Source organism: Paenibacillus terrigena DSM 21567 (genome assembly GCF_000374845.1).
Lineage (GTDB): Bacteria > Bacillota > Bacilli > Paenibacillales > Paenibacillaceae > Paenibacillus_K > Paenibacillus_K terrigena.
Window position 1 is genome coordinate 1 of the sequence record NZ_KB895415.1, and the last position, 115,343, is coordinate 115,343.

Sequence of the window (115,343 nt, forward strand, 5' to 3'; positions counted from 1 at the left end):
ATCTTGGAATCGCGCTGCGGACCCCAATTTTCATTCAACTCAGACAGCGTCACCATTCGACGCTGGAACGTATCCTCAAGAATGAGTAGATTCCGGATCCGAGAAAGCCTGAACATGCGGTAATCATCTCGGTTTAAGCAATAACCGTGAAGATACCACGTGTAGCCTTTGAGCACCAGCCCCATAGATTCAATACAACGTTCTGTTTCTCCCCCTTGTCCGTTGGTATATGTAAAACGGATCAGCCTTTTATCACTTACGGCTTTATGCAGCGTGTCATACTTGTTTCGTTCTGAAGAGCTGCTTTTCCACGGATTTAAGTCTATGATGACCTGATCAGCACCAGCCATACGACCTTGTTCTGCCTTCGAGACCAATGCGCCAACCTTGTCGAGCAGCCCGTCTAAATTTTGGTTGCTAAATGCCTGTGTAGATTGAAGGCCTCGCAAAGCTGTAGAGAGGGAAATAAGTTCATTGAATGAAAGCATTTGCCGATCCAATCGAAAGTTTTCCATGATTTCGAATCCGCCTTCTGCTCCCGTGTACGAAATAATGGGAATTCCTGCTAGATTCAATGATTCCAAATCGCGATAAATCGTACGCAATGAAACCTCCAGACGATCAGCCAATTCTTGGGCCTGTACGCGTTTGCGGTTTAATAGAAGGATCGTAATGGCCATAAGTCGCTCAAGTTTCACTGTTGTCCCCCCAATTCAATAAGGTAACTGGTTAATAAAATGTTTCAGTTCCACGAATACGATGCTTTAACTCCTGCGGGTAATTAGGCTCTTGCTTGTATAATAAACTTTCATTGTAGACAATAGTCTGTCAGGATTAGAAAGTTCACCAGTGTTTTGTTGCTTTTTTTTGAAACCACGAATTCAGATATCATCTTAAATGATCAAGCCCCAGTTAATAAAACCGGGCTCTAATACATTTACGCTTGATTGGCTTATTCCGTTATCCTGCCCGATAGCTCAACGGGAAGGAGTAATCTCACGACTGCTCCTTCACATATTCCATTCCTCTATAGGTCATTTTACATAATTTAGTATTTTTGTTGGGTTGGTATACAATAAATTCTAGTTGCTAATTAATTGATCTATTTCCACTTGAGCAAGCAGAGGTAACTGAGAAAGGGATTCTTCCGAACCACCTAATTGTTGAATTCATGTAAAGTAGATAACTGATTCAACATTGAAAGTCTTCTTAATTTTGAATCCCAATATCTACTTTTTGCTTCTTCAGATTGCAAGGTCATTAGATAGTATCTTTCTTGGACATCAAGGATTTTTCTCACTGAATTAAGATCTGACTTCTTTAAATAGCCCCTTGCCAAGTATTCATCCAGTATTTCATGATCTACTCTTGCACAATGAATTAAGACTTTGGGACCGAGAAAATGTAAGACATGTCCTACACTTAATTTTTCTGATCTTTTATGCAAAGAAATCGAACCTGTCTTTATCGAGATACTCCTGGATCTTTGAAAAGTATCAGCATTAACAGCATGGAATCGTTCGCTTTCCCAAACTTTACTTAATACTTTATTCCTTAGATGCATTTCCTTCCACACACTAACTTTCTTCCTCTGTGACATAGAAAGATAATAATTGTATTCATCAAGAGGGATATGACAATCAACCCTTCCTAGCCGATTGGGAGTATATCGAACATAACTTCTACCAGGAATGCAGAATCGCTTGAGTTCGGTTTTCTGTTCATTTGATAATAAACCACCATTAATAGAAGCAATTTTAGGAAGGATACCTAAATTATAGAGGTATTCATTCAATTCTAAGAAATTGTATTCGTATGTTTTATTTAATTGGAATTCTCCAACCACCCCTATGCTTGTCCAAACCATTCGTTTCCTTCCTGTTGCTGCTTGCTTATCTTGAATTAGACTTTTTAGCACATTAGTTTTTTCTTCGAGTTGTTTAAATTCTTTGTATGCACCTGATAGAATAAAATCCTCTATTCCTAATATAGCCAAGCCGCCCACACTCCAACTTTAAGAAAAGTAGTATCTGTAACTTAAGTCAGCCTTGCCCCCCCTTTCAATTGCACTAAATTTGAATTACTTGCTAACAAGACCTCTTGAATTCTCAATTTGGTCGTTTCTTTATATAAATATCTTCTCCTCCCATCCTTAAGATAACTAATAAAATCCGGTTGGATATTACGTTCTTCAAGAACACGACGAAGGCGTTTTTCACCTATTTTTAAATCTTTTAACAAATCATTAAAAAAATAACCTTGTTCCTTTTGACTTCTTTTTTTTAGAACCACCAAACATTCATTAATTTCGCCGTTTTTAAAATACAGGTCGCCAAGTGTTGTTTTAGAATATAATCGAACAGGGGTTAATAGCCCGGATAAAATAAATTGAATTAGTGATACAATCGTTAAGTTATTTACAGAGTACTTAATTAAGGCATCATGAAAATTAATACAATCCAAAGGAATGGGCTTTACAAACTTGCCACTGCACCTTTCAATGAGTAGATTGACTTCGTTCAGATTCAACCGTTTAGATTTCCCCGAGTAGTTCAAACTTACTTGAAGCAAATTAGAGCTAATGAGACTTTCGATTGAAGCAGCGTGTATACCAAGGATAAGCGATGCTTCTTTTTTTGTGATCCATCTTTTCTCTTCCTCGAGATATTTATCGAGGGTAATCCGATCAACATAATACTCATTCTTCGTACCCTGATTCATTAGAACCAAGTTGTTATTTGACAGTCGAAACATCTTTCCATAAGTGACCCCCTTTTCAATCTTAACCTCCTCGCGGCGGATTACTTTTCGTTTCTTAAGTAACTCAGGCACCTCCCTAAACACCCCAAAATCCCGTCTAATTACCCCAGTTTCCAATTTCTGAATACAGTAATGATGAAATGCCTCTCTCAACTCAGCATAACAATCATGTTTTACTAATTTCTCAAGGCTCTGGAACGCACCGTATCTTTTCACACCTTTATTCCTCGCTAGAAATAAATCGAGCACATGAAAAAAATGATTAGGGAACTTAGAATACATCCAGTCAACATTAGAAAAGGCTATAGCGAGATTCAAGCTGTTTTTTGTCTTACTTTTGCGATTATAGAAAATATCCAAGGTTTCATGACTAAATCCTGTGAAATCAGTACACCCATCTAAGAACATAAAACTGGCAAATACCAATTCTAAGTAGTCATTAGCATGCAGTTCAAAAATGTCTGATTTTTCATTATAAATTATGCTTCTAGCAAGACTTGATTGGGAACCAGAAAAGATTTCACACTGAATATGATCAAAAGTAATTCGTTTAAGTCGAGATAAACAAAACTTACAACGTTGCTCGATAAAATCATAAAAGTCTAGAGGGTGGTTGCAGGTTTGGCATCCTTCCTGAAGTATGACGAAATGTTTAGGACACATCCTCAAAGGAAATACACACCACTCTAGGCGATGATAATAACTTTCTTGAATACACAGCGGACAATACTTAAGATTATTTTTTTGAATTATCTTATTGTACCAAGAATGGTTGAAAGTACTTAGGATACGATTCGTGTTATTTATAAATCTGATTTCTGTACTTGGCATCCATGGGCAGATTTTAAACAAGGCTTGTTCAGATATTTCATTATTTAAAAGTTGTGCATGAGTCAGTTCAATTTCCCTTAAGAAGATTGTATTAGGTATAAAATGATTAGCTTTGAATAAACGAAACAAATAACCTGACTCACTCTCATCATGAAAATGCTTCGGTCGTTTTGGTAAAAGAGGACCATTATTCATCATGTTCTCTTCCGTTTACGTTCTTTTATTTGTTTTTTTATATTGTTCAGTAGCTGATAGTACTCATCTAACCTGTCAGTATTGATTTTATAATGTTGTATCTGGAGTGCAACATCTAAACAACCATTCTCCAAGGTGATCAAGAGATAGTCATCATTTAACGTGTCAACGAATACCCTAAGCATTCGTGTACTTGATGATAATTGAAACCATTGATTGCGTATTGCCCATTGACATGAATAATACTTGTCCCTATATTTAATTCCTTTCTCAGTTATTTCTGACATCGCAGGAACAAATAAGCTCATATAATCGTCTTTTTTAGCCTCCATATGAATCCCTCCTATGAATCTATTAATACTAGAGTTACCATTATCCCTAAAACAAATACGTATACATAACATTTTTATTATTTTGTTATTTATGTAATCATGTTTTTCTTGTCAGATGTTGTCTAAACTTTTTATGAGGTGTAGACAATGTCCGATCGAGATCAGGTACTGCTGGGAAAACGTATTCGTGATTTAAGAAAAGCAAGAGGATACTCTCAAGAATATCTAGCCGAGATTTCCGGTTTTCATTACACTTACATTGGTGGACTAGAACGTGCTCAAAAAAATGTCACTCTGGCTAATTTAATTAAAATTGCTAATGCTCTAGAAGTTGGAGTTTATGATTTGTTTGAATACACTAAATTAGATTCTTCTGTAGATAAAAAACCTTCTGACATTGAGAAGATTATGGAAGCACTAATTAAACTTCCATCTAGAGATGTTAAGAAAATTAAAGATTTTGTATACAACATGTTTGAAGACAAGATATAAGCGGTGGCACAATTGCCACCGCTTAATTCATAAAACCATGATTATAATAAAAGACTCCTACGCGGAGTCTTCCTCCTCCGATACTAGTTCATCTGCAAGAATTTTGGCCATATCATTATCTGCAAACTCTCCAATAATATTTTTTTGTGCTTCTGCGAGGACAGTCCCATTTAAATTCTTCAAAATACTAAAATCACTAAAGTCCTCCTCCATAACTCCAATGATATCGAAAGCTTCCCTTAGAATTGGTTTCATCCATCCAACTAAGCCTCCTGTAAGGTCGAAAAGTAACTCAGGAAAAGCACTTTCATCTTTAGACCAATCCAGTAGCCCTGGAGGCGGGGAAAGTTGACCTTCAATACTCTTAATGAATTCTTTAAACGAGTCATCACACTTCTCAAAATGCTTTAAAACTGTTTTAGGATATCGTCGAATGTGTTGGGTATTCAGAGTTCTAAGCTCTTCAATAGAAAGAGTCCCAACGCATACTAAACAAACATCCGCCGAGTTTGCAATATCTTTAATATTCTCCATTACTGCTTTTCGCTGGACAAACGTCGAGGCTAATAAGTAATCCACCTCATCGATGATGAGCATTTCTACCTTCAATTCCTTCATCATATCAAAAGCTTGAGTTTTAATTCGATCAACATCCGCATTACGAGCAGGTAAATTCATTGCCTTAAGAATGTTATTGTAGAATCCTTTGTAAGTGAAGGGAACAGGAAGTGTCATATAGATTACTGGCTTAATATCAGTTTCTGTCTCGTCTTCATCCACAACGGTCCATCCTTTGTTCTTTTTCACATACTTTTTTAAAGTCATGGATTTTCCTGCTCCTGACTTTCCTTCAATAAATAAATTTATTGGCGAATCATCGCTCTCTACGCCCTCTCTTTTATTCCTTCGATTCTTATCCAGTCTTTTCCATATGCGTGTAACCTCATCATGTTCAATAAATAAATTACTAATTCGATTCTGAAACTCTTTATAATGATTTTTTATCATATGCGCACAATCACTCCTTTTTAGTTTCTAGTTACAATGATAACCAAATTGCAATAGTGTTAATCTCCTTTCAACTTGCTTCTTCGTCTGAACAAAACAAAAGAGGCACTACGGCCTCTCCCCTTTACAATTCTGTACCATAACGTTGGCTATTATATTTTTCAATTAGACTTTGGGTTTTAGACGGTGTAGATCTCTTTGGAGGTTCTACAGATGATAATGCTACTGACAAAGTACCCCCTTTATTCAATATATGTTTCCTCATTGAGGCATTTTTGTTCACCATTGTTTCAAAACGACTTTGAATTAATCTCTTTCCTTCAATGATGTGCTCGGTACCTGGTATCTGTCTTTTGTTAATTTTCCCTTTCTCAATTAATATTCTTCGAATCGCTTTGTAGAGTTCTCTACTCATACCTTGCACTTTCTCAGCAGGCGGAGAGATGGAAGGCACTTCAATATAAGTTTGATTTGTGGTATCCATAATATAAATTTTAGATATATCACGCACATCAAACTTGATCTTTACATTTTTTTTCAATCGGGTATTAACAAATCGACTGGTTTCTGGAGAAGCATATCGTACATTTTCTTCACGTATCCCGTCTTTATCATAAGACTTCATGTCAACTGGAAGTAACTTGATCAAGTAACTTTCTTCGTGATTAGCTGGAATACTTGGGGGGTAGCCCATTATATTAACAGCATGATGAAATCGCACAGCTGGGGTATCTTCATCAAGTGGTAAGCCCTTATGGGTATCAAAATGATACACATCAACAAAGTAACGAACAAGCAGTTCTGTTAAATCACTCAGAGTTAGAATAGCTTCTTTTTTGGCTGCTTGACGTTCTTCTACACTACTCCCTTTACTATAGAATCCCAACAATTGATCCAAAAACTCATCATTAATTGTTCTAAAAAATCTTTCAATAATTCCACCATAACGTGGAGTGGCTACAGGTCTAAATCTTACTTCTGCATGTAATTCATCCTCAATCATGCTCTTAACATAAGCATTGTTAAATTCGGGACCGTTATCCATATAAATGACAGTTGGAATTCCGTGCATCTCCCAATCATTTATTGTTCCATACGTCTCTTTCGCTCGTTTTAAACATATTCCATTATATATTGCGCACATTACTTTATGACCGGAAGGACTTTGAAAGGAAAGGTCAAATCCCCAAATCATTCTAGTATAGACATCAATTGCGAGCGTTAGCCAAGGCTCACCAAGATCACTGCCGGTAGTCTCGTCAATGAGTTTAATTGGAAGTTTAACATGGTCAATTTCAATAACATTAAGTGGGCTTCTGGCAAAATAACCTGATATTCTTTGTGTTACTGGATCATGATATTCTGCATCCATAATTCCTTTCGATAACCTGTCGTAAATTTGTACATTAATCCTTTTAACCATTTTAAAAACAGTATCATAAAGTAGCGGTTCTAATTTCTTGGCAGAACATAAAATCTCCAAATCTGAATGAAGATGAGTGATTTTCCTTCTTTTTTTTGATAAAAAACGCTTGATACCTTGCTCAATTAATGGAATATACTCATCATTGTCAATCCTGCAATATATTGTATCGAGTATAATTTCATTCTTCTTTGGATGACAAATCTGAATAGCTTTCTCATCCTCCCTGGAATGAGCATTATAAAATGCTTTTGAGATAAGCCCTTCGACTCCGAAGTTTTCCCTGTTGTTTTCAGACTCATAGTAAGCTTGTAAATATCTTTCCAATTGTCTTGGTGATATTTTTTTACTTCCACTTTCCTTTGATTTCTTAGATACCCTTTCCAAAAGTTCTTTTTTGGTTAAATTAGCAATGGTTTCATTATCATTTAGAAAGTATTTATATACTTCATTAAAAGAATTTAAAGCATACATATCCCCTTGTTTAGCCTTATTATAGAGAAGTATGGGTTTAATTAAATTGAGCCGCTGTATGGTCTTTTTTTTCCTATCTGGAATTAAAGTGTCTAACATAAATGTTACTTTTTTTTCTACGTTAGATTCTATTTTAGCTGATCTCTTCATGACTTCATCTGGGCCTTTAAATGTAGGATCCTCTATTAAGGTAATGTAGCTTATTTCCCTTATTTTTTTATCACCATCTTCCCGATAATAAAATATAATTGGTGCTTGGATATCATGAACGTGAAACTTGATACCATTTAAGTAGAACTCATCATCGATAGCTAATGGATTATGTAACTTCATAATTAGCTACTCCCTTTCAAATAATAGATTAATATCATCGAAAATTGTTCCAAACGAAACTTCACTTGTGTGGTCGATTTTTTTATTAATGTTTGTCATCAATGAACCGGTTGCAATTAAATGAAATATTAGCGGTAGAACATGTCGATAATCCACTTTTGGTTCAAAACTTTTCGCTAAGCGGATCACTTCTACTTTATGAAGGTATTTTACTCGACGGTTAACTTCAGGAATAAAATCAGAAAAATACTCTCTTGGCCGCAAATAATTCACTAGCCACAGAATATTTTCCTTTATGATTTCTGGTATTGTTACCTTAGGATTTACCAAACTATATTCCCAACCTCGTTGTTTGGCGAAATCCTCACAAGCCTTAAAAAGATTTGGTTTCTGTTCAGCCTTCTTATTCCCACCCTTAATCTGAATCAAATTAGGTCTTGAACCATCTCTGAAAGTAAGAACATCTGGCACGTGATCATCTTCTTTCAGTAAATGCTCTCTAGTTAATTTTCTAATTGGAACGAAAACTGGCTGTTCGTAGTAACGAATAGTTACCGGATCAAGCTCCAGTAAATAGTAAAAAAGGCACTCTCCCCAAAAAGATTCGTACTGAACCCCTCGTTTCATTTTGTGACTGTAAATGCTCCCAATCAGATGTTCGAATTCTCGGCTGCCTTTATTAGAGACGTTTCGTTTCCGCAAGTATAGCTCATCCTCTTTGCTCCAATCCTTTTTTGTAATCCAGTTATAGTCCATTTACCAACCCCCTGAAAAATGACGGAATATGTTCCAGTTAATACTCAGTATTACCAGTATGAACTTCAATAAACAGAGAAAAGTAAAAAGCCTCGATTACTCAGATGATCCTGAACAGTCGAGGCTTTGAATATGTTATATTCGAAAGAAACTAATTTAAACTGCTAAAAGTGTTAATTGGATTTTTTCTCATACCATTTCTTCTGTAAGTATAATGCTCAACTAAGGATTTGAGAATCCCATTCGCAATTAATAAAAGGAATGAATCTACTTGGAAAAACAACATTGCATGTTCTCTTATATCTGAAACTAACCTGTTCTGTATGATTTCGGAAGTGACTATCGGAAGTAACGTAGAGAAATCATTTATTGAATATGAATAATTTAATAATACTAAAAGCATATAAATAAAAGCGTCGTTTCATATTACAATTTTGAAACTACCTAATTACCTGTAATTGCGTTGAAATCCAAGTATTACATCAAACCCAAAATAACAACTTACATAAGAAAAAGCCCGTAGCAACAAGGCTCGGGCCAACGTCAATTATATTCCAATTCAACGACATTTCATCTTCCAATCACCGACATTTCAAGTTACAACCCACACCTTGTTAGTCTCTTCTTCAAAAAGAACTGCTTAATCCCATCCGGGTACTCATCGTTCACACCAAAAACCTCATACCCCATTTTCTGATAAAAGTCCGGCGCTTGATAGGTGAACGTGCACGTATGTGCAAATACACAGCCAAGCTCTATCCCTCTTCGCTCCGCTTCCTGTAACAATCGCTCCCCATAACCCTGATGCCGATACTTCTCATCAATCCAGAACACATCAAGATACAGTCCATAGGACCACGTCTCACAGAACAATCCGCCCACAACAGCCCCGGTACTATCCTTCAAAAATAAATTAATATCCTGCCCCGGTTTCTTCAGTAACCCGTTCGTAGCACGAACATTGTAGTTATACAACTGATCACAGACGAACTTGTAATCTGCTTCCTCAGACTCTGTTGTCATTTGCACATTCTCTATCTGCATGTCAGTCATTCATCTTCTCCCCAATCTGTATTTTGGAAAATATAAGCATATCTCTTAGCTCTTGACCATCTTGAGAGAGGTTATTATTCCGTAAAATCCCCTCGAGCTCGAAACCCGCCCTCTCCGCGACCGCTCGGCTTCTCACATTCAATCGATCACATCGAATTTCGACGCGTCGCGCCTTCAACGTCTCAAATGCGAATGAAGCAATCCCTTGCACCGCTTCGGTCATATAGCCTTTGCCTGCATGACGAGAATCGATCCAGTAACCAATCTCGAACTTGGGTATGTTCCAGTTCGCATTGTGCAATCCAGAAGAACCGATGAATTCAAGTGTATCTTTATGAAAAATAAGCAACCTCAGATCTTCTCGCTGCATAAATTTCGCATGCCCTTCGCGTATAATCGCCTCTGATCGGTCTTCCGACTGTTCGTTGTGAGCAAAAGCAAGCCAAGGCTTCAAATCTTCGATAGATGCTGTGATGGCTTCATAGACCACTCGCCCATCACCAGGTAACGGCAGTCGAATCAATAGACGTTCAGTCTCAAATTGACTCGGGAAATCAAGTAGAATCGGTGGTTTCATCAGGAGCACCTCCTGCATTTTATTACACATCTTACCAAAAAAGACGGTTTTTATCTATCCTGAATTAGGGTAGAAAAAAAGCTGCTCCCAGCGACCAAGGCTAGGAACAGCTCTCTATCATAATCAACCACGAGTTGATTCTACGTTATAGTTTCTTCGTCATATGGATATCCAATGGCTCTTTACTAAACAGCTCTGGGTCCACGGTTTCAGTGAGTTGGCCGCCTTGACTACTGTAGAAGGATACCGCTGATTCTGTCTCTGTTGAAGAAATATACAGCGCCTTCGCACCTCGTCTCCTCGCTTCATCACTTAATTCGTTCATGATACGTGTACCAATCCCTTGTCTTCGATAGTTCCTTGATACATACATCAAATCGATCTGGAGCTGATCCTTCAGGTCCCCTCGGAATTGGTGCGCTAGCACGCCGAACCCGATTAACACGTCCCCATTGAATGCTCCAAGCGCCATCCCGCCATGGCGAATCTCGTATACAAACCGTTCTTGAATCTCATCTAGGACATCTGAATCCCAATTCGGGCATTCATGACCTGCTGTAATCTCCGTTAATTGCCCTTCTTGCATCTCATAGATCAGATTGATCTCTTCCGAGCGATCGATTTCTTTGAGTTGATGAACGTGATCTTCGTTCAACACTTGATAGTTAATCAATTACAATACCTCGTTCCGAATGTAATTTTCATATTAGGTGCATAAGTTAACCAGGATTGTTCTGAAAATACCGCGGCGAATCGCCGCTCAGCCTCAACCTGTTCTCTCGCTTCCACTTGAGATAACCCCCGTTGGATCAAATGCTGGATTGTTTCATCCAAGTCACCTGGGATTTGCCCTAGGCCTTCATCTCGAAGAGAACGATACAACGCGTCCTTCTTCACTCCGTCCATATTCTGATCAAGGAAATTCACTCTATCGCTTACCCTACATTCCACATCTTTTAGCCCCAACTGACTGAACAAGATAGGCAGCAGCATACCGATATTACCGTTTTTCCCGGTTCGCCTCGCATCTAGTTCATACAATTTCTGAAGCTCACCAAGTCGCATCACGTCAGATTGATCGACACCATCTAGAGCATAATTCGATGCGTTCGCGATCCAATGGGGTTCAAAACAGATGACACGACCTTGATCACGTACGCTATCGATCATCTTCTGAAGGATTTTCCTCGAATCCGTCATATGTAATAGAAAAGCATGGCTCAATGCAATGTCATACCTTGACTCCATATGTATCGTCTCGATGTCACATGGGATAAATTCCGTCGGAAAGGGGAGGTCCGCAAAAATCTCTCTAGCTCGTTGAATCAATTCCGTGCCCTTCTCCAATCCCGTGTAACTCGAGCCTTTTGGTAATAAAGGGAGCAGCTTCAGCCCAAGATAACCGAACCCACAACCGAAATCCACGAGATTCACGGGGCTATCGATCTTCCATACATCTCTCACGAGAAAATTCAAATAGTCATCATTGTAATAGAGCCATCGCGTGTTCTGTAAATATTCGATTTGCTGATCCCAATAATATTCTGACATGTACGAGCCTCTACTTTCCTATTCGGATTTCTCAATCAACTCAAGAATGGATACAGGATACAATGGCTTACTTAATTCTAGAATGGCTTTGGCATAATCTTGAATCTCTTTTTGCGCATCATGTTCAAGTCTCTGGTTCAAGAAGTGACATACCGATTGTAGTGAAGCCGTCCAATACCATCTCACATACATGCCATAGGAGGGTAGAAACAACCTAGCTTGTTCCGCACACACACCATTCTCAATGGCCGATTCATATTTTTGAACACCAAGTTCGATGTATTCTAGTAATTCTTCGGTCAGCTTTGTACCGATCTCACTCCTTAATACCTCGCCGCTTCCTTGCTTGGAATTCTCTGGTTTGCTGCGCCATTGATCTGAACCTGGAATATAGAAGGTCGGCTCCTCTGTAATATATCTGCGACTTGATTCATTCCATGCTTCAAGACTATCTCCCGTACCTTCCGCATGCGCTGATCCGATCACATATTTCCACCACTGTCTAGCAACCATTAAGGGCGCATAAATCTCGTATTGCAAAATCACATGCCTGAAAGGCGATGTATGACCTTCTCGTGCTAGAAATTTAATAAGTCGAATGTCCTTATCATTTAGTTCATTGGATTCCTTTGCATACGATACGCGTGCTGCATTCACGACCGATAAATCGGATCCCATATGGTTTACAAGCCTGACATAGCCTTTATCTAACACTTCAATTAATGACAAAATGTCGTCCCCCTTAATTCAGATCCTATCATTTTACTGAATTTCCCAAATGATTGCTATGACAATGTATCAACAAAATCCCAGTTCATTTTCAATTATGCTTGCCTCTCAATCACAATAAAACAAGTACTATCCGGTAAAGGCACTTCTCGTCCCGCTAGATCCATCATCTGAATTTTATGCTGAAGTACTTCGCTATACCCTGCTTGAAGATAGGCTTGACTCGTAAGGATGTTCGCCTCAGCCCCTAAGGTAGCATGAATGAATTCCATGTAATCAGGCAGCGTGAAATAGCCAAACTGCTCTTGGACCTCGTGAATATAGGCTTCTTCTCCCCATGTATAGGTATAGAGGAATTCCATCGCATCATTTACTGCCATCACCACTTCGTTGTCGCTCAGCTTCTCCACTGAAATGGACCTTCCGGCAAAATCTTTGCAATACCGTTCAAGCCACTGTATCCCGTCTGGTTGTAGGAATCTAATCTTACGCTGCTGTTCCACCGGATGTGTCATAATCCCATCTCGAATAATGATGCGACCTCCAGTTGCCAGCACATCGAATGCACTCTTTAGCGCAGCAGCAATGGTATTCAGGTTAAACTTTCGTCCTTGATATGGGATATAAGAAAACAGCTCATGAAGGATGGATGAGAAAATAACGGTGTCCACGCTGCCTGCCTGAACATAATCCTTCAAGTTCAGTGCATCTCCTTGCATAACTTCCCAACGTCGGCCTTCTAATTGCTTCTTGCGGTTCAATGCTTCAACGACGTTCGTCGAAATATCGATCCCTATCGGTGTGATATCAGGCATTCGCTCCTCGATGAGATCCAGCAGTACACCACCGCCTGGTCCGATATCCAGAACATTTGTACCGACAATATAATCGAGGATAATCTTCTTATAGTCTGCGGTCTGGTTCATATCTGCAAGGTATTCTTCTTCGTTATGGAACCGATCATAGGCGTCTCTACGCAGGTCGAACAAATCAAATAACATCAATACAGCCTGCTCATACAAGGGAGATTTCTCCGCTTCAACGCAGAAATCAATCAACTTCTCAGCGGCAGGAGAGAACTCGAATTGGAAGAATACCGTATCTGGGATGTGGCTGATCCGTTCTACACGATACGTCAGATGAGGATTAAGCTGTGCCATCGCTCCAGATTCGATCACGTCCCAGGTTAACTCGCTTAAATATTTTTCGATAATCCGCTGTTTGTAGACGTTGATTTTCTTCGTGCCTTTATAATCGTAATACATCGTATTCATAACATGCTCGAAGCTGATGTGCTTCAACGGATCGTTCTGAGACTTTTGCTGCAAGGTGATCGTTATAATCTTCAAAAATTGCTCTAATGAAAAATGCTGCAATGCTGCCTCAACATACCACATCGTGACCGAATCCAGCGGTACTAATCGTTCTCCCATTGAATACATACGCTCGAGCATATCATAATCCGTATCAAAATCTTCCCCGCGTCGAATCGAAGAAGCACGCAACCTGCGAATACGCTCCTTGGTCGACTCGTTAGGAAACGTCGTATGGCGCGCGATATATCGGATTCGCTCTTCTACTTCAGATTGAACAGACTGCCATAGCTCAAGAGATACCGCTCCAATTACGCAATAATTCAGTGCAATCAATAGGCGCTCAAGTTCTACTGAAGTGATCCACTGATCTGCAACCATGTCCGATAGAATAACGCTTTCTGTTGCAGGGACCTCGCCACGAATTTGCTGTCCTATAAGACCGTGTGCTTCAATCAACCGATGAATGACTGATGTTCGCGCGCTTAACCGATCTTCCGCATGGTCCAGATACAGCTCCGCTGACCCGCTATTATGTACATAACAATTGATCCCTCGTTCTCGCCATTGGATGCGATCACGAAGCGTACCGCCTTTTGCCACCTCTGCCCAGCACAGAACCTCTTCCAATATTTCCTTTATCCAAAAGGAGAGCGACATCGAATCCAGCAGCCGCAAACTTCTCTCTACGTAATCCAATACTGGGTTTGCATGAACAAGCTCTTGTAAGGATTGAATTCGCTCCATATTGACGACTCGCTCCTCGGCCGACACTAAATAATGCAGCCAATGCGAACCAATCTGATGATTTTCTTTATTTCCTTGACGATAATCCATGATCGCCTGAAGTGATTTCAACATCGTGATGTGATCCTCCTAAATGCTTTCCTGTTGTAATTCTACGAAATCGTGATAATCCTTTACCCCTCGTTGACAATCGCTCAAATAAACTCCCTATTCGTCAGAAATCTCCTAACGTCACCACTAATCTGACCTACATCGGTTGTCGCCAGATTGTTAAGGAATATCATAGTCAATTTGTCGTCAATAAACCGACTAATTTCACTCTTAAAACCTACAATGCCTCCACCATGATACACCCTTCTGCTAGACTCACTTCCGGTGTCAATAAACCAACCATAACCATAATTGGAGCAATAGGGCGTAAACATGCGAGTAATAACGTTCTGAGGGACGAGTGACTCCTCGTATAGTGCCTGATCCCATTTATACAGGTCTTCAGATGTTGAATAGAGGTTGCCTCCACCTGTAGGAAGCGTCATGTCAATATATTCCGCATTAATGAGCCCATCCCTGTATTCATAACCAGATGCCCGATGAAGGATTATTTCATGATGGCTGTCACACCCTGTGTCATGCATACCTAGCGGTGCAAAAATACTTTTTCTCAAAAACTCACCATAAGTCTGCTCTGAAATCTTTTGGATCAAATGGGCCAGTATGATATACCCAGAATTATTATACAAGAACTGACTCCCTGGCATAAAATCTAAAGGTAGATCCTTCAACATTTCTATAATTTTTTCAGGAGGAGCGGGATGCTTCATAAATTCTTGGAAGTTAGAGATTTGGGTTATATTTGGAACCCCTGAAGTGTGAGTTAGCAAGTGATGCAAGGTGATTTGCGATGTATGCGGGAACGATGGTATATATGTAGAAAGAGGATCGTCAAGACTTAACTTACCCTGGTGTTCTAGCATGAGGACACACATTGCCGTGAACTGTTTCGTAATGGAGCCAATCCTAAATTTCGTATTCGGCGTATTCGGAACGCCATGTTCTCGATTCGCTAGCCCATACCCTGCATTGATGATGATCCTACCTTTACTAGCAATGAATACCGATCCACTAAATTCTAAGCTCGATGCCTTCGAGGAAAAGTAATCATGAAGTTGTGATTCTAAATGCATTCCTATCAACTCCTTCGCTTCATTACACTTACGATTAGTTTAACTCTCACTACTAAACATATACGAAGAAGACTTCGCCAAGCTCTAGCTCATTACAATCCAACTGACAAAATCTTGGTCTTACTACATATTATGGCCTATACTTTCGGAGCATAGCTACTAATAAACTAAGCTTATTAATATAAATCGGGATCTGAATGATTTCTTTACGATTTCTATTAATATCAATTGTTCCCTGACTTATTTTTACTTCTTTAATACTATTTAAAGAAAAAATTACTTGTTTCTTCCCATTTCTATAAACAACGTTCCCTTCTTGAATAACAACATAAAAATTCTGAAGTCGATAAAGCGAGTACAAAAATAACAGAAAAAACATGGCTCCGATAATAATTCCAGACAAATGATTATTAACCGATATTACACCTATCCCAATAACTAAAAATAAACTTACACCAAGATACATTAAATAAGAAACTTTAAATTTTCTATCCATAAAATGTTGATCAACAAAGCGCTTAATCTTGTATTCAGTTATAAATTTTATTGTAAGCTGTAAGACAAAGATGATTAAGGGTGTAAAGATAAGTACCGCTATAGTTGAATTCATAGTTCTACGCCCCTTCAACAATTCCATCATATTTAATGAAAAATACGGCAGGCAGATCGATATAAACACTATGTGTTTATTGATATCACACCTTATGCTACCTTAGACTATAGTTTAAAAGCTTGATCACTTAAGTAATTTTAAATCGTACTCGATGGACTGATTAGCATTAATTGTTATGAGTCTTCTTTCATTGGAAAGCAATTTCGCTTCCGGCCCTATATAATATCTTCCTACTTTGGAAAACATTTTAATCATTTTTTTTGTGAATTCCTTAAACACTTTTAATTCTTCTGGTACAGAATTAACAGTTGATATTCGACCAAATATAATGTATTCATCTCTATACAATCCGCCAGGAGCAAAAATAAAGGAAGTTTTATTTTCCATTTGATCTATTGCATACTTCACTCCTCCCCTTTGCTGAGGCACACTCCTTATATTTAGTGGGGTTGTACGTTCGAGGACTAAATAACTTTGATTGCTAACATTTCCCGATTCACTATACCCCAAGCCTTCGATATCTAACGCGGAATCATAAACTTTTACATATTCATTATCAAAAAGACCACATCTTACATACTTGAGTAAATAGGCACTCTCAATATTTTGTAATACAGCTTCAATATCTGATTTTGAAGCAAAAAAAAGGATTTCGTTTGACATTTGTATCCTCCACTATTTCTTCTTTATTGCGATAGTCTTCCTACCTTTTCCACTCGTCTTTTGTTTGATACTGTTATGATTATTTGCTTCACGAGTCGTCATTTGACCATTGGAACGAATTAATAACTTAGCCCCAACCGGAAAAAGAACCTTGAAAGACATGAAGCCAATCAAGGTTACAAATTAATCACATTTCCAACTTTATGCCAATTTCATTAAATGAGATCTTACTTTCACTTAATCCTTCTTGGTCAGCATCACCTATTTTTTTTATTTCTGCCTTTGTTAAATGAATGGGGGCGAGTGGACTAGTAACTTTCCTATTATATATCGATAACAACAATTCACATTGCTGATTTGACATATCATAGTATTCTTTCCATGCTTCTAAAGCCTCTTCAAAATGCATCAGTTGGTATTCCAACAAAGATGCACCATTATCATAAAGTTCCTCAATGGAATCCAATGAATAAGATTTAATAGGTGTTCCCCAAAAAGACGTAGTAATTTGTGGTTTAATATCACCATTGATATCTTCCAATAAATACAGTAAAGTTTCACTTTTTGCAAGATCAATTACTTCGATTGGTGCTCCGCTAAAATACTCAATTGCTTCATCAAACTTGTTTGCTGACAACCGTTCACTATTGTCCTTTCGGAAAGCAGCAACGACATAATTTGGACTAAATGTAATAGTTCCTCTTGCACCAGTGCTGTCTTGCACACTGTAGTTCATTCCGTCCCAAGAATGTTCATTCGATAATTCAGGATAATGAGCAACCATCATAGCGTGAACAATAGCAGCAAGGGTACAACCTCTCCAAATTTGGCCACTACACCAGTTGAGTTCAGTAACTTGTTCACTCATATACTATTTCTCCTTTATTTGTTCGATTTCAATCGATTCTCTTGACGCGTCAGAACTTGTGCATTCTTATAATTTTAGTTCCACCCTTATCTCTTTTGTGCAGGAATAAAGTCTTTTCCTTCACCTACATTTTTAGGATTTTTTAAATGCGAGTAAGGTCCCGTAGTTCTACACATACCTTTACTTTAAAGTTATTACTTTCTCACCATCTATTGAATTCAGAACTACTTCATTCTCACTAACCCAATTCTGATGATTGATTCTGATTAATTCGAGGGGATGAGCACCTTCATTCGATCGATGAATCAGACTGAAATGTTTACCGTCTAATTTCTTCATCAGAATCCCATAAGGCCCGAATGTTTGATAAAAGTTATAGAAGTAATGACTCTCCCCAAGCGTTGCCACACGATATTCTATTACCAACGTTATAGTTCTTTTCGGGGAGGTGATGAACTGATATTCACTTGTTATTAACGAGGAAAAAGAGACATAACCAAACAAAATAACACAAAGAAATAGTGGTATAACGAGCATCCAATACTTCTTCTTGAGAATCATGATTATACCTGCCAGTATCATATTAAAAAGGATAAGATACGAAAGCCCCGTATTCTTCATGCTTGTAAAATATATGTGAAAATAATCTAATAACATCCATGCTAGATCAACACCCACAAGCAGCGCGATGATGATGAATACGGATTTATTGTTTTTAATGATCTCATCTCCTCGTACTTGCTTCCTCTCGAATCCGTTTCTCGATCAGCATCATATCTTCTTTGGCATCCAATACGATGCTTCGTAAGGCTATGCCTGTGATGAGCGTAAAGATAGAGATTAGAAATATCGTGAGTGCTACAAAGATTCCCGCCAAATGATTCGTAAAACCATCCCGTAACAGTTCCATAAGGTTATTTGCATTAAACAAGATCATCGACACGATGAGAAGCAGTATCCCCGCAACGATACATATAACGGATATTCGTCTTGTTCTCTCAAAATAGGGCATGATACGTCACGTCCTTCGTTAGTTCTATTGATCGATCAATTTGGATGAAACCCACCCATGAGCACAATCACCATAACTAGAAATTGAATAACGAAGAATATCCCGATGATTCCGACAGAGAATATCCCTAGAGCCTTGAACACTTTCCTCAACATTTCAATGGATCCTTATTCTTCGCCGTTAGGAAAGGTTGATACATCATAAGTGCATGATTTTCCGTAATGTATTCATCTGCCAATAACTCACCAGCCAGTTTATATTTTTTCCTATAAATAGAGTTGTATCTTGCATACCCTCCCCAGTACTCCTGGGTAATCCGGTGTTCTCTCTCATATACCTCATAGGAATGCATAGGAGCAGAGGTCGATTGCCACTCCCCATATAAATATTCATCGTCTATATGAATACATAACTGGTAGGGCTGATCGGTTGGATTATATATTCGCAGGTCCAAATAGTTATAGGCGCAGGTCGCCCCGCTCCCAAATGGCTGCGTTCGATTTGAATCCGGAAAAACATCATAACTGTGCCGATGCCTCTCCGTTATCTCTAACGGCGTATGTAAGGTTATCCAATAGATCAGATTCGATAGCTGACACAGCCCCCCGCCTATTCCTGGTTTGAAGCTACCGTAGAATAACACCATGCCTTCAACGTATCCTTTTCTACGCGTGGGGTTGCCAATCGTCTTCCAATACGAAAATGTCTCCCCAGGATAAATCACGATTCGGTTTACTTGTTGGATCGCCAGCTTCAAATTCGTAATCTTGTTATATTGCAGCCACATATCCACATCTTTTAACTGTCGCAATAGCGGCGTCTTATGCTTCATAATTGGATAGTCAAATTCTTGGACATGAACCTGCTTGGCGAACTTCGTATTGCCGAAATACCATTCCACATATCTTTTGCATTGAAAATACAATCGTCCTAACCGCAATCTAGTCGTAGATCTCACTTTAGGTTTCATAGTAAACCTCCAATCAATGAAGAGATGCTGTTGTTCTATAAATTCATGAAAAACGGGCCGTTGCTGCGACAACCTGCCCGTTCACTTGATTTAACGATGAAGCAACCAATGCTCACACGTATCTGCTCGTAATTGAAGTTCATTGTACAATACACCAGCGTGATAACCATCGCAAACCGCATGGTGGAATTGTCCCGACAAAGGCAACCGTATTTTGCCATCTTGTTCAAAAAATTTGCCTATTGTGAAAATGGGCAGTAAATACGTTGCCTCGTTGTATATGTTCAGATTAAATCCTGTAAAACTGACCCAAGGAATGCTGGAAATCGAAAAGGTATTCGGTGGCACATTCGGTTTCGTCATGAATCCTTTGACATTTCCATATCTGCTCATATCATCGAGATATCGATTGTAAAACACATCAAAATCCTCGCTATACAACGTCCAAATCGAAGAGAACGTCTTATCATCATCGTGGAAAATCGTAAAACTAGGTGACATACGGTCCCAAAACCCTAATCTTCCATCCAAATCAAAACAAGTACGAAATTCTCGATGTTGATTTACCACTGTAGTTAACATGTGATTAAGCACGGGGTACATCTTCATTCCCTTACTCTCCACTTCTAACCGCAGTCTTGTAATATCAATGTTAGCTGTCACACTGTAGGTACATCGAACCTGATTTAAATAATGATCAAAATAAGGTTTTCTAGGCCAATTATCCATATCAATCGGATTGAAAATCATTGTTTAACCCCTCCTAAAATGATGACTTTTTCATTCTAGGAGGTCGAATCGACTGCAATAACCATATCCTTATCACATTCCTCATATTCATTTTTTGGTATGAATTACAATTCGTCGAACGAATCGAAATAGGCTTACGAAAAAAAGTAAAATAAAAAGGACAAACATGCGGTGTACCAGAGCAGAAACCTCCATGATCATACACCCTCTTTCACTTGCATCTACTTCCCGTCATGATCATATGTTACCTGTACATCCATATAATTACAAACAAAAAAACAAGTTGAATTCTGTAATCTACAGAAATCAACTTGATCAAGTCCTATCCTTCAAATCGATACGGTGCTAATCCTCTGACCGATGTCTTCACGCGGAATAATCCCCCGGATAACGGATATTTTGCTAACGCCTCTTCCCTAAGCCCGCCTCGCGCAGTGGTAATGTACAGCTCATCCATCGCTTCGCCACCAAATGCAACGGACGTGACGAACGGCGCAGGAACATGGATCGTATCGAGCAGTTCACCGGTATGCGGGTTCCAACGTGTCACGCGATGCCCTTGCCAATGTGCAACCCATATCATCCCTTCGGCATCCAACGTCATTCCGTCGGGATAACCTTCTTCTGCGGGGATGTGAATGACAGGTACTCCGCCAGCGAGTGCACCTGTAGCCTCATCATAATCGTAAACCTTGACGACACGCGTCGGCGTATCAATGAAATACATCTTAGTCCGATCTAGGCTCCAATCCATCCCATTTGAAATTCGAAGCGGTGTCAACTTCGGTTCTACAAGGAGATCTGGATGTAGACAATACAGGGTACCATTGTCTAGGATTTCATCGACATCCATGGAACCTGCCCAGAAGCGTCCTGCCGGATCGCATTTCCCATCATTAAATCGATTCGTCGGGATGTGTGCCTCGGGGTCATGGATCACTTCCAGCGCACCCGTCTCCAGATCTAGTGTATAGAACCCATGGTGTGCAGCAACCACTGCCCCACCTGACTTACGAAGCACCATCGAGCCAACGTATTGATCGAGCGAAATGGATCGATTGGTATGTTCCTTCGGATCATAGATATGAACAAGCCCTTGCAGGCCATCCACCCAGTACAATAACCCGCGTTCATGATCCCATACAGGACCTTCGCCTAAATCTGATTGCGTATCCAACACCAACTCAACTTCATAGGCATTGCTCACCTGTTACGCCTCCTAACTTTCATGAAGATAATATTCGCCCAGCCGTTTGCAAACCCTTTCAAATATGTATAACGACATGATTCAGAAACCAGCTTAACTGCTGATCCTCTAAATTTCATGTCTCCTATTGTTCATGGATAAAAACCTATTTTCTACGCTTAAATACGACAACGATATCCCGAGAACTACCTGAAGACTGGCTTGTATCGAAGCAAGAGACGAGCTCCCATCCCTCTTCGCCATGCCGATTCAATTCCTCTTGAAACTCTTCTTCATCAATTTTACCACCCATAAATCCGCCCGTTTTGAACTTCAATGTTCGGTACTCCCATTTTTCGAACACGTTACTCAACCCTTTCAACTCGAAAACAATAGATTCGTTTCCTATTTTTACCCAGATCAACTTCCATTGTACCACCATTCACTCATAGAACCCATATCAAAACACCGTGAAATGAACTTCTTCATTCCACGGCATCCTTGTATCCTTCGATTATCCGCCTTGAAGTGTTTTCACTTGGTTCAATCTAAAGAAAGATTGAGTACGTCTGTACCAATGGCTAAAACGAACAATAAGCTCATAAATAAGGTCGATACAATAACCCAACGACGACCTTGACGATTCTCGTTTAATCTGGAGAATGATCGATAGTATAGAATAATACCGCTAATGAGTAAGATACACTCGAGTGTGATACTAATAACAGGATATTGCCATAACCCGAAGCCAAGCATTGGAAGATTGCCGAAATTCCCAGGGAGTATGGGAAGATCCGAACGATGTACGAGAAGATCGAGAAACCAATGACTAAATACCACCGATCCAATGATAACTCCGCCTCGTCTGCCCCACAGCCGCCATGCACCCCATCCAGCTATCATTGCTATAAACAATGCTCCGATTAGTGAATGCGTATAATCTGCATGAATCATATTTGCGCCATACCCTGTCTCCCCAGATATCGGTTCAATCGTTTCCTTCCCTGTTAGAAGAAATGGTACAAAGACCACGTCTAATAATTGCGTACTTAGCATAAGCGCCCATAACGGTAACCGTGGCGCCTTCGCTTTCGCGGCAGCAGCAAGACCAAAATGACCTGCGAACATGTTACTTCCCTCCCTTTTCATGGTACCGCCGCGCACGAGCATCCAAATATCCGCAGCCTGCCACAAAAAGAATCATAAACAAAATAAAGTTCATTCTCCTCGCTCCCTTTATTAACGTTTATTCATTACAATTTGTACCCAATTTACGAATTCCAGCGATAAACGTATTAATAATCACATGCAGACTTTCATTTCGTTCAAGATCCATTCGGAACCCTCCCTTTTGTTCTAGGGAGGAAAATCCGTGCAGGATGCTGCGTAACCCGCGTGTCGCGTGAATCACTTCATCTCCTTCCAACCCATAGCTTCTTAAGAAATGAACTGCAAACATCACAATATCTGTACCCGCACGTTCAACCTCAGGGTCACTCGGATCAGGAGCTTGGAACGTGGCTTCATATAGACCCGGATGCCTGCGAGCAAAATCGACATAAGCCTCGCCGATCGCGTGCAGCCCTTGATCCAGCTCTTTAACACTAGCATTCGCTTCTAATAATGCGGCATACAGCTCATGTAAACCGTAAATCGCCATCTGCTTCCGCAACTCCTGCAAACCATCGATATGGTTATACAAGGAAGGCGGGCGAATGTTTAACTTTTGGGCCACTCGAGTCAATGTGACTTCATAAAACCCATCTTGATCAGCAATTTCAACGGCCGTCTGTACGATTGTGTTCAAATCTGCTCCGATTCTTGGGGACATTGGGTATACTCCGTTCTATGTTTGATGGTTCATATCACTGTGCAAGGCAAAAACTAATATCATTAGTTTTATCATAACTAATACTATTAGTTTTTTCAACCATTATTTTCCTTAATTCCAGCTTGCTGCTATGTACTTCTTCAATCAACAACAGAATAAACAACACGAAAACACCCGATCTGTTCATAGACCGGGCGCTTTCACGTGACACAGTATAGACATTTTTTCCATTCACGATACGAACTTACACAGCAGCAAACCGACTATGATATAATCGCGCATAGCAGCCACCCCTCGCCAATAATTCTTCACGTGTTCGAGTGCAATGTCGAAGCTGGCACGGCTCGAGATCATGTTCTGAAAAGCATTCTGAATGCGAGGGATGCGGGTGTATTACGAGAATAACTGAATCCAATACTTGCAGGAATCTTCTGTCGTCTCAGTCAGTATACCTTGATTCGCCTCGATAACCTTGCGGGATGCTGTATTCGAAGCGTTGCAAGTCAGCAATACTTCTGGAATGCCTTTCTCACGAGCCGCATCAAGAATCTCTCGCAATAGAATATTCCCGTAACCATTGCCTCTAGCAGACGGTCGAATGACATACCCTATATGTCCCCCGTGCTCGAGTAATCGATCATTGAGATGATGCCTTAACTTCCCATATCCAACAGGCTTACCCTGGACATAGAGCCAATAGATCGTCTGCGGCACGTAGCCCTCCTGCAAGTTCAAGCCCTGAGCGCATTCAAAATTTCGACGAAGTTTGGCTTTAAACTCTGCGATCTCATTGGAATACAGACTGTTCACAAATCCATTCTGACCTTCGCCGATCTCTTGAATCATTTGATAAATCGCATTATCCTCATCTAGTTTAAGCTCTCTAAGCTCGACTTGCCGTGGATAGGGCTCCAATTGATGATCTTCGATCAGCTCAATCGTTCTTCGTTCGGCTGCGAATTGCTTGATATGCGCTTTGATATTTGGGTATAAAATAATGCCGTCAAGTTCTGCGAGCGGAATCCATCGGACCCCAGATTGATCTCCGTCAGGGCGGTCTGGAAATCTCGGGCGTGATCCTTCGATCGGAGTACATTCAAACACCAGGTACAGCGTGTGGATATCGGAGCCAGAATCTTGCACGTTCAAATGCGGTGCATATTCATAGACGAAAGCAATCGGACCAACCGTCGCTTCGAGCATCGTCTCTTCCATCAGCTCTCGATGCACGCCCGCCGTCACCGATTCCCCAGGCTCCACACCGCCACCAGGCAGGTTATAATGTACGCCTTCTTCATCTCGATACTCGACGAGCAGGATCGAATCTCTCTCTATTACTAGTGCTGTGGCTCGAACACGAATCGGGTAAGACATGTCACAACGCTCCTCTTCGATTTGACTTATACGTTCCTACACATACCAATTGGGTTTAAAAACGTCAAAATCGTGATGGTCATCTAGCACTCGATTTATCTTATCCATCATCATGTCCAGTTCTTCGGGCTTCACCTTCAACACCCATACCACCGAGGAGATTATGGTCATTGCAAGATACAGTGCGTAGAGCTTCCAAAACAGCTCATCCGGCTCCTCACCCTGGTGATACCCTCGGATTTGCCCGATCGAAAAAGGGACACTCGTCTCACTGCAAAAGATGCCGATCTTAACAAATTCATGAACCGGGTCGCCCCAGTCGAACGCGCTAAAATCAATGACACCCTGCAGCTGCTGATCTCGAATGATTAGATTCCCCAGATGATAATCATCATGTTGAAACCGATTCGGACGGTCGATCATGAGATGGATATGCTTATCGATAAATGCAAGCACCTGCTCATCATTTCGCACCTTATAGCCGCAGTTGCGATATTGCTCCACATATCGTTGATGCTTCCGAAGCTTGCGATCATACCAGCTTGATATGGAGGAGGGGGCTGGCATCTGCGTAATCTTCAGCAATTCTTCCCCGGCTTGATAACCGATCTGAGCTTGCACTTCTTCCGGGAGCTTGGGAACAACTACTTCCCCATCCTCACCCTCCAAATAAGATATAATCAAATAACTTAAGCCTAACTCTGGGATTTGGCCGATCGCAATCGGTCTAGAGCATCGAACCTCATAGGCTGCCATGTGCAGTACCGTCTTATATTCCTTCTCCTTCCATGCATAGTCCTGAAGCGGGAACACCTTCAACAGCACTTGGTCCCCATTCGCACGACGCATCATGAATTTCTGGTCAGGCGAATAGCCTTTGTCAATGTATACGGCTTCCCGATATCCTTGAAGAGCCGGAATGTGCGATGCGATGTTCTTGATTTGATCTTGTTGACACTCCATTCTTTCTGCCTCCCATGTTGTTTAACGATCTCGCTCAATCCGATAGACTGCTTGTTCAGCACCAAAACGATGTAATTGATGCTGCAAGGTCATACCCACCCGCTCCAATAGCATACATGAAGCTTTGTTCGCTGTCTGAGTCTCTGCTACCAAACTCGGTAATTCCAGTGCGTACAGACCATAATCTATTACGCGTTCGATCGCTTCTGTGGCATATCCCGCCCCCCACCACTGTGGTAAAAACTCATACGAGATTTCTGTATGTATTCCATCGTGATAAGGGTCTAATGAGACCAAACCCATAAACTCTTGATGATCAATCGTCCGAATAACAAAGTAATGTGCGCCTTGCTCGACTCTCTTCATCACTTCTAGCAACTTCATTTGGAGTAGATGCTCTTCATCAATTGCACCGCCAAGATACATCCGAACTTGAGGATTCACATAGAGCTGCGCTACTTCATCCAAATCAAACTGTTCTATCTCTGTTAATCTACATCTATTCGTTTCTATCATCTAATTCGCACCTCAGTTATGCTCCCCGCTCAACATCGCATCCACCCATGCATAACATCTCGACAAATCTTCCTCCGAGATCAGATTGGACTGATGCTCGAATTGAATTATTACATGCGGCTGTTCTTCACGAATAATATGTAAATAATCGGCAATCGGCGCCCATCCTTCTTCTGCGTTCTGCTCAGGGAGCACGGGGTAATGATAATGCAGAATTTGTGCGTTCTGATACTGAAGCGTCCACAAATGAATGACATCCGCATATTTCGCATACTTCCGAATCACTTGGCGAGCATCGAAGTTCGGATCAACTTGCTCCTGAAGGAACAGCCGGCCTGTATCGAGGCATACTCGAACCGTCGGATAGCGCAGTAATAAGGTCTCTAAGTAATCTGATTCATATAAATAAGGGCAGAGTGCATCGAATTCAAGCACAGGGGTAAAATGATATGCTTCACCCCGCTCCGTCAGCCACTGAAATAGCGCCTCGCTCTTATTCACCAACTCCTCCAACGAAAATTGGCTCTGCATCACGAACTCTGCCGGATCACTGAACCGCCACGTCGACCAATTCACGCTGTCATCCAGGATAACAGGCTTCGGATAATGGAACAAAATATATGACGGCTTCACTCGCATCGCCGCTTCAAGCTCTTCTTGCACAAGCTTGTATGCATCCGCCCGCAACGAATCATCTTGCGCCAAGAACAACGCATCTCTCAGCCTCGAACGGCCTGCCCGCAGCGGAAAATGGATTCCTACGTTAAATTTTCGCTCCTCCGCTTGTCGAGCCAACTTCTCCAGATCCTGATCAGCCTCGAACAGACAGGCCTCCACACCCCAGAACCCCGCTCGGAAATCCCGCTCATATTTTGCCTCATCATAACTACCATATTGACCAATCATGAACCGATTCACAGATTTATCCCTCTCATTCCTCTATCGTAACAGCGCAATCGTTATCGGTAATAAGATACAAGCGAACCCAAACCCTAGCATCATGCGAGTGACCCGTTTCGGTAGACGCTCTGCTTCCTCGGTATACCAACCCCTGAATTGCAAGTAATTCCGATAAAATACCATAAATAACAGCAAGTCTCCGATGAGGAACATAAAATTCCCGCCAAATCGAAAGTTACCATATCCTTCACGACCTATGATCATCCTGATCACCGAATTTTCCATTTCTCCGATAATCCCCATAAAGAACAGCAAAAACACGGTCATCCTAAGAAACTCTAGCATACCTCTTATTAATGTTCTCATCAGCAACACCTCCGTCTAGATATTCTCTCCTTCCTATCAAGCTATTACTATGAACATTTTACCGATATAACCAATTTAATACAAATGGGACTATAATTGAAAAAAGCGACTGTATCGTGGAGAATATCTCCGTGATACAGTCGCTTCTTATATGCAGATTAGCTGCTTACTGGCGTCCCACTGTGTGGATTCCCCTTACCGTCTCCACGATCTGTAGGATTCACACCTCTTCTTCGCTCCAAATCCTCCGTCACGATTCCTAGTTTCTTATCCAGCTGATAACAGAGCATCAAGCCAATCCCTACTATGGCGGAGATCAGTGGGGCCCACAAATAATTGATCCGAATTGCATTGAGTGCCGACTCTGCTTGCTGAGCTGCATTTGGAACATAATTCGCCCAAGACAAGAGCCCTGCCGACAAGGCGCCGCCAACCCCCATCCCGACCTTGGCGCCGAAGCTCGACGCCGCGGACAACAGACCTTGCGCACGTACGCCTGATTTCCATTCCCCATAATCTATGGTATCCGCAATCATCGCGAAGCCCATACTCATGCTGAAACCGATTGCAAGCGCATTGATCACAAGACCCGCGAGCAGCATCGACTCGGATAGACTATAACTACCGATCAGTGCCACAGTAAACCCGATAATCATCAAGCTGGAGCCGAGAATCGACGTATTACGCTTGCCGATCCGCTTCGCCACGAAGGAGGAGCATACGAGCGTAACCAGTGCCAACATATTAATGCCCATAACGAGTGAGACCATATCCGGTTTCTTCATATTATACGTCCAGAAATAAATCGCGGACTGTGTCTGCATCGCATTAATCCCCATCTGCAGGAACCCGGAGATGAGCAGCAAAACCCACGGCCAATTGCCTCGAATCGCACGAGCTGACTCACGTAGAGGCAGCGGTTTATCGTGCCCGGTCGTTACCCTCTCCCTTACATTAAAGAACGTGATCAAGAAGAATATCCCGCCGATAATCCCGAACAGAACCATCGTATAGAAGAATCCCTTCTGCTGATTACCGCCACCAAGCGCATTCACAATGGGAAGTGTACCAATCGATACGACCATCATCCCTACCAGAGCGAGGAACATCCGGACCGATGCCAGCTCCGTGCGTTCTTGCGGATTGCTCGTTAAGCTGGGAAGGATCGAGGTGATCGGAATATTAATCCCGGAGTAGACGAGGCCTAACAACGTATACGTAATGTATGCATAGACCAATTTTCCTGTATCGCCAAAGTCAGGCGTCAAGAATGTCAGCATCGCAATGACGGCAAACGGAATCCCAAGCCACAAGAAGTAAGGCCGACTTTTCCCCCACTTGCTGTTCGTCTTGTCAATAATAATACCCATAACCGGATCGGCAAACGCATCAAGCACCCGCGTAACCAAGAACAAGGTGGCGACCGCCCCCGCACTCAATCCATAGACATCTGTGTAGAAATACATCAAATAAATCGAGATCATCTGAAAAATCAAATTCGATGCCGTATCCGAAATTCCATAGCTGATTCGCTCTCCCCAACCCACTTGCTTTGCCGACATGGATTTTCCCCCTTCACTTAATAAAGCGCTTACATTTTGTTGTGAAATCATCATAATGCAATCCAACGCGCATTTATGGTATATTATCAACATTATTTGTATTTCCTTCAAATTTCTTTGTAATTCATGAAGGGTAAGGGGTGCATACAGCATGGAGCCGAGACTACAAATCGAAGATATGGAATACATCTGCAAGCTGATGTTCGAGAATAATAAAATATCCACCGTCTATATCAATGCGTCGGGTGACGTAGAATTCGAATTTTCTTACCCTTCTAGTGACGATCCATTTGCCCAGCATAAATTAGAGCTTTACAGCCAACTCGCAGGTCCCCAGCATCCTACGCAGTTCCCAATCCTACGAACGACAAGCTTTCTAGGGAACTTCTTCGCCGTCCGAATCGAACTCGAAGAGCTGCAGCTCGGTACGATTATCGTAGGCCCTTCCCTCTACCAGGAGATACGCAAGGAAACGTTGGACAAGTTAATGAATGATTATCAGCTTCCCCACATGCATAAGCAGGCGATCACACAGTATTTCGAGCATGCGCCTGTCTTGAACAAGATGCAGCTGCTGCATGTGAGTATGATGTTGTATTACTTGATTTATCGAAAGAAGCTCGATGTCGTCGAGGTGCTCCAGCTGAATCATAGACTTGAGCTTGCAGAAGATACGATCGACAATATCGATCTGGATGTCTCGAATCGCAGGCAGAGCAACCATTACCACCATGATCCCGCAGTGGAACGCAGCGTGTTTAACAGTGTTCGTGACGGCAATCGTGAAGCACTCTTCAAGAGCATTGCAGCGCTGCCTGAAGAACAGCTCGGCGTTCTGTCGAAGAAAAGCCATCTACGAAGCAGAAAAAACCTTTCCATCATCGGCATTGCGCTAGCCACACGCGCAGCGATTGACGGGGGGCTTCACTCGGAGGTTGCGTTTACCCTCAGCGACATATACATTCAGCATATTGAAGAATTGACGGATATAAAGCAGCTTAAAAATGTGGAGCTCGATGCTTTCCTAGAATTAACGGACCGCGTAAAGGCCTGCAAAGAACAGAGCTACACCAAGGCGGTTACCATATGCCAACATTATATTTTCAACCATTTGCATGAAGAAATTTCCCTGCAGAGACTCTCTGAATTAACCAACTTGCACCCGAGCTACCTATCCCAGTTATTCAGACGAGAAGTTGGCATATCGTTAAGTGAATATATCCAACGCAAACGCGTCGAAGAAGCCAAAGTGCTGCTGGCTTCCAGTGAATTCTCATTATCGGATATCTGCGCGCGGCTTAATTTCTACGATCAGAGCTATTTCTCCAAGATCTTCAAGAAATATACAAACTTGACTCCGAAGCAATATCGGAACACGAAGAACCTGCCCTCTACGTAACAGCGTCCTTCAAAAGAAAAACCACCCTGAGTCTCTTACGAGAGACCAGGGTGGTGATTAGCATGTGTACGATGAGCATCCCATTCTTCTTCAATCAAATCTTTATTCATCAATTCTCCGATGTAATATCCTTCTCTAGCGGCACCAATGACACCCGTAAAACAATTCTTCGCATCTCCAATAATGTAGACACCTTCGATAGCGGTATGACCGTAATCGCTCGTTGTCACGTAGCCGCCCGTTTCATTCATGGGAATGCCCATTGTCGATGGGATGAGCGTAGCTTGCTTGGCTCCTGTATCGAGAAGAAATCCCCCCTTGCAGGGAATCGACTGACCGTCAATGAACACGATCTCATCCAGCTTTCCTTCATTGGATTTCATTGCAAGGATTTCCGTTTCTATCATTTGAATGTGATGCGCTTCCATCTCTCTTCTTTCTTCCCCTGTGATGGTTGAGGAACCATTCGTGAGTACGATCAAATCTTTACTCCAGCTATATATCGTCTTCACGAAATGAAAGAGTCGTTCATCGTTACCCATTACGGCTAAAGGTTCATTTCTGCGTTCCCATCCATCGCAATATGGGCAGGGGAACACGGAAGTGCCGTAGACTTCTGTAAGACCTGGGATAGGTGGAAGATGGTCTTTCATTCCTGTCGCAAAAATGATTTTTTTGGAGCTGAATGTGTGCCCACCTCGAGTTAAGGTCCGAAATATACCTTGCTCCTGCTGTACTTGCTCAACAACATCTTGTTCGATGAGCACGTTCGTGTACGCCTTCATTTGCGCGATGGCTATTTCTTTAAAATCAGAAGGTTTCACGCCATCTCTCGTCAGATATCCATGCGATTCATAGGTCACGCTGTTCCTTGCTTTTCCCTCATCGATGACAACGACTAGGCGACAAGATCGACCTAACAAGAGTGCAGCACTAAGACCAGCAGGTCCCCCACCGACAATAACGACATCCATTAACACATTGGTATCCTTCACGATTGCTTAATCTCCTTGATTTTTTTACGACTTCTAAGACGTATATGCTATCTAGTAATACACTTGTCTCTCTCTGGTTATACGTATTAAGAAGATCCGCCACCTGAGATTGTCGCTAACCGACGATTCCTGTGCGTTCGACGCTCTCGACGAAGTAACGCTGGAGAATCACGTAGAGCACGATAATCGGCGCAATGAACAGCAGTTCTCCTGTATTTTTGATCATATACGCATACAATCCATCTTCGAACTGTGTCGCCGTCCACATCGTTGGCAGCATCGTGGACAAGACCTTGATCCGGGTCAAAAGTAAGGAGACGTAATAGTTGTCATTCCACATCCAGACGAAGGAGAACAAGGAGACGGTGACAATCGCCGGAACGGCGTTCGGCAGCATAACCCGGTAGAACGTCTGGAGAATACCGCAGCCATCCATATAAGCAGCCTCCTCCAGCTCCTTCGGTATGCCACGGAAAAATTGCCGGAAAATGAAGATGAATAATCCGCTCTTAATGCCCATTCCCATCGCCGATTGCAGAATGAAGGGCCAGTAGCTATCCAGCAGGTTAACGCCATTGCCGCCCGTGAATAATCCGATCAGACCGCCAAAATCGAAGAATCGATAGTTCAAGTAGGTCGGTATCATTAAGGTCTGGGATGGCACCACAATCGTGAATACAGCCAGTGCGAAGAGAACCCCGCTTCCCTTGAATTTCAGCCTTGCAAACCCAAACGCGGCGAGTGAGCACGAGATGACTTGCAGCACGGTCGTCATCACCGAGATCAAGAGCGAGTTAAAGAACGTATCCGCATAATGCAGCGTACTCGCCGCAAATTTGAAATTATCGAGCGTGAAATGCTTCGGAAGCCATAGGACGGTTGGATCTAACATATCTACCCGATCCTTGAAGGCAATCGAAATCTTGAAGAACAGCGGATATATGATGACGAAGCAAAGTCCTATGATGAGTATCGCCCTAACGAGAATCCAAGCCCAGTTCTGCATTTTAAGGAGCGGCTGTTTCTCACGAGCTAACCGGACATACGCTGCCCTCTTGTTCATAACCACTTGTTTCAGAACAATCCCTCCTTAATTTTTCCGCATTAGTCGTGATAGAACACTTTGGTCGACACCGCACGGACCAAGATGAGCAGGATAATGGATGTTACGATAAAATACACCCACGACATCGCTGCACTCAGACTGAAGTTAAGCGCCTTGAAGGCCGTCTCGTTAATCAACACACTCAGCTTGTTGTAGTTATACGAGTCAATCACCGTATAGACAATGTTCGTCAGAATCAGCGGACTTACCATCGGGAAAGTAATTTTCCAGAAGGCTTCATATCCTGTCGCCCCTTCGATCTTGGCCGCTTCATACAGCGATGGAGATACGGATTGAAGACCTGCCAGGAACACTAGAATTTGCACACCGGAGTGGCTAATAATTTCATAAATCCGATTCACCGAACCTGTAATATAAGAAGTTAATTCGTTGCCGAAGCCCGACTGCAGCATCAAGGTCTCCAGCTCAGAGCTCGTAAGCCCCGCTCCATCGACGCCGCCGGTCACGGTCTGCGCCACGCTCGCCAGATCGCTGCTCTGCTCGATAGAGAGCAAATTCGTTGCAAGCAGTACCGGAAGGAAAAAAATTGCCCGAGCCAGCACCCTGCCGCGGAATTTCTGATTCAGCAGGGAGGCAGCGAATAGACTAAAGATAACAATCGAAGGAATATTGACGAGCAAACTCACGATCGAATCCATTAATACGCGATTGAAGGTTGGATGCTTGTAGAAGATCTCCTGATAGAACTTCAAGCCCGCAAACTTCGTATCGAAGCCGCTGAGCGCTACCGTTAGATTATTGAAGCTGTACACGAGCGATTCGTATAATGGAATCACGAACAAGAACACAAATCCGAGGAACCATGGAACAACGAACATCACGCCAATCCATGATTTTTTCTGTGACATCGTCAGCCCTTTTCTCATCGCCCTGCACCCCCTACCAAGTAACCTTCAGCCGCTATAGTGGTACCGTTCACCAGCACGTCCGTCTGATTATAATTCACCGTTATCGATGTCCCGTTCTCATACGTCGTGCGGTACACATGATCAGCGAGCTTCTCATGATTGACGATCGCCTGCGTGCGCAGTCCTCGCATCACTTCGTTCGTCTCCCGGTAATACTGTACGGCCTCATCCAGCCAATTCGTATAACTCGCCGAATATAAATCATTAAACATCGTATTTCGCACAGCGGAAGGCTTCTCATAGAACCACTGATAGTACACATTGGAGCCGGTCTCGAGCGTCTTCAGCACGTTCGACTTATAGCTCTGGTCCGGACTCATATTGATCGGTGTTCCCGCGTAATCGATGAATCCATGCAATACGAGCGAATAGAAAGGAATTTCTTCATCCGCAATGTTGAGCATGCTGCTCTTCATCGGTGCATCCACAATTGACTTCACGTAAGGCAAGACGTTGGCATTCCCGCCGCTAACCATCGTATGGCCAACCCGTTCCTGAATTAATTTCACACTATCCGCGATGATCGCAGCACTCTGCTGACGATCGATCGTTCGCCCTGAAGTGACATCGGAACTTATCACATCCCCCAAATCACGCAACGACAGACCGCCCACTTGCAGAGGTTCGTAGTCCTTCAGGAAATTCCCGACAAGGTCCGGCAGCTTCTTCGGCGACAAGAGATAATAATCTAGATCGCCGCGACTTCCCATTACCAGATCTGTCTTGTATTGTGCAATCCCTTCACGGAATAGGAAGCTCGCACCGTCACGTTTGGGCTTGAATCCATGCCCCGTCGTATACATACGTAAGAAAGACACATCTGGAAAAAGGTCGATCTTCTGTTCATGCGCATAACGGATTAAATCTTGCAACCCTGAAGCTCCGCCCAGTGCTGAATCAATATCGACATCATCCGGATAATCATGATTCATCCCTCGATTGAACCAACCGGAATAACGAAGCTTGATCTGACTCACGCCTCTTTGCTTCAGCATCGCGAGCGCCGACTTCGCCTGTTCAAAGCTAGTTAACGATTTCACCGATTGATATGGAATCCCGAGGAACGTGTCCCGGACCGAAATGGAGCCGACCAGATCCAGAACAAATGGCGTCTCTGCAGCAGCTTCCAGCTTGGTTAGCTTCTTACTCTTCACCAGATAATCTTGATAGTACTTCGCCATGCCGACATAACTCGCCGATTCCTTCGTCAGGAAGGCATAGCGCAGCTTAATATCCCCTTGATACAGCACTGGGAACATGGGACTATCCTTCTTCACGCTGCCTGCACGATACGTGAACGACTCCATTGGCTTCAGCAGGAACTTCGCACTGACACGGTTGTACGTATTCACACGACCGCTGACGTCCGCATTCACGGAGGCAATAGCATCTCCCTCTTCGATGATACAGAAGAAGGCTTGATCACCTTGATTCATCCCGAATACAGGCATCCTTGATGTTTGCTTAAACTCCTTCACCACATCCTTCTCTCTTAGCGTCGGGTCCTTGCCATACATCGGCATGTCATATGGTGGAACGGATGTCTTCCCATTGTTCAAATGAATCAGTGCGCCCGATCCGTCTGGAACGAACATATAGCCGTTCTGATTCGCACCTGCTGCGCCGAACATCTCTAACACTTGGATCGAATCAATCGGGAATTCCTTCGTATCCTTCATTTCACGTACAGGGACTTGCACCATGAAGTTCGCATCGTCCAGATAATATTCGATCGGCACGGTGAACCTGGCTGCCGCCGTGGACTTCTGTCCCCCTGCTTGGTTCTGCGCATTGTCCTTCGCCGCTTCTTCCGCCGTATAGCCTACGGAATCTAGGATTGCGACGACATCTTTGACGACGTACTCCGGCATCTCTTTGCGCGTATAGACTTGCTTCGCTTCATCGAATTTGAAGCGTTTCTCAATTTCGAACTTCTTTCCTTCATCGGGAATTTTATTCAAGATCATCTCATCCATACGCTGCTTGCTAATGATCAGCGGTATGGCTTCCATCCCTTTCTGGAAGTTGCCTAGCTGATAGACGACTTTAACCCCCTTCTCCGTCTTGAAAATTTCGAACTGTTTGCGTTTGATCGCTTCAGCGAAATTGTTCACGTAGAAGTTCTGCCCTTTATCATTGTTATAGGCAATGGAGAATTGCGACGATAAGTTATCGCGATTGATACCTTCCGCTTTCTTATCTGACTCACGATCGAGCGGATTCGAGTACCAGGTATGCCCACTGCGCTTATCCTTCACCGAGATCTCCGTTGTCGCAGGGTCCATATACAGCTGAAGCGCCTGCGTCTCCGCCACCAAACTAGGGCCACCACTAATACCACTGTCGCCAAATCGGGCAGGTTCGGCAGACTTCTCTGTGCTGGCCACGTTGTTCGTCGCATTCGCAGCCGTTCGCTTGGTGTCATCTCCATTGTTCATCATCCGTATCCCAAGATACCCGATGATGATGGCACCAACCAAGCTCATTAGCAACCAGCCTACTGTTTTACGTCTCACACCGATCCCCCCTTACAACCGAACGATGATTTCGCGGTATAACGCCTCAATGAAGGTAATCATCTGCTGCACTAAGCTGAAACAGAGGAGACCCAAGAAGACGATAAACGCCATCACCAGTACGGTCAGAATTAACGTCAGTATTGTTTTGCCAATGGAATATTGATGTACCGTCATCGTCCCTATGAACAATAACCACCCGAACCATAGGTATGCAATCGAATCGAGCAGATAATAGAACGGCGTCTCATCGATCGTGATGACATTACTGAAGATCACTTGCGGCAGGAAGATGATGACAAGCGGCAGTGTCGCATACCCGACAGCCATCACAATATCTTTGAATTTGCCTTCCCCATCCATCAAGGTAGTAAGCGACCAATTAGAGATACAGAACAATAGGAACGGGAGTACAATAAATTTCAATTCATCGACACTATTCAACTCATCTAACTTATTGAAATTCACGATAAACCCGGAATACTGCCGCTTCAGGATCATCGTAATGACGACCAAGACAAGAATCCCTAATGCAATCCAGACCTTGCCTTTATGTTCATATTTCAATTCCCAGAAGCTGCTGAATGGACGCACCATCGTACGAAATGGCATCTTAATCACACCAGTATCGATATAATGCGCGGTCGTCGCCAGCTTCCTACGCATATACAGTCGTCCGGCAACGATCGCTGCCACAATCATGAAGAGCATCGTCATGATCGTCCCGAAATTGTCCCACATATATTCGGTACGGTATCGTTTCAAGGCCTCCGAATAGTACTTGCGATTATTGCCGTTCTCGAAGTATTCCATGGCCTGCTTGTTATCACCCTTCTTCAAGAGCGCCTTCCCGATCCCGATATAGGCAATGTCGAAGTTCGCATTCAGCTTGAGCACTTCTTCCCAGCTCTTCGCAGCTTGATCTTCCTTGCCGTTGTAGTGCTGCTTCACGCCTTCACGAATTAACGATCCGTAGCGGGTTGGACTGAATACGACGAGGCGGTTCGTCCCCCCATCGAGCACGACCATCCGATCCCCTAACATATCCATCGCTGTCGGCTTCTGAAAATGATCAACGTTCGTTCCCGTACCGCCGAACTGATACAGCATATTTCCGTCATTGTTATACGTAAATATGCGGTTACGCTTCGAATCCAGCGCGCTGTACATGCCACTCTCGTCATAGATCACATCGACGAAGACCGAGCTGCCTGCATTCTGAACCGTCGTCTGCTTGGCTGCATCGACTTGAATCGCGGATACATCCCCAACCGGATCGAAGTACCCCTCACGGCGTAAGATATCCTCACCGCCCGGATTAATCCGTTTGATCGGCTCTGGTGCATTCGCCTCCGACGAGACTGCATAGATGAAGCCGCGATCATCTAGATCCAAATTGGAGAATTCCACCGGAAGGAATAATTGCATCTGACTGCTCTGTTCCTTCGTGGAGAATCGTTTCCAGAAGAGATCGATAGGGCTGAATCGCACCTTGTTCGTCCCGACATAGCCGCGGAAATTCCCCTCGATATCGAATTCCATGATCCCTTCAAAAGCCCCTTGTGCCACAACGTAAAGGCGGTTTGTCTTATCCACCGACAGCTTCAGCGGAAAGTATTGGAACTCCTTCGGAATAATACTCGATACCGGAGGACCGAAGATTTTGAGCAATTTCCCTTCGTCTGTTAGTTGAACCACACGGCTATTCTGCGTATCGGCAACATACAAGTTATTGTCTGGATCTACGAACACGCCATTCGGCTTATTGAATGTATCTTGCTTGCCTGAATGATCGAACGAGGAAATCACACCGACCAACTTCCCTGACTCATCCAGGTGCACAATCCGGTTGTTGCTCGTATCGGCAATATAAATATGATTCCGTTTACTTACATACACATCTTGGGGATCATTAAAATCCCCAATCCCTAGACCCGAGCCGTACAATTCATATTCGCTTATATATGGATAAGGCGCTGGCTCCGCTTCTCTCCAGTACGAATAGTTATAACCGTGATCTGGCACGGCCGCTTCTGCTGGCGTACTCCCCGCGAGAAGCATGAAGATGAGCAGCCAGACCGTTATCTTCCTGATCGCCACGCGCGCTCCTCCCTTCTATCGTTAATCTTTCATCCCCGATGTCGACATCGTCTGAATGACATTGCTCTGCGTGAAAATAAATATCGCCACGGGCACGATCATCATGATAAGGGCAGCGGCTGCCATCGGACCGGAACGGACGAAGCCACCGGATAAAATCTGACTAAATGCATAGTCCATCGTCTTGAGCTGCTCGCTGTAGATGTACGAAGCGCCTTGACTCCCCGAACCCGTTCCCCATAATCCTTTAAATGAGAAAATAATGAGCGTAAGCCATGCAGGCCGCACGATCGGCATGACGATTTTCCAAAAAATACGATATTCGCTCGCACCATCAATCTTCGCAGCTTCGAGCAGTGAATCTGGAATTTGTTCCATGAACTGCTTCATCAGGAAGAGTCCAAGCGACGTCGCGAATGCCGGGAAGATCAGTGACCAATACGTATTCAGTAAACCGATCCATGTCATCGTCAGGTATGTTGGAATCGACGTAACCTGCGATGCGAACATCAGTGATAGGACAACGAGCCCGAACAAGAAGTTCTTGCCTGGAATATTCATCTTGGCAAGCGGATACGCTGCCATCGAAGCAAGAATGACATGACCTGCCGTCCCTAGAAATGCCACGAAAAAGGTGTTGAAGATATACCTGGATAACGGCACCCACGAGTTCGCGAAGATCAGGAACAAATCGTAGAAGTTATCCAATGTCGGCGTGCGCACGATAAAGGTGGGCGGGAATAGGAACATCTCATCGAGCGGCTTGAGTGCCGTACTAATCATGAAGACAAATGGAACTGCCATGAACGCGCCTGCCGCAGCCAATAGAACAAATATTGCGATATCGACTGGCATTGAACGGTTCACTTTCTTCTCTCTCCGTAACCGAATTTGGAGTTGCATGGCATCTATTCACCCACCTTCCTGAGCAGCCTCTGAATAATCATGTTCGAGCCTAACATAATCACGAACAAGATCGTCGCAATCGCACAAGCATACCCCATCTCGAACCGAATCGTACCGTAGTCGTTCAAATGCGTGACGATCGTATGCGCGGCATACTGCGGGCTGGGGAACCCAACCATACTCGTCGCCACCTCCGCCACAGCGAAGGAGCTCGAGATTTGCATCACGGCGCCGAACAGCAATTGCGGCCGCATCGAAGGCAAGGTGATGTACCATAGCTCTTGCCAACGGTTCTTCACCCCATCGATCGCACCCGCTTCGATTAAGGTCCTGTCCATACTCTGCAGACCTGCGATGAACGCAAGGAATGCTGTACCCAGACTGAGCCAGAGCTGTACGATCATAATGATGACAAGCATGTATTTCGGATCTTGCAGCCATTGAATCGGTTCGAGAATGAAGCCCCACTTCATCAAGAAGGCATTTACATACCCGAAGGAATCACCGGAAAAAGCGACCTGCCAGATCAAATACACATTCCCCGAAATCGAGGGTGCATAGAACAGAAGCGTTACGAGGGCGCGAATTTTCGGCGATAATTCATTAATCAGCCAGGCCAGCATGAAGCAAGCAATATAACTAATCGGCCCTGTAATGAGCGCGAATAACAACGTATTCTTCAGTGCGACGAGGAAGATCTCGTCTTTCAGGAACAGCGTCGCATAGTTCTCCCAGCCCACCCATTTCGGTGACTCGAGCACGTTGTAATAGGTGAAGCTCAGGGCAAATGCCATCACGACGGGGAAAGCAGTAAAAATGAAGAATAAGATAAAATAAGGCGCGAGCAGTACATACCCTTGCTTCTGCTGCTTCATCGTTTTCCAGAGCTCAGCGTACTTGCCAGGTTGTCTCCGAGGAACAGGCGACGGAACAACGCGGCCGGGTTCAGGTAAGCTAGTGTTTAGTTCAACCGGATTAGGCACCTCGATCACCTCTCTTTCTAGTCGTTCGACAACCCAAACTCTCGTTGTTTTTTCTTCATTTCGTCGTTAATTAAGCGTGTATAATTGTCGAGTGCTTCACGCGGATCATCATTGGAGATCACGACACTACGGAAGGCATTGTCCAGATGTCGACCTGTGAAATAGCCACCGGGTACTTCAGGAACGCCTCTCGTCCACTTCCATTGTTCCATGAGTGTCTTATAGTCCTTCACTTGCCATGGAAGCTGAGCCACAGCGACTTTGTTCCCGGTCTGAAGACGTCCCCCGATGCCGAACATCGCTTCCATCTGCTTGCCGTACCAGGCTTGCGTATTCGAGCTCGCCCACCATTTCATGAATTGCCATGCTTCTTGCTTGTGTTTACTGCTCTTCAACATGACCGTACCGTTACCGGCTGAAGGAACATCACGGCGAATCGTGCCGTCTGGCATTGCTGTACCTGGCGTCAGCGTGAAATCCCACAGCCCTTTTAATTCCGGCGCGATAACATTCACGAGATTGACCTTCGGATAATCGGCAATACCAATCGGCATTTCACCGCTGCGGAACCGGTTCGTGAAATCCGTTGACAACGGCAATTTGTACGTCGTATAGAGCTCCGTCCACTGCATAAATGATTTCATCGCAATTTCGGAATCTAGCGCACTGGTCTTCTTATCCTCGGAATATAGACTACCGCCTTCTTGATACAGCATCATCCCGAACGTCGGATTCAGCGGCAGGCTTCCGCTCTCCTGAACGTTCGATCCCGTCTTGACGAGCACTTGAATCGGGAATCCGAAGATTAGATTGTGCTTCTGCAGCTCTGGCACCATCGCATAGACATCATCCCATGTCTGCGGTACCTTCATATTCAGCTCATCCAATATATCTTTGCGGTAGAAGAGAACCGGGAAATACTCATCCATCGGCAGCGCATAGACACCGCCATTGAATTCGAATGGAACAAAGGAGCTATCGCTATACTCCTTCTTCACTTCGTTGAATCCTGGGTACTTCGATAATTCTTCAACGCCGCCACGCAGCGCGTAGTTGAGCGGCTTCTCGTTCGATACCTGGAAGGCCACATCCGGTCCACGTCCCGCGAGCATCGCCTGCAGCAATACCGATTCCGTTACCACTTGAAGATCCACACCAACGCCTGTATCCGGTGTAAAGGTTTCTTCGATCATTCGTTTCAGCACTTTCGCCTGATCAAGCCCTAAGGTGATCCATACTTTGATTTTCTTGCCTTCTTGGCCATGCGTTGACCCGAGCTCATTGTAGTCGGTAAAGAAAGATAACGAGAATGTCCCGACTTGATGCTTGATATTCTGCCACATGGTCGCGCTCGGACTAGGCATTTCTTGATTCGGCGAGGCCACGACCAAATAATCGATGGATAGCGGCATAAAGTTAATCGAATAGATCCATGAACCGAGTGAGCTAATATTCGATTTGAACGTCTCTAGTCTTTGAGCGACCGTACCTGGATTTTCCGCCATATCCCGCAGCTGCACCACGATTCGATTGAGCGTCGCCGTACGATCACTGCCGCCGCCAGTTGATTTCTCAATTTGCCCCGAAATCGTACTGATGATGTTCGCTTGTTTACGGAAGGAGTCAATCATCTCGGGCAGCTTCTTATCCAATTGATAATCGCGATATTCATCTGGTACGGTGCCTGTAATCATGACAATGCGGCGATACAGCGTGTTCAACTCGAGAACGCTGGATTCAATCGTTCGCAGGTAGACCGCCATCTCTCCCAGCGTGACATCCATCCGGATTTGATGCTTGCCTTTGGTCAGATAGAATAGATACGGAGCCTTGCCATCCCCGATCTCTTGCATTTCCCAATTCGTCGAGAAATTAAAAGCCATATTCTCCACTTCAGCGAAAGGCACCTTGCCATCAATAAGCAGCTTCCGATAGGACGTCACGCCGCGCTGCATGCTTTGGTTATATTTCACACCGATCTTATACAATCCATCTTCAGGTGCTTCCACATCCCAGGATATCCATTGCCCCGCTTCCGACCAGTTGAAGGAACCAATCGTATTTAAACGAATTTTGGACATGCTGTACGGTTCGTTGGCCGGGCTGCGATCCATCATCGGAACCAGCATCGAGCTTGATTTGAGCCCTGCCTTCTCGCCTTGAATTTTGATCATCGCGTCCTTCGCTTCCTGATAACCGTTCTGCTTATAGCTGTCTGCTACTTCTTGATAGGATGGCACTTTATCCGGCTGGCGCAACTTTATATAATCAATCATCATCGGCTCTTTCGCGGAGACGAGTGATATGACGTGTTTTCCTTTGGAAAAATAAAATGAATATGGTTCTCCATAACGCCCATCTGAGCTGTCGATGAGCACTTCTTGCCAAGCGGGCACTTCTACCTGTGCAGTGTACAAGTCGTTATCGTTCTCATCCCGAACCGTCTCGCCCGCATCCTTCCATAGTCTGCGGAATACGAGATTCTTACTCTCTGCGAACGGATGCTTACCGTCAATCATGAACTCCCGATCCATATCCGAGCCTTTGCCTTCCATGGCTTGATAACGAATCGCTACTTGAAATAGACCTTCCTCCGGCACATCGATGTCCCACGAGACAGTCCCCGATTCACCGGTTTGAATAACTTTTCCCGTTGCGCCATCGATCCCATCCACGACCGATACGCTCATACTCTCTGCTCTAACGTACGTCTCCCCCCTGACAATCAGCTCACGTTCTGGTCTGGGTGCTTGGGCGTACTTCGCAATATATTGGTCATAGCCATCTTTACTCGTAGATCCTAGCTTGATCTCTGACTCGACTTCGGCTGAGTTTCCCTGTGCATAATTCACCGGCGCAAGCTGTAACGGCTGCGGAGAAGCGATGCATATCGCAGTGAGCAGGGCAATGATCGCGATTCGATATTTATTCTTCCGCATTAATAAGGCTCCCCTCCTATGTAATGGAAGTACCCCTAGCAGCGACCTGCTTCGGGGTACTCGATTACATCTTTTACAAGAAATGTTTACTTCTTCGTCGTTACGTCCATTGCTGCTTGCGCCATCGGTTTAATCCGCTGAATCGCTTGTGCAGGAGATTCTTTACCGCTTGCGATGTTCTTAAATGCTTCCTCTACGACATCCGAGAGACCGACGTAAGCTTTATAGTTGATGACCTTGTACGTACTGTCGAACATTTTCTTCATCGTATCGAGGGATTCTTTGTTCTTCATGTTTGGTTCTTCTTTTTGCAGCTGAATTTGTTTGCCCTTCTCGACATCGAATTCATAGAGTTCGCTCCATGCCGCTAGAACGGCCTTCGCATTCTTCACCCCGGATGGAACATACCATAGGTTCATTTTGTCATACGGGGTTACATAAGCCGTAGCTTTCGGACCTTTCGGGAAGAACACGTAGCCAATATCGTTCGGTTTGTCTTTGACATAACCGAGGTTATCCCAACGGTAACCGTTCACGAATGCTTCTTCACCGCTGCCGAATTTCTGTTCGGAGTCTACAACTTTATGGACATTGTACAAATCACTGAAGAATTGGATGGCTTCCATCGCATTCGGCTCATCCATCGTAATTTTGTTCGTTGCATCATCTTCGATTTGACCTTCGTTCGTTGCGATCAATGAGAATGCCAAGAGCTGCGGGCTATCCACATAGAGCGGCTTCTTGCCATTCGCTTTGACCTTTTTCAAAATGTCGAGGAACTTATCCCACGTCCATTCGCCCTTCTCTTGCAGCTCGTAAGGATCAGGCAGACCCATCTTCGTCAACATGGTTTTGTCATAGAACAAGCCATGGCTTTCTGTGTAAGGCAGCGTTACGCCGTATTGCTTGCCTTGGTACTTCCCGTTCGATAGCGTTACTGGGTTTTTCCCGAACGCCGGGTTATTCAGGTCAATCTTGTCGTCGATCGCTTGCACATAGCCTTCAATGACCAATTTCGGGAACGCTTCACGAAGCGGGATCATCACGATATCTGCGAATGGCTCGCCAGCAACTGAAGATGTGATCAGACGCGCATTTGTATCTTCAACCGTCACATACTCAATTTTCGTATTGTATTTCTCCTCGACCTTCTTCTGTCTTTCCTTCTCTTCATCATTTAAGTAGGCGTCCATCCCCCACCATTGACCGATACGAAGCGGTTTGCCGCCGAAATCCATGCTTTCCTCTTCCTTAGGCTCTTCTTTCGCCGGTTCGGTTGTCGGTGTCGTCGTATCCGTTGTGCCTGCTGCAGCTTCTGTCTGTTTCGCCCCTTCAGCGGGCTTCTCCGTAGCGTTGTTACCGCTCGAACACCCGACAATCGAGATAACCATCGTCAAAATGAGTATCATGGTCCATGCTTTAAATTTGTTCAATTCATTTCCCCCTCGTTTTGATGTTAGATTTACAAACGCTTAACACTTTGTAATCGCTTACAATTTGTTTGTATTTACTATAGAACAATTTGCGACATTGTTGTATTCACTTATTCTCGTTGTTTTCCTACATAGGAAGCCACAAAAAAACAGGGAAAACAACTTTCCCTGTTACGAAACCTAATATCCGTCCATAGCTATCCTAAGATTTGTACATACCGAATCGCGAAAGAAGGCTCTATAGCCTTGATCATCTTGCCATTTGTTCTCTGAATTGTGTAGGGGTGTGGCCCGTGATTTTCTTGAACATCCGCGTAAAATAAAAATAGTCCTGGTACCCTACTTTTTCCGCAATAGCAGTCACCCGCAAATTCGTCTGCTCCAGTAGATTGCATGCATTGTTAATCCGCAGCCTCGTCATATAGGAGGTGAACGTCTCGCCTACTTCTTTTTTGAACAATTGACTTAAGTAATTCGGATTGATGTAATATTTTTGCGTGAGGCTCTGAATTGTAATTGTGCTCTGGTAGTTCTCATGGACATATTGCAAGATCGACATGAAGGTCTCATTCGTTGTCTCTCTCGTCTCATATTCAGGTTGTCTGCGGCTAAGCTTTATCGATAAAGATCTTAAGTACGCATTCATCTCGGAGACATTATTGAACGTATCCATCAACTGCTCATAACTCATGACCATTTGTTCCTGCTGATCCTCGTCTAAGATATAGAGAAAGGACAACGTCACATTGTACATGCGAAGCGCATCTTTGATCGTATACCCTTCTTGTTGTAACAACCCGCTGACCTCATCCGAGAGCTGTCCTAGGGCTGTGAAATCTTGATTTGCAATGGCCGTGCCGATTTTTTTGAACGTCTCTTTCAGCACGCTTCGCGATGCCGGATTCCACCGATAGACACCTGTTCGTCCCGTCATAAAATACTGATTCGAGAGCAGCGTCGCATGCTCCAGCTCCTTGCTTATCATCGGATAGTCATCGATTTTCCCGCTAATGCCGATTCCTTTAACGCCTGCCGGCATCTGTGTCTCAAGCTCCGAAATGATGGCCTCGAGCTGATCATAGGCCATGATATATAACATTTTTGATTTGCCAATACGAATCCGAATGGCATCCAAGCTGACGAATGGATCTCCTTCACAGGTACATACCATGAGCCCCGCTGCTTGTCCCATATCCATATGAAGTCCTCGGCTCTCGAACGCCTGTTTAATTTTCTCCGTGCTGTCTTCGTTGTTGTCGGCAAGAAGCTGGATCAGCTGCGTCTCAGAACGGTCATGCTCGATATTTAATGTCTTACTCAGCTTTTTCAGCAGATTTGCAATTTCCTCATCATCATAGGGCTTGAGGCAATACGCTGTCGCGCCATAATTCAATGCCCGCTGCGCATAAGCAAATTCTGCGTAACCACTCACAACGACGAACTTGGGAAGGACGGGGAGCTCGGAGCCCTTCTTGATTAATTCAAGCCCGCTCATCCCCGGCATCCGAATATCGGTAAAGACGACATCCGGCTTCAGATCCCGCATGAGTTGCAGCGCCTCCAGCCCGTTATAGGCCTCTCCGACCACCTCGAAGCCGTACTTCTTCCAATCCACGCTTACCTTCAGACTCTCAACGACCCAGCTCTCGTCATCGACGATGAACACGCTATATCTGTCCATGTTCTCTCCCCCTCGTTGGCATCAGCAATTGAATCTGTGTTCCTTCCCCATACGTGCTATGGATCGACAATCCATATGGATGGCCATAAGTCAGCTTAATACGATTATTGACATTGGCAAGACCGATGCTGGAAATCTGCGGTTCTTCCGGATCTCGCTCGGTATTCTCATATTGACTCAACGCATTCTGAACCTGGTGCAGCCGCCCGGGCGCAATGCCGAGCCCATTATCTTCAACGGTAATGACTAATTCCTGCCGTTCGTTCATGAGACTCCTAACCGTCAACATCCCTTGATCTTCCTTCAATTCTAGACCATGAAATACGGCATTCTCGACCAGCGGCTGGAGAATCATCTTTGGAATTTGACACATCAATGTGTCTTCTTCGATCGCATAGTGTACCTGGAATCGATCACCAAATCGAATTTGTTGGATTTGAATGTACGACTCGACGATCCCCATCTCTGTCTTGAGGGACACCGTGTCTCCCCCTTTAATGCTGTATCTGAAAATCTGCCCCAGTGCTTTGGCGATTTCTCGAATTTCATGGGCACCATTGACAGCGGCCATCCCTTTGACCATTTCGAGCGTGTTATATAGGAAATGCGGATTGATCTGACTTCGTAAGAACAATAACTCGGATTTCTTCTTCTCCAGCTCCGCTTCATAGAGCATCGCATTCGTCTCCAGGAGCTGCCGCGTTAACGTATCCACCTCATCCAGCATATTGTTAAGCCCGTTCGACATCACCGTTATTTCGGCGTAACCCTGCAGATGAACGCGATTTTTCAATGTATCCAGATCCCCGCGTTTGATGTTATTAATGAAAGCCATGAGCTTCTTGAGTGGGAGCAGAATATTACTGATGATCAACCTGAACAAGATGAACATCATAACGGCACCAATGATACAAATGATCAGTTCTAACTTGCGTACTTTGGAAATATCGTGCAGAAGCTCATCTTCGGGCATAATGCTGATGATTGCGCTGTTGATTTCCGGCAAATCTTCCGTTTGCACGATATATCTGGTCCCGTTCAATGCCACATTCCTCGGTTTCCCAGACGGGGCATCACTCGTAATCATTGCATTAAGTACGCTGCCGACCTCCTCTGGATCATTACTACTTGAGAAGATTTTATTATCTCGATCTACCAAATACGATTGCATCGCATATTGCTTCGAGATCGAACCAGAGGCGACGATTAATGCTTTCGGATCAATCACGAAGAATAGGGTTCCGATCACCGATGTAAATCGATCCCCCGATTGGAAGGACTTGATCTTCATCCCTACGAGCAGGCTGTTCTCCACCTGATAGGCACCTTCAAAATGCTGCAATCCGAAATAATGAATCGAATCCTGCGGAGAAATTTTATCAGTAAAAGGCGCCGTCCATCTTCCCCCTCCGAATAGGTCGTACCAACGCCCATTCTCACCGTGAATCACAATATCCAGAATGCCTTCCTTCAGCGTGGTCGTGTTAATGAGCAGACTATTCATACGCTTGGAATATCCATACACTTGCACGTTATTCTGTTCAATTAGGAAATTCTGCACATCTTGGTTGTACGCAATATTGGTCATGAGACGATCAATGACATCCCTGTTCGCGTGCACCGTCTCCTTGATCTGCGCGCTCATATCTTTCGTGTACTGTTCGTTATAATTGCTGATAATGCTAGACATTTGAACGTACGTCATCATAATAATGAATAACAACACAGCTGTAATCAGTAGTCCGATGAACAGCAGCTGCGAGCGAATCGATAGTTTACGATAAAAAGCCACTGCTTGTCCCCCCCCAAGCGTTACACGAATGCGAATGGCAGCATCAATTATGGATATCTTATCATAAATATTGCCATTTGCTCATCGAAACTCTTTACTCTAGCAAACTTTTCCATTACTATTTTTTAAATAGAATGTATGCAGGGAGTGATGGAATGGTCCGTATCAAAGCTTACGTCATATTACTATTCACAACCCTATTCATCATGATAGCCGCCGGATGCGAGAAGACAGACGTCGACGAGGCGGCATCGCCAGAACCAACGTCTGATATCGGCAACCACCTCACCATTTCTATCTCCTTCTGGGACATTAGCAGAGACTTCGAGAAGAAGGATGCCGTGCTGCAGAAGCTCGAACATGACTTCAATATTACCTTTAAACCCATTCAAGTGAGCCAGACAGACTATGAGGAGAAATTCAAGATATGGGCCGCTTCAGGTCATTTCCCCGACTTATTCGCCCATTCCCTCGTTATCAATTCACCTGGCATTTACGCAGACTGGATCAAACAAAAGCTTATTCGACCGCTGCCGAGTGACTTATCCAAATACCCAAACGTCTATAAAGTTGCACAAATCCCCGATACGCTCGCACTCCGTCGAGAGAAGAAATTGTATATGCTGCCGCGCATTGCTTATCCGACCAACGATCTATGGATGATGGAACGTGTCGTATTTGTCCGTAAAGACTGGATGGATCAATTGCATCGCATCGACCCACGAAATTTCGAAGAGTTCTCCACTCTACTCGAATCGTTCACCAAAGATGATCCTGATGGCAATGGTCTGCAAGATACCGTCGGTCTAACAGCAGCAAGTATTAACTATCTCTCCTGGGTGTTCAGTCCGACATTCCCGCAATTTGCAGCCAATCAGTGGGTGCAGGAAGACAGCCAATGGATCCCTTATTATGCCTCGCAGAAAATGGAGCAGGTTGCATCGCAGTTCCGTCAATTGTACGAGAGCGGCGGGCTTGATCCGAACTTCTTCCTCATGAAGGAAGATGACGCGATTGCCAAGTTCACGCAAGGAAAAGCGGGAGCACTCGCCTATAAGGGGACGCCGGAGAGCATGAGCAAGGTGGTTGCGCTGTGGAACAAATATCATCCGAACCAAGATTTCTATGATGCGGTGAAAATCTTGCATTTGTGGCCCGCGGAGGACGGAAATCGATATTTCTATGTCGCACCAACCTACTGGACTGAAAGTTACTTCAGCGCAAAAATGAGTGATGAGAAGATGGATCGCATCTTGCAGCTCTATGACTACCTCCTCTCACCCGAAGGAAAAAAATTAATGCAGTATGGCATTGAGGGCAAAGATTACGTGGAAAGCAGCGATCAGATCGTCATTACACGCCCTCGCGAAGCATCAGGACAACCAGTCAGCATTCAGAAGCTGTATCCATCAACGAACACCCTGCATTCCCTCGCTTCCTGGGGATTGGAACGAACCTACCGTCTCGACGAAATGAACAAAATCAATTATGGGGAACGCAATATTCTCGCTTGTCTGGAGGAAATGCGATGGCTGCTCAACAATGCACGGGCAACCCCTTTCAAATATCCAATTATCTCGCTCTCCACGCCTCACAAGGACATCATCAGTGCTGCGATCAATCCGCTGGAGGATTTGACGGAAGTCGTGCTTAGTAAGGACGATCCGATCAAGCTGTGGCGAGAGAACGTCAAAACATACAATCAAATGGGCTTACAGCAAGCGATCAAGGAAGTGAATGATAAGCTGCTCCACCCTGATTCTTGATACAAAAAAACCACCCTGCAAATCTCTCATCGGAGAGATCCGGGGTGGTTGTCATGATCCGAGTTGAACCGGAGTAGCAACATCTGATTATAAAAAAGTTATTCTGTAGCTTTTAGCGTAGTTAATCGTAAGGTTCAGCTTTCAAATACCACTTGAAGATGAAGCATGCCCTTTCCTTCAAGGGTTATCATCAAAGTATGATTTTGAATGCCGGTTATCTCCGATTGAACTTCTTCCAAAGCATTCGTCCTATACGCAGTTTTTATCTTTCTATTCGGAAAATGGAGCTGAACGCTAGCCTGCTTGGTCGTGCAATTGCTTAAACGCACAACAATACCTGATCCATCTCCAGATGGCATAACATCAAACGCCTGAATCCCACTGCCTATGATCTGAATAAATTGTCCAGCCTCCTCTTCCTTACACGTAACGACCGGGACTGTGATTACTGGCGATACAGCCTGAACAGCCGTTGGCATCACTACTGCGGGATCAAAGGATTGAATGCTGGACAGTATATAGGTAAACGAAGCATAACCCGGTTGACGAGCCCGAAAATTAGTGTCCCAGTAATTATTCATCGGCCATGCCAAAAGAAGAGGATTTGGACTTCTAGCGATGCTTTTTTGCTCTTTTCCGAAATTAAAGCCTCCTACCTGCACTAGGGGTGCATCGGGACAAACCAGGGTGATTCCATGCAAATCATCGTAGACCGAAACACTTTTATCTACTGTAATATAGTCTCTGCAAACACCCGGCAACTGCTGTGAATCAAGTTCAACGAATTGTCCGGCCGTATCGTAATGACAGCGCCATTCCTTCACATTCAGAGGAATTGCGAAATATATTGCCTCCGGTGTAGTAATGTCCTGCTTATGATAAGAGACCTTCATTTCAATATCTTTGCGGAATCTAAAAAAGGTAAACTTCTGTTCCAGATCGTCCACACCGGGCGCATCCCAACATACGAATAATGAAGCTGAATGTGCGTTACGCTCCACACGACATGATTTCATTCGTGAATAAGACTGCCTTCTGGCCTGCCAATCGTGATTCCAAACACTAATGCTATTATTCCCTTTCTCTACATCTCTTGGAAAAATAGCACTGCGATGATTCGGTTGAACGGCGGGATCGATCGTTTCTTGCACATATTGAAACAAACTCCAAGGACTTGATTGATCAAGTACTTCCCAATTCGTTATTTTGTCGAACAAGCTTGCGATGCGGCCCGTCGATGGATCGAACGAACATTTGTGGAAAGGCGTTTCTATACTTCCTTCAGTAATTTCAATATCTTTGGACCACTCCGCTTCCTGCAGCGTGTGCAGCGGAATCTTCCGCCAACTGAAAGGGGGGAGTTCAATGACCCCATAACTCGTCGCTTCATGCTTCAATTCAATATTCGTAAGTGCTTGACGCATACGATCTGCGCTGAGATGTCTACCTTGCGTAGTGAAGCTTGCAGGAATATGAATGTCATGCATTACTGTTGCGGATGATGAATTCAGTATCATTATCCCTTCGGGTTCTTCCGATTGCAGCGGGTTATTCGCCAACTTCTCCATTTGAACTCCTAACAAATAACTCGTCAAGCTGTTGGCCAAATATGCATAATGCGCTTTATGCATCCACTGGATACGCACATCCAAATGGTCAGGCTCAGTGACAGAATTGAAAGCCCCCCATGTATGCTCATCGTATAAGTGAATTTGTTCCCAAGCTTGCTTCTCGACTTGAATATAGGACGGATCATTCTCCTTTTGAAAAGCGTTTAACAAGTCTACAGCTTTCATTCCCTGCTTGGTGTGGCGATTCAACTTGGTTTCTTTTGCCGAGCTGCCTGAACCGAAGTTCCAATAATCCGTCCAATCACCTGAGTGAACACTTAACTGAGCCTCATGCTTTTTGACTCTTGTATATAATTGCTCTGGTGTTACGAACGAAATTGTCTGTTCCCGGTTCTCCTCATTCCAACGCTTGATTAATCCGGCAAGCTCTTGGTCGGGAGGATTGTTATCATAAAGCGGTAGATTTGTCGCCGTCAAATAGACAAAATCAAACGGATAATCTGGATTTGAATCGATTTTCTCAAGATACTTAGCGAGACCCTCGGCCATCATGTTCGTATCCTTAGCATTTACATTACAGATTTGGCTAAACAGTGAATAATGCTCGCCATTAAACGTAAGCAGCTTTCTGACATCCGGTGTTTGCCAATGAAATGCGCTTGGCCGAGTCAGAGGAATTCCCCCGAAGTGAATATTGATACCCATAATAAAAAATTCTACACCGGCATCCAACAACAGTTGGCTATAAGGCCAAGGTTGGCCATTTACGTCATGATGTATTGCTGTTTTGATGTCAATACCGAACTGGTTACGTAAAGTTTTAATAGGATACAGCATCTTGGCGAGCTGCTCAGCTGTTACAAGAGGTGTAGTATGCATGAACGAAGCTGAGATGCTCATTTGACCGCCCCGCAAGTAACGGCCAAATTTTTCAATCTGCTTCTCATTCGCAGTTTCTAACCAGCGTATAACAGGATAACTAGATTCGCAGGTCCATCGGAATTTATTTTCCTCCGCCCAATCCTCGGTTAATTCGCACATATGTATCGCTTGATCGATATATTTCTTTTGCATTTCTAGTAAGACAGGCTGAGGATGTGTGTAACCGACATCCAAGTGACTATGATGGAGCACAAGCACTTCTTTAATTCGAGACATCAACCTTCACCTGATTGCCGCTTAAGATATAACATTTATCTGCTTCCGTTGAAAAAGTGATCACGTTGTCACGTAACTCCCAATTGATTTCCATTTGCTGCTCCCCATCGATTTCCATAATCGTGATGCTTCCGTTGACCCATGGATTTATAATGCGGCACGTCCTGCCTTTTTCACTTCGAATTGTAATGGAATTAATATTTCCGTCCATAAGTTCACTAGATACAAGAAAGGCTCCTACGGCTCTTAAATTCGTAAAACGAGCATTCGTCGTGCGAGGCCATACAGGGAACAATCGAATAACATCCTCATGGCTTTGCAACAGCATCTCATTGATCGCCGAAGGTACGCCGCTGCAGCATTCAATGCCACCGCCTCCGAAGAAGATGAATAAATTAGGATAGCTGTGTTCAAGACATTGACGACGCAGCTCGCGCAAGATGATTTCAGGATCATATCCGACTCGCGCCGCAGCAGTAAATATCGTCGGAAACCCATTGTAATCCGTCCAACGGTTTAGAACGGTAATTGTATTTTGGGCAATCTCAAGAAGCTTGGGATCAGAATCAAGTCCGATCGCTCCCGCAGGCCAAATATGCTGAATGGCTAGAGTATTATCCGGCCACCAATCTCGACCTTGCTCCGTTAATCGGAATATCGTCTTCCCGTCTCGCTCATACGTCGGAAAATCGCTTATATGCTCCAGAATATGTAACCACTTTTCACGTCGCTCGGAATCGAGACCCAATGCTTCTGACATATCTAGCAAGCCTTTGAACACCGTCCGGATCAGACCTAATGAAAGGATGGGGTTCATATCTTCGAAATCCTGCAGCCAATCATCATTAGCATGCGAATCTTCACACGTTGGGACTTCATGTATCGCATCCCGATAAATAAAGTAACGATTGCCCTCGAATTTCAAATAATCCTCCCAAAAATTAACCACTTCAATGAGAAACGGATACGCGACCTGGCGAGCATATTGCAAATCATAGGTGTAATTATATCGCATGATCATATTTACTGTGCTTAGGGCTGTATTGCTCTTCTGCCCTAAAAACAGATGACCGTGTTCATAGGTATGACTTGCTTTTTTCGTAGATAGGGCCGTTGGAAGTCCTTTCGGACCGATCCCAACATCGTAGTAGATCCCTCTACATCCTAAGTAATTATCGGAATAGTTGCGCCCATTCGACATATATTCCAGGAGCGGCATGTCATACGGCTCACTCAATTCGATATGATTGGACGAATAAACTCCCCACCATGGAGCTTGATAATTGTAATTCAAGTGATAATCTCCGGCCCATGCGGGGGTATCTGTCGTTATCCAGTTGCCAAATAAGCCGGGAGCAAACGCTTTGTTACGACTGCAGCAAGCCATGATGTAATGGGAGCCATACCAAAATTTCTCAAGCAAATCATCACCGATCTCAACCGAAGACTTCGCCCAAAATTGATTCCACCAGCTCTCATGCTCTGAATGAAGCGTATCGACACGACTCTCGTCAATAAGCTTTACTCTTCCTCTCGACGCTTGTGCGTAATCTTGGACATCGTGATTCGTGAGCACATAGGCAACGATCGTTGTCTTATCACCCGGCTTCAATTCGAATGAATTATTGATTTGACCTAAGCATCTCATGGCTACGATTCCCTCTGTTGACCAATCCAGATCATCGCCGGTAAATTTCCTCGTAACCCAAATTACATCGCCGTCTTGCCCATTTTCCGTTTCCGATTCATGTCCCGGTTGCACCCATAACTCCACTTTAACCGAAATGTCTTCCTGGCTTTCGCTAATTAGCTCAACAATGACTGCATTCTCCTCAGCCGCAACCCAAGAGGTCATCGTGACTGCTATGGAATCCCCGCGAAATGTCGATACGACTTTCGCATCATGCAAATGTTGTTCAGTATGGTAAGCAGTATCCTTCAAAGCTGGAATTTGAATATCCATTCCCCCGAGTAAACACGGGCTACCATTGGGGTAGATACGCTTCGCTTTCCAGAAATCAACCTTCGAGATCCATAGACGCTGCCGTTCAGGTAATCCGCTAATCACCACACCGACATCACCGTTCCCAATAATGGGTCCATCCACTACTTTATCCGAAGGCACATTTCTAGGCGGCTCGTTGAATATCCCGTTATACTTCGCCATCTTCTCTTTCCTGTCTAGCGATTTCATTCTATCTTCCTCCTGGCTTACTTCCCGATTCTTTCTTGATATCTCTTCAGTGCGTCATTATAGATTTGAAGTACTTTATCTAGATCGCCTGTCTTCTTAATCTTATCTTGGAAGGCCGACCAATTGTCGAAGCTTTCTTTGCCATTAATGAATTTATTTTGCATTTCAGCGACGTAAGTTTTAATAGGTGACATATCCGAAGTAATCTGTTCTTTTTCATCATCTGTAAAATCAAGAAATGGTTCCTTGATCCAAGGCGGTGTGTAATCATTCGGATAGGGCATGTCAGCAAAAGCGGTTTCCCACGGTTTTTCATTGAGCTTCCCATCCACGAAGCCCGGATCATTTGGCGCGAAATCAACGAAAGCCCAGGTGTCGATTGCCATTTGTAGTCCAGGACGATAGGAGCTACTCGACCTCATGCCATATTTATCGCCTTCTGTCCATGGATTCGAAGCTTTCTTAATTGAATCGATAAAGGTCGGTTTACCATTGGAATCTCGAGTAAATGTCGTGCCTTCTATCCCCCAAGTAACCAATTCGATGATCTCCGGCTTGTACTGCAAATCTAATAACTTCACCAAGGCTTTCACATTTTTCGCCTTCGGATTCACGACCATCACCGCATCTTGGCTAACACCTACAGAGTTGAAATCAACTATACTTTGCCATGCCGTCCCGTATTTCGGGTTATCAGGGAAGAGAGAGATCGCAAACTTTTCTCCGCCTGTTGCCGTGCGGTTCCAATCCCCGGCAAAGTTGAACCAGTTTTGCAATAAAATCATATTGGTTCCGCTCATGGCCTTTTTCTTAATCGCATCTCCGTTATCCGAGAAAACTTCAGGATCCAGCAGTTTCTCAGCGAATAACTTATTTGCAAATTGCAACGCTTCCTTATAGGACTCTTCTGTTGGGCCATATACATATTTTTGACCATTCCAATAGATATTGGGTCCATTGGTGTGGTTAGCTAAGAAGAGCGGATCGAAAGAATTCCCCGACGTATTAATAGGGTAGGATTGAGGATAAAGTTCCTTTAACTTTTTTGCGGCGCTATATAGCTCGTCCAATGTTTTCGGAATCGCAATACCGTTCTTCTCCAAAATATCATAGCGATAAGTTGCCGGGGTATAGACGCCCATTCCTTTATCTTTCACCTGTCTTGGGAGATCGATATTCCATAATCCGTAGAACTTTCCATCCTCTCGAATCGCCTTAATATCACCATTTGGCGCTTGATTAACTAAGTTCATATAATTCGGAAGAGATTCCTTATACTCACTTAAATCAAGAAACGAGTCATCCCCTTCATATTGCCTGTAAATATCTTTACTCATAATCATGAGCAAATCCGTCGTTTCACCACTAGCTAATAATAACTTGCTCTTATCACTATATTCATTGATTGGAATATAATTATATTTGATGTCAAGCTTCATGCCCATCAAGGACTCCATTTGTTTCAGCCATTCCTTATGTACCATGGAGTCTTCAATTTTGGCGCCAAATGAAGGCAATGTAACAGAGAAACTGAGTGTACCGCCTGTTTGGGTCGAGTCTTCGGCCTCCGTATTTTTTTCTGTCTTGGAGTCTGAATTACATGCCGTAAGCATAACGCCTATCAATAACGTAACCGCGAGTAATAGGGATGTAAATTTGAGGCGATGTTTCATTTTTTCCCCTCCATAAATTGTAATGAACTGCTTTTGACCACCACAAAGCATCTTTCTTATCTATAACGCTCTACATGTAGGGCCTCACCCCCTCTCACACTCTTGGGTTTACATGCTTCGGGGACTAGCCTTTAATCGCTCCGATCATTACGCCTTTGACAAAATACTTCTGGAGAAATGGGTATATGATCATGATTGGAAACATCGCAATAACAACAATCGCCATTTGGATATTTCTTGGATCTATTTTCATCTGCATGAGCATCGCCTGCATGGCGGCCGTTCCGGTACCAGAGTCAAAGGACATGGTGAACAAATATTTTCTGAGGATTAACTGTAACGGATATTTGTTCTCGTCACTCAAGTAGATCAGCGCTTCAAACCAACTGTTCCAGCTCCCAACGATCCCGAAGAGAGCAAATGTTGCGAGAAGAGGTTTTGACAGCGGCAAATAGATCTTGAACAAAATTTGAATATCATTCGCGCCATCGATAACTGCGGATTCACGTAAATCGGATGGAATCGACTGGTAAAAGGATCGAAACATGAAAACGTTAAAAGCAGATACACATCCAGGAATAACCATGACCCAGTAAGTATCAAGCAAATGTAGGTTTCGCATCAATAAATAAGTAGGAATTAATCCGCCGCCGAAAAACATCGTAATGACTAAGAAAACGGAAAGAAATTTTTTGCCCATGAAACCCGGAATTATAAGTGGATACGCCATGAGCGATGTAAATGTGAGCATAAAAGCGGTGGATCCAACCGCATAAATGATGGAATGTAAGTATCCCGAATATAAAAATGAATCTTTTAACACATAACTATAAGCGCTTAAGTTAAATCCTTTTGGAAAAATCGTAATATCGCCTTTAAGAATATGTTCTGTATTACTTAAAGAAACCGCAATAACATTTAAAAATGGGTATAACATAATCACGCATAGCAGCAACATGATGAAAATATTTACGAGATCAAATAATCTTGAGCCAAGACTCTCTCTACCTACCATATTCGGCACCCCCTACCAGATACTCGTTTCAGACACTTTACGACTAATCATGTTGGCACTGACAAGGAGAATAAAAGCAACAATTGACATAAAGAGACCAATCGCCGTCGTATATTCAAACCTTGCTCCCATAATGCCTTCACGGTATAGATATGTACCAATCACATCAGCAACCGCATAAGTATCCGGATTGTATAGTAATAGAACTTTTTGAAAATCTGTACCCAATATGCCGCTAATCGAAAAAATTAGTAAAATAATCGTCGTCGGCTTGATATGAGGCCAATTGATATGCAGTACTTTCTTCCAACGACTTGCTCCATCGATGCTCGCAACATCATGTAAGGTGGGATCCACACCGCTCAATGCCGCCAAATATAATATGGTTCCGAATCCGATCCCTTGCCATATCCCCGTACCAATGAATATTGTCCTGAACCAGCCTGGTTCCGAGAGGAACACGATGGGATCGGCGCCAAACCAGGAAGCAATTTTATTGAATACACCCTCTCGCTCTGCAAAGGTTCGAATCATGCCCACAATGATGACGGTTGATATAAAATGCGGTAAATAAGAAATCGTCTGAACCACTTTTTTGAAGATGGAATTTTTAAGTTCATTGAATAGCAATGCAAGAATGATCGGAGTCGGGAAACTCCAGAGCAAAGAATAAAGGCCCAGCAGCAAGGTATTCTTGAGAACTCTCAATGCTGTAGGATCTTTAAAAAATTGAACAAAGTACTTAAACCCTACCCAGTGGCTATCCCAAATCCCTCGTGCCGCACTATACTTTTTGAACGCAATCTGGATGCCGTACATTGGAAAATAATTGAATACCAACACAATTAAAAAACCAGGCAATACCATGAGAAATAAAAAACGTTGATTCCAAAATTTCGCTGAAAACCGGCGTAAACTTAACACGTTGCACACTTCCCCTCCGAATCTTAAAAATAGTAGCTGATAGACCTCCCCAAAAAGATAACGGTTACATTCTATCGTTTCAGGTACATGTAATTTATAACAAAACAATACAACAAACGAATTTATTGTGTCAATATTTTTTCGTTAAATTTCATAATTTTTGATACAAAAAATAATACAAAATATTTTTTAGATCACAAAAAAACTCGTGTCTACGTACCGAAAGTGTTCATTCACACCGCGAATGGACAGCTTTCTAGTTGACACGAGCTATTATTATGATTAATAAAACTTAGTTTGAAACAGGGATAACGGACTCTCCTAAATAAATGGTAGATTTGCATACTTGCCCGAAATGATGATGATCATCATCACCCTCCATCATGCTGAGCAATTTTTTCGCGGCACAATGTCCCATTTCATAAAAGGGTTGAGATACTCCCGTTATATTCCGATATACTTTACGATTTAAATTTTCTGCATCGTAGGTGACAAGCGATACATCTTCAGGAATTCTATAATTCAACTTTTCGAATGAACGGATGGCCGCTTCTGCGATCAGATCGTTTGCCGTAAATATAGCCGTAAAGCTTTTTTGTCTCATTTTCTGCTCAAAAAGATTGCAATACGCTTCGAAGTCATTCGAGAAATCTTCCGATTCGGTTGAGATGAGAACATCGAACTCATCTGAATATTCTATACCGTAATCCATAATCGCTTGTTTAAATCCAAAAAGACGCTCATTCATCGTACTCACATTCGTATTTCTGATAAATAATATACGCCGATGTCCCTGATCAAGCAGCAACTTCGTCAGATTATAGGCTCCCTCCATATTATCGCTGGTAACGTACGGAATCTCGGTATTTGAGACAATCCGATCCAAAAACACGATTTTAATGCCGTTATCCTGAAGCAAGGAAATAAGTCTATTATTTATTTCTTCATACCCTGGGCTCATAATCGGACTTAAAATGACCCCTTCTACTTTTCTATCGACGGCCCCTCTAACCAGGATTTCTAACTTCTCGTAATTTCGATCATCACTTGAGATTAATAAGTGATAACCCTGTTTATACAAGGCATCTTCAGCCCCTCTTAATGCGGCAGACCATAAAGGATTTTCAATCCCCATGACAAAAGCAGCCACTAGATGCGTTCGACCTGCATGGGTAGCCTTCCTTTTATCCATGAAAGTTCCTCTGCGGCCATCTCGGATTAACCACCCTTCCTGCTCCAATTCTTTAATCGCTTTCTCCACCGTATTTACACTGGAATTATAATATTGCGAAAACTCTCTGCTGGTCGGGAGTCGATGACCTTCGACCCACTCCCCCATTGTTAATCTTCTCTTAATGTCAGTCTTTATTACTGTGTATTTGCTCGCCAATTTGTATACTCCTCAACTCTCTGTAGAGATTATAAATTAACTTTAACTTTATGCATTTTTTGTGTCAACTTTTTTTGATACAAACGGAGTGTTGTGTTAGAAAATTCTATTGAAGGGGTTTGTCCAAAAGAAATAAAAAACCACCCTGCGAACCTCTCTAAGAGAGATTCGGGGTGGTTGTCATGTACGTTAGTTCCTTGCAGCGACGGATACGGAATTCTTCGAGAATCCGTACGTGGCGATCCACGTAATCATCTTGCCTGCGATACTCACAGCCAGAATCGTATACATGGTCTCTGCAATCGGTAAGTATACAAGGGATAATAATAGCACAACAGCATCCAATATAAAGAACATGGTTCCGACCGTAAAACCTGACCATTTACTTAAGAATAACGCGAGAATATCATCCCCGCCTGTTGCTCCGCCGAATCGAATGACGATCCCGGCTCCGAACCCGGTCATAACCCCGGCAAGTACCGCAGCTACGAGCATATACTCCTTCAGGTCAATCACTAACGGTGAAAACTGCTCAAAAATGTCATAAAACACTGAAAGGGAAACTGCCGCAATTACTGTATTCAGTAAGAACTTGCGCCCTTTCACGAACATGGCGACGATGAGTATCGGAATATCGAGCACAATCATCGTAACCGCAGGTGACCAGTCAAATGCATACTTCCCGAGCAGCGCTAGACCTACAAATCCACCTTCCGCCAAATTGTTCTGAAAATTAATGTGATAATAACAAAATGCCATTAAAAACGTACCGACTAACATCATAGCGACTTGTTGCAACTGTTGAATCCGTTCTTCTTTTCTCCTCATTGTCGTTCCCTCTTAACATCATTGGTTTGGGTTTAGCTTTCCAACCAACGATGAGGGAGCTCGCCTGAGGCTTCGTCCTTCGCACCATCATACGTTACACGCTTCTTTCATAGTTGGTTGGTCATTCGAACTTGTCGACTTGTAAACTTCCAACTATGACGCTAAGTGTAGGAGAGATCATAACGTTTCCAGACTGTCCTTTGGGAATTCGTCCTTCGGGGACACATGGTATCCTGATCCTTTCTTATTTAGATTTTAAAGCTCATCTGTCATCATTATAACACAGATCCCTTCATCCAGGAAAGTCGGAATTGTCAGATAATTCTGAATTATAGTTGTTCACAATACGTTCTATTTTGGTGTGCGCCAAATCACATTTTCCGGTATAGTTGCGACCTATACTTAGAATAATTAATGTGACATATATCACGAAAAGAGGTTATCACCATGTTAAATCCATCTACGATTGCCATTATTAAATCGACCGTTCCTGTCCTCGAAGTCCATGGGACAGCGATTACCGCGCGTTTCTATGAACTGCTATTTACCAATCATCCTGAGCTGCTAAATATTTTCAATCATGCGAATCAACGTCAAGGAAAACAATCTGGTGCGCTCGCCAACGCGGTCTATGCGGCTGCAGCCAACATTGATCGGCTTGAGCAGATCATTCCCGTCGTCAAGCAAATTGGGCATAAGCACCGTGCACTCGGCATCAAGCCTGAACACTACCCGATCGTAGGCGAACATCTCTTGATCGCCATCAAAGACGTGCTCGGCGATGCGGCAACGGATGAGATTATCGGTGCTTGGGCGGAAGCTTATGGCGTGATCGCCGATGCCTTCATTGGTGTCGAGGCCGAGATGTATGCACAGGCAGAGGGACAGCCCGGCGGCTGGGAAGGATTCCGCAAGTTCATCGTTACACGCAAAGAACAAGAGAGCAGCGTCATTTCGTCGTTCTACTTGAGACCTGCGGATGGTCAGGCCATCGCTTCCTTCTTACCGGGACAATACATTACTGTTCGTACGAATGTACCGGGGAGTGCGAACACGCATCTGCGCCATTATAGCCTATCGGATGCGCCGGGACAGGATTACTATCGAATTACGGTTAAACGAGAAGCTGACAGCGATTCACAGCCTGCTGGCATTGTCTCGAGCTACCTGCATAACCATGTTCACGTTGGGGATGCACTTGAAATCAGTGCCCCAGCCGGCGATTTCACACTCGATCCGACTGCGGGCAGCGAAGCACCTGTCGTACTCATCAGTGGCGGTGTTGGATTAACACCGATGGTAAGTATGTTGAATACCATCGTCGCGCAGCAGCCTGAGCGCCCTGTGACATACATCCATGCCGCGTTGAATAGCGAATTGCATGCGATGGAGGGCCATGTCGCAGAACTAACGGAGCAGCATGCGCCACTGACGTCTTATGTCATCTATGAATCACCGAGCACTGGCGATCACTACGACCATCAAGGCTTCATTGATCTCGAGTGGCTGAAGTCGGTACTCCCTGCAGCGACAGTGAACACCGGTGAATTCTACTTCTGCGGTCCAACACCATTCATGAAAGCCATCAATCTTGCATTGAAGCAGCTAGGTGTGAGCACGGATCGTATTCACTACGAGTTCTTCGGGCCAGCTGGCAGCTTAGAAGCATAGTATTCATTGAATGCAAAAGGAGGCCACTTGTCTATTCGGACAATGAGGCCTCCTTTTTTGCGTTGTATGTGTCAGTGTTCAACCCTGACTGCGAAGCAAGCGATTGATCGTCTCTCGGCGAACGCCAATGAGCTGTCCGATCTCCTCCTGCGTCAACAAGTCCGTCAACGTCTCGTTCTGTGCATAGCTGGACATCCATTCTTCCAACAGCTTCAATCGTTCTCCTGGCGAACCAATCGTCAGATGATCAATACGCTGCTGCATGAATCGCAATTTCTCCTGCAGCATTTTGGCGATGGATAAGGCTTTATCTGGGTTCTCTTCTAGCTCCTTATACCACGCCTCTGCCGGAATCAGCTCCACCTCACTAGTCGTAATTGCCGTTGCCGTACCATGGAAATCCTTCGGCGTAATTAACGAATGGTGCGGAACAATTTCTCCCGGATACAAGATGTTAAATAACACCAGATTCCCATTCGGATGAACCCTTGTTACTTTGAATATGCCACGCTTAATATGATACAAATATTCCCCTGAGTCACCTTGCCGGAACAAGATATCTCCTTTATGTACGATCATGCAGCTCTCTCCCGCCTTCATTATCATTCTCCCTATGATAACCAATGACAAGCCAACCAGCAAACAACTTCAACGCAGCTACCAAAAATTGTTGTTGTCATACGAATATTTGTTCGCTATTATGAATATAATAAGAACAGGTGTTCGAAACAAGAATTAAACATTCTAAGCATAGGAAGTGTTCGCGATGAAATCTGTCCCCCTCCAGACCGAGGTTGATTTCACACTCGTTAAGCAGTATATTCTCCTCCCGATCGTACTGGATGTATTGGAACGAGATATGCAGACCCTGGGAATGGCGCCGCTCAAGATGCCGACCATCTATGTTCGCAATTTGCAGCAAGTACAGCGCCAAGTGCATGATGATCTGGTCCGTATACGGAAGCAGCTCCGTGCCCACGGATTGAAGGTCTACGAAGAGAAACGCACCAAATCTGGCGTCGAAGTCCTCTATGTATGCCGGGGATACCACCATACGTTCTCCATGTTATGGAGCTTGATTAAAGCGGAGATTGAGCGTTATTTGAGCGAATACATGAATGTGGATTTGGATATGGAGATGTGATGGGGATCTTACAACGCTCAGGATAATTTCATCCTTGCCGGGAAAATATAATCATGATGAACATCACCAAACTAATGCATCGAGGTGTTGACACATGAAGAAATATATTGCCTTAACCGCATTATTGCTGGCGGCAGGATGTACTTCCCCGAACGGAAATATGTCGACTAAGCAAGTAGCACCGGGAACACGTATTGAGACGCATTCCCACACGAAAATCCCGAAGACGCTGAAGACACAAGCTTCATCCACAGCTACTCCTGGCGCTCGGAAACCGGTTAGAATCCAACAAGCACCGGGCGCACCGCTGCAATGGATTGTCGGAGGCCAAGCGCCATCGCAATATCCGGCTCAGCCAAATCCAGTACAGAATCCGACACAGAATCCAGCTCCAAGTCCTGCTCCAAGCCCAGTTCAGAATCCTAGCAAAAGTCCGAATAACCAAACACCATCATCTTCCCAACAGTTTGATCAAGAGATCCTAAACCTTGTGAATCAACAACGCGCCAACGCCGGATTAAATGCCCTAACGATGGATGCGAATTTGTCCAAGATGGCGCTCGTGAAAGCGCAAGACATGATCCAGAACAATTATTTCGATCACAATTCACCAACGTATGGATCCCCCTTCGATATGATGAAAAAGTTCGGGATCACGTATAATGCTGCTGGCGAAAATATTGCCAAAGGCCAGACGACACCAGATCAAGTTATGAACGACTGGATGAATAGCGAAGGCCATAGAGCGAATATTTTAAGCAGCAACTTCACCAAACTCGGGGTCGGATTTTACAACAATGCATGGGTCCAAGAATTTACCGGATGACAGAACATGCTGCCTGAGTAGGCAGCATGTTTTTTTATTTATTCAGTTTACCATCTTGCGTAAAGACAAGGACATGTTCTGAATGATTGGACTGCGCATCATCAAATAGAGTCACGTGCCACAACTTCTCATTGGAGAGATATTCAACTGCTTTTACGATAGGAATAGAACTGTTAAAGTGATTCAATGCTCTTGCAACGATATCTTCTGCCGTGATATCAGCGCCTTGCGGTGAATCTGCCTTTATCATTTCAATGCTCTTCACAGCAGCTTGACCTGGATATGAAGTTTCAATTTCGCCGTTAAATTCAACTGCAACTTTCGTTCCCAGTCCGTATTGTTTTTTCGTTCGCACCCAAATCGCTTCGCTCTGTGATGTATTGGCCGAGAAGGCTGTGACAAGCAGCTGATCTGGCTTATGTTTGACGACATATCCTATATATTGATGCACAACATCTGGGGATTCCTTGTCACTGCTCTTGCCTGGATGGACGCAACCCGATAAAAGAAGAAATAGCACGAACAATAATGCCGTAGACTTTCGTTTCATATCGTTCTCCCTGCCATCATCCAATCAACTGCACAACCTAGATCTGGTAGTTATACTTTACTAAATAATTTGCAATGACTTGTTTGTCTTCATGCCACCATAAAATTGGTACTTCTCCAACTTTATTAAATCCTAATTTATTAGCTAATTGATTAGATGCATCATTGCCAGAATCACAATCCCAATAAGGAATTAACTTACGTTGCCTACTTTTTATAATAAATTCCTGACACAGTGTAAAAGCTAGACCTTGATTCCTATAATCTGAAAGTGTAATGATGTCTGGTTCAATATATCCTCCACCCAAATAAAAGGTGTTACATGCACTTACAAAACCTGATTCATTCAGAAAACAGTAGCCAATTGCTCTTTCAAGATACATCTCCGCAGAATCCCAAAGCAAAGAATACGAATGATCCATTTCCTGTACATATTTATCATATAACTGTGTATTCATTCTTGTTAATTGAGACGCTCCAGACTGGACATGATGTTTATCAGGAACGATTGCCGTGTCACTTAAAATATAATGAGATCTTTTTAACTCAACCACATTATCATGTAATGGGGCTTTAATCGTCGAGATCCAAGAATCTGAAGAGAAATATAAATCATAAAAATGAGCGTGAGTATCGGGATTAGCTAAGAAATCAAGCAAGGATCGATTGAACGATAGATCTTGTTCGTCTCCAAATAGATAATACTTCCCGCCACGGCTAGCCACCAACCCAGCAGTTGGATGGTCCATATTATTAACAAAAATCCTTCCTAGTTGATTACGATCAATAACAGATTGAACAAATACAAAAATGAACTCATGTTCTTTATGAGCTATAAGAGGAGTTATCTTATCGTACTCATTCGTTTTTAGTTCTATCATTTTTATTATTCTTCTCCTCCAGCTATTTCGCCACTCAACACCTGTAATTCTAGGTTTAGGTTATTCAATTAATTCAATTTCAAAAAAATTTATAATTATCGAATAGATAATATATCCAAAAAATGTTGAAACATATAATATTATCGCCCATCGAATTATTTGTCTTATAGACCTTGGAAACTGATTGAGTTGTTTTGGGTTTTGGAATCCATTAACTGCATCATAATGCTTTATCACATCATTAAATCCTTGTCGATCGGAATCATCAGAAATATTACCAGGCTGAGTTGTATGAATGGTTTTATCTTCAAATGGGTTATATTTATATTCCATGTCATACCTCCAGAAAAATATTTGTTTTACGGTCTAGTCTGCCTGATTCTACTTCTCCGAAATTCCCTCTTGGCGACCGAGGGTCTCGTTAGAGACCCGATGCTTGAATGCAGTGTTTATCGGATGGGCACGCCTTCTTTGAAAAACTGATCTATCCCTTATTTATTTAAAATATAGTTCTCGAAATATTGTATTGGACCTGAGGTATTATCGGATAAGATACTTGTAAATACGGTAACTAATCGTCTTTCTTGATTAACAAATATATATTGCCCTCTCATGCCTCCCATACCCATAGCATAGTATGTCTTATCTTCTTCACAGTCTACATTCTTACTATTCATTATCCACCAATGATATCCATACAAGGATTCTGCAACAGAATTATTATTTGTTGATTTTTCAATCCATCCAGCAGGAATCAGTTGTTTCGAATTCCATTCTCCATTTTGTGAATACAACACCCCAAATTTCAACATATCTTCTATCTTCATTCTCAAACCAAATCCACCTATTGCAATCCCTTGAGCATCCTGAAACCAATTGAAATCGTGAATACCTAAAGGTAAAAATAAGTTCTTTTTTGCAAAATCCACTGTGTTCATTTTGGTTGCCTTCTGCAATATAGCGCTAAGTAAATGTGAATTACCACAACTATAATTCATTTGCTTTCCTGGTTCTGATTCAACAGGTTGTTCTAGAATGAATTTCACCCAATCCTTTGTTGGAATCATAGCTTCATTTCCAGACCATTTCAAACCCGAGGACATCGTTAATAGATGTCTAATTGTAATTCCGTTTTTTGTATCATCGATTTCGCTGAAATAATTTGAAATTGGAACGTCCTCATTCTCAATATACCCCTGTTGAATTGCAATTCCATACAATGCAGATAGAACACTCTTTGTAATTGAATTTACTTTGTGTTGTTTATCTTTCGTTTTTCGATTTCTAAAATATTCAAATAAAGTTGAGTTCTCTTCGTATACAACACAACTCTCAATTTTATCTTTCTTTATCGCTCTTTCGAGTTCATATAAGTTAATAAAGATGATATCCCCCTTTCTGCTTTATTTATTGTGGGCCATTCAGATAACGTTACCGCATTCCCGACGGCCATTCCCCTTAGATAGAGCTCTTATCTAAGAGGAATGGCTGTGTCTACCTGATTCTGCTTCTTGAAATCCATCGGGAAGATCAAGGGGCGTATGCCCCGCAGCAGGAATGTATTGTTATCGGAAGTACCCTCTTCATCGAAATATCATATCCGTGTCTTTGTTTCTTATTATCAATTCAATGCTTCCCTGAGTAGACCATTCGTCAAAATGTGTATGTCCTTCATCAGTATCACTTAGTTCCTTACAGACCAATTCTGCTAGTCGAAGCCCTAATGAATTTGTACTCATTGAAATCAACTGCCCGCTAGATCGAATTGAATAAATATTTTTAAACTTCCATGCCTCATGCATACGATCATTTTTTCTTTCCTGTGATGTCTTTAAGTCATAATTGCCTACAGTATTTGCTTTATATATTCTTTTTCTAATATCTGCAAAGTCACTAAAACTTAATGGATTGCTTGTACCATGAAAGAAAGCAAAATCAGATCCTTCTTCAGCATTTCTGAAAAGGTAAACGATCAAGCTCTTTTCTCTTTGGACTAAATTAAATAAGCCAGCAAGAGTAATCAAGGACTTACTGTCTCCATAGAGATTCATCTGTGTATCGGGATATATTGAGTTCTCTAATCCGATTTCTTCCTGGGATAGATAGATTATGCTTAGACTTTTTTGATTAATCGTTAGCTTTTTAACGAGGACTTCTATGCGTATCCCTCCATTAAAATGGTATTTAGGGGATTTCTTATTACGTTTCCGTGATCACGACGTCCCACCGACTTAAGAGAACGAACTTGAGTGGCCGCGATGCGGTTAGTCGGTGCAGATGTGTCCCGGATATCACTTCCTCGACTTACCTTCCGGGACCGATGGGGCTTGCCCCCCCCGATGCGTGAACACATTATTATCTGATGCAACATGACATCTTCGAATCAGCTTTCAGAGAGCACTTGGTTAACTATACCCTTAATTTTTTCCGTTACCTCAGAAGGAGAAATTGAACTTGTATTAATTAATGGCATACTAGGATTAAAAGCCGTTGCTGCATTATTCAATATCCAGTCGTTAAATTCTTTATGGTCATTTATGAGCTCGTCAGACCAACCTCTTGCTTGCAACCTTAATTCTCTCGTTCTATCATCACAATATAGACCAATAAAGTAAGGTTTAAAGTAATCTTTCAAGTCCACTTCATCGTACTCTCCAGGCATAAAAGTCCCACATAAAATTGTAGTTCGACCATTCAAGCTTATTTGTTTGGCAAAATGGATCCAAACATTTTTAATTAAAGTCCATTCATTTAATGGGCCATATATTGCGTCCAAATCCAGTGTTATGTATTCAGCACACTGTTTAAGAAGTTCGGGGATAATAGTAGTTTTTCCTGATCCACTTGCACCTGTAATTAAGAATATTGGTTTTCTCTCAGTCATTGATATTAGTCTCCAATCGGAATAATTAATGGTTTTAATAGTGATTCATATTGTTTCAGCTAACGTTTCCGTGTTCACGACGCCTCACCACCTAAAGACCTTTAGGTCCGGTCGCGATGCGATTAGGTGGTGCAGGTGTGTCCCGGCAATCGCTTCTTCATCGTTACTTCCGGGACCGAGGGGGCTTGTCCCTCGATACGTAAACACATTGTTATATGAAGGATCGGCCTTCTTTGGTATACCGACGCTTTCATTTACATCCCTTCTTTTCCTTCCAAGTTCAATACGTGACTTGCTTTTTGTATTCCTTCTGCTCTTGAGAACCCAATATTTCTGTACAACTTATCAGCAATTGGATTCTCAGTATATAAAGTTAATGTCCGAAAATACTTCTTTGCTTCCTCAATGATCATCCCTAAGAGTTTCTTTCCTACGCCACTACTTCTGTGCCTCGGTAAAACATATAAGTGTCTAACTCGACCTACATCAATAAGATCCAGATAAGGATCAATATTCAAACCACCTATCCCAATGACTTCCTCATCAATTATTGCTACAAATAAAGATTCTCCGAATCTATTAAATCTGTTACTTCTCCGTGTATTCATCATGTAATTTCTGAACCATTTTATATCCCTCAGATATGCTATCGTCTAACAACAAATTCAAATTGTACTGTTCGAGATAAGTAACTCTTTCAATAAGCATCGTAGTATTCACCCTCATTTGATACATGGTTTGCCGTTCTTTCATATAACGTTCTTGTGTTCCTGAGCCCGAAAGGCTTAAAGGAGGCAAACAGTGTTATACGACGGAACTTTGAGATACTCTCAAAAACTTACTTTTCTGTATTATCAAATCGAAAAATCAGTTTATGTCCGTCAAAAGTATCTCCATACAATTCAGCATAATTCTTTTTACTATAATTAGAAACGGTCTTCCGCCAAAATCTTTGCCCTATAATGTTTCTTTCAGATGGGTTGGTAAACAATTCCCATCTCCCTTTAAATTGTTCAAACACTTTAATAGCTGCCTGTTCTGCTATACCTTGACCTCTATAAGGGCGGAGTAAAAAGAATTCATTAACAAAATAATCAATTCCCTCTGCACAATGTGGGGGTGTAGCAATGAGAATAAACCCCGCTGGTTTATCTTCTACTAAAATTAAATAGGGGTATAAACAATCTGGTTTTTCCCACCAAATATTCTGAACTTCATATTGATCACTCAATTTTCTAAAGTCATCACTATCTTCGTAAATTCCATGAATATTTGGAAATCTGACATAATGTTCTGATAAATCGTATAAATAGAGAGGGTATAAGTTTTTTATTATATATGCTTCGTTTTTACTGGTTAGTTGCACCTTAATCTTCATAAATTAGCTCCTTTGAAAATAATCACTTCGTTCTGTCGTATAACGTCTTTTTTACGAACTTCGCATTACACACAATCTATGCTATATCAGCGAACCCCCTCCAGCATTACACATTTCACCATCGGTTCTGCTCCTACGCCATACCATCATAATCAACAAGCAGAACTGTTTCCTACCTGAATCTCACCTAACATATACCGAATAAACTCACTCAACTCCGGTAACTCCACTTCACTTCGATCGATTTTCCCGTTATATTCGTCAAGGCATTGCTGAACCAAAGCTTGATAAGGCTGAGGTAGTACTTGTAAGCCCCACGCTCCACCTTCGCGCTTCGATGCGATGATGCCTTCCCGGATAAAATAGAGCACCCTGCACAAATTCAATGTCACGTACATTGGCGTTAGATACGCTGGCGGATTATGGATGATATCTTCCGCTGCCTCTTCGACATCATGCAGGATGGACGCGAGGTATAGCTCCCGATCAATCGGCTCATACAACTCATGTAAAGGAGTACCGTACAATGCAATCCCTCGATGGTAGGCAACCATCAGCTGCGCAGCCATATCGTTATCTTCGTAACCTCCGCACAGATAGTTCTCATCTGTCAGATAGCGCTCCCGGTGGTAATCCGAGTAATGAAATTCGACAGGCGTCGGATAGACGAAGGATTTCAAGTGATCTTCCAATAGGATACTGAACTCGAATCCACGTGCATTCGGCAGCCCATCGTGCACCGATAGCGCCAATTGGGCGATTCGCTTGTTATTTTCCATTGTCAATTTCTCTCTGACTACCACAAGACAATCGACATCGCTTTGAGACGGATTGAAGCAGCCCATCGCCAGTGATCCATGCAAATAAATACCCGCTAGATTATCCTTCAACTCATCCAGAAACAACGCAACGATGTTGTCCAAATAGACTTGCATTTTCAGTTCGTCCAGCGATACACGCATAATCTGGTTATCTCGATATTCGCCATCGAACAATTCATGTGCAGTGAGCACTTTAACCTTTTTGAACCCGCATTTCTCATAGCTTCGAATGGCCCTTGTATTCCATGTCTGAGGATCGATATAAACGTCAGCAGCCCCCTGCTCCGTCAACAAATACCGAACAACCGATTTTAATGCCGTCGTCCCAATCCCCGAATCCCAATAGTCGGTCTCGCCGATGAATAGATCTACGCCGTATTGAGGCTGGTCTGATTTCGCTTCGTATAATTCTATTTCATCCTCTTGTAGCGGATAGAATTGCACATACCCAATCGCTGTATTGTCCCATTCCATGATCCAAGGCGTAACGTCATGCTCACCTCTCGCCCGCGAAGCGTATTTGGCAATAATCTGCTCCATCGTATACCGCTTACTGGGCCCTTCGATATAGTGCAGCAATTTCTCATCATTCAACCATTTGAACATGAACGCATAATCTTCCTCGTGATCCCGCATTCTCCGTATGGAAAGTTGCCCCTCTGCTATAAACATCGATTTCACCTCTTCTCGAAGACATTATTGATCGCCGAATACCCCTAAATCCTTCTTCAAATAATAATGCGTGTGCCTTCCCGCGTTCTCAATCACCCCATAGACTTCAAAGCCCTGCTTCTTGTAAAAGTCCAACGCCTGAAAGCTTAACGTATCCAGCTTCATAAATTCGCACCGTTTCTCTCTCGCCAGCTTCTCAGCCTCCGCGAGTAGCTTCTTCCCATACCCCGCTCCACGACAGGCAGCATCGACAAAAAGGTACTGGATCTCCATCCAGTTCCAGCAAATCTCGCCGATGATCCCGCCATAGATTTGACCTGCTTCATCCTTCAGGAACAGGTTCACCTCTTGGTACCTCCCCTTCAGATCGTCAGGAAAATGCATCATGTTAAATTCGTACATTTTGTCACATACGTATGCTTTATCATCCCTGTTCGACGCATTCGTAATCGTTAATTCCATCCGTCTCTTCCTCTCATGACTCTTCTATTCGCTTAACCCTTCTTCCGGATACATTCGCAGCACGAGATTTCTTGCTGTCAATGAGCTGTCCTCGCCCTCTTTGTTTTTGACTGGCGCGAACTCCTTCTCCCGCTCCACCCGCAGAACCGTCATCGCTTCCGCAAGCGGGAAAAAATCAAATATAAACCGTTCCAGCTTGTAACCATTCGGCGCATCAGGAACGATGATTTCTCTAGCAGCATTCATATGCGGGATTGCCTTGGATGCTACGTGAAATGGGATCTGTGTATCCGCATGCTGCGCGATAAAATCATAACGGAACATATGAATCGAGATATTCGCCAGCGCGTAAGCCAGATCCCCTCGATCATTACGCTCGTTCAATACATGTTCGGGAAATTCCGTATATTCTACAATGGCCGGGCGCTGATTCCACAAACAGACCATTCCGACCTTCTCATCAGGCCGCTCCTTGAATACCACCTTGGATGCAATCGGATGATGCTGGAGGTCCGCCATCCCAATAAATACTGGGTCTGCAACTTGTATAAGCGCATTATCCACGTTGTAATAGAAGAGCCACGTCAATCCTCTCTTCTCCATATCCTCTAGCGCACCAGAACGCTTGAATGAGGCAAAACATTCCCCATTCCCACTCGGGGCAAAATGAAGCTCTGAAGGCGACGCGAGCAACAGCTTGCCCTCATGGTCCATTGCAGGCATCGTATTCTGCTCCAAGAAGAAGCAATCTTCCGCGGGATAGCCGAAAAACTGATGCGATTCAAAGAATTGAACGGTGTCCTCATGATTCTCCGGACTTGTCATCAGGTACCATGGAATAATACGGCCAACCCGCAGCGATAGCTGCAGCAGCCGTTCAGCTTGAAGCTGGAACAATGATTTATGTGACGGCAAGCCGATATCGAACGTTCCTTTGGGTCCTGCATGTCCAAGCCTACTCCCTTGACCCCCCGCTACCACGATAACGCCAATTTTGCCGTCTCGAAGCAATTCTAAGCCGCGCTCCTCATACTGCTCATAAACTTCTTTGGATAACGTATCCACGTCAAAATAAGGGATAGGCGAGATATGCTTTCCCTGCCCCATACTCGACGTTGATCGATTTAGATAGGCTTGCGCAAGCTGATCAAAATCAACACGCAGCACTTGTGCTGCAAGCTTTTGCTTTTCTTCAACAGATAACTCCTTCATACATCGTACAACATGGTCTTGCTGATAGGCATGAAGAAGACTTTCGGCTTGATTCACGAGATTCTCCATCGCTTCACGCTCACTTGTCATTGTTCAAAACCCCCGTCATCCCACACGTGGACATGTAAGTGATTTGCCATTATCCTTCGTCGTAAGTCGCAATATATAGGGAACTGCAGCACGAGACCACGCCTCCGGTGTTGGAGAACCGGACATATATTGCGGCCCGCAAGCCGCTAGCATGGACGTCTGAATACCTCCGCCGGGATCTAAGGCGACAACGCCTATCGATTCAGGCAATTCCAAAGCCATCGACTGCGTCAGCCCTTCAATGGCAAATTTGGATGCACAATACGGCGCAAGCTCGGCTTCGCCTTCTCTCCCCCAGCCGGAGCTCATATTGACGATCATTCCCCGCTGCGCATCAATCATCGCAGGCACGAAGGATCGAATAACATTCACAGTACCGTTCACATTAATACGCATCACATCCGTGAATTCTTCGTCCGAAATCGACCAGATCGGTGCATTCCTGTTCACGATGGACGCATTATTGATCAGCAGATCTGGTGCACCGAACGCATTTAGCACTTGATCCGCCCATCGCGATACCGCTTGCGCATCCCCAACATCAACCGCTTCAAAATCATGATTCGCGAACTCCACTCGAAGTTCCTCTACTTTATTTATCGAACGCCCACAACCATGGACGGTCCACCCCAGCTCATCGAACCGATCGACCATAGCCCGACCTAATCCTTGCGTCACACCCGTAATAACGACTCTTTTGGCCGTATTCATAACTTCATCTCCTATTTCCTATTCCGATAACGGCGGGATCTCCATTTTCTGCACTTCCAGCAGACCTGGCACAAATCCCAGCTTCACATACACCGACTCCGCATCATTTCCCTGCATCACATATAACCGGAGCAGAGGATACGAGCCTTTCAGTTCCGATAGCGCCCGCTGGAGCATCAAGCTAGCAAGCCCGCGTCCCCGATACGCTGGAATGACACCGATCGAATACACAGCGGCATAATCCCCCTGCAACCCGATACGGCAATTCGCAACCAGTTCATTCGTCTGCTTGTCATAGACGAGCGTCGAGGCGTTCATCAACACTTCATTCGTATAATTCGGGTCTACGGACGGCGTATGATCTTCCTTCGCCAGTTGCCCTCTCCGTGTTGCATCAAGACCGTGAGCAAAGCTAGCGTACTCGCACGCAGTAATCTCTTGTTCATTTACATAGCGATAGGATCCATCACTTTTCTCTTCCCGCTGCAGCGTTTCGATCCGAAATTCTTCCCCCCACACCACGTCAAAATGTTCCGTCGGTCGCTGCATCCAGCGGCATCGGAACGCATCCGGCCAGAAGCCCGCGCAGGCGAACAGATCGACTTGATCCGGGAGCACTTCAAAAGCTTTTATCGGTTGACTTCGATCCGACCATGCAAGCAATAATTGCTTAAGCCCTTTCATTACTTGAGGTGCATCATTGAACGGCGGGATGAAGAACAAATAGTAAATCCGATTCGGACCCATTCGTACCCCGCCTACTCTGGCATCCCCTTTACAAATCCAATAGGCAGGGCTTCCCGAGGTAACATACGTCTCCTCTCTAAAAAAGCCATTATACGCCATGTTATAATATACGGAGCAAAAAATCCCCCATTCCTCAGGGTCCGCACTCTGAATGGAATAATCGCATGATAATGTATATATTTTGATATTTTCAGACACCATGGTATGTATTCCTCCCTCAATATCTCACCGTTCGAGCCATTCGAATGATGAAATTCTATGAAATCATGGTAAAATAGAACCGTTAGAACCAGAAAGGCGGAGAAAACGAATGGAAATGACATTTATTATCAAGCCCACTACATATACAGCCTTCGAGAACGAAATCGAACACATGGACAAATGCAAAGAATGGGGCCTTTTATCCGACAAAGCCGTGAAAACCAAGACCTTCTACTACAAAGGAAGCGGCATGAATCACCCTTGTGACATTATCGGTTACGTCGATGACTTGACTGCCGTCATTCAACTAGGCCCAGAGCAGCTGCACTGCATTCACCCCTCCTATCTAAAAGAGATGCAGGCTTCCACCTTCGGATCGAGAGTCACAGCAGCGACGGATAAATCCAATGAACCCGAACAAGAGACTGTCACCGATCAAGTTGAACCAGAACAGCAGTCGCAAGAACCGGTTGCACAGGTAGAGCCCGAAGCAGAAGCAGACGAAACACCTCAAGTCGAGGTAGCTGCAACCAAGACCAAGGCTAAAAAGGGTAAGGCACCTAAGCTAGAACTCCCGGAAGAGAAAGTAAAAATGACCGCTACCGTCCAAGAATTCACCACGGTGCCGAATAACTTCTCCGATACGGAAGATGAAGTCATCATTTATGAAGCGGTAGCCATTATCGATCCGCCACTCGAAGTCGGCGTTGCCTGGTCAAGTCATAGTGCAACACTGAAGAAATTCGAGCTGGAAGTTGGGGACACGATTACGTTTGATGCCAAAATCGTTGCCAAGAAGCTAACCAAACACCCTGTACCGTACAAAATCAACAATCCCGCGAAAATCCAGAAAACCACATCATAGAAATCAAGAGAGTATGCGCGTGCATGCTCTCTTTTTCTTTTGCCTAGAGATACTTCCATTCTAAACCTATTGAACACACGCTCATAAGGAAAAAATAAATATAATCAACTCTACACATCATACCGTTAGCAAAAAACGGCCCCTTCCCGTTCGCAACGAGAAGAAGCCGCACTATTCTTTCCTATATCCTATTACTCATCCATCACGCCATATGCCCGATTTTTCTATATGAATCGATCATTTTTTATACAAATTCAAGAAAGGCTAACTCTTCCGGCCAATATAGAGCAAATGCGATGAGATGCCCAGTATAGATGGATCAGCAGCGTATCGGTAGATGAGCGCCATCATCTGATTAAATTCCTCTTCCCCACGGCTGCGCCAATCGTTCCAGTTCTCCTCGGTGAACCGTCCGCCAATGCTGGACGACCCTATCAGCTCGATCGTCTCGAACCCGCTAGATTCCATGAACGGCTTAATCTCTTCCAAGGGATAGAAATATGCACCTGTGAAGCGCCCCTCATCTTGGTGGTTAAAAATCCCTGTCTCCATAAAAGACTTGATCGAGTCCATATGGTCGAGCGGCTTCCACATGTCTGGGTATAATAACGCCGTCTGCAGCTTGCGAATTCGTGTCATCAAGGCGATGAATACCACACCGCCCGGTTTGGTTACACGATATAACTCCTTCATCGCAGCCATTCGGTCTGCATCCGTCTGTAAATGATATAAAGGGCCGAGCATAAGCACTGCATCATAATATTCTGACGGGATATCCTCCAGATTTCTCGCATCACGTACATGGAATCCGTCGAATTGGTCATGAAGTTCGAATTCCCTCGCCTTTGCTTCAGCTTGCTCTACAACCCGCGGCGTCAAATCCGTTAATGTCACTTGATAGCCCTGTCGTGCGATTGCCATGGCATATTTGCCCGGGCCTGCTCCGTTATCCAATATTGTGCCGGTCTGTGGAAGATACTTCTGGATATAATGCCAATTCACCAAATATTCGAGGGGCTCACGATCCAATCTTCCCCACTCGTCAAAAGCCGAATAATACCGAATAATCTCATTCATCGCAAGTCCTCCTTATTTGGAAATTTTATCTATTATATCTTCGGCGCCGCCCCACGACAACCTAAATTTTACTAATTTCAAAAAATATAGCTCGAATCTGACATTCCAACTTCATTCTCCTTTCATGAGCGAAAACCCCGGTGTTAAGCCAAATATCTTCTTATAAATTTATGATTGACATCCTGCATCTGGAAATGATAATATCTTCTTCCTGTCACTTGACCAAGAATGGAGGGTTATGGAAGTGATCACATTAAACGGAATCAGTAAATCGTTCCTGGTGGCGAAGCGCCCATCAGGTATCAAGCATGCGGTTAAATCGCTATTCCACCGAGAATACACGAACGTGGAAGCGCTGCGTGACATCTCATTTTCTATTGCTCCCGGTGAAATTGTCGGTTATATCGGGCCTAACGGCGCCGGCAAATCGACCACCATCAAAATTATGAGCGGCATTCTCGTACCAGACAGTGGAACCTGCACAATTCATGGGTATACCCCATGGCTAGACCGCGTGCCGTATGTCAAGAACATTGGCGTCGTATTCGGACAACGCTCGCAGTTGTGGTGGGATGTCCCTGTCATGGATTCGTTCGAGCTGCTGCGCGATATCTACAATATTCCGCAGGCAGAATATCGCGACAATCTTACACTGCTCGTCGACACACTGGATCTTGGCAGCATCATTCACACCCCGGTGCGGCAGCTCAGTCTTGGACAACGTATGCGATGCGAGATTGCCGCTTCACTCCTGCACAGTCCGAGCATTTTGTTCCTCGACGAACCAACGATCGGCCTCGATGCCGTCTCGAAGATCGCCGTGCGTCATTTTATCAAGACCATCAATAAAGAAAAAGGCGTCACCGTCATTCTCACCACACATGATATGAATGATATCGAAGCCCTTGCAGATCGCATCCTGCTCATCGGCAAAGGAACGCTCCTCTATGACGGCAGTGTCCAAGGTCTTCGCGGTCAATTCGGGACACGAAGGACCATCACGGTAGAATATCGCGAAAATGCGAACCCCCTCGATATTCCCGGTGCATCGCTCCTCTCATGGACCCCTGATCGTGCAATCCTTAGTGTAGATACGGAACAAATTCTGATCTCAGACGCCATTACTCGTCTATCCTCACAAGTCGAACTGCTAGATGTCACCATCGATACCCAGCCAATTGAGGATATCATCGTACAGATGTACAAGGAGTATGAGCTATGATGAAGCCCTATCTCTCCGTATTCCGTTTACGAATTAGCAACGGTCTACAATACCGTGCAGCAGCTCTTGCTGGTGTCGGCACGCAATTTTTCTTCGGTTTTATATTCATCATGATCTTTCAAGCCTTCTATGCCCATGCCAGTGAAGCCCCGTCAATGACGCTCTCCCAAGTCATTACGTATACGTGGCTCAAACAAGCTTTTCTCGCATTAATTGTTCTATGGCTTCGAGATAACGAGTTATTCCAACTGATCACGAGCGGCAATATTGCCTATGAGCTATGCAGACCTAGTGAGATTTACGGACTCTGGTACGCCAAACTGCTGGCACAACGGTTATCCAGCGCCCTCTTACGGTGCTTCCCCATTCTCATTGTCGTGGGATTTTTACCCGAACCTTATCGACTTCAGTTACCTCCGGATTTTGTCTCTGGACTGCTGTTTCTCGCCACGCTCCTGATTGGATTGCTTATGATCGTCGCGCTCTCGATGCTCATCTATATTTCCGTATTCGTGACGATGTCTCCTGCCGGTTCGCTCTTGTTGTTCAGTATATTCGGGGAATTTTTCGCAGGGCTGATTATTCCTGTACCGCTAATGCCTGATTGGATGCAGAAAATTGTGTACATACTGCCTTTTCATTGGACCGCTGATTTTCCGTTCCGTGTATTCACAGGAAATATATCGAAGACTGAGGCCTTAACCGGAATCCTCGCACAGTGCCTCTGGTTAGCAGCCCTCATCCTATTCGGCAAATTCACCATGGACAGAGCGCTGAAGCGCGTTGTTGTGCAGGGAGGTTAATCGATATGAGACTTTTCTTCAAATATATGGGACTCGAGCTTAAATCACAGATGCAATACCGTACCTCGTTCTTGCTCCTGATGCTAGGACAGTGCTTGACTCCCTTCACCTCGTTCGCGGCGTTGTACTTCTTGTTCGAACGGTTCGGGCAAATTCAAGGGTGGAGCTTCTACGAGGTGACTCTATGCTTCGCAGTCACGTATGTGGCCTTCTCGGTTACGGAATGCTTCGCGCGGGGATTCGATACGTTCTCCAGTCTTGTCGTGAGCGGCAATTTCGACCGATTACTCGTCCGTCCGCGCAATACCGTCGTACAGGTTCTCGGAACGCGCTTCGAGTTCGCTCGTATCGGACGACTCGTACTCAGCATTGTTATGCTCATCTGGGCTGCGATACATATCGAGATCGATTGGACACTGCTCAAGATCCTGACCCTCGTATTGATGTGTGTTAGCGGGGTGTTCATTTTTACCGGGGTATTCATTCTCGCGGCATCGATCAGCTTCTGGACCGTGCAGGGCCTTGAGATCGCCAACATCTTCACCGACGGCGGTCGTGAAATGACGCAATATCCGCTGAGTATTTATCAGACATGGGTCAAGCGATTCTTCACCTTCATCATCCCTTTCGCCTGCTTCAATTACTTGCCGCTCACCTACATTGTCGGTCGTGAAGGCAGTGACAGTCCGTTCTATGCACTGATCCCGCTCGTAGGCATTCTGTTCCTGATCCCTTGCTTGCTTGTCTGGCGCATCGGGGTACGACATTACCGTTCGACGGGGTCATGAGGGGTTGAATTACTTCATCATGCCAAACACTCCCCTTAGCCAAAGCTATGGGGAGTGTTTTTGCTTATCAACTATTGCCCGCCGCCATTAATCAACAACACGGGCCGGAACGCTTCATTCGCATGCTCCTTAGACGCATAGTTCGCTCCGGTATCCTCATCGCCGCCGACAAGCCGGAAGCTGACGACGCCATCCGTCTGACCCTTCACGAACGCCGTGACGTCGAAGCTCACGTAAGCGCCAACTGTACTCAACGTTTCGGAGCCAAGTACCGTACCCGCTTCCGTCGACTGATTGCTTGCATTCAGCGTCAATTCATCCCATGTATCGCTGTTGATCCCCTGCACTTGGAGAACTTGCGACGTCGTATTGCTATGGAAATTGACGAGATATACCTTCAGAATGGCCGAATTTACCGTTCCCGTTAACGATGAGGTATCGAACTTCAAGTACGCTTCGCGATTCACGTCTTGATTCGTCGTTCTCTTCTTCACCGTCAAGGAGGTCTCCGTGCCGTAATTGTCATTGCTGTAGGCGCCGCCACGCGAATAGGTATCTTGGGTCACCGACAACGTGACAGGGATCTGCAGCTGCGGAACGCCTGGGTCTAAGCTAGTCGCCCCCGGTCCATAGACTTCGAACTCATAGAGGGAATACCCATACGCCGTCCCGCGCGCCGTGCCGTATACGCGAACATACTTGGCATTACGTGCTGAGAAGGTAATTTCCTGAACGCCAGCTTTGCCGGATGTCGTCGAATAGACGTCCGTCCAATTCGTTGGCGCTCCGCTGTCTGTCGAGACCTGAACTTTATAGGTCGAAGCATAAGCCGCTTCCCAATTCAACCGAACCTTCTTGATCGATTGCGCGGAGCCTAGATCGACATAGATCCACTGCGGATCAACACCCTCCAGACTCGCCCAACGCGTCGTTGCATTACCGTCGAACGCTTTGGAAGCTTCAAATCCAGCTCCCTCGACAGTGCTGGCTGTCCCCGCTTTACCCAGAGCCAAGTTCGTTCCATTCCCCGGCGTCCCAGCTTGCGTCGTGGCCGTCGCCGTATTGCTGTTCGGAGACACATTCCCTGCTGCATCCAACGCTTGCACCACATAACTATACGGTGTATTCGCATTTAATCCCGTGTCACTGTAAGTCGTCCCGGTCGATGTGCCTACTTGTGTACCGCCTCTTAGAATGCGGTATCCCGTAACGCCGACATTATCCGTGGAGGCAGACCATTTCAGGTTGATCTGGCTGCTCGATGTTGCCGTCGCACTCAGATTCGTCGGCGCAGTCGGCGGCTGCGTATCCGCAACACCTCCTGGTGTCGGTTTCCACCAGTTGCCTGTCAGGAACAACATCGTCAACAGGTTATACGAATCGCTGTAGTAGCTTTCTTTCTTGTTCTTCATCCAGTCCCATCCAGCATTGACCCAAGCCTGATGACTTGTATTCGTCGTCCCAGCCGCGATGAACGGCGAGACGAAGACGGCCGTAGCATAACTGCCGATCGCCGTACCATTCATTTGATACCCGTCTTTCACATTCGCAGGCTTGCCAGATGTCTTGCCTTTGATCCACGTTGCGATCTTATCCGCAATGGTTTTACCACGCGTATCCCCGTACAAGGCATAGTCCATGACAATGCGGAGCGGCACCCGTGACGCATTCCAGAAATATTGATTGGTCTCTTTAAATTCGTGCAGATAATCTTCGGGCGCCGGCTCTGGCGGATTGTTCACGACGAAATCCGAGATCAGCCCCGTATTCGGGGAGTACGTATTGCTGAACTGCGTATAGACGCTGTACAGGTTATCGATGACATTCAACCATGTCTGATCGCCCGTAAAATCATAGAACGCCCGCAGATGCGACAGCATCCAGTCGGATGGGCGCGTGTTCAACGCACTTTTCGTATCCCAATCCCCTAAGTTCAATCGGTTATTCGTCGTCACATTGCTGGCCTTGATCCCATTAATCATCTTTTTCGCTTCAGCCAAATAATTCACGGATCCGTTCGAGCCCCACTGACGGTCCGCTAGCAGGAGCGAATATGCAATATCCAAATCCCCGTCCGTTGCAGAGCCGTAATATCCTTGCGCATTGATATGATCTGCGACAATCCAGCCCATCAGATTGGAATTGTGTTTGCTTTTGAATGCTCTTGCCGTTTTGAAAAGACCGTTATAAAGCGTCTGCGCATTCGGGTCATGGCCCGCCATTAAAGCGGTAATGACCATCCCATACCCTTGACCTTCGGATGTTCCAAGAGCAGTGAAATCATCATCATCTCCCGTAATTTCGCCTTTCACGTAATATCCGCCAGGGAGCGAGGAGAGGTTATTCTTCAGATATTTACCCTTCCAATAGTCATAATACGCTGTTACAGCAGCGTTCATCGATGCCTGAGTCACATGATTCGGCTTAATAATCCCGGGATAACTTAACTGTTGTGGGAACGGTTTCATTTCACCCGCCGCATGCACCTTTGGCTGTCCAACCGGGACGATGAGCGAGGCAGCCACCATCGCAAAACAAAGCAAACTTAAAAACAACATCCTCGGTTTTCCGTACAACGTTCTTGTCGTGTCCATCACAACTCTCCTTCATTTTTTAGCATAAAAAACGAAATCAGCGGCTAGTCTCACCTTCATTGTGTTTGTTCAAAAATTAAAGCGCTTTAACTTTTGAAGTAAAAAATAGACATCTATTCGCTACTAAGTTATCACACATTTTTAGATTTTCATAGCAATTTTTTTGTAAATTTTAGGGAATTTCTATTCGACAATCTGCAACAATTACGGCGACTCCTATCGACAAAAAAGAGGCAGAATTTCTTCTGCCCCTCGCACATATTATCGTACGCGATATGCTTACATCCAATTTTCATATTGTTCATGCAGCGAATCCGCTGACACTTTCCGCTTCTGGAATAGACTGCTCGGGACGAGTTGATTATATTTGCCGATCTTTTGGTTAATCTTATCCACTCGCTCATTCATATTCATCAGCGTTTGCTCATCTTGTTGCTCCAGAAGCAACCGTATTTCATCACGAATTTCATGCTGCAATTCCAGCCACGCAGGCAGCACATGCGCCGTCTTAAGGACCGAATTCAGGACATCACCCTGGGAGACTTCGAGCGGTTTGTTTTTTCCCGGTAAATCTTGAAATCCACCTTTCCGCTCATAATCTCGAATCGCTAGCTCTGTCACGGACATGTATCCAAGCTCCTCACGAACCTCTTCATTCGCAATCGACTCGGTGTTCGAATCACTCGATGGGCTCTGCTTATTCCCCTCTTGGATCACTGGCGTTGTCGAGGGTTCTTGACGCGACTTCCACCTTTTCCAGAACATGAATTCACACTCCCTTTAAAAATCAAACTCGCACACCAATTCCATATTATGGGTTATGGTATCTATTATACGGTGCAATTGATCTTCAGTGAAATTGGGCCCGAGAGATTATATGACAATCCAATGACAATTGAAACTAGCAATGCATATACATTAAATAACCTTCAGCAGCTCCTGCAATTCGTTAACAACATACTTCGGTTGGTATGCACTCGTCATCTGAATATCGTCGCGATTGTAGAAGCAGAAGTCGATCCCTGCATTTTTCGCCCCATGATAGTCATCCGACAAAGAGTCGCCGATAAACAATACTTCGTGATTGAATAATTCGAGCTCATGCAGCGAAAGCTCGAAAATTTCCTTTCTAGGCTTCCTTATGCCAACTTCATCTGACACAATGACTGATTCGAACATGTCACGGACGTTCCCTACGGTTAGCCTTTTTCGCTGTGCATCACCAATACCATTCGAGATAATCCCCAGCTTATATTGGGACTTCAAGGAGTGCAGCACTTCCTCCGCCCCGCCTTCAAAATAACAGGTATTGCAAAAATGATTCCAATACGTATACGATAACATCTCATGCTGAGATGGATTCATGTTCAAGGTGTCTCGGAAAGAACTAATCAGGACATCTTCGATCGATTGATGCGCACCGGTTTTATTGACGAAGTCCATCCAATGCCTAAAGTTATGCTTGGTATAGGTCGACCAAAACGCCCCCCATTCCATCTCTTCATCGGCTAATAATTGGTGATCGCGAACGGTTCTTTTCATCGAATTCAGCTCGCTTAATGAATAATTTAAGAGGGTATTATCCAAATCAAATATAATGGCTTTGTACATGATTTCTTCCTCCACTCTTGTTACTTGTTGAACCTCTTCTAGCTTTCTATGTAGCTCTCCCAGTCATAATCTTCGATTTTCCGATTCCCTCCTATCCTATCTGGATGGAGAATCTTCATACGCATAGATCTTAAAAAGCCTAATATAAAGAACGATACTAATTAGTGCACAGACAAGGATGAATGTAAAAACGCCCATTGGAGGTACCCATGCCGATAAAAAAACGGTCAAGGGTGCTGCGAATCTTCCAATCGTGTATTGTAACCTAGCTGCCCCCATATATTGCCCTCTAGCGTTCACAGGAGCATACTGGCTTACAAAGTTATTGGTCACTGGAGAACGCATGATTTCTCCAAATGTAAACACAATTGTGATGAGGAACAATAACCAAATGTTCGTTGTCAATCCAATGGCGAACATCCCCACCCCAGCTAGAGCTGATGACAGAATGAACACATCGCGATCTCTTAAGCGATTTAACCATTTGGTAGCGGGTAAGACAAATAGAACGAACAACAGTCCATTTAACCCCAGAATCCATCCCAATACTTCAGTACTCGTAAGCCGGAGCGACCAATCATGCCAATGGAATAGAGATTGCGATGGGACTTCTTGGGTGATATATACCGCTAGATACAAATCCAATTGCATGATAGTTATAATGGAGAAGACGCCTGCCAGAATATAAAGGACAAATATTTTATCCCGAAAGATGATTCCATAGCCTTTCCATTGTTCTTGTATCGAAGTTAAAATTGCATTGGATGGAACCTTCTGGGGGGTATCCGGCATACTCTCACGAATTCTCAGAAAGATTGCAATAGCGTAGAGCAGCATAACAATTGTACAAGTCCATAGCAGCTCACTTCGATAATGAAAGAAAAAATATGCACCCAATGCGGGTCCTAATACAGCACCAATATTATTCGCTGTCGTAAACGTAGCGAACACCTGCCGTCGGTCCTTATCAGGAATAAGATCCGCTACCATCGCATCGCTGGCAGGTCCATAGAGGGCACCACCTAATCCAACGCCAATAAATGCGAAATAATTAACCCAATGCGAACTGGAACTGGACAGCGCAAACAATGCGAACATAACTGCTTTAAGGGAAGCACCTGCCAACATCGTGGGACGACGTCCCAACCTATCCGCTAAACTCCCACCAACCATGCTTCCAAGTATACCAATGAGTGGCGGAATCGTCATCAACATCCCTGCCGTCTGATTACCTAACGCTTCGCTAAAGTAGACCGTAATGAAAGGAAAGTACATCCAATACAACAAATTGAACAGCGCCTCGCCGATTAGGCGAATTTTCAAATTAACATCCCACACATGCAACTTCAATAAATCGCCTCTTCTCCACATTCTCCCCGGCCAGGTATCCCTATAATAAGGCACCAAAAAAATTAAATATAGACTTATAATTTTTTCCAAGTTATACTAATAATATGAAAATCGAGGTAACCTATTTTTAATTAAACTGCTCCACAAAACGAACGTTTGTTCGAAACCATAAAAAGACGCTCTTATGTGAGAGCGTCTTTGTTCGTATTGTATAGATTATTTCATGAAATCTACCCTGCTTATTTAGCTACTTTGCTTTTGTAACGTCACCAACTGCCGCAGCTTCTCATCGCTCCAATCATACATCGCTAACAAAGCCGAATAGGGATCTCCGTCAAGGTTCAACCATTTCGCAAAAGCAGGCTCTGTCTTCAAGCCATTTTGCTTGAGTTCCCGGATCTCCCGCTTCCCCTCCGTACCGATCACTTGCAGAATTCGATGCTCTACGATCATATGACGATATCCATTTTGCTCATACGCGGGGATGGCTTGGGCGAAAATCTCAATCGGCCAGCCGTTGTATGTAAAATTCGCGACGAACCTCATGATTCCGCCGACTTCACGTTGATGGGAACGGAACTGCTCCATCTGTCCATAGGTATGGATAACGAGTTCCTGGAACGCTTGGAGATCATGCACTTCACAGATCATGTCTAGATCGCTCTCAGGCAGGTCAATATCAAGCGGAATCGTTCCTACGAGCAGCGGATGATAGGCTTGCAGCGTAGTGCATATTTTGAGCTCGTTTAAAACCCGATAGACTTCCTGCTGTCTTGGACTCCCCTGAGCCAAATACGCTAGAGTCGTAAAGTTAATAGAATGATGATCCGTCATACAATTCCCCCAAGTCCATAGAAAACGTCCTCTTTACGAGGACGAGGCAGGACTTTCTATCAGATTTTTCTCCATTTCAATCGCCACAATGTGCTGTCCCTCATGATTCAAGACGATTTTAGAACCGCAGGGTCTAAAGCCTAGCTTGCTATACAGAAGTAATGCTTTTGTATTCGTATTGTGGCAGTAGAGCTTCATTCTCGTACAACCATGTTCATCCCTAGCTCTCTTCATCATGACGTCAACTAAAAAGGATGCGACAGCTTTCCCCCGATAGGCAGGTGAGACGAGCACATTTCCAAGCCAGCAGCAGTCTTCTTCCAGATCAAAATCATATAAGTTCGAATAAGCGATCGTCTTATCCTCAGAATCTACGACAACCGTTGGGCTTCGGCGTTGTTCTATGACTTTCATCACTTGATCGGGGGTCCAAGGATAACGAGACTTAGGACTTGCGTAGAACGATTCAACCGTATTTTGTGGAAAGGTACATATGCGCGCAACATCTTTGTCCAGAAGATCTCTATGCGTGACCATTTTTTAGTTCACCGCCCCTCGGCTTCCAAATCTCTCTAATAAAAAATTATCAACCAACTCATTCGCGAAACAGTTCATCCAGCATCCGCTCTTTGTTATTCATGAACTGCTTCATAATGATAAAATGCTCCGTCTCTTCCAGCGTTGTCCGCTCAATCCCCTCCGGCGTCAAATTGTAGATCACGCTATCCGGATATGCCATGAGAATCGGGGAGTGCGTCGCAATGATAAATTGAGAGTTGGCTTGCACCAGCTCATGCATGCGGGACAACATCGACATCTGCCTAAGCGGCGACAACGCTGCCTCTGGCTCATCTAAGATATATAATCCGTACCCGCCAAAACGATGAATAAACGTCGCGAAGAACGATTCGCCGTGCGATTGCTCATGCAGCGATTTTCCGCCATATGAATCCTTTATGGGAGGAGCTGAAGCTTTTTGTTCATCCAACTCATCAATGTTCGTCGCCAAATTATAATAACTCTCTGCTCGGAAAAAGAAGCCATCACGCGGCCTACGCATCCCACGTACGGGGCGGATATATTCATACAAATTCGAATGGGTTGCACGGGTAGAGAACGTGAAGTTCAGCGTCCCCCCTTCGGGATTGAAGCCGAGCGCAACCGCAATCGCCTCCATTAAGGTGGATTTGCCCATGCCGTTCTCACCGACAATATACGTGACCTTCGGATGAAAAGGGAGCCCCTTCAGTCCCTTCAGCACAGGCAGGTTGAATGGATAATGATCCATGGATGGCACACCTTGTCGATGAAATACAATATCTCTGAGATAAGCGTCTCGCGCAGAACTACGCATCGGCTCCCCCTCCCTCTTGTTCCCTCTATCATATCACACTGAATTTTTCCCACAAAGTGATGCATGTGCATTGCGGGGGGACCCCGAACTTTTAACGTATAACCAAATGAAAAAAACCAAGCGCTGTCGCACTTGGTCTTTGGCATACCTATTAAATTAATCCGAACTCGCGCCCTACACGCTCCAACACATCCGCCGCAAACTTCAAGTCTTCCTCCGTATGCTGCGCCGTTACGATCAGTCGCACGCGGCCTTTGTCCATCGCCACCGTTGGATAGACGATACCCTGCGCACATACGCCCTCCTCCAGCAATCGCTTCGAGAAGGCAAGCGCCCGCGCGGATTCCCCGACGATGATCGGGATAATCGGGGTCTCGCTATCTCCCGTATCAAATCCAAGCTGCTGCAGCTTCGTACGGAATCCATTCGCATTTAGCCACAAGCGCTCGGTTAGCTCAGGCTCGCCTTGCAGCACCTCGATCGCCGCAATACAGCTGGCTGCGACAGACGGCGGCAGTGCCGTACTGAACAGGAAGGCACGCGCACTATTAATCATATAATCCTTCGCGACTTGCGCCGTCGCAACGTAACCTCCTACAGCGCCAATCGCCTTCGACAAAGTTCCGATTTGGAAATGTACGCGCCCGTTCAGACCGAAGTGATCGGTCGATCCTTTGCCATGCTTCCCTAATACACCGCTCGCATGCGCATCATCCACATAGACAAGCGCGCCGTAACGCTCCGCTAGTTCTACAATCGCAGGCAATGGTGCAATATCCCCATCCATACTGAATACGCCGTCGGTCACAACAACCTTTTGACGGAAGGATCCGCATTCTTTCAATACCGCTTCCAGCTGGTTCATATCTTTATGGGCAAAGATACGGCGACTTGCCTTCGTCAAACGAATACCATCAATAATGCTCGCATGATTGAGTTCATCGCTAATGACGACATCATCTGCACCAAGAATCGTTCCTAACACCCCTTGGTTCGTCGTAAATCCGGATTGAAAGACCAGCGCTGCTTCCGTTCCTTTGAAAGCCGCAAGCTTCTGCTCCAATTCATCATGTATCGCGAGCGTGCCCGTGATCGTGCGAACCGAGCCTGCGCCTACCCCATACTTCTCCGTCGCCGCAATAGCAGCTTGTATTAATTTCGGATGATGTGTAAGTCCCAAATAATTGTTGGAAGACATCTGCAGCACGCGCTTGCCGCCCTGTAATGTCATCCATGCGTCCGATCCATCCTCCCACACCGTCAATGGACGATAGCGCCCCGCTTCGTTCAAGCTCTGCAACTGCTGTGCAATCACTTCAAATCCGTTCATCTGAAGTACCTCCTCATTTATGTTCAAATATGCAGCGTCTTACAATTCAGGATCATGCTTGAATACAATTTTCCCGCATTTGCCAGACATCATCAATTCAAATGCCTCTTCATATTGGTCGAGTGTAAAGTAATGTGTGATAAGCGGCTTCAAATCAATGCGTCCGCACTCCAGCAAGCCTTTGACCTGATACCATGTATCATACATCCGACGGCCTGTGATGCCATGCACCTGCAGCCCCTTAAATATAATATCCTCTGCCAAGTCAATGGACACTTCTCTCGTAGGAATTCCTAACAGAGATACACGTGCCGCAGGTGAAGCCGCTTTCAGAGCATCCCGAATCGCCTGCGGATGACCTGACATCTCCAGAATCACCTCGACTCCTTCGCCGTGCGTCGCTTCCATAATCGCCTCAATTGATGATGCTTCACTGCTATTAACAATCACATCCGCACCCATCGTCTTGGCCATTTCCAAGCGGTACGGATTAATATCTACAGCAATAATCGTACCACTGCCGCACGCTTTTGCAACAGCAACCGCCATGAGCCCAATCGGCCCTACGCCGATAATCGCCACACTCTTCCCTACAATATCACCGCTAAGGACCGTCTGTACGGCATTACCCAGTGGATCTTGCAGACATGCAATCTCATAAGGCAGCTTTGGATCATTATGAATAATGTTGCTTGCACGCACGATCGCGTATTCCGCGAAGCAGCCTGGAATCGTAATCCCGAAACTCTTCGTATGCTTACATACATGCGCATTTCCGGTGCGACATGCCTTACAGAGACCGCATACCACATGCCCCTCACCCGATACGTAATCTCCGATTTTCACATTCGTGACTTCTTCCCCAACCGCTTCCACGATCCCAGCGAATTCATGCCCGAATACGTTCGGCGTTACAACCGTTTTCGATGCCCATTCATCCCATTTGTAAATGTGGACGTCTGTCCCACAGATGGACGATGTCTTAACACGAACAAGTACATCATGGGGGCCACAGGTAGGAATAGGTACTTCTTTATACACGGCACCGGGCTTTCGCTCATCTTTTACTAACCCCATCATATTTCCGCTCAACATTTGATTGCCCCTCTCCATCTTTTCTCATAAAATAGAGTAAATACGGCTTCACCGATTCATCCTATATTCATCAACTTCAATCTTCCTTTGTATAATATATTACACATTTGTGCGTTATTTTGCACTATAATTTTTGCATGTATTTGGATGATTTTTTTTTTAAGTTCGTGTGAAGAAGCTGAGAGGAGACAACCATGCAGGAACAAATTCACCAGAAAATCGGTAAGAACTTACAAGATATACGCAAATCACGAAAGCTTAGCCTGGATGCCGTTGCTGAATTAAGCGGGGTCAGCAAGGGAATGCTCGGACAGATTGAACGCGGGGAGACCAACCCAACGATTTCGATTCTATGGAAAATTGTCAACGGCCTTCGCATCTCCTTCGCCACCTTGATGGAGGACTCCACGCCCCAGGTCACCCTGGTGAAAATGGAGGATACGACACCACTCGTGGAAGAAGACGGCGCGTATCGTGCCTATCCGATCTTCCCTTTTGAGCAAGACCGCGGATTTGAAGTCTACAATGTCGTCATTGAACCTGGCAACTCGCATACGTCCGAAGCTCACTATGAGGGCGTTGAGGAGTTCATTATGGTGATGGAAGGCGAACTGCGCGTTGAAGTTGGGGGCGAGACGTATACCTTGAAGCCAAGCCTGGCCATTCGATTCGCTGCGGACCAGCCGCATACGTATTATAACGATACCGATAAGGCGATTCGTTATACGACGCTGATTCACTATCCATCGTCGAATAGAAGATAGCGTGAGATATACATACAAGAAAGGAGCAACCTTTATAACAAGGTCGCTCCTTTTTCTATCGCATACAGTCTGAATACGAATCCTCACACTCTCCCCGCTCCCTTAAACTTTTCACGAGCAGATCAATATATCGTCCGAGCCTCATGCTGATCTCCGCACAAGGGAGCAATAATATTAAGTCTTGTCCTATCTCCCAACACCTGATTTCTTATATACCTTTGTTTAGGACAAAAAGCCAGAACTTCATTTGTTGGTATATTGACCAATTGAAGACTGGCTTACATTTTGAATATAAAGAGTCTTATTGAACTCAAATGGTACCTTTTATTCATAACTAATATACACATCATGAAATTTCTGGTCATCGATATTTTTTCTTACCTTGATTTGCAAGATGCCGTCTTTGAATTTAGCTCTGCTTTCTCGAAACTTTACGATTTCTGGGAGTTTAATGACATGATGCTGATTTTCCGGAAGTCCATCAATCATGATCTGGTTAGGACTTACGGATAACTGTAAATCCCTAATATTAACGTTTTGGGGAATGGCGACTTTGATAAATACAAAATTATGAGTTTGAAATATATCGTGTTTTAACAAGTTGTTTTTTTTAGCTGTTGTAGGGATATTTTTCAATATACCTTGTACATAATTTTCAACCCAATTTTGCGAAGGCATTCCATTTTCCATTTCCATGGAAGGTAATTTCCCACCAAAAAACTCATCAAAATTTTTCCAATCAAACGTATCTCTCGGTGTTTTTCTCACCTTTGTCACCTCTCTAATCGATATTTTCTATATTGTATGTAAGTTGAGTCTTTAGGTGTTCACCCATTGTTGCAGTAACAAATAGGCATTTGCCGCATATGTTGTATAATCCGGAATAAACCGTGGAATGAAGGTGGTATCGTATGAATCTTGTTGTCCACCAGAGTATTACAATTCAAAACTTAACTGTGAATTCGATATCAAATTCTTCCATATTGCAGATTGGCAGTACTGGTGTTATGAATCCACTATCAAATTCGTACAACACAAGTGGTTCTCCTCCGGCCGCGGAGAGTCAATCTGAAGAACCTTTAGTCCCTTTGCCACCTCCAGGTTATTAGCAAATATTTTTTAGGAGGAACTAGCCATGAATCAAGCTTCAAATAATTGGAGCGATTATTTTCGTCAACTTCATACTTATATCAACTGGCAAACAGATCAGATAAATAAATTGGAAACAAACCTCGAACAATTAAAAAAAGAATTGACAGAGACCAGAAATCAAAAGCAAATTTCAATAGATAAAATCGAGTATCGATTTGATATGCTAAAAGTAGAAAATTTAAGCGGGACACTAGTAATCGGGGTAACTCCAGATGGAGTCAAATCAATGGATGAAATGGAAAAAAACGGTTTGAATTGGGTGCAAAGTTCTAAGGATAAACAATCCGACCTTTATGATTCCACATCTAAAATGATGGACCAGTATCTAAAAAATCAAGTTCCGGATACAATTGATTCCTTTACGAAAACACACCAAGTACATGTGGATCAAGAGTATCGACAACTCATGGTAAGTGATTTAAAAAAACAAGTACATGACAGAATTCATCATTATATCAACCAAATGGATAAAGAAACAGCTAAGGATGCGTCAATTGCTAGACAATATATATTGGATCATGTGAAAAGAGACATTCAAATGGCGATTGAACAGCATATCACAACGATTCAAACTGATCCGAAGGGAGCTCAGCATCATGCAAATGACAGTCATTAATAAAGAAATCAATGTAATTTCAATCCGTGTGACGAGTGTGTCCACGTCTTCTGTATTGATGGTCGGCGATACTGAAGTGATTAAATGTTCATCTATTACGGATACTCCCCCAGAGTCGTTAGTCCCCACTCCAGCGGCTCCGTTACCATCAAGATGATAAAATGACCAGAATTTCATTCGTTCCTTGGCTACAGGTTGAAAGCATTTCGGCGAGTGCCATTCTAATTGTAGGAGATGCACAAAGGCTGACACCTGATTCAAAAGCTCTCGTCTTTCAAAAAGAGATATCTAATTATCTTGGAACAGAAGGGGATTTTAACGAGTATCCAATTTTCTCAAAAGAAATTCCAGAACCGACAGCACTGACCCCTGTACAGATGAATATTGTTAACGAATCGAAATTCATAAAAGTAAGGGGGATAGAAATAAAAGGAGTGGATACTTCTTCCATTATTCAAATTGGTTCAAACTGCTTAATTGAAAGTGAATCGAGGTTCAAACAGATACGACAGGTACTGAGGAAATAACTTTAGATATTCATCTTGCCTATAAGAAATGTGTCACTTAGGCGAATGACGGCATAAGATGCATTATCTTGCTTGCCAATAGAGGTGGTATTACGTATGCCTTCCATAGTTGGAAATATAAAAATCATAAGCGTAGGATCATCTGGAATTGTGCATATTGGCGATGCAATACAATTATCACCAGAAAGTACCAGCAAATCCTATGCCGGCTCAGGGTCGTTTAATACAGGCGATTTCATGACGAACAACAATGCTGTCAGCGCTACAAATACCTGGGATTCTGATGTGAACGATTCGAATCAATCGACATTTGGTAATAAGGGAATCGTATAATTCACATATGCCCCCCAATTTTCATTGACCGCTCCGACGCTTGACCCGCCTTCGTGGCAGACGATGCCCGCATGATTGCAGCACTGCCATATCGTTCCTTAATACGATCCGTCGCTCGATCGAGCGCCTGCATCCGTTCCCCTTTGTAAAGGACATTCAAAAAAAGTCTAGGCAGATTGAAGAAGATGATCTCTGTATTGAACAGGGGTCATCTTTTTTAAATTCCTGATACCTGTAGTGGCGATAACGATCTCCTCATTACGCGCATGGACGATGATCGTCACTATTGGAATTTTTTACATGTTGGAATTTGGTAGAAAACGGATTAGACTATGGTGATGATTACAGAATAAAAGGAGAATTCAAATGCGTAACAAATTCACGACCGTATTCATTCTAGTCATTCTTATTCTATCCGTTGTAGCCTGCTCTACACCGGCCAAAGAAGCCGATCCGATGGACAAGCAGATTGCCTATAACGATGCTAGTGTTGCGGTAGATAAAGTCAAAATATTATTCCACAAAAAAACCGCAGCAGACGGCACGCCGATCTTAGATCCGGCAACAGGCGGACGAGATAAGGCGAAAGAACTGCTGCTTGGATACTTCGATGCACCGCTCGTCGATAAAATCATGGCCCATTATGTTACAGACCAGACGGTAGACGACAACGTGGTCTTGAACAAAGGAGAAGACGGCGCTGCGGTTCCATTCTTCAACCCTTCTATAATCGATACGACGTTCGATGCCGTGAAAGTGGAAGGCAGTAAAGAAGAATTTAAAATTACAACACCGGAGAACAAGATCTATACCCTGAAATGGCAAGAGGACAAAGGAAGATATATTGTAACTAATTATGAGTAATTTCCCGTGTCATTCAAAAAAAGTCTAGGCAGATTGAAGAAGATGATCTCTGTATTGCGTATTGAACAGGGATCATCTTTTTTTTAATTCCATTGATACCTGTAACAGTTGTAGTAGGTCATGCAAATAACTCATTCATTTTTTATTATTACATTTTACTTAAGTTTATTATAAGACTGTCCGTATATCGAGCTAATCTCTTGCTTATTTCCGCCTTCATGTATTCTTTTGTTATAATCAAACGATCCTCATAATCACGATAGGCATAATGCAACTCCAATATATCTTCATGCTTTTCTTCATTAAAAACGCGAATTTCTTTTTCCATCATTTCTTGTTTCACCTTGGACAAATCTTTGTAAATATTAGCCGCAAGGACTTGTGCTGCTTTGGCATATAGCGACTTTAGCGTCTCAGAAGAGAGTTTCACTTCGGAGATCTTTTTGGTTACCAGCGTATACATAATGGGGAGCAGAATATAATCGCGTATTAATTCAATATCTTCCTTCTTTGGGTGGCTTGAACGAAGACTCGGAATTTCATGATGTCTATTTAGCAAGGCCTCCCGATGCTGTGGCAGCATCATGCGACTGGACTCCCATAGACCGTTATTTTCCAGCTTCTTACTCATTTATAATGCCCCCCAATTTTCATTGACCGTTCCGACGCTTGACCCGCCTTCGTGGCAGATGATGCCCGCATGATTGCAGCACTGCCATATCGTTCCTTAATACGATCCGTCGCTCGATCGAGCGCCCGCATCCGTTCTTGATCCTCGAACAACGTCAACTGATATGCATCGTCATCCGTTAGTGCGCTCAGCATAACACCGGCACGTCGCACGGGCATCTGATCCCAATACTTGTAGAAGAGCGTCTTCACCGTCTCGAACACTTTGTTCGTATTGTTCGTCGGATCGGCCATCTTCATCTGGCGCGAGAAGCCCGTTGGCGTCTCATAAGGGCTGCACATACAGCTGACCGTCACGACCGAGCCCATATAACCCTTCTGCCGACAGTCGCGGCAGACCTCTTCCGTCAGCTCGAGTAGAATCGTATCGACTTCCGAAGCATCCGCATAGTCCCGCGGCAAGGTCATCATATGACCGACCGACTTTGGCGCTGCATGGAAGGTGCCTGGCGACACCGGGCTGTTATCCAGACCGTTCGCCGTTCGCCACATCACCTCGGCATGAATATCCGACTGCTTGCCGAACCGTGCGCGGAACTTATCCTTAAGCTCCGGCAACGGCGTTCGTGCAATATCTCCGATCGTCATCATGCCGAGCTTCGTGAAGTGTGCGGTCATTCGGGAGCCAACGCCATACATCTTATGGACCGGCTCCTGCCATAGTGTACGCTCAAGATCGGATGGCGACAGAATGAAGATCCCATTCTTATTTTTCTTCGCCCATATGTCAGTTGCGATTTTCGCCAGTACCTTATTCGAGCTGATCCCTACGCGTATGCGTATTCCTGTCTCATGCATTACTTGGTCTTGAATGGCTCGCGCGATGGTGATGGGATCCCCCAGGAGGGACTGACTTGCCGTAATATCTAAGAACTGTTCGTCAATGCTGAACACTTCCACAAGATCCGTAAATTTTTCGTATATTTCCGTTATCTTCAAGGATATATCGATATAATGCTGCATACGAGGGCGCATAATAACAAGATCCGGGCATTTCCTCAGCGCCTCCCCGAGCCGTTCCGCTGTCGTGACACCGAAGCTCTTCGCAATAGGGCAGGCCGCCAGAATGATGCCCGACCTTCGCGCAGGGTCTCCTGCCACAGCTACCGGTTTGTTCTTATATTCTGGATGATCTGCTTTCTCTACGCTCGCATAAAAACTCTGACAGTCCGCTAAAAAGATGACCCTTTCGCTTGGTTGACTCAATTTAACACCCTCCAAGTCATATTCCTAACTCATTTACATGTAACGAACAAACATTCGCATTTGTTATTTATTATATACCAAACACATGTTCGATATGCAAGTGAATTTTATGGAAATCGGTGCCTAGATTTAACCTGACTTGCGCAGGATGATAAAACCTGCCGAGGATATCCAACTGAAAACCTCCTTCCCACTAAAATCATCCTGTTCTGTATGTTCATAACATTGACGTTATCCATGCACATCCTTTATACTTTAACGCATAAAAGCTAAAAAGTATTTAAGGAGCCCAACATCGTGAATAAACAACTCAGTTTCTCCAAGAGCATGCTGCTCATTGTCTTTATTCTCTCCCTGCTATTCATCTCCATTTTCCTCTTAAAAGCAGAGCCGCATCTCCCGCTTCTCGCGACGACCGTCGGAACCGCCGCCCTCTTGTGGATGTTCGGTATCCCTTGGACAAGCATCGAATCGGCGATCATCCGCGGCATTCAGACTGCGATCATGCCCATTCTGATCCTATCCCTCATCGGGATTCTTATCGCCGTCTGGATGATGAGCGGTACCGTGCCGACCATTCTCTACTACGGCATGGATTATATTCAGCCGAATTATTTTGCCGTGAGCGCGCTTTATGTGACCATCATGATCTCTTTGTTCACAGGCAGTTCGTTCACAACCGTCAGTACGGTTGGGGTAGCCTTCATGGGGATCGCCGCGACGACAGGCGTCTCACCGACATTAGCTGCAGGGGCCGTCATTTGCGGGGCTTGCTTTGGCGATAAAATGTCACCGCTGTCCGATACGACGAACTTCGCGCCCGCTGTGGCAGGTACGACGCTATTCACACATATTCGCAATATGCTCTACACCACCGTTCCAGCACTTGTCCTGACGACGATCTTCTTTTTATTCGGGGCGCGAACAGGCACGGTTGATCTAAGCTCGATGGAACAGATTAAGCTTGCGCTGCATGAGGGCTTCAACATCCATTGGCTAACATTATTATCGCCATTAGCTGTTCTGATCTGCTCCGTTAGACGCGTACCCATCTTGCCTACGCTAATCGCAGGGATCGTCACAGGCCTCTTGATCACCGCGTTCGTACAGCATCAGAGTGCAATCGACATGTGGTTCCAAGTCATGCAGAGCGGCTACAAGAGCAGCATTACGAACGAGACCGTCGCTGCGATAGTCAATCGCGGCGGATTGCAATCGATGATGTGGTCCGTCTCTCTGATCTTGATCGCCTTATCTCTAGGCGGATTGCTGCAGCATTGCGGCGTCATTGAAGCCTTCTTCCGCACCGTAATCGCGCCGCTGAAGCGGAAGAGCAGCATCGTGCTCATGACAGGCGTATCCTCTATTGCGGTGAACGGCATGACGGGGGAGCAATATCTATCGATCCTTCTACCTGGTCAAATGTTCAAGGACGAATATGCACGGCGCCAAATTCCGGCGAGAACGCTCTCCCGGACGCTTGAGGACTGTGGAACTCTCGTGAATCCTTTAATTCCTTGGGGAGTTAGCGGCGCCTTCTTCGCATCGACGCTGGGCGTTCCGGTCATCGAATACTTGCCATATGCGATATTCCTATGGGCCAGTCCTTTATTCACCTTCGCCTATGCCGTCATCAAGCCGTTACAGAAGAATTCGCTCGGAAGCAACGAATAACCACCCAAGATGAATCACATCTCATCGATCAACGCAAAAAGGGAGCGCGGCAGCGCTCCCTTTTCTTCTAATTTGATTTCATTCTACAAACTTGTAAAAAAAAGGATCCCCGCTCTTACCTTATCGGATTGATCTGACATCCTTTTTACCCCTTCACCTGGCTTTACTGCTATTTTCATCTCTCTTTTACGTGAAATCCCCCCCTTGACGATGTTCTTGCAATTTCTTGAACCAAGGCTGATGAATGACCCCTTCAACTTTACGCATCCCAACCCAAGCTCCAGCCCCCTGTACTGACCCCGTTTCCTCACGTGCTCGACTTCCCAATAGGTCCGTATTTCGATGTTTCAAGCCACAGTCCAAGTACGATGACAGTCTTACTCTCATAACGAATCCACCTCCCTATGCTGATGACAACAAAAAAAGAACGCAAACCGGGAGTTATCTCCTCAGCTTGCGTTCTTCGCAAACGTAATATTTTACAATTACCCCTATTGTATCAGAACAAGTATCGACCGTCTACCAAATTATGTCGATTCCTGTCACGTTACAACGCTACGATCAACCGCCCGCGTTGCTTCCCTTGCAGGATTATCTTCAGTTCATGTGACAAATGCGCAAGTGTCGTCACACGCCCAATCTCCTCGAGCAGCAAATCCGGCTTCAGATCCGAACCTAACCGCTTCCAAATCGCAATTCGCTCGTCCATCGGACAATAGACGGAATCGATCCCAATGAGTTGTACGCCGCGCAAAATAAATGGATACACATTGCCCGGGAATCCCGCACCCCCGATCATTCCACTCACCGCAATAGCCCCACCGTACTTGGTGGTACTAAGTGCATGTGCAAGCGTATTCCCGCCCACAGGATCAACAACAGCTGCCCAGCGTGCTTTGCTGAGCGGTCTAATCTGCTCAGGTGATACATCCTCCCGTGAGAGAATCTCCTTAGCCCCTAATTTACGTAGGAAATCATGCTCCTCCGTCTTGCCCGAACTTGCCACCACGTGATAGCCGATCTTGGATAGCATAGCCACCGCCAGACTCCCTACGCCGCCAGATGCACCCGTGACTAATACTTCTCCCTGGTCCGGCCTCAGACCGTGTTGTTCCAATTTATGTATAGATAATGCCGCAGTAAACCCAGCTGTACCAAGCGCCATCGATTCTTTGAGCGTTATGCCTTCCGGGAGGTGAACGATCCAATCCCCTGGTACTCGAATATATTCGCTATACCCGCCAAAATGAGACACGCCTAACCCATAACCTGTGACTAGCACGAAATCTCCTTCTTCAAACCGCTCGTCCTTCGACTCGATAACCGTCCCTGCAACATCAATGCCCGGGATGAACGGATATTGGTTCACAATACCGCCATTCAGCAGTGTCGCCAGGCCGTCTTTATAGTTCACACTGGAATATGCAGCACGTATGGTTACATCCCCAGCAGGCAGATCTTCCATCGTTAACGTCTTGACTTGCGTAATGACTTCCTCATCTTGTTTATCTACCACGAAAGCTTGAAATCTTGTCACGTCAAATCCCTCCCGTATGTACGTAGTTCATGTACCCTGCGCTTCCTATTGTAGCATATGTTGCCCAAATCACATAAAAATGACTTCCTACTTATATGGAGCAAAAAGCCCGCCTTCTAAAATCGAAGAACGGGCATTTCCCTGAGAACCAGGCATCACAACCTTAACGAAACATCCCCCACAGCTTAATGAGATGAAACGTATTATTCGGATCAATCTTCTGCGCCAAGACGAACGCAACAATCTGATCTTCCTGCGTTCCCGAAATCTTCTCATTCAGAATGACCCCAGCCGATTTGACGAGACGGCGCACCTTCGTTCGATCCTGCAGATCGTGTTTGCTCACGCCATCCAGCATTTTTTTCAATTTGTCTTTCACTTGCGGATTCTTCGTCTTGGTCTTGACCCGCTCCACGAAATCCGGACTAATCCCATATTTGACATAACTCACCTGTAGACACCTCCAGAGAAACGACTTATGCAATATTCCCAGTATATGCGCAGGCAGCTTGTCAATTGAACTAATCTAACAGATCCCCTTGGAAAATTTGTTCACGCTGCAGGAACTTGCGAAGCCCAACATATTGCGCAGATGTCCAGAACGCCGCATCATTGACGAGTCTCCCTGCGTCATCACGCGCTTGTTCCAGAACAGCAAAATCCGCTACCATATCCGCAAGACGGAACTCCGGAAGACCACTCTGTTTCGTACCGAAGAAATCCCCCGGACCACGCAGCTCCAAATCCCGCCGAGATACCTCGAAGCCATCATCCGTCTCCGTCATGACCTGCATCCGCTGCTGACCCACTTCGGACTTAGGATCTGCGATCAGAATACAATAGGATTGGTGTTCTCCCCGACCAACGCGACCACGAAGCTGATGAAGCTGCGATAACCCAAATCGATCCGCATCCATTATGATCATCAATGTGGAATTCGGCACATCCACCCCAACCTCGATAACCGTCGTCGAGATAAGTACCTGCACTTCATTTCGACTGAATTGCTGCATGACTTCTTCTTTCTCCTGCGCACTCATCCGACCATGAAGAAGACCTACACGATAATGAGGCAGCGCTTGCTGAATCTGTACATGCAGATCAATCGCATTCTGGACATCAATCTTCTCCGACTCTTCGATTAACGGACAAATCATATAGGCCTGGCGACCTTGATCCACCTCTTTGCGAATGAAGCCAAGTACGCGCTCCAGCATGCTGTGCTTCACCCAGAACGTCTGAATCGGCTTCCTCCCTTTGGGGCGTTCCGAAATCGTGGAGACATCCATATCACCAAAAGCAGAAATGGCGAGTGTCCGTGGAATAGGAGTCGCTGTCATCGTCAGCACATCCGGGTTCATCCCTTTGCGCCGCAGAATACTCCGCTGATTCACCCCGAACCGATGCTGCTCATCCGTCACGACAAGACCAAGCTGTCTGAAGAATACATCCTCTTGGATCAACGCATGTGTACCAACCACAATATCGATCATGCCCATCTGCAGCGATGCGAGCAGATCCTTACGTTTACGCCCCGTCACACTGCCTGTGAGCAGACCGACTTGAATACCGTGAGGCTCGAAGAGCTTCTGTAGTGAACGCAAATGCTGCTCGGCGAGAATCTCTGTCGGTACCATCAGCGCGCCTTGATACCCTGCCCGTACCGTAGCGAACAATGCAATTGCAGCAACAACCGTCTTCCCGGAACCAACATCCCCTTGCAGCAATCGATTCATACAGCTAGGAGAGCGTAAATCACTTAATATTTCGGTGACGACCTGCTTCTGTGCATCGGTTAGCTCGAAAGGCAAGCTGCGCACAAACTCTCGTACCGTGCGATTCTCCACTTGGTGCGCAATGCCGTCCATACGTTCACGCGTCAACGTCCGGAACGCTTGCAGCTTCAGCTGGAACATGAACAATTCCTCATAGACCATCCGATTGCGGGCCTGCTGCCCTTCTTCCGTATTCTGCGGATGATGGATAAGTGCAATCGCTTGTTTGCGAGGCATAAAATGATACTGCTCCACCAAAGCGTACGGAAGGACCTCTTCAATCATCGCACCGAACTGTGTTAAGGCTTGTACCATCGTCTTGCGCATCCAGGTCTGCGTAATCTTGCCGTGGACGGTATAGACCGGCTGCAGTGTGCCTTTTCGCCCGCTCCCTCGGTCTGGGAACTCCGAGTCCGCGACCGTAATTTGCATCCGCTTCTGCTCCCATTTTCCCGTTAGCACGATTTCTCGTCCGGCAATGATCTGCTCTTGAAGGAAGTGACGGTTGAACCACGTGGCTGTCACGAGAAAATCGCCAATCATCACCTTACAAGTCATCCGGGACTTATTCCGTCCGAATCGCGATACTACGGGAGGGCTCGCGATCTTCCCTTCTACCGTGACCTTCTCGCCATCCTTCACCTCGGTTAAATCTCTTAGCCGATAGTCCTCATAGCGATAGGGATAATATTCGAGCAGATCCGCTACCGATAAAATGCCAAAGGCGTGAAGCTCTAGTTCCTTCGGAGCACTCACGCCACTTACTTTACGTAATGAAATTTGTCTTAAGTCCATCTGTTCCATGGCTAACCCTCATTCACCGGGGTCACGAAGAGTGCGATTACACCTGGACCCGTATGGGTTCCGATGACCGAGCCTATCGTTGTATATTCCACAGAAGCTACATCGAATTGCTCACGCATAAGACCAATTAATTCTTCTAACGCACCGCGCTCTGTCGCATACCCCGCAGCAATATGTATTTGTCTGCCCTCAAAATCCTTCTTGAACATGTCGACAACGCGTGCCATCGCTTTCTTCTGACCACGCACCTTATCGACAGCATGCACTTCGCCTTCCACATCAATCGATAGGATCGGCTTAATGTTCAGTAACGTTCCGAGTACAGCAGAGGCTTTCCCGATACGGCCGCCCTTCTGCAAGAAATCGAGCGTATCGAGAAGAAAGTACAATTTACGTTCATTCTGAAATCTCGTGATCATCGCTAGAATTTCATCCTTCGACTTCCCTTGCTCTGCAAGCCGTGCGGCCAGCACGACCATCTGCCCGAACCCATAGGAGGCCGATCTGGAATTCACTATGGATACGCGCCCCTCATTGGAGGTATCCTCTTCTTCAACCATCGATTTCGCGAGCACAGCCGACTGATACGTACCGCTTAAAGCCGCAGATAAATGAATCGATATAATTTCGGTATCTGGCTCCGCTAACAATTGTTTGTAGACTTCAGTGAAATCAAGCGGAGAAGGCTGCGACGTCGTCGGGAGCTTCTCCGATTTCGTAAGCTTATCATAGAATTGTGCCGGCTCGATCGTTACCGCATCCATGTACATCTCATCACCAAAATGCACTTTCAGTGGAACCATTCGGATATCATACTGCTCTCTTATCTCACGAGGGATATCCCCGGTGCTATCTGTTACAATACGCACTTGACCCATATCCAATTCCTCCTTATTCAAGGCTTAGGTATACGCAATGCGAGTTATTATCGAAGATTTACTCTACGGAGAACAGATAATGATAGATTGGCTGTCCGCCTGGATGAATCTCCACTTCCGCATCTGGGAATTGCTCTGCCATCCATGACGATAACTGCCCAGTTGTCTCTTCTTCTGCATCGTCTCCGACCAAGATCGTGACAATCTCGTCGCCGCTGCCGATCATTTGGCGAAGCAAGTCCTGACAAGTCTCCACAATGGAATCGGTTGTCGCGACAATTTTGGAATTATGAATCCCGATATAGTGACCCGCTTTGATCTCAAGGCCATCTAGGCTCGTATCACGGATCGAATACGTCACTTGACCTGACTGCACATGCGAAATGCCCTGCCCCATCGCTTCAATATTCACTTCGACGGATTCGTCTTCTTGGAAAGCAAATGCTGCTGCAAGACCTTGCGGAATTGTCTTCGATGGCAATACCGTTACTTCACGGTCCATTACGAGCTCCTTGGCTTGCTGTGCCGCAAGAATAATGTTCGAGTTGTTCGGAAGAATCAAGATATGCTGCGCAGAGATTGACTCAATCGCCTTGACGAAATCTTCTGTACTCGGGTTCATCGTCTGCCCACCTGAGAGAACGACATCTACGCCAAGACTTGTGAAGATATCCGAAATCCCTTGTCCCATCGAGACAGAAATCATCCCATAAGCAGCAAGCTCATCTGCTGGAGGTTCAACAGCCGTCTCTACAGTTCCCGCTTCTTCTCTATCAATGGCAGGATACAGTTCCGGCATCGGCGTAACATCACCGCCATCGGCTAGTAGATCACGGTGCTGCTCACGCATATTCAGAATATTAATCTTGATCAATTCACCATATTGCAGCGATTCACTCAGGACATCGCCTGGCGCTTTGGAATGTACGTGAACCTTCACAATCTCTTGATCCGCGATCACGATGATCGAGTCCCCATTCTTCGCAAGCGCTTTCCTGAATTGGTGCTCGTCGAACTTCTTTTGCGGTTTTCCTAAATTTAACTGAATGAAAAACTCCATATCGTACAAAAATTCAATATCTTCCGTTGATAATTGCGATTGTGCAGACACTGTATGCTTCACCGAATCTACAGTGGAAGCTGTAGTTGCAGGATGCGCTGGCACGTCCGTAAGAGAAGCTTCGCCAGCCTCAATAGCTTGCAAGAACCCTTCGTAAATGTAGACGAGTCCTTGTCCACCTGAATCCACGACACCGACTTGCTTCAGCACCGGCAGTTGGTTTGGCGTGTTCGCCAAAGCCTCATTCGCCTTCAGGAGCACTTCACGCATCAATTCCGAGATATCTGTCGTACGGCGAGCGATTTGCACTGCGTGCTTGGCAGCCTCTTTCGCAACGGTCAAGATGGTCCCTTCTACAGGTTTGACGACTGCTTTGTAAGCTGTATCCACACCACTCTGCAGTGCAGCAGCAAATTGATTTGAATTGACGGAATCTAGCCCTACGACGGATTTGCTAAATCCACGGAATAATTGGGAGAGAATAACTCCCGAATTCCCACGTGCGCCCATCAGTAGTCCTTTGGACAGCACCTCAGCGCTCTTCCCAAGCGACGGAGAGCTCTTCTCCCGTAGTGCATTCACGCCCGCCGCCATCGTTAAATTCATATTCGTTCCTGTATCTCCGTCTGGGACAGGAAACACATTTAATGAATTCACATGATCGGAATACTGATGCAATTGATTTGCACCCCGTAAGACCATGCTTGTAAAATCTGCCCCATCCAATGAAAACTTCCTCAAGGTGTATTCCCCTTCCTAACTTATTACACGTACGCCCTGCACAAACACATTCACCACATCAACATGAATTCCGACGATTTCATTCAGCACATACTTCACTTTAACTTGAATATTATGAGCAACTTCGGATATTTTCGTACCATAGCTGACAATAATGTATAAATCTATTTGAACCTGGTCATTCACCTTACGAATCTCAACACCACGAGCCAAGTTCTCACGGCCGAGCAGTTCAGCAATGCCATCCTTCAATTGTTTGCGCGAAGCCATTCCTATCAGCCCATAACAATCCAGAGCAGCAGAACCTGCAATGATCGCTACGACATCATCAGATATGTACACTTTTCCACTTTCCATGCTGAGTTGAATAGTCATCTCTCTTTTCTCCACTCCTTTTTGTGTATTATGGACTAATCAACATTGTACTATAATAGATAAGATAAATAAATAAAGTTTTTTAGGTGAGTTGACGAAGCAAATTTGCCTATGCTATTATATATAAGTATTGTTTTATGCAGGTGTCTCGAACAAGGAGGTGTACTCAATGTCTCGCAAATGTTTCGTAACTGGCAAATCGCCAAAAACAGGAAACCACGTTTCCCACGCAAACAACAAAAACAAACGCACTTGGGGCGTTAACGTTCAAAAAGTTCGTATTTTGGTAGATGGCAAGCCAAAACGTGTTTATGTTAGCACACGCGCATTGAAATCCGGTAAAGTAGCTCGCGTATAATAACTGATAAACTCATAAGCAAAAAGCACCTGCTCTCGCAGGTGCTTTTTTAAATGTAAAAAACTTTTATAAGTATCATAATTCCAGCTAGCCTATACAAAGTCTTGACTCCACCATAGGATGAAGAAGACGATACCGTAGATTAGCGCGTTACTACGCGCTAGTTCTTATGGAACGTATTCAAAATCGCCTTTACAAAGCCTCCCAAGAACTTCGGTAACTTGAATGTATAAAATTTCATACTCCACCCTCCCAACATTTTCTAAAGAACCCCCACTCCCGCACACTTATGTATCCATCATATGCGGGAACGGCATGCCCTATTCCATAGAGAATGATAAGGATAAGCCCAAATCCTAAATCGATGCAGGTATCGGATTCGTCTTCACAAATTGAATCATCGTGATCACGACAATAAAGAGGAGGAAGAATATGATCGATAGAACGACATACCAAATCCGAATCGCAAGGCGTTCATATTTACGGAAGAAATAAATCGTAATCACAAGCGCCAGCAAGGAACAGATTAAGTTCGCAGGCGACGCCATTAACGTATAAGTCCCGAGCAATATGCCCGATAATAGACTGGCTACAATTAACCACAGTGCTGTCACGAAAGTCACTCCTTACGATGTCATGCGATCTCGAATGCGTTCCATTGCAGCTTTGCGATCTTGTTGCCCAAATACAGCGCTGCCTGCAACGAGCACGTCTGCACCTGCTTGAACGACACGCGCAACGGTCTCTTCGTTAACTCCACCATCTACCTCGATATGCACATGCTGTAATCCACGAGCATCTAACATGTTGCGTAGTCTAGTGATTTTGGACAACGTGCTCTCAATGAAGCTCTGACCGCCAAATCCCGGATTCACCGTCATAATTAAGACCATATCCAGATCTTCAAGCACTTCCTCAATCGCCGATAACGGTGTTGCTGGATTCAGAGCGACCCCAGCCTTAACCCCCTGCTCTTTGATCAAGTGGATGACACGGTGGAGATGCGTACATGCCTCAGCATGAACCGTAATCCAATCCGCACCAGCCTTAGCGAATACAGGAATATATTGTTCAGGTTTCTCAATCATCAGATGAACGTCAAGTGGTAGCGTTGTATGCGGACGAATGGCATCCACAATTAACGGACCAATCGTAATATTCGGCACGAAATGACCATCCATCACGTCCACATGGATCCAGTCGGCTCCACCGCGCTCAACTTCTTTAATTTCATCCCCAAGCTTAGCAAAATCCGCAGACAAAATGGACGGAGCAATTTTATGTTTCATCGTTTAGTACCTCCGTTTCTTTTCTTTCATTTCATTGTAGAACAGCTCGTAATGCGCATACCTGCTCGCCGAAACCTCACCCGCTTCTTTAGCAGCAAGCACTTTACAGCCCGGCTCATGCAGATGCGTACAACCTCGGAATTTACACCCTGCCGCATAGTCCCGGAACTCCCGGAAGCAGTCGCCTAATGCCTCAACACCAAGCTCTAAGAAGTCGAGCTGACTGAATCCCGGCGTATCCGCTACGAATCCCCCAGCAGGCAGAGGAATCAATTCCACATGTCTTGTCGTATGCTTACCGCGGCCAAGCCTCATACTGATCTGATTCGTCTCCAGTGCAAGCCCTGGCAAGAGTGCGTTAAGCATCGAAGATTTACCCACCCCGGATTGACCAGCAAAGACACTGATTTTTCCCGTCAGCTGTGCCATAAGCTCTTCCTTACCTAGTCCCGTCACAGAACTTGTTCGAATGACAGTATAGCCAATCTGTTTGTACAGCGCCTCAGCATCCTCAATCCGCGTTAACTCTCGTTCCGCAATGGAAGACACGCTAACCTCAACATCCTTCTCCGATGAAGACTCATCGAGCAAGTCTTCCTTGGTGAAGCAGATCACAACATCCAGTCCAGCATGTTCAATATGAACAAGGAATTTGTCGAGCAACTGTAGATTAAGTTCCGGTTCTTGAACTGAGAAGACAAGAATCGCTTGCTCCACATTGGAGATCGGTGGACGGATCAGCTCCGAAGAGCGAGGGGAGATCGCATCGACCATCCCCTCCCCGTTCTCCGTAAGCGTATATTCAACGTAATCGCCAACAAGCGGCGACTCGCCTCTTTTCTTGAAAATCCCGCGCGCCCGGCATTGAATGAGCTCACCTGACGCTTCAATATAGTAATAACCGCTTAATGCCTTAACAATTAATCCTTGAGGCATATTCTCGCTCCTATTCTTCGAATGGCAGCATCCCTCCGCTTCGATTGTGTGGCTTAGTCATCATTATGTTTGTCTTTCTTATCTTTCCCATTACCATGGCCGTTGCCATTGCCGTTGCCGTTGCCATTACCGTTTCCATTGTTCCCCGTATCGAAGCTGCTGTCGGTCCATTCGTTGGTCGTAGTTCCATCCGTAACAGGGTCCGTGGTTGCAGGGACATCGATTTGCGGAATCTGAACCGTTCCATTCTTCGCATCAAAGTAAGAGACAGGATACGAATCAAGGAACTCTTTGTTCCGATAGACATTAACGACACCATCTTTATTCGGGGCAAGCACGAGATCGATGGCAAACGTCTGAACATGTGAAATGGTCTGAGCAGGACCCCATTCAATATTTTCTCCGCGAGCATCGGAATAGACAATCCGAATGGAGCTCTTCTTGCCCTCTTCGACAGGTGCGATCGGCAGATTGAATGTGTATTCAATCGCTTCCGGCGGATAACCTGAACTCACGTAGATCATAACCTCCGAATTCGGCTCAGCCATCTCCTTCGGTTCATACGGCCATTGCTTAAATACTTCACCTTTCGGGAAGTAACTCGGCTCCCGCTTCACGCCGCCGGATTCTGCTGCAAGCTTCAAACCGGCAGATTGTATTAATGCCTTCGCCTCATCTTCCGTTTTGCCAATCAAATTCGGCATCGGCTTCGCCGCGCTGCCCTTACTCACCGTAAGACGTATTTGCAGCTGCGCAAGGTCACTGTCGGTTCCCGCCTCTGGTGATTGAGCGAATACCCTACCCGCTGCCACATTATCATTGTTTTCTTCTACTTTCGTAATCTGGCTCTCCGGCACTTTCAGATCGATTAGCATCTGACGTGCTTCCGTATACGATTTATTGGTCAACTCCGGCATCTTGAACATCGGAACTCCTTCGCTGACCGAAATCGAGATCGTAGAGCCTTCCTTCACCTTCGTGCCTTCCGGCTTACTCTGCTCGAATACGATCCCCTTCGCAAAGCCTTCCTTATTCACGCGGTTGACCGGCTCTTCGATGTCAATCTTCAGATCCGACAACTGCTTCCTTGCCTCTTCCTCCGTAAGATTCACGAGGTTCGGCAGCGTTACCTCCGGGACATAGACAAGCTTCTGCACATACAGCACGACCCCGAGCATAATCGCAAGAAACACGATAGTCGCTCCTACCCAAACGGCTGGCTTCACCCACTTCTTCTTGGGCTCTGTACGTTCGTTCTCCTGCTCTTCTGTCTCTTCTTTCACTTCACGAGCAATCGGAGCTGCAGCTTTCTTCGGCGCAATACGATCCGGCTTAATGGCAGGAATAACACGTGTCTTCTGCTCATCGATAAATGCATCGTCTTCGAAGCCAATCTTCTTCTCGAACCGACGATCCGCTGATAGGCTTGTATCCAGATCCGCCATCATTTCTTTGGCCGATTGATAGCGTTCCTGTGGATTCTTGCGCATCGATTTCAGAATAATGTTCTCTACACTCTGAGGAATCAGAGGATTGACCACGCGCGGCTCCTCGAATTCATCTTGCAGATGCTTAAGCGCAACACTGATCGGGCTCTCGCCAAGGAATGGCAGACGCGCAGTGAGCATCTGATAGAGCACAATCCCAAGCGAATATAAGTCCGACTTCGCCCCTGTAGCAACGCCCTTTGCATGTTCTGGCGAGAAGTAATGCACAGACCCCAGCACCGAACCTGCATGTGTAATCGTAGACGAGGTCACAGCACGAGCTATCCCAAAATCCGTCACCTTCACACGGCCATTTTTGCCAATAAGAATGTTATGCGGCTTGATGTCACGGTGAATAATCTCGTTATGGTGCGCATGATCCAAAGCATCACAGATTTGCATCGCAATATGTATCGCTTCTTCGGCCTGGAGCGGCGCCTTCTCTTTAATATACTCATTTAAATTCTGACCTTCGACGTATTCCATCACAATATAATGAATGTCTTCTTCTTGACCTACATCATAGATACTTACAACATTCGGATGTGATAAGGCTGCCGCTGACTGGGCCTCCCGACGAAACCGACGAATAAACTCCTCATCATGGACGAACTCTTGACGCAAAATTTTAACGGCTACGTTACGTCCTAATAATAGGTCCTGGGCTTTATAGACAAGCGCCATACCGCCGCCGCCTACTCGTGTTAGTATCTCGTAACGTCCGCCTAGTTCATGACCAATCATTCCGCCCACCCCCTTACTGCGCTGTCGTTAATTCCTGATGTCTGTTCCAATAGAACAACTGTAATATTATCTTCTCCGCCCGCTTGCAGGGCTAGTTGAAGCAGTTGATCCGCTCTCGCAGCAAGAGAGTCTTGTACCGTATTGACGGTACGCTTCATTTCATCTTCCGTAACGCGATTGCTTAACCCATCGCTGCACAGCATAAGCGTATCATGCTCAGTAAGTGCGACAGGGATTAACTCTACGGACACATGTGGGTCCGTTCCTAATGCACGAGTCACAACATTTTTCATCGGATGATGCTGCGCTTCTTCGCTGCTAATCTGACCCTTCTTCACCAACTCGTTCACGAGAGAATGATCTTCTGTCAGCTGTTCGATCACATCTTCATTTATTTTGTAGACGCGACTATCTCCAATGTGACCGATCATGCCCTTTAGACCATCGAGAAGGACAGCCACGATCGTCGTCCCCATATTATGATACTTCCTGTCTTGCGAAGCGAGTTCGTAAATCACGCGGTTCGCTCGCAGAATCGCTGCAGCTAGCGCATCCCCTAATTCTTCAGCAGAAAGCCCCGAACGGAGCGACAGCAATTGCTGCGAGACCGTCTCAACGGCTAGCCTGCTCGCGGTGTCCCCCGCTTGATGACCACCCATTCCATCTGCAACAATTGCGAGTGTTACCCCGCTGTCCAGAGCTTGTACCCAAGATAGATCTTCATTGACTGTTCGAACGCGCCCAACATCGGAACGCTGTACCATATTCATGGCTCTCACCTCGCTATTTGGCTTCCAAATGCTTCGCCCGCAATTGTCCGCAAGCCGCTGCGATATCATGTCCTTGTTCGCGACGAATGGTCGCATTAATTCCTTTACGCTCTAGAATCCGTTGGAATTCAAAAATATCATTACGCGGTGTTCTTACGTAGTTGCGCTCAGGCACGTGGTTAACAGGAATCAAGTTCACATGGCAGAGCATGTCCTTAATCACATCAGCAAGCTCTTCCGCATGTTCAGGACGATCGTTCACACCGCCAATGAGGGCATATTCGAACGTAATTCTGCGTCCCGTCTTCGCCAAATAGTAACGAAGTGAATCCATAACATCATTGAATGGGAATCTGCGATTCACCGGCATGAGCTTCGAGCGAAGCGCATCATTAGGAGCATGGATGGAAATCGCTAGATTAATCTGTGTATTCTCGTCCGCAAATTTATAAATATTCGGTACAATGCCACTTGTCGAGACAGTGATGTGACGCTGCCCAATATTAAGACCCTTCTCATGAATCATAATACGTAAGAACTTCATGGTCTCCTCATAGTTCTCGAAAGGTTCGCCTGTTCCCATAATCACGATACTGCTTACGCGTTCATCGCGTGTATCGAGAATTTTCTGAGCTTGAACGACTTGCGCAACAATCTCGCCTGCAGTTAAATCTCGTTTCAATCCACCTAGGGTTGAAGCACAGAACGTACAGCCGACACGGCAGCCCACTTGCGTCGTGACACACACGCTATTACCGTAGTTGTGCTTCATCACAACCGTCTCAATCGCATGTTCATCGTGTAGGCCGAAGAGGAACTTCACCGTACCGTCCTTGGATTCAAACTTCGTAATTTCTTTTAAAGTTACAAATTGAAACTGCTCTTCTAGTTTATGCCGGAGTTCTTTGGACAAATTACTCATTTGTTCAAAGTTATCTACGCGTTTCACATAAATCCAATCGAAGATTTGAGCCGCTCGAAATACAGGCTCCCCGTTCTCCTTGGCCCATATTTGCAGTTCTTCAAGTGTAAAATCATAAATAAATGGTTTATCCAATTTTTCTCACAACCTATTCAGTCCATTTTCTACTTAGTTTATCTCATTCGTCCTATTTTAACATAAATAACCCCCTGGCTAAAGAGGGAGGAATTTTTCCAAGAAAGTAATCACCTCTTACCCCCTCGCTCAATATGATAGGTATGGGTGAATGACCACGTCAGAGACGGAAGAGGTGAATAGTGATATGGCTGTCGTCAAAGCAAATTCCGAAGATATAAAAGTACTAGCACGACTCCTGCGAGCAGAGGCAGAAGGTGAAGGTGAACAAGGCATGTTGATGGTCGGCAATGTTGGAATTAACCGAATTTTAGCTGACTGCCTTGATTTCTTGAATATTCGCAATATCAACGATATGGTCTACCAAAGTCCTGGCGGATTCGAAGCTGTCCAGAAAGGATACTTCTATCAAAGGGCACGCGATAGAGACATCCGACTCGCCCAAAGAGCAGTTAACGGCGAACAAATATGGCCGGCAAGCAATGCCTTATGGTACTTCCGTCCATCAGGGGACTGTCCACCGACATGGTACAACCAAGAACTTAGCGGCAGATTCAAATTACATTGCTTCTATATCCCGGAGGGAGAAGTCTGCCCGAAAGTCTATCGTTCACGTTAACACCTAAAAAGAGATATTATTTGAGGAGGAATAGAACGCAATGAATTACGTTTATCGAGGATCAGTAGGTAATTATGGATATATGATGCCAGCTCCCGCTCCAGCACCAGCAGGAATCCCAATGCCGCAAAGCACCATGCCCGGTTATCCCGCTGCCGCTCCAATGAACCCTGGCATGCAAGGAATGCAAGGAATGCAAGCGCAAGGGGTAGCACCTGGTACACCCGTCGGACCTATGACTGCCACAACCGGTGCCGTGATTACACCATCAGGGACGACAGTAGCTCCACCTCAATACGAGCAATCTTATGTAGAGAATATCCTTCGTATGAACCTCGGCAAAACCGGTACATTCTACATGACATATGAGAATAACTGCGAATGGAACGCCAAAATTTTCCGCGGCGTCATTGAAGCAGCAGGGCGCGATCACATTATCATCAGCGATCCGACAACAGGACAACGCATTCTCATGCTGATGGTGAACCTCGATTATATAACTTTTGACGAACCTCTCAACTATACGTATCCGGGCGTGATTGGCAACCCGACTCGCTAATTCACGAGCAGTTTATATATTTACAAAAGAACCTCCCGCTCCCACAAACCTGTGGAATAGGAGGTTCTTTGATGGATTAGGATTTGCGTTTCATGAATCTTGCGATAAAAAATCCGTCCGAATGGAACTGATGCGGTAGAATCTGAATTAGATTCGCAGGCTCCCCAGTCTTCTCGCAAATATCGAGCCAAGCCGGACTCGCCGATTCTTCGCCCGCCCAAGTGAAGTCCGGGTGCCGGTCAAGGAAAGCCTCCGCCATACGAACATTCTCTTCCGGTTCAGTCGTACAGGTGCTATAGACGAGAATTCCGCCTGGACGAAGAAGAGATTGAACTTCATCGAGCAGCTGCGATTGCAGCGCTGCAATCTGCTCCACTTCTTCCGGCTTCTTTGCCCATTTCAAGTCTGGTTTACGCCGAATTACGCCAAGTCCTGAACAAGGAGCATCGAGCAGAATGCGCTCGAAGGACGCAGGCTTCAACTGCTTAGCCAAAGATAACGCATCGCTCACTCTCGTCTCAATCGACCCTAGCTTCAATCTGAAGGCTTGTTCCGCAATCAGCTTCTGCTTGTGTGGATGTACATCATTCGCTAAGACATGGCCCGTATCATTCATCAGCTCTGCAATATGCGCCGTTTTGCCGCCTGGGGCCGCACAGCAATCCAATATTTTCATTCCAGCTTCAGGATTCAGCGCTTCGGCAACAAGCATCGAGCTTTCATCTTGCACCGAGAAGAGTCCATCTTTGTACCAATCCGTCAAAGCCATATTGCCGCCGCTATCAACCACAATGCCTGCAGGCGATATCTCAGACGGACGTGCATCCATGCCTGCTGACGTCATCGCTTCGAGCATGGAATCCCGATCCGTCTTCACACAATTCACTCGAACACTTACATGTGGTGCTTCATTGTTCGAAGCACACATCGCAATGGCAGCTTCTTCACCATACTGCCGAATCCAACGTTCTACCATCCATTCCGGATGCGAATAGGAGAGCGCGATACGGGCAACACGATCCAACGATTCAGGAATGCTAAGCGATTCCTTATTACGCAGCACATTCCGCAAAACGCCGTTCACCATGCCTGAGATCCCTTGATGGCCTTTGCGTTTGGCAATGTTCACCGCTTCATTCACGGCCGCATGCGGTGGAATCCGATCGAGGTAATAGATCTGATAGAAGCTTAGGCGCAGCAAATTTCGCACCCAAGGCTGCAGCTTCGCAAGTCCTTTGCTCACGAATGAGCTTAAGAAATAGTCAATGGTATTCAGTCGTTGAATTGTCCCATAGACCAATTCCGTAGCAAATCCAGCCTCCGTACGCTCTAGCTGCAATTTCTGGAGCGATTGGTTCAAGAGCAGATTGCTATAAGCGCCCTCCTGCTCCACACGGGTCAAGACATCAAGTGCAACTTCACGAGCAGATATCTTTCTTTTCGCCGCCCCGCTCACGTTAGTATCGTTCCCTTCGTCATTTTCCCGCCGCGCACAAATTCCGCAGCATCCATTGCTTTCTTACCAGCAGGCTGAACTTGCATCAGAATGATCGAACCGTCTCCTGTCTTCACTTCAATGCCATTCGGATCGCAGGCAAGGACTGTGCCCGGCACAGCATCCATAGCGCTCACTGACACACGGCATGACCATACCTTGAACACTTCATCCTGCCAGAGGGTGAACCCACCCGACCATGGAACAAGGCCGCGGACTTGGTTGAAAATATCTCTCGAGCTGCGTGACCAATCAATTCGCTCATCTTCACGCGTCAAATTCGGCGAATACGTAGCAAGTGAATCATCCTGCTTAACGGCTTCGATGCGTCCAGCAATCAATTCAGGCAGCGTCTCTCGAAGCAGATTCGCTCCAGCAATACTGAGCTTCTCGAACATCGTTCCCGCCGTATCCTCGTCGGTAATCGGCACCTCGACGCGCGAGATCATATCCCCCGTATCCAAACCTTCCGCCATATACATAATCGTAACACCGGTAACGGTCTCCCCATTCATAATCGAACGTTGAATTGGCGCTCCACCGCGGTATTCGGGCAGAAGCGAACCGTGTACATTGATGCAGCCTAATCGCGGAAGATCCAAAACCGCTTTGGGTAGAATCTGTCCATACGCAGCCGTTACGATCAAATCAGGTTGCAACTTGGCAAGCTCATCGACCGATTCAGGACTGCGAAGTTTCATCGGCTGGAGCACAGGAATACCGTTCTCAATCGCTACTTCCTTCACAGGGGTCGGTGTTAATAACCGTTTTCTACCCTTTGGCCGATCCGGCTGCGAGACGACTGCCGCTACGTTATATCCTTCGCTTAATAACATTTGTAGTGCTGGAACGGCGAACTCCGGCGTCCCCATAAATACAATTTTCATTTAATTCTCCTTGCCTTTCCGTTCGGTAGTGTCGTAGAGTTTCTCGGCAAGCTCTGTGAACAATACCCCATTCAAATGATCAACCTCGTGCTGAAAAGCGCGTGCCAGCAGCTCCGAGCCTGTAATTATAATTTCTTCGCCATGACGATTCAAGCCCTTCACCGTAACCGTCATTGCACGACGAACATCACCATTGATTCCAACGATGCTTAGGCACCCCTCTGAACCGAATTGCTCGCCTTCTTTGGAAAGTATCTCAGGGTTAATCATCTCAATCAACCCATGCTCATCACCACAATCAACCACAATAACACGCTTAAGGATGCCCACCTGCGGCGCAGCTAA

Annotated in this window: 113 protein-coding genes and 1 pseudogene (1 of these 114 running past the window's edge); 20 read left to right on the plus strand and 94 right to left on the minus strand. The window is 44.8% G+C overall.

Features of this window, described 5'->3' with window-relative positions; genetic code table 11:
• The 4 genes from C558_RS0111540 to C558_RS0111555 all read right to left on the minus strand — a co-directional run.
• The coding region (locus tag C558_RS0111540) for a helix-turn-helix transcriptional regulator (RefSeq protein WP_018756430.1) at nt 1-698 on the minus strand (698 nt) is incomplete at its 3' end.
• 458 nt (nt 699-1,156) lie between these two features.
• Entirely contained in the window at nt 1,157-1,996 is an 840-nt protein-coding gene (locus tag C558_RS0111545) for a hypothetical protein (RefSeq protein WP_018756431.1), read from the minus strand.
• 41 nt (nt 1,997-2,037) lie between these two features.
• A complete protein-coding gene (locus tag C558_RS0111550) occupies nt 2,038-3,789 on the minus strand; it encodes a TniQ family protein (RefSeq protein WP_083927162.1) in 1,752 nt (583 codons plus the stop codon).
• A complete protein-coding gene (locus C558_RS0111555; RefSeq protein WP_018756433.1) occupies nt 3,786-4,118 on the minus strand; it encodes a hypothetical protein in 333 nt (110 codons plus the stop codon). Before C558_RS0111555 ends, C558_RS0111550 begins: the two co-directional genes overlap by 4 nt.
• 147 nt (nt 4,119-4,265) lie before the next feature.
• Here C558_RS0111555 and C558_RS0111560 point away from each other — a divergent pair, with 147 nt between their 5' ends.
• On the plus strand, nt 4,266-4,610 hold the full coding sequence (locus C558_RS0111560; RefSeq protein ID WP_018756434.1) for a helix-turn-helix domain-containing protein: 345 nt from the start codon (nt 4,266-4,268) through the stop codon (nt 4,608-4,610).
• Nucleotides 4,611-4,667: 57 nt separating this feature from the next.
• Here the strand turns inward: C558_RS0111560 and C558_RS0111565 are convergent, their stop codons facing one another.
• From C558_RS0111565 to C558_RS0111705, 26 genes are all read right to left on the minus strand, one after another.
• Entirely contained in the window at nt 4,668-5,618 is a 951-nt protein-coding gene (locus C558_RS0111565; protein WP_018756435.1) for a TniB family NTP-binding protein, read from the minus strand.
• Between the two features lie 124 nt (nt 5,619-5,742).
• On the minus strand, nt 5,743-7,848 hold the full coding sequence (locus tag C558_RS0111570) for a Mu transposase C-terminal domain-containing protein (protein ID WP_018756436.1): 2,106 nt from the start codon (nt 7,846-7,848) through the stop codon (nt 5,743-5,745).
• A 6-nt stretch (nt 7,849-7,854) separates the two neighbouring features.
• Entirely contained in the window at nt 7,855-8,604 is a 750-nt protein-coding gene (locus tag C558_RS0111575; protein ID WP_018756437.1) for a PDDEXK family nuclease, read from the minus strand.
• 597 nt (nt 8,605-9,201) lie between these two features.
• A complete protein-coding gene (locus tag C558_RS0111580) occupies nt 9,202-9,657 on the minus strand; it encodes a GNAT family N-acetyltransferase (protein WP_018756438.1) in 456 nt (151 codons plus the stop codon).
• Nucleotides 9,650-10,234, minus strand: coding sequence for a GNAT family N-acetyltransferase (locus C558_RS0111585; RefSeq protein ID WP_018756439.1), 585 nt, complete (start codon nt 10,232-10,234; stop codon nt 9,650-9,652). The genes C558_RS0111580 and C558_RS0111585 overlap by 8 nt, the downstream gene beginning before the upstream one ends.
• Before the next feature lie 145 nt (nt 10,235-10,379).
• Nucleotides 10,380-10,907: a GNAT family N-acetyltransferase gene (locus tag C558_RS0111590; RefSeq protein ID WP_018756440.1), complete on the minus strand. Its 528-nt coding sequence runs from the start codon at nt 10,905-10,907 to the stop codon at nt 10,380-10,382.
• Nucleotides 10,904-11,785, minus strand: coding sequence for a class I SAM-dependent methyltransferase (locus C558_RS0111595; protein WP_018756441.1), 882 nt, complete (start codon nt 11,783-11,785; stop codon nt 10,904-10,906). The genes C558_RS0111590 and C558_RS0111595 overlap by 4 nt, the downstream gene beginning before the upstream one ends.
• Nucleotides 11,786-11,803: 18 nt before the next feature.
• On the minus strand, nt 11,804-12,514 hold the full coding sequence (thyX, locus tag C558_RS0111600; RefSeq protein WP_018756442.1) for an FAD-dependent thymidylate synthase: 711 nt from the start codon (nt 12,512-12,514) through the stop codon (nt 11,804-11,806).
• Nucleotides 12,515-12,609: 95 nt separating this feature from the next.
• Complete coding sequence (locus C558_RS0111605) at nt 12,610-14,688, minus strand: class I SAM-dependent methyltransferase (RefSeq protein WP_018756443.1); 2,079 nt, start codon at nt 14,686-14,688, stop codon at nt 12,610-12,612.
• Between the two features lie 80 nt (nt 14,689-14,768).
• Nucleotides 14,769-15,758 (minus strand): serine hydrolase domain-containing protein, encoded by a 990-nt coding sequence (locus C558_RS30880; protein WP_018756444.1) that lies wholly within the window; start codon nt 15,756-15,758, stop codon nt 14,769-14,771.
• A gap of 130 nt (nt 15,759-15,888) precedes the next feature.
• Nucleotides 15,889-16,368, minus strand: coding sequence for a hypothetical protein (locus tag C558_RS0111615; protein WP_018756445.1), 480 nt, complete (start codon nt 16,366-16,368; stop codon nt 15,889-15,891).
• A gap of 126 nt (nt 16,369-16,494) precedes the next feature.
• Complete coding sequence (locus tag C558_RS0111620; protein WP_018756446.1) at nt 16,495-17,034, minus strand: hypothetical protein; 540 nt, start codon at nt 17,032-17,034, stop codon at nt 16,495-16,497.
• Nucleotides 17,035-17,221: 187 nt separating this feature from the next.
• Nucleotides 17,222-17,902: a hypothetical protein gene (locus tag C558_RS0111625; protein WP_018756447.1), complete on the minus strand. Its 681-nt coding sequence runs from the start codon at nt 17,900-17,902 to the stop codon at nt 17,222-17,224.
• A gap of 724 nt (nt 17,903-18,626) precedes the next feature.
• Nucleotides 18,627-18,812, minus strand: coding sequence for a hypothetical protein (locus tag C558_RS34465; protein WP_156826092.1), 186 nt, complete (start codon nt 18,810-18,812; stop codon nt 18,627-18,629).
• Nucleotides 18,813-19,062: 250 nt separating this feature from the next.
• Complete coding sequence (locus C558_RS0111645) at nt 19,063-19,884, minus strand: VanW family protein (protein WP_018756451.1); 822 nt, start codon at nt 19,882-19,884, stop codon at nt 19,063-19,065.
• A 90-nt stretch (nt 19,885-19,974) separates the two neighbouring features.
• Entirely contained in the window at nt 19,975-20,634 is a 660-nt protein-coding gene (catA, locus tag C558_RS0111650) for a type A chloramphenicol O-acetyltransferase (RefSeq protein WP_018756452.1), read from the minus strand.
• Nucleotides 20,635-20,956: 322 nt separating this feature from the next.
• Nucleotides 20,957-21,841, minus strand: coding sequence for an SMP-30/gluconolactonase/LRE family protein (locus C558_RS0111655; protein WP_018756453.1), 885 nt, complete (start codon nt 21,839-21,841; stop codon nt 20,957-20,959).
• A gap of 145 nt (nt 21,842-21,986) precedes the next feature.
• Nucleotides 21,987-22,184 carry a DUF4177 domain-containing protein gene (locus C558_RS34655; RefSeq protein ID WP_040674937.1) on the minus strand — a complete coding sequence of 66 codons (198 nt, stop codon included), beginning with the start codon at nt 22,182-22,184 and terminating at the stop codon, nt 21,987-21,989.
• Nucleotides 22,185-22,363: 179 nt separating this feature from the next.
• Nucleotides 22,364-22,948, minus strand: a complete 585-nt coding sequence (locus C558_RS0111665) for a hypothetical protein (RefSeq protein ID WP_018756455.1) — start codon at nt 22,946-22,948, stop codon at nt 22,364-22,366.
• Nucleotides 22,949-23,066: 118 nt separating this feature from the next.
• The gene (locus tag C558_RS0111670) at nt 23,067-23,651 is read right to left on the minus strand and encodes a TetR/AcrR family transcriptional regulator (RefSeq protein WP_018756456.1); all 585 of its coding nucleotides are present in this window, start codon (nt 23,649-23,651) and stop codon (nt 23,067-23,069) included.
• Nucleotides 23,652-24,044: 393 nt separating this feature from the next.
• Entirely contained in the window at nt 24,045-25,025 is a 981-nt protein-coding gene (locus tag C558_RS35100; protein ID WP_018756457.1) for a GNAT family N-acetyltransferase, read from the minus strand.
• Between the two features lie 36 nt (nt 25,026-25,061).
• Nucleotides 25,062-25,988: an aminoglycoside phosphotransferase family protein gene (locus tag C558_RS0111685; RefSeq protein WP_018756458.1), complete on the minus strand. Its 927-nt coding sequence runs from the start codon at nt 25,986-25,988 to the stop codon at nt 25,062-25,064.
• A gap of 21 nt (nt 25,989-26,009) precedes the next feature.
• Nucleotides 26,010-26,504 (minus strand): GNAT family N-acetyltransferase, encoded by a 495-nt coding sequence (locus C558_RS0111690; protein ID WP_018756459.1) that lies wholly within the window; start codon nt 26,502-26,504, stop codon nt 26,010-26,012.
• Nucleotides 26,505-26,516: 12 nt separating this feature from the next.
• Nucleotides 26,517-27,422 carry a TIM barrel protein gene (locus C558_RS0111695; RefSeq protein ID WP_018756460.1) on the minus strand — a complete coding sequence of 302 codons (906 nt, stop codon included), beginning with the start codon at nt 27,420-27,422 and terminating at the stop codon, nt 26,517-26,519.
• 21 nt (nt 27,423-27,443) lie between these two features.
• Nucleotides 27,444-27,770 (minus strand): hypothetical protein, encoded by a 327-nt coding sequence (locus C558_RS0111700; RefSeq protein ID WP_018756461.1) that lies wholly within the window; start codon nt 27,768-27,770, stop codon nt 27,444-27,446.
• A 158-nt stretch (nt 27,771-27,928) separates the two neighbouring features.
• The gene (locus tag C558_RS0111705; RefSeq protein ID WP_018756462.1) at nt 27,929-29,332 is read right to left on the minus strand and encodes a glycoside-pentoside-hexuronide (GPH):cation symporter; all 1,404 of its coding nucleotides are present in this window, start codon (nt 29,330-29,332) and stop codon (nt 27,929-27,931) included.
• Nucleotides 29,333-29,483: 151 nt separating this feature from the next.
• Here C558_RS0111705 and C558_RS0111710 point away from each other — a divergent pair, with 151 nt between their 5' ends.
• On the plus strand, nt 29,484-30,731 hold the full coding sequence (locus C558_RS0111710) for an AraC family transcriptional regulator (RefSeq protein WP_018756463.1): 1,248 nt from the start codon (nt 29,484-29,486) through the stop codon (nt 30,729-30,731).
• Between the two features lie 35 nt (nt 30,732-30,766).
• On the opposite strand, the gene C558_RS0111715 is transcribed toward C558_RS0111710, so the two are convergent.
• The 11 genes from C558_RS0111715 to C558_RS32535 all read right to left on the minus strand — a co-directional run bounded on the left by C558_RS0111715 (nt 30,767) and on the right by C558_RS32535 (nt 48,110).
• Nucleotides 30,767-31,726 carry an NAD(P)/FAD-dependent oxidoreductase gene (locus C558_RS0111715; protein WP_018756464.1) on the minus strand — a complete coding sequence of 320 codons (960 nt, stop codon included), beginning with the start codon at nt 31,724-31,726 and terminating at the stop codon, nt 30,767-30,769.
• 115 nt (nt 31,727-31,841) lie between these two features.
• The gene (locus tag C558_RS0111720) at nt 31,842-32,789 is read right to left on the minus strand and encodes a carbohydrate ABC transporter permease (protein ID WP_018756465.1); all 948 of its coding nucleotides are present in this window, start codon (nt 32,787-32,789) and stop codon (nt 31,842-31,844) included.
• 41 nt (nt 32,790-32,830) lie between these two features.
• Nucleotides 32,831-33,718, minus strand: a complete 888-nt coding sequence (locus C558_RS0111725) for a carbohydrate ABC transporter permease (RefSeq protein WP_018756466.1) — start codon at nt 33,716-33,718, stop codon at nt 32,831-32,833.
• The gene (locus tag C558_RS0111730) at nt 33,715-36,276 is read right to left on the minus strand and encodes a DUF5696 domain-containing protein (protein WP_018756467.1); all 2,562 of its coding nucleotides are present in this window, start codon (nt 36,274-36,276) and stop codon (nt 33,715-33,717) included. Before C558_RS0111730 ends, C558_RS0111725 begins: the two co-directional genes overlap by 4 nt.
• Nucleotides 36,277-36,288: 12 nt before the next feature.
• Entirely contained in the window at nt 36,289-38,376 is a 2,088-nt protein-coding gene (locus tag C558_RS30890; RefSeq protein WP_018756468.1) for a YIP1 family protein, read from the minus strand.
• Between the two features lie 21 nt (nt 38,377-38,397).
• Entirely contained in the window at nt 38,398-39,279 is an 882-nt protein-coding gene (locus C558_RS0111740; RefSeq protein ID WP_018756469.1) for a carbohydrate ABC transporter permease, read from the minus strand.
• Between the two features lie 5 nt (nt 39,280-39,284).
• Nucleotides 39,285-40,265 (minus strand): carbohydrate ABC transporter permease, encoded by a 981-nt coding sequence (locus C558_RS0111745; RefSeq protein ID WP_018756470.1) that lies wholly within the window; start codon nt 40,263-40,265, stop codon nt 39,285-39,287.
• A gap of 17 nt (nt 40,266-40,282) precedes the next feature.
• Nucleotides 40,283-43,204 carry an extracellular solute-binding protein gene (locus tag C558_RS0111750; RefSeq protein WP_018756471.1) on the minus strand — a complete coding sequence of 974 codons (2,922 nt, stop codon included), beginning with the start codon at nt 43,202-43,204 and terminating at the stop codon, nt 40,283-40,285.
• Between the two features lie 86 nt (nt 43,205-43,290).
• A complete protein-coding gene (locus tag C558_RS0111755) occupies nt 43,291-44,637 on the minus strand; it encodes an ABC transporter substrate-binding protein (protein ID WP_018756472.1) in 1,347 nt (448 codons plus the stop codon).
• Nucleotides 44,638-44,887: 250 nt separating this feature from the next.
• A complete protein-coding gene (locus C558_RS0111760; protein ID WP_018756473.1) occupies nt 44,888-46,318 on the minus strand; it encodes a response regulator transcription factor in 1,431 nt (476 codons plus the stop codon).
• Nucleotides 46,305-48,110: a cache domain-containing sensor histidine kinase gene (locus tag C558_RS32535; protein ID WP_018756474.1), complete on the minus strand. Its 1,806-nt coding sequence runs from the start codon at nt 48,108-48,110 to the stop codon at nt 46,305-46,307. Before C558_RS32535 ends, C558_RS0111760 begins: the two co-directional genes overlap by 14 nt.
• 155 nt (nt 48,111-48,265) lie before the next feature.
• On the opposite strand from C558_RS32535, the gene C558_RS0111770 reads away from it, so the two are divergent.
• The gene (locus C558_RS0111770; RefSeq protein ID WP_018756475.1) at nt 48,266-49,876 is read left to right on the plus strand and encodes a type 2 periplasmic-binding domain-containing protein; all 1,611 of its coding nucleotides are present in this window, start codon (nt 48,266-48,268) and stop codon (nt 49,874-49,876) included.
• Nucleotides 49,877-50,010: 134 nt separating this feature from the next.
• Here C558_RS0111770 and C558_RS0111775 read toward each other — a convergent pair whose 3' ends face one another.
• From C558_RS0111775 to C558_RS0111805, 7 genes are all read right to left on the minus strand, one after another.
• Complete coding sequence (locus tag C558_RS0111775) at nt 50,011-52,605, minus strand: glycoside hydrolase family 38 N-terminal domain-containing protein (protein WP_018756476.1); 2,595 nt, start codon at nt 52,603-52,605, stop codon at nt 50,011-50,013.
• A complete protein-coding gene (locus C558_RS0111780; protein ID WP_018756477.1) occupies nt 52,592-54,799 on the minus strand; it encodes a glycosyl hydrolase family 95 catalytic domain-containing protein in 2,208 nt (735 codons plus the stop codon). The genes C558_RS0111775 and C558_RS0111780 overlap by 14 nt, the downstream gene beginning before the upstream one ends.
• Nucleotides 54,800-54,816: 17 nt before the next feature.
• A complete protein-coding gene (locus tag C558_RS0111785) occupies nt 54,817-56,472 on the minus strand; it encodes a type 2 periplasmic-binding domain-containing protein (protein WP_018756478.1) in 1,656 nt (551 codons plus the stop codon).
• 124 nt (nt 56,473-56,596) lie between these two features.
• Complete coding sequence (locus tag C558_RS0111790; RefSeq protein ID WP_018756479.1) at nt 56,597-57,487, minus strand: carbohydrate ABC transporter permease; 891 nt, start codon at nt 57,485-57,487, stop codon at nt 56,597-56,599.
• A 12-nt stretch (nt 57,488-57,499) separates the two neighbouring features.
• The gene (locus tag C558_RS0111795; RefSeq protein WP_051106864.1) at nt 57,500-58,354 is read right to left on the minus strand and encodes an ABC transporter permease; all 855 of its coding nucleotides are present in this window, start codon (nt 58,352-58,354) and stop codon (nt 57,500-57,502) included.
• 349 nt (nt 58,355-58,703) lie between these two features.
• Nucleotides 58,704-59,801: a GntR family transcriptional regulator gene (locus C558_RS0111800; protein ID WP_040674899.1), complete on the minus strand. Its 1,098-nt coding sequence runs from the start codon at nt 59,799-59,801 to the stop codon at nt 58,704-58,706.
• A gap of 189 nt (nt 59,802-59,990) precedes the next feature.
• Entirely contained in the window at nt 59,991-60,629 is a 639-nt protein-coding gene (locus tag C558_RS0111805; protein ID WP_018756482.1) for a YitT family protein, read from the minus strand.
• Between the two features lie 447 nt (nt 60,630-61,076).
• Here C558_RS0111805 and hmpA point away from each other — a divergent pair, with 447 nt between their 5' ends.
• Nucleotides 61,077-62,300 (plus strand): NO-inducible flavohemoprotein, encoded by a 1,224-nt coding sequence (gene hmpA, locus C558_RS0111810; protein ID WP_018756483.1) that lies wholly within the window; start codon nt 61,077-61,079, stop codon nt 62,298-62,300.
• Nucleotides 62,301-62,378: 78 nt separating this feature from the next.
• Here hmpA and C558_RS0111815 read toward each other — a convergent pair whose 3' ends face one another.
• Complete coding sequence (locus tag C558_RS0111815; protein WP_026263865.1) at nt 62,379-62,879, minus strand: Crp/Fnr family transcriptional regulator; 501 nt, start codon at nt 62,877-62,879, stop codon at nt 62,379-62,381.
• Nucleotides 62,880-63,066: 187 nt separating this feature from the next.
• On the opposite strand from C558_RS0111815, the gene C558_RS0111820 reads away from it, so the two are divergent.
• Both C558_RS0111820 and C558_RS0111825 read left to right on the plus strand, forming a co-directional pair.
• The gene (locus C558_RS0111820) at nt 63,067-63,444 is read left to right on the plus strand and encodes a YhjD family protein (RefSeq protein WP_018756485.1); all 378 of its coding nucleotides are present in this window, start codon (nt 63,067-63,069) and stop codon (nt 63,442-63,444) included.
• A gap of 94 nt (nt 63,445-63,538) precedes the next feature.
• Nucleotides 63,539-64,270 carry a CAP domain-containing protein gene (locus tag C558_RS0111825; RefSeq protein ID WP_018756486.1) on the plus strand — a complete coding sequence of 244 codons (732 nt, stop codon included), beginning with the start codon at nt 63,539-63,541 and terminating at the stop codon, nt 64,268-64,270.
• A gap of 34 nt (nt 64,271-64,304) precedes the next feature.
• Here C558_RS0111825 and C558_RS0111830 read toward each other — a convergent pair whose 3' ends face one another.
• From C558_RS0111830 to C558_RS0111890, 13 genes are all read right to left on the minus strand, one after another.
• A complete protein-coding gene (locus C558_RS0111830; protein WP_018756487.1) occupies nt 64,305-64,820 on the minus strand; it encodes a DUF3221 domain-containing protein in 516 nt (171 codons plus the stop codon).
• 37 nt (nt 64,821-64,857) lie between these two features.
• A complete protein-coding gene (locus C558_RS32540) occupies nt 64,858-65,700 on the minus strand; it encodes a GNAT family N-acetyltransferase (RefSeq protein ID WP_018756488.1) in 843 nt (280 codons plus the stop codon).
• Nucleotides 65,701-65,760: 60 nt separating this feature from the next.
• Nucleotides 65,761-66,033 (minus strand): hypothetical protein, encoded by a 273-nt coding sequence (locus C558_RS30905; protein ID WP_018756489.1) that lies wholly within the window; start codon nt 66,031-66,033, stop codon nt 65,761-65,763.
• A gap of 158 nt (nt 66,034-66,191) precedes the next feature.
• Complete coding sequence (locus C558_RS0111845; RefSeq protein ID WP_342662332.1) at nt 66,192-67,088, minus strand: serine hydrolase domain-containing protein; 897 nt, start codon at nt 67,086-67,088, stop codon at nt 66,192-66,194.
• 195 nt (nt 67,089-67,283) lie between these two features.
• Entirely contained in the window at nt 67,284-67,724 is a 441-nt protein-coding gene (locus C558_RS0111850; protein ID WP_018756491.1) for a hypothetical protein, read from the minus strand.
• Between the two features lie 359 nt (nt 67,725-68,083).
• Nucleotides 68,084-68,584 (minus strand): DEAD/DEAH box helicase family protein, encoded by a 501-nt coding sequence (locus tag C558_RS0111855; RefSeq protein WP_018756492.1) that lies wholly within the window; start codon nt 68,582-68,584, stop codon nt 68,084-68,086.
• A 254-nt stretch (nt 68,585-68,838) separates the two neighbouring features.
• Nucleotides 68,839-69,234, minus strand: coding sequence for a GNAT family N-acetyltransferase (locus C558_RS30910; protein ID WP_342662333.1), 396 nt, complete (start codon nt 69,232-69,234; stop codon nt 68,839-68,841).
• 188 nt (nt 69,235-69,422) lie between these two features.
• Nucleotides 69,423-69,962 carry a GNAT family N-acetyltransferase gene (locus C558_RS0111865; RefSeq protein ID WP_018756494.1) on the minus strand — a complete coding sequence of 180 codons (540 nt, stop codon included), beginning with the start codon at nt 69,960-69,962 and terminating at the stop codon, nt 69,423-69,425.
• 152 nt (nt 69,963-70,114) lie between these two features.
• A complete protein-coding gene (locus tag C558_RS33130; RefSeq protein WP_018756495.1) occupies nt 70,115-71,455 on the minus strand; it encodes a GNAT family N-acetyltransferase in 1,341 nt (446 codons plus the stop codon).
• Between the two features lie 24 nt (nt 71,456-71,479).
• Complete coding sequence (locus tag C558_RS0111875; RefSeq protein ID WP_018756496.1) at nt 71,480-71,917, minus strand: GNAT family N-acetyltransferase; 438 nt, start codon at nt 71,915-71,917, stop codon at nt 71,480-71,482.
• A 24-nt stretch (nt 71,918-71,941) separates the two neighbouring features.
• Nucleotides 71,942-73,219, minus strand: coding sequence for a UTP--glucose-1-phosphate uridylyltransferase (locus tag C558_RS0111880; RefSeq protein WP_018756497.1), 1,278 nt, complete (start codon nt 73,217-73,219; stop codon nt 71,942-71,944).
• A gap of 15 nt (nt 73,220-73,234) precedes the next feature.
• Nucleotides 73,235-73,930, minus strand: coding sequence for an SDR family oxidoreductase (locus C558_RS0111885; RefSeq protein ID WP_018756498.1), 696 nt, complete (start codon nt 73,928-73,930; stop codon nt 73,235-73,237).
• A gap of 18 nt (nt 73,931-73,948) precedes the next feature.
• Nucleotides 73,949-74,878 carry a GNAT family N-acetyltransferase gene (locus C558_RS0111890; protein WP_018756499.1) on the minus strand — a complete coding sequence of 310 codons (930 nt, stop codon included), beginning with the start codon at nt 74,876-74,878 and terminating at the stop codon, nt 73,949-73,951.
• Nucleotides 74,879-74,987: 109 nt separating this feature from the next.
• Between C558_RS0111890 and C558_RS0111895 the strand changes: the two genes are divergently transcribed.
• Nucleotides 74,988-75,743 carry a hypothetical protein gene (locus C558_RS0111895; protein WP_018756500.1) on the plus strand — a complete coding sequence of 252 codons (756 nt, stop codon included), beginning with the start codon at nt 74,988-74,990 and terminating at the stop codon, nt 75,741-75,743.
• A gap of 264 nt (nt 75,744-76,007) precedes the next feature.
• On the opposite strand, the gene C558_RS0111900 is transcribed toward C558_RS0111895, so the two are convergent.
• Nucleotides 76,008-76,820 (minus strand): class I SAM-dependent methyltransferase, encoded by an 813-nt coding sequence (locus tag C558_RS0111900; protein ID WP_018756501.1) that lies wholly within the window; start codon nt 76,818-76,820, stop codon nt 76,008-76,010.
• Nucleotides 76,821-77,058: 238 nt separating this feature from the next.
• Between C558_RS0111900 and C558_RS0111905 the strand changes: the two genes are divergently transcribed.
• Genes C558_RS0111905 through C558_RS0111915 form a run of 3 tightly spaced genes read left to right on the plus strand, consistent with a single transcriptional unit; the run spans nt 77,059 to nt 79,633 of the window.
• Nucleotides 77,059-78,042 carry an ATP-binding cassette domain-containing protein gene (locus C558_RS0111905; protein ID WP_018756502.1) on the plus strand — a complete coding sequence of 328 codons (984 nt, stop codon included), beginning with the start codon at nt 77,059-77,061 and terminating at the stop codon, nt 78,040-78,042.
• Complete coding sequence (locus C558_RS0111910) at nt 78,039-78,845, plus strand: ABC transporter permease (protein WP_018756503.1); 807 nt, start codon at nt 78,039-78,041, stop codon at nt 78,843-78,845. Before C558_RS0111905 ends, C558_RS0111910 begins: the two co-directional genes overlap by 4 nt.
• A 5-nt stretch (nt 78,846-78,850) precedes the next feature.
• Nucleotides 78,851-79,633 carry an ABC transporter permease gene (locus C558_RS0111915; RefSeq protein WP_018756504.1) on the plus strand — a complete coding sequence of 261 codons (783 nt, stop codon included), beginning with the start codon at nt 78,851-78,853 and terminating at the stop codon, nt 79,631-79,633.
• Between the two features lie 71 nt (nt 79,634-79,704).
• On the opposite strand, the gene C558_RS34670 is transcribed toward C558_RS0111915, so the two are convergent.
• The 10 genes and pseudogenes from C558_RS34670 to tdh all read right to left on the minus strand — a co-directional run bounded on the left by C558_RS34670 (nt 79,705) and on the right by tdh (nt 89,786).
• A complete protein-coding gene (locus C558_RS34670; protein ID WP_425413934.1) occupies nt 79,705-80,913 on the minus strand; it encodes a CBM96 family carbohydrate-binding protein in 1,209 nt (402 codons plus the stop codon).
• A 42-nt stretch (nt 80,914-80,955) separates the two neighbouring features.
• Nucleotides 80,956-82,227, minus strand: a pseudogene (locus C558_RS34675) (family 8 glycosyl hydrolase); the annotation flags it as partial.
• Between the two features lie 279 nt (nt 82,228-82,506).
• On the minus strand, nt 82,507-82,992 hold the full coding sequence (locus C558_RS0111925) for a DnaJ family domain-containing protein (RefSeq protein WP_018756506.1): 486 nt from the start codon (nt 82,990-82,992) through the stop codon (nt 82,507-82,509).
• 153 nt (nt 82,993-83,145) lie between these two features.
• On the minus strand, nt 83,146-83,838 hold the full coding sequence (locus C558_RS0111930) for an HAD family hydrolase (protein WP_018756507.1): 693 nt from the start codon (nt 83,836-83,838) through the stop codon (nt 83,146-83,148).
• Between the two features lie 96 nt (nt 83,839-83,934).
• Complete coding sequence (locus C558_RS0111935; protein ID WP_018756508.1) at nt 83,935-85,188, minus strand: MDR family MFS transporter; 1,254 nt, start codon at nt 85,186-85,188, stop codon at nt 83,935-83,937.
• Nucleotides 85,189-85,431: 243 nt separating this feature from the next.
• Nucleotides 85,432-86,022, minus strand: a complete 591-nt coding sequence (locus C558_RS0111940; protein ID WP_018756509.1) for a DUF4269 domain-containing protein — start codon at nt 86,020-86,022, stop codon at nt 85,432-85,434.
• Nucleotides 86,023-86,055: 33 nt separating this feature from the next.
• Entirely contained in the window at nt 86,056-86,559 is a 504-nt protein-coding gene (locus C558_RS0111945; RefSeq protein WP_018756510.1) for a GNAT family N-acetyltransferase, read from the minus strand.
• 58 nt (nt 86,560-86,617) lie between these two features.
• Entirely contained in the window at nt 86,618-87,376 is a 759-nt protein-coding gene (locus tag C558_RS0111950) for an AAA family ATPase (protein ID WP_018756511.1), read from the minus strand.
• A 151-nt stretch (nt 87,377-87,527) separates the two neighbouring features.
• Nucleotides 87,528-88,706, minus strand: coding sequence for a glycine C-acetyltransferase (locus C558_RS0111955; RefSeq protein ID WP_018756512.1), 1,179 nt, complete (start codon nt 88,704-88,706; stop codon nt 87,528-87,530).
• Nucleotides 88,707-88,745: 39 nt separating this feature from the next.
• Entirely contained in the window at nt 88,746-89,786 is a 1,041-nt protein-coding gene (gene tdh, locus C558_RS0111960; protein WP_379342947.1) for an L-threonine 3-dehydrogenase, read from the minus strand.
• Nucleotides 89,787-89,995: 209 nt separating this feature from the next.
• Here tdh and C558_RS0111965 point away from each other — a divergent pair, with 209 nt between their 5' ends.
• Nucleotides 89,996-90,565, plus strand: a complete 570-nt coding sequence (locus C558_RS0111965; protein ID WP_018756514.1) for a helix-turn-helix domain-containing protein — start codon at nt 89,996-89,998, stop codon at nt 90,563-90,565.
• A gap of 324 nt (nt 90,566-90,889) precedes the next feature.
• On the opposite strand, the gene C558_RS0111970 is transcribed toward C558_RS0111965, so the two are convergent.
• Nucleotides 90,890-91,333 carry an Hsp20/alpha crystallin family protein gene (locus C558_RS0111970; RefSeq protein WP_018756515.1) on the minus strand — a complete coding sequence of 148 codons (444 nt, stop codon included), beginning with the start codon at nt 91,331-91,333 and terminating at the stop codon, nt 90,890-90,892.
• Nucleotides 91,334-91,476: 143 nt separating this feature from the next.
• Here C558_RS0111970 and C558_RS33140 point away from each other — a divergent pair, with 143 nt between their 5' ends.
• From C558_RS33140 to C558_RS0111985, 4 genes are all read left to right on the plus strand, one after another.
• On the plus strand, nt 91,477-91,674 hold the full coding sequence (locus C558_RS33140; RefSeq protein ID WP_083927165.1) for a spore germination protein GerPB: 198 nt from the start codon (nt 91,477-91,479) through the stop codon (nt 91,672-91,674).
• Nucleotides 91,675-91,700: 26 nt separating this feature from the next.
• Nucleotides 91,701-92,333, plus strand: coding sequence for a spore germination protein GerPC (gene gerPC / locus C558_RS0111975; RefSeq protein WP_018756516.1), 633 nt, complete (start codon nt 91,701-91,703; stop codon nt 92,331-92,333).
• A gap of 161 nt (nt 92,334-92,494) precedes the next feature.
• Nucleotides 92,495-92,860, plus strand: coding sequence for a spore germination protein GerPE (locus C558_RS0111980; RefSeq protein ID WP_018756517.1), 366 nt, complete (start codon nt 92,495-92,497; stop codon nt 92,858-92,860).
• A 96-nt stretch (nt 92,861-92,956) separates the two neighbouring features.
• Nucleotides 92,957-93,193: a spore germination protein gene (locus C558_RS0111985; protein ID WP_018756518.1), complete on the plus strand. Its 237-nt coding sequence runs from the start codon at nt 92,957-92,959 to the stop codon at nt 93,191-93,193.
• Nucleotide 93,194: 1 nt separating this feature from the next.
• On the opposite strand, the gene C558_RS33765 is transcribed toward C558_RS0111985, so the two are convergent.
• The gene (locus C558_RS33765) at nt 93,195-93,353 is read right to left on the minus strand and encodes a hypothetical protein (protein WP_425413935.1); all 159 of its coding nucleotides are present in this window, start codon (nt 93,351-93,353) and stop codon (nt 93,195-93,197) included.
• Between the two features lie 206 nt (nt 93,354-93,559).
• On the opposite strand from C558_RS33765, the gene C558_RS0111995 reads away from it, so the two are divergent.
• The gene (locus tag C558_RS0111995) at nt 93,560-94,057 is read left to right on the plus strand and encodes a hypothetical protein (protein WP_018756520.1); all 498 of its coding nucleotides are present in this window, start codon (nt 93,560-93,562) and stop codon (nt 94,055-94,057) included.
• A 148-nt stretch (nt 94,058-94,205) separates the two neighbouring features.
• Here the strand turns inward: C558_RS0111995 and C558_RS0112000 are convergent, their stop codons facing one another.
• Complete coding sequence (locus C558_RS0112000; protein WP_018756521.1) at nt 94,206-94,688, minus strand: YhjD family protein; 483 nt, start codon at nt 94,686-94,688, stop codon at nt 94,206-94,208.
• Nucleotides 94,685-95,953 (minus strand): DNA polymerase IV, encoded by a 1,269-nt coding sequence (locus C558_RS0112005; protein WP_018756522.1) that lies wholly within the window; start codon nt 95,951-95,953, stop codon nt 94,685-94,687. The genes C558_RS0112000 and C558_RS0112005 overlap by 4 nt, the downstream gene beginning before the upstream one ends.
• 297 nt (nt 95,954-96,250) lie before the next feature.
• Here C558_RS0112005 and nhaC point away from each other — a divergent pair, with 297 nt between their 5' ends.
• A complete protein-coding gene (gene nhaC / locus C558_RS0112015; RefSeq protein WP_018756524.1) occupies nt 96,251-97,627 on the plus strand; it encodes a Na+/H+ antiporter NhaC in 1,377 nt (458 codons plus the stop codon).
• A gap of 186 nt (nt 97,628-97,813) precedes the next feature.
• Here nhaC and C558_RS0112020 read toward each other — a convergent pair whose 3' ends face one another.
• The 7 genes from C558_RS0112020 to C558_RS0112050 form a co-directional block, all read right to left on the minus strand.
• On the minus strand, nt 97,814-98,014 hold the full coding sequence (locus tag C558_RS0112020) for a hypothetical protein (RefSeq protein WP_018756525.1): 201 nt from the start codon (nt 98,012-98,014) through the stop codon (nt 97,814-97,816).
• A 160-nt stretch (nt 98,015-98,174) separates the two neighbouring features.
• Nucleotides 98,175-99,164, minus strand: a complete 990-nt coding sequence (locus C558_RS0112025; protein ID WP_018756526.1) for an acrylyl-CoA reductase family protein — start codon at nt 99,162-99,164, stop codon at nt 98,175-98,177.
• A 163-nt stretch (nt 99,165-99,327) separates the two neighbouring features.
• Nucleotides 99,328-99,615 (minus strand): stage VI sporulation protein F, encoded by a 288-nt coding sequence (locus tag C558_RS0112030; protein WP_018756527.1) that lies wholly within the window; start codon nt 99,613-99,615, stop codon nt 99,328-99,330.
• Between the two features lie 70 nt (nt 99,616-99,685).
• Nucleotides 99,686-101,743, minus strand: a complete 2,058-nt coding sequence (gene recG, locus C558_RS0112035) for an ATP-dependent DNA helicase RecG (protein ID WP_018756528.1) — start codon at nt 101,741-101,743, stop codon at nt 99,686-99,688.
• Nucleotides 101,744-101,745: 2 nt separating this feature from the next.
• Entirely contained in the window at nt 101,746-102,621 is an 876-nt protein-coding gene (locus C558_RS0112040) for a DegV family protein (RefSeq protein ID WP_018756529.1), read from the minus strand.
• Between the two features lie 58 nt (nt 102,622-102,679).
• Entirely contained in the window at nt 102,680-104,422 is a 1,743-nt protein-coding gene (locus C558_RS0112045) for a DAK2 domain-containing protein (RefSeq protein WP_156826093.1), read from the minus strand.
• Between the two features lie 15 nt (nt 104,423-104,437).
• On the minus strand, nt 104,438-104,797 hold the full coding sequence (locus tag C558_RS0112050) for an Asp23/Gls24 family envelope stress response protein (RefSeq protein WP_018756531.1): 360 nt from the start codon (nt 104,795-104,797) through the stop codon (nt 104,438-104,440).
• 169 nt (nt 104,798-104,966) lie between these two features.
• Here C558_RS0112050 and rpmB point away from each other — a divergent pair, with 169 nt between their 5' ends.
• Nucleotides 104,967-105,155 carry a 50S ribosomal protein L28 gene (gene rpmB, locus C558_RS0112055; protein ID WP_018756532.1) on the plus strand — a complete coding sequence of 63 codons (189 nt, stop codon included), beginning with the start codon at nt 104,967-104,969 and terminating at the stop codon, nt 105,153-105,155.
• A gap of 160 nt (nt 105,156-105,315) precedes the next feature.
• Here rpmB and spoVM read toward each other — a convergent pair whose 3' ends face one another.
• From spoVM to rlmN, 7 genes are all read right to left on the minus strand, one after another.
• Nucleotides 105,316-105,396, minus strand: coding sequence for a stage V sporulation protein SpoVM (spoVM, locus tag C558_RS30920; protein ID WP_018751565.1), 81 nt, complete (start codon nt 105,394-105,396; stop codon nt 105,316-105,318).
• A gap of 115 nt (nt 105,397-105,511) precedes the next feature.
• Entirely contained in the window at nt 105,512-105,769 is a 258-nt protein-coding gene (locus C558_RS0112065; protein ID WP_018756533.1) for a hypothetical protein, read from the minus strand.
• Between the two features lie 12 nt (nt 105,770-105,781).
• Nucleotides 105,782-106,444, minus strand: a complete 663-nt coding sequence (gene rpe, locus C558_RS0112070) for a ribulose-phosphate 3-epimerase (protein WP_018756534.1) — start codon at nt 106,442-106,444, stop codon at nt 105,782-105,784.
• A 3-nt stretch (nt 106,445-106,447) separates the two neighbouring features.
• Nucleotides 106,448-107,380, minus strand: a complete 933-nt coding sequence (gene rsgA, locus C558_RS0112075; protein ID WP_018756535.1) for a ribosome small subunit-dependent GTPase A — start codon at nt 107,378-107,380, stop codon at nt 106,448-106,450.
• Between the two features lie 53 nt (nt 107,381-107,433).
• A complete protein-coding gene (gene pknB / locus C558_RS0112080; protein ID WP_018756536.1) occupies nt 107,434-109,611 on the minus strand; it encodes a Stk1 family PASTA domain-containing Ser/Thr kinase in 2,178 nt (725 codons plus the stop codon).
• A complete protein-coding gene (locus C558_RS0112085) occupies nt 109,608-110,381 on the minus strand; it encodes a Stp1/IreP family PP2C-type Ser/Thr phosphatase (protein ID WP_018756537.1) in 774 nt (257 codons plus the stop codon). Before C558_RS0112085 ends, pknB begins: the two co-directional genes overlap by 4 nt.
• A gap of 13 nt (nt 110,382-110,394) precedes the next feature.
• Nucleotides 110,395-111,438, minus strand: a complete 1,044-nt coding sequence (gene rlmN, locus C558_RS0112090) for a dual-specificity RNA methyltransferase RlmN (RefSeq protein ID WP_018756538.1) — start codon at nt 111,436-111,438, stop codon at nt 110,395-110,397.
• 187 nt (nt 111,439-111,625) lie between these two features.
• Between rlmN and C558_RS0112095 the strand changes: the two genes are divergently transcribed.
• Entirely contained in the window at nt 111,626-112,057 is a 432-nt protein-coding gene (locus C558_RS0112095; protein WP_018756539.1) for a cell wall hydrolase, read from the plus strand.
• A 40-nt stretch (nt 112,058-112,097) separates the two neighbouring features.
• Nucleotides 112,098-112,616 carry a spore coat protein GerQ gene (gene gerQ / locus C558_RS30925; RefSeq protein ID WP_018756540.1) on the plus strand — a complete coding sequence of 173 codons (519 nt, stop codon included), beginning with the start codon at nt 112,098-112,100 and terminating at the stop codon, nt 112,614-112,616.
• A 76-nt stretch (nt 112,617-112,692) separates the two neighbouring features.
• On the opposite strand, the gene rsmB is transcribed toward gerQ, so the two are convergent.
• The 3 genes in view from rsmB to def are tightly spaced (each overlapping or abutting the next) and all read right to left on the minus strand, a layout consistent with a single transcriptional unit that may run on beyond the window.
• A complete protein-coding gene (gene rsmB / locus C558_RS0112105) occupies nt 112,693-114,072 on the minus strand; it encodes a 16S rRNA (cytosine(967)-C(5))-methyltransferase RsmB (protein WP_018756541.1) in 1,380 nt (459 codons plus the stop codon).
• On the minus strand, nt 114,069-114,998 hold the full coding sequence (gene fmt / locus C558_RS0112110) for a methionyl-tRNA formyltransferase (RefSeq protein WP_018756542.1): 930 nt from the start codon (nt 114,996-114,998) through the stop codon (nt 114,069-114,071). The genes rsmB and fmt overlap by 4 nt, the downstream gene beginning before the upstream one ends.
• Nucleotides 114,999-115,343 carry the 3' portion of a peptide deformylase gene (def, locus tag C558_RS0112115; RefSeq protein ID WP_018756543.1) on the minus strand. 138 nt of this gene lie beyond the right edge of the window, so only the last 345 of its 483 coding nucleotides appear in the window; its start codon lies beyond the right edge, outside the window; it ends in the stop codon at nt 114,999-115,001.

What these genes read in the sequence shown, in the direction of transcription:
- C558_RS0111770 (WP_018756475.1), top strand. Translation starts at nt 48,266, where the DNA reads ATGGTCCGTATCAAAGCTTACGTCATATTACTATTCACAACCCTATTC.
- C558_RS0111995 (WP_018756520.1), top strand. Translation starts at nt 93,560, where the DNA reads ATGCGTAACAAATTCACGACCGTATTCATTCTAGTCATTCTTATTCTA.
- C558_RS0111965 (WP_018756514.1), top strand. Translation starts at nt 89,996, where the DNA reads ATGCAGGAACAAATTCACCAGAAAATCGGTAAGAACTTACAAGATATA.
- C558_RS32540 (WP_018756488.1), bottom strand. Translation starts at nt 65,700, where the DNA reads ATGATAGAACTAAAAACGAATGAGTACGATAAGATAACTCCTCTTATA.
- rsgA (WP_018756535.1), bottom strand. Translation starts at nt 107,380, where the DNA reads ATGCCTCAAGGATTAATTGTTAAGGCATTAAGCGGTTATTACTATATT.
- C558_RS0111785 (WP_018756478.1), bottom strand. Translation starts at nt 56,472, where the DNA reads ATGAAACATCGCCTCAAATTTACATCCCTATTACTCGCGGTTACGTTA.
- C558_RS0111775 (WP_018756476.1), bottom strand. Translation starts at nt 52,605, where the DNA reads ATGTCTCGAATTAAAGAAGTGCTTGTGCTCCATCATAGTCACTTGGAT.
- C558_RS0111685 (WP_018756458.1), bottom strand. Translation starts at nt 25,988, where the DNA reads ATGGAGTGTCAACAAGATCAAATCAAGAACATCGCATCGCACATTCCG.
- C558_RS0112020 (WP_018756525.1), bottom strand. Translation starts at nt 98,014, where the DNA reads ATGAGAGTAAGACTGTCATCGTACTTGGACTGTGGCTTGAAACATCGA.
- C558_RS0111550 (WP_083927162.1), bottom strand. Translation starts at nt 3,789, where the DNA reads ATGATGAATAATGGTCCTCTTTTACCAAAACGACCGAAGCATTTTCAT.
- C558_RS0111880 (WP_018756497.1), bottom strand. Translation starts at nt 73,219, where the DNA reads ATGACAAGTGAGCGTGAAGCGATGGAGAATCTCGTGAATCAAGCCGAA.
- C558_RS0111930 (WP_018756507.1), bottom strand. Translation starts at nt 83,838, where the DNA reads ATGTACAAAGCCATTATATTTGATTTGGATAATACCCTCTTAAATTAT.
- C558_RS0111565 (WP_018756435.1), bottom strand. Translation starts at nt 5,618, where the DNA reads ATGATAAAAAATCATTATAAAGAGTTTCAGAATCGAATTAGTAATTTA.
- rpe (WP_018756534.1), bottom strand. Translation starts at nt 106,444, where the DNA reads ATGAAACATAAAATTGCTCCGTCCATTTTGTCTGCGGATTTTGCTAAG.
- C558_RS0111815 (WP_026263865.1), bottom strand. Translation starts at nt 62,879, where the DNA reads ATGATCGTACATAAAGGAGATATCTTGTTCCGGCAAGGTGACTCAGGG.
- C558_RS0111950 (WP_018756511.1), bottom strand. Translation starts at nt 87,376, where the DNA reads ATGCGTAGTTCTGCGCGAGACGCTTATCTCAGAGATATTGTATTTCAT.
- C558_RS33140 (WP_083927165.1), top strand. Translation starts at nt 91,477, where the DNA reads ATGAATCTTGTTGTCCACCAGAGTATTACAATTCAAAACTTAACTGTG.
- C558_RS0111615 (WP_018756445.1), bottom strand. Translation starts at nt 16,368, where the DNA reads ATGAATTCAACTATAGCGGTACTTATCTTTACACCCTTAATCATCTTT.
- C558_RS0111580 (WP_018756438.1), bottom strand. Translation starts at nt 9,657, where the DNA reads ATGACTGACATGCAGATAGAGAATGTGCAAATGACAACAGAGTCTGAG.
- C558_RS0111795 (WP_051106864.1), bottom strand. Translation starts at nt 58,354, where the DNA reads ATGGTATTGCCTGGTTTTTTAATTGTGTTGGTATTCAATTATTTTCCA.
- C558_RS0111575 (WP_018756437.1), bottom strand. Translation starts at nt 8,604, where the DNA reads ATGGACTATAACTGGATTACAAAAAAGGATTGGAGCAAAGAGGATGAG.
- C558_RS0112050 (WP_018756531.1), bottom strand. Translation starts at nt 104,797, where the DNA reads ATGACTATTCAACTCAGCATGGAAAGTGGAAAAGTGTACATATCTGAT.
- rpmB (WP_018756532.1), top strand. Translation starts at nt 104,967, where the DNA reads ATGTCTCGCAAATGTTTCGTAACTGGCAAATCGCCAAAAACAGGAAAC.
- C558_RS0111605 (WP_018756443.1), bottom strand. Translation starts at nt 14,688, where the DNA reads ATGTTGAAATCACTTCAGGCGATCATGGATTATCGTCAAGGAAATAAA.
- C558_RS0111825 (WP_018756486.1), top strand. Translation starts at nt 63,539, where the DNA reads ATGAAGAAATATATTGCCTTAACCGCATTATTGCTGGCGGCAGGATGT.
- C558_RS0111865 (WP_018756494.1), bottom strand. Translation starts at nt 69,962, where the DNA reads ATGAAGATTAAGGTGCAACTAACCAGTAAAAACGAAGCATATATAATA.
- C558_RS0111645 (WP_018756451.1), bottom strand. Translation starts at nt 19,884, where the DNA reads ATGAAACCTAAAGTGAGATCTACGACTAGATTGCGGTTAGGACGATTG.
- catA (WP_018756452.1), bottom strand. Translation starts at nt 20,634, where the DNA reads ATGATTTTCAATCCGATTGATATGGATAATTGGCCTAGAAAACCTTAT.
- C558_RS0111780 (WP_018756477.1), bottom strand. Translation starts at nt 54,799, where the DNA reads ATGAAATCGCTAGACAGGAAAGAGAAGATGGCGAAGTATAACGGGATA.
- C558_RS0111895 (WP_018756500.1), top strand. Translation starts at nt 74,988, where the DNA reads ATGGAAATGACATTTATTATCAAGCCCACTACATATACAGCCTTCGAG.
- C558_RS0111820 (WP_018756485.1), top strand. Translation starts at nt 63,067, where the DNA reads ATGAAATCTGTCCCCCTCCAGACCGAGGTTGATTTCACACTCGTTAAG.
- C558_RS0111620 (WP_018756446.1), bottom strand. Translation starts at nt 17,034, where the DNA reads ATGTCAAACGAAATCCTTTTTTTTGCTTCAAAATCAGATATTGAAGCT.
- gerQ (WP_018756540.1), top strand. Translation starts at nt 112,098, where the DNA reads ATGAATTACGTTTATCGAGGATCAGTAGGTAATTATGGATATATGATG.
- C558_RS0111885 (WP_018756498.1), bottom strand. Translation starts at nt 73,930, where the DNA reads ATGAATACGGCCAAAAGAGTCGTTATTACGGGTGTGACGCAAGGATTA.
- C558_RS0111790 (WP_018756479.1), bottom strand. Translation starts at nt 57,487, where the DNA reads ATGGTAGGTAGAGAGAGTCTTGGCTCAAGATTATTTGATCTCGTAAAT.
- C558_RS0111940 (WP_018756509.1), bottom strand. Translation starts at nt 86,022, where the DNA reads ATGACGGATCATCATTCTATTAACTTTACGACTCTAGCGTATTTGGCT.
- C558_RS0111805 (WP_018756482.1), bottom strand. Translation starts at nt 60,629, where the DNA reads ATGAGGAGAAAAGAAGAACGGATTCAACAGTTGCAACAAGTCGCTATG.
- C558_RS0111855 (WP_018756492.1), bottom strand. Translation starts at nt 68,584, where the DNA reads ATGACTGAGAGAAAACCAATATTCTTAATTACAGGTGCAAGTGGATCA.
- C558_RS0111760 (WP_018756473.1), bottom strand. Translation starts at nt 46,318, where the DNA reads ATGGACAGATATAGCGTGTTCATCGTCGATGACGAGAGCTGGGTCGTT.
- pknB (WP_018756536.1), bottom strand. Translation starts at nt 109,611, where the DNA reads ATGATTGGTCATGAACTAGGCGGACGTTACGAGATACTAACACGAGTA.
- C558_RS0111595 (WP_018756441.1), bottom strand. Translation starts at nt 11,785, where the DNA reads ATGTCAGAATATTATTGGGATCAGCAAATCGAATATTTACAGAACACG.
- C558_RS0111665 (WP_018756455.1), bottom strand. Translation starts at nt 22,948, where the DNA reads ATGTTCGCAGGTCATTTTGGTCTTGCTGCTGCCGCGAAAGCGAAGGCG.
- hmpA (WP_018756483.1), top strand. Translation starts at nt 61,077, where the DNA reads ATGTTAAATCCATCTACGATTGCCATTATTAAATCGACCGTTCCTGTC.
- C558_RS0111830 (WP_018756487.1), bottom strand. Translation starts at nt 64,820, where the DNA reads ATGAAACGAAAGTCTACGGCATTATTGTTCGTGCTATTTCTTCTTTTA.
- C558_RS0111750 (WP_018756471.1), bottom strand. Translation starts at nt 43,204, where the DNA reads ATGCGGAAGAATAAATATCGAATCGCGATCATTGCCCTGCTCACTGCG.
- C558_RS0111705 (WP_018756462.1), bottom strand. Translation starts at nt 29,332, where the DNA reads ATGTCGGCAAAGCAAGTGGGTTGGGGAGAGCGAATCAGCTATGGAATT.
- tdh (WP_379342947.1), bottom strand. Translation starts at nt 89,786, where the DNA reads ATGATGGGGTTAGTAAAAGATGAGCGAAAGCCCGGTGCCGTGTATAAA.
- C558_RS0111980 (WP_018756517.1), top strand. Translation starts at nt 92,495, where the DNA reads ATGACCAGAATTTCATTCGTTCCTTGGCTACAGGTTGAAAGCATTTCG.
- C558_RS0111955 (WP_018756512.1), bottom strand. Translation starts at nt 88,706, where the DNA reads ATGAACGGATTTGAAGTGATTGCACAGCAGTTGCAGAGCTTGAACGAA.
- C558_RS34465 (WP_156826092.1), bottom strand. Translation starts at nt 18,812, where the DNA reads ATGGAACTGTTACGGGATGGTTTTACGAATCATTTGGCGGGAATCTTT.
- C558_RS0111875 (WP_018756496.1), bottom strand. Translation starts at nt 71,917, where the DNA reads ATGGAATTAACGATTACGAATGCGTCGAACAGGGATGATAAAGCATAC.
- C558_RS0112095 (WP_018756539.1), top strand. Translation starts at nt 111,626, where the DNA reads ATGGCTGTCGTCAAAGCAAATTCCGAAGATATAAAAGTACTAGCACGA.
- C558_RS0111890 (WP_018756499.1), bottom strand. Translation starts at nt 74,878, where the DNA reads ATGGTGTCTGAAAATATCAAAATATATACATTATCATGCGATTATTCC.
- C558_RS0111670 (WP_018756456.1), bottom strand. Translation starts at nt 23,651, where the DNA reads ATGTCCCCAAGAATCGGAGCAGATTTGAACACAATCGTACAGACGGCC.
- C558_RS0111725 (WP_018756466.1), bottom strand. Translation starts at nt 33,718, where the DNA reads ATGAGAAAAGGGCTGACGATGTCACAGAAAAAATCATGGATTGGCGTG.
- C558_RS0111690 (WP_018756459.1), bottom strand. Translation starts at nt 26,504, where the DNA reads ATGATAGAAACGAATAGATGTAGATTAACAGAGATAGAACAGTTTGAT.
- C558_RS0111700 (WP_018756461.1), bottom strand. Translation starts at nt 27,770, where the DNA reads ATGAGAACATTAATAAGAGGTATGCTAGAGTTTCTTAGGATGACCGTG.
- C558_RS0111720 (WP_018756465.1), bottom strand. Translation starts at nt 32,789, where the DNA reads ATGAACAAGAGGGCAGCGTATGTCCGGTTAGCTCGTGAGAAACAGCCG.
- recG (WP_018756528.1), bottom strand. Translation starts at nt 101,743, where the DNA reads ATGGAACAGATGGACTTAAGACAAATTTCATTACGTAAAGTAAGTGGC.
- C558_RS30905 (WP_018756489.1), bottom strand. Translation starts at nt 66,033, where the DNA reads ATGGAATATAAATATAACCCATTTGAAGATAAAACCATTCATACAACT.
- C558_RS0111925 (WP_018756506.1), bottom strand. Translation starts at nt 82,992, where the DNA reads ATGTTCTGGAAAAGGTGGAAGTCGCGTCAAGAACCCTCGACAACGCCA.
- C558_RS0111900 (WP_018756501.1), bottom strand. Translation starts at nt 76,820, where the DNA reads ATGAATGAGATTATTCGGTATTATTCGGCTTTTGACGAGTGGGGAAGA.
- C558_RS0111625 (WP_018756447.1), bottom strand. Translation starts at nt 17,902, where the DNA reads ATGAGTGAACAAGTTACTGAACTCAACTGGTGTAGTGGCCAAATTTGG.
- gerPC (WP_018756516.1), top strand. Translation starts at nt 91,701, where the DNA reads ATGAATCAAGCTTCAAATAATTGGAGCGATTATTTTCGTCAACTTCAT.
- C558_RS0111740 (WP_018756469.1), bottom strand. Translation starts at nt 39,279, where the DNA reads ATGCAACTCCAAATTCGGTTACGGAGAGAGAAGAAAGTGAACCGTTCA.
- C558_RS0111910 (WP_018756503.1), top strand. Translation starts at nt 78,039, where the DNA reads ATGATGAAGCCCTATCTCTCCGTATTCCGTTTACGAATTAGCAACGGT.
- C558_RS0111570 (WP_018756436.1), bottom strand. Translation starts at nt 7,848, where the DNA reads ATGAAGTTACATAATCCATTAGCTATCGATGATGAGTTCTACTTAAAT.
- C558_RS0111555 (WP_018756433.1), bottom strand. Translation starts at nt 4,118, where the DNA reads ATGGAGGCTAAAAAAGACGATTATATGAGCTTATTTGTTCCTGCGATG.
- C558_RS0111915 (WP_018756504.1), top strand. Translation starts at nt 78,851, where the DNA reads ATGAGACTTTTCTTCAAATATATGGGACTCGAGCTTAAATCACAGATG.
- C558_RS0111985 (WP_018756518.1), top strand. Translation starts at nt 92,957, where the DNA reads ATGCCTTCCATAGTTGGAAATATAAAAATCATAAGCGTAGGATCATCT.
- C558_RS30880 (WP_018756444.1), bottom strand. Translation starts at nt 15,758, where the DNA reads ATGCATTTAGAATCACAACTTCATGATTACTTTTCCTCGAAGGCATCG.
- C558_RS0111585 (WP_018756439.1), bottom strand. Translation starts at nt 10,234, where the DNA reads ATGAAACCACCGATTCTACTTGATTTCCCGAGTCAATTTGAGACTGAA.
- C558_RS0111560 (WP_018756434.1), top strand. Translation starts at nt 4,266, where the DNA reads ATGTCCGATCGAGATCAGGTACTGCTGGGAAAACGTATTCGTGATTTA.
- C558_RS0112000 (WP_018756521.1), bottom strand. Translation starts at nt 94,688, where the DNA reads ATGAGTAAGAAGCTGGAAAATAACGGTCTATGGGAGTCCAGTCGCATG.
- C558_RS33130 (WP_018756495.1), bottom strand. Translation starts at nt 71,455, where the DNA reads ATGTTTATAGCAGAGGGGCAACTTTCCATACGGAGAATGCGGGATCAC.
- fmt (WP_018756542.1), bottom strand. Translation starts at nt 114,998, where the DNA reads ATGAAAATTGTATTTATGGGGACGCCGGAGTTCGCCGTTCCAGCACTA.
- C558_RS0112040 (WP_018756529.1), bottom strand. Translation starts at nt 102,621, where the DNA reads ATGGGTCAAGTGCGTATTGTAACAGATAGCACCGGGGATATCCCTCGT.
- spoVM (WP_018751565.1), bottom strand. Translation starts at nt 105,396, where the DNA reads ATGAAATTTTATACATTCAAGTTACCGAAGTTCTTGGGAGGCTTTGTA.
- C558_RS0111945 (WP_018756510.1), bottom strand. Translation starts at nt 86,559, where the DNA reads ATGGTCACGCATAGAGATCTTCTGGACAAAGATGTTGCGCGCATATGT.
- C558_RS0111710 (WP_018756463.1), top strand. Translation starts at nt 29,484, where the DNA reads ATGGAGCCGAGACTACAAATCGAAGATATGGAATACATCTGCAAGCTG.
- C558_RS35100 (WP_018756457.1), bottom strand. Translation starts at nt 25,025, where the DNA reads ATGTCTTACCCGATTCGTGTTCGAGCCACAGCACTAGTAATAGAGAGA.
- C558_RS0111905 (WP_018756502.1), top strand. Translation starts at nt 77,059, where the DNA reads ATGGAAGTGATCACATTAAACGGAATCAGTAAATCGTTCCTGGTGGCG.
- C558_RS0112085 (WP_018756537.1), bottom strand. Translation starts at nt 110,381, where the DNA reads ATGAATATGGTACAGCGTTCCGATGTTGGGCGCGTTCGAACAGTCAAT.